Annotated in this window: 103 protein-coding genes and 5 pseudogenes (2 of these 108 cut by a window edge); 35 read left to right on the plus strand and 73 right to left on the minus strand. The window is 64.3% G+C overall.

Annotated elements, in window-relative coordinates; genetic code table 11:
- The 5 genes in view from trbL (F8A10_RS15475) to F8A10_RS15495 are tightly spaced (at most 2 nt apart) and all read left to right on the plus strand, a layout consistent with a single transcriptional unit that may run on beyond the window.
- Positions 1 to 1031, plus strand: the 3' portion of a protein-coding gene (gene trbL / locus F8A10_RS15475; RefSeq protein ID WP_152367819.1) for a P-type conjugative transfer protein TrbL. The gene continues 307 nt to the left of window position 1, outside the view; only the last 1031 of its 1338 coding nucleotides appear in the window; its start codon lies beyond the left edge, outside the window; it ends in the stop codon at positions 1029 to 1031.
- Positions 1028 to 1717, plus strand: coding sequence for a conjugal transfer protein TrbF (trbF, locus tag F8A10_RS15480; RefSeq protein WP_152367820.1), 690 nt, complete (start codon positions 1028 to 1030; stop codon positions 1715 to 1717). Before trbL (F8A10_RS15475) ends, trbF (F8A10_RS15480) begins: the two co-directional genes overlap by 4 nt.
- The gene (gene trbG / locus F8A10_RS15485; protein ID WP_152367821.1) at positions 1714 to 2772 is read left to right on the plus strand and encodes a P-type conjugative transfer protein TrbG; all 1059 of its coding nucleotides are present in this window, start codon (positions 1714 to 1716) and stop codon (positions 2770 to 2772) included. Before trbF (F8A10_RS15480) ends, trbG (F8A10_RS15485) begins: the two co-directional genes overlap by 4 nt.
- Positions 2769 to 3911 (plus strand): TrbI/VirB10 family protein, encoded by a 1143-nt coding sequence (locus F8A10_RS15490; RefSeq protein ID WP_227493452.1) that lies wholly within the window; start codon positions 2769 to 2771, stop codon positions 3909 to 3911. The genes trbG (F8A10_RS15485) and F8A10_RS15490 overlap by 4 nt, the downstream gene beginning before the upstream one ends.
- Before the next feature lie 2 nt (positions 3912 to 3913).
- On the plus strand, positions 3914 to 4183 hold the full coding sequence (locus tag F8A10_RS15495) for a DUF2274 domain-containing protein (RefSeq protein ID WP_152367822.1): 270 nt from the start codon (positions 3914 to 3916) through the stop codon (positions 4181 to 4183).
- Between the two features lie 139 nt (positions 4184 to 4322).
- Here F8A10_RS15495 and F8A10_RS15500 read toward each other — a convergent pair whose 3' ends face one another.
- Positions 4323 to 5744, minus strand: a complete 1422-nt coding sequence (locus tag F8A10_RS15500; protein WP_152367823.1) for an MFS transporter — start codon at positions 5742 to 5744, stop codon at positions 4323 to 4325.
- Positions 5745 to 5766: 22 nt separating this feature from the next.
- Complete coding sequence (locus tag F8A10_RS15505) at positions 5767 to 6129, minus strand: DoxX family protein (RefSeq protein ID WP_152367824.1); 363 nt, start codon at positions 6127 to 6129, stop codon at positions 5767 to 5769.
- 149 nt (positions 6130 to 6278) lie between these two features.
- Between F8A10_RS15505 and F8A10_RS15510 the strand changes: the two genes are divergently transcribed.
- Together F8A10_RS15510 and F8A10_RS15515 are read left to right on the plus strand one after the other, a co-directional pair.
- On the plus strand, positions 6279 to 6878 hold the full coding sequence (locus tag F8A10_RS15510; protein ID WP_152367825.1) for a TetR/AcrR family transcriptional regulator: 600 nt from the start codon (positions 6279 to 6281) through the stop codon (positions 6876 to 6878).
- On the plus strand, positions 6875 to 7498 hold the full coding sequence (locus F8A10_RS15515) for a LysE family translocator (protein WP_227493453.1): 624 nt from the start codon (positions 6875 to 6877) through the stop codon (positions 7496 to 7498). Before F8A10_RS15510 ends, F8A10_RS15515 begins: the two co-directional genes overlap by 4 nt.
- 64 nt (positions 7499 to 7562) lie before the next feature.
- On the opposite strand, the gene F8A10_RS15520 is transcribed toward F8A10_RS15515, so the two are convergent.
- The 6 genes from F8A10_RS15520 to F8A10_RS15545 all read right to left on the minus strand — a co-directional run bounded on the left by F8A10_RS15520 (position 7563) and on the right by F8A10_RS15545 (position 14616).
- Positions 7563 to 8567, minus strand: coding sequence for a LysR family transcriptional regulator (locus F8A10_RS15520; RefSeq protein WP_152367826.1), 1005 nt, complete (start codon positions 8565 to 8567; stop codon positions 7563 to 7565).
- A gap of 297 nt (positions 8568 to 8864) precedes the next feature.
- Positions 8865 to 9941 (minus strand): ABC transporter ATP-binding protein, encoded by a 1077-nt coding sequence (locus F8A10_RS15525; protein ID WP_152367827.1) that lies wholly within the window; start codon positions 9939 to 9941, stop codon positions 8865 to 8867.
- Positions 9942 to 9973: 32 nt separating this feature from the next.
- The gene (locus tag F8A10_RS15530; protein WP_152367828.1) at positions 9974 to 10819 is read right to left on the minus strand and encodes a carbohydrate ABC transporter permease; all 846 of its coding nucleotides are present in this window, start codon (positions 10817 to 10819) and stop codon (positions 9974 to 9976) included.
- The gene (locus F8A10_RS15535; protein WP_152367829.1) at positions 10816 to 11706 is read right to left on the minus strand and encodes a carbohydrate ABC transporter permease; all 891 of its coding nucleotides are present in this window, start codon (positions 11704 to 11706) and stop codon (positions 10816 to 10818) included. The genes F8A10_RS15530 and F8A10_RS15535 overlap by 4 nt, the downstream gene beginning before the upstream one ends.
- Positions 11707 to 11767: 61 nt before the next feature.
- A complete protein-coding gene (locus F8A10_RS15540; RefSeq protein WP_152367830.1) occupies positions 11768 to 13126 on the minus strand; it encodes an ABC transporter substrate-binding protein in 1359 nt (452 codons plus the stop codon).
- Positions 13127 to 13167: 41 nt separating this feature from the next.
- The gene (locus F8A10_RS15545) at positions 13168 to 14616 is read right to left on the minus strand and encodes a hypothetical protein (protein ID WP_227493454.1); all 1449 of its coding nucleotides are present in this window, start codon (positions 14614 to 14616) and stop codon (positions 13168 to 13170) included.
- 181 nt (positions 14617 to 14797) lie between these two features.
- Here F8A10_RS15545 and F8A10_RS15550 point away from each other — a divergent pair, with 181 nt between their 5' ends.
- Entirely contained in the window at positions 14798 to 16447 is a 1650-nt protein-coding gene (locus tag F8A10_RS15550) for an SMP-30/gluconolactonase/LRE family protein (RefSeq protein WP_152367832.1), read from the plus strand.
- Between the two features lie 172 nt (positions 16448 to 16619).
- Positions 16620 to 17974 (plus strand): annotated as a pseudogene (locus F8A10_RS15555) (transposase).
- Between the two features lie 23 nt (positions 17975 to 17997).
- On the opposite strand, the pseudogene F8A10_RS21175 reads toward F8A10_RS15555, so the two are convergent.
- The 7 genes and pseudogenes from F8A10_RS21175 to iolD form a co-directional block, all read right to left on the minus strand.
- A pseudogene (locus tag F8A10_RS21175) lies at positions 17998 to 18192 on the minus strand (transposase domain-containing protein); the annotation flags it as partial.
- A pseudogene (iolC, locus tag F8A10_RS15560) lies at positions 18187 to 19293 on the minus strand (5-dehydro-2-deoxygluconokinase); the annotation flags it as partial. The pseudogenes F8A10_RS21175 and iolC, both read right to left, overlap by 6 nt.
- Before the next feature lie 60 nt (positions 19294 to 19353).
- Complete coding sequence (locus tag F8A10_RS15565) at positions 19354 to 20487, minus strand: Gfo/Idh/MocA family protein (protein WP_152368175.1); 1134 nt, start codon at positions 20485 to 20487, stop codon at positions 19354 to 19356.
- A gap of 17 nt (positions 20488 to 20504) precedes the next feature.
- A complete protein-coding gene (locus tag F8A10_RS15570) occupies positions 20505 to 21563 on the minus strand; it encodes a sugar phosphate isomerase/epimerase family protein (protein ID WP_152367833.1) in 1059 nt (352 codons plus the stop codon).
- A gap of 2 nt (positions 21564 to 21565) precedes the next feature.
- Positions 21566 to 22378 (minus strand): SDR family oxidoreductase, encoded by an 813-nt coding sequence (locus F8A10_RS15575; RefSeq protein WP_152367834.1) that lies wholly within the window; start codon positions 22376 to 22378, stop codon positions 21566 to 21568.
- Entirely contained in the window at positions 22375 to 23268 is an 894-nt protein-coding gene (gene iolE, locus F8A10_RS15580; RefSeq protein WP_152367835.1) for a myo-inosose-2 dehydratase, read from the minus strand. The genes F8A10_RS15575 and iolE overlap by 4 nt, the downstream gene beginning before the upstream one ends.
- Entirely contained in the window at positions 23269 to 25140 is a 1872-nt protein-coding gene (gene iolD / locus F8A10_RS15585; protein ID WP_010400101.1) for a 3D-(3,5/4)-trihydroxycyclohexane-1,2-dione acylhydrolase (decyclizing), read from the minus strand.
- A 105-nt stretch (positions 25141 to 25245) separates the two neighbouring features.
- On the opposite strand from iolD, the gene iolG reads away from it, so the two are divergent.
- The 8 genes from iolG to F8A10_RS15625 all read left to right on the plus strand — a co-directional run bounded on the left by iolG (position 25246) and on the right by F8A10_RS15625 (position 35313).
- Complete coding sequence (gene iolG, locus F8A10_RS15590; RefSeq protein WP_085503112.1) at positions 25246 to 26253, plus strand: inositol 2-dehydrogenase; 1008 nt, start codon at positions 25246 to 25248, stop codon at positions 26251 to 26253.
- 3 nt (positions 26254 to 26256) lie between these two features.
- A complete protein-coding gene (locus F8A10_RS15595) occupies positions 26257 to 27687 on the plus strand; it encodes an NAD-dependent succinate-semialdehyde dehydrogenase (RefSeq protein WP_010400099.1) in 1431 nt (476 codons plus the stop codon).
- Between the two features lie 14 nt (positions 27688 to 27701).
- Complete coding sequence (locus tag F8A10_RS15600; protein WP_010400098.1) at positions 27702 to 28508, plus strand: HpcH/HpaI aldolase family protein; 807 nt, start codon at positions 27702 to 27704, stop codon at positions 28506 to 28508.
- Positions 28508 to 29476 (plus strand): hydroxyacid dehydrogenase, encoded by a 969-nt coding sequence (locus F8A10_RS15605; protein WP_010400097.1) that lies wholly within the window; start codon positions 28508 to 28510, stop codon positions 29474 to 29476. Before F8A10_RS15600 ends, F8A10_RS15605 begins: the two co-directional genes overlap by 1 nt.
- A complete protein-coding gene (locus F8A10_RS15610) occupies positions 29469 to 29681 on the plus strand; it encodes a hypothetical protein (protein ID WP_010400095.1) in 213 nt (70 codons plus the stop codon). The genes F8A10_RS15605 and F8A10_RS15610 overlap by 8 nt, the downstream gene beginning before the upstream one ends.
- Before the next feature lie 31 nt (positions 29682 to 29712).
- Complete coding sequence (locus F8A10_RS15615; protein ID WP_010400094.1) at positions 29713 to 30837, plus strand: Gfo/Idh/MocA family protein; 1125 nt, start codon at positions 29713 to 29715, stop codon at positions 30835 to 30837.
- Positions 30838 to 30945: 108 nt separating this feature from the next.
- Positions 30946 to 34380: a pyruvate carboxylase gene (locus tag F8A10_RS15620; RefSeq protein WP_152367836.1), complete on the plus strand. Its 3435-nt coding sequence runs from the start codon at positions 30946 to 30948 to the stop codon at positions 34378 to 34380.
- 60 nt (positions 34381 to 34440) lie between these two features.
- The gene (locus tag F8A10_RS15625; RefSeq protein WP_010401069.1) at positions 34441 to 35313 is read left to right on the plus strand and encodes a MurR/RpiR family transcriptional regulator; all 873 of its coding nucleotides are present in this window, start codon (positions 34441 to 34443) and stop codon (positions 35311 to 35313) included.
- Here the strand turns inward: F8A10_RS15625 and F8A10_RS15630 are convergent.
- The 16 genes and pseudogenes from F8A10_RS15630 to F8A10_RS15710 form a co-directional block, all read right to left on the minus strand.
- Positions 35310 to 36071, minus strand: coding sequence for a sulfite exporter TauE/SafE family protein (locus tag F8A10_RS15630; protein ID WP_050804221.1), 762 nt, complete (start codon positions 36069 to 36071; stop codon positions 35310 to 35312). The genes F8A10_RS15625 and F8A10_RS15630 overlap by 4 nt on opposite strands.
- Positions 36072 to 36131: 60 nt before the next feature.
- The gene (locus tag F8A10_RS15635; protein ID WP_010400113.1) at positions 36132 to 37145 is read right to left on the minus strand and encodes an ABC transporter permease; all 1014 of its coding nucleotides are present in this window, start codon (positions 37143 to 37145) and stop codon (positions 36132 to 36134) included.
- 31 nt (positions 37146 to 37176) lie between these two features.
- Positions 37177 to 38712 carry a sugar ABC transporter ATP-binding protein gene (locus tag F8A10_RS15640; protein WP_152367837.1) on the minus strand — a complete coding sequence of 512 codons (1536 nt, stop codon included), beginning with the start codon at positions 38710 to 38712 and terminating at the stop codon, positions 37177 to 37179.
- 82 nt (positions 38713 to 38794) lie between these two features.
- Positions 38795 to 39724, minus strand: a complete 930-nt coding sequence (locus tag F8A10_RS15645) for a sugar ABC transporter substrate-binding protein (protein ID WP_152367838.1) — start codon at positions 39722 to 39724, stop codon at positions 38795 to 38797.
- A 303-nt stretch (positions 39725 to 40027) separates the two neighbouring features.
- Positions 40028 to 40612, minus strand: a complete 585-nt coding sequence (locus F8A10_RS15650) for a Gfo/Idh/MocA family protein (RefSeq protein ID WP_152367839.1) — start codon at positions 40610 to 40612, stop codon at positions 40028 to 40030.
- Between the two features lie 145 nt (positions 40613 to 40757).
- Positions 40758 to 40901 (minus strand): annotated as a pseudogene (locus tag F8A10_RS22070) (IS256 family transposase); the annotation flags it as partial.
- Positions 40902 to 40915: 14 nt separating this feature from the next.
- Entirely contained in the window at positions 40916 to 41254 is a 339-nt protein-coding gene (gene tnpB / locus F8A10_RS15660; protein ID WP_152367840.1) for an IS66 family insertion sequence element accessory protein TnpB, read from the minus strand.
- Entirely contained in the window at positions 41251 to 41607 is a 357-nt protein-coding gene (gene tnpA / locus F8A10_RS15665) for an IS66-like element accessory protein TnpA (RefSeq protein WP_152367841.1), read from the minus strand. The genes tnpB and tnpA overlap by 4 nt, the downstream gene beginning before the upstream one ends.
- A 594-nt stretch (positions 41608 to 42201) precedes the next feature.
- Positions 42202 to 44700, minus strand: coding sequence for a S8 family peptidase (locus tag F8A10_RS15675; protein WP_152367842.1), 2499 nt, complete (start codon positions 44698 to 44700; stop codon positions 42202 to 42204).
- Positions 44693 to 45673 (minus strand): AAA family ATPase, encoded by a 981-nt coding sequence (locus tag F8A10_RS15680; RefSeq protein WP_152367843.1) that lies wholly within the window; start codon positions 45671 to 45673, stop codon positions 44693 to 44695. Before F8A10_RS15680 ends, F8A10_RS15675 begins: the two co-directional genes overlap by 8 nt.
- 125 nt (positions 45674 to 45798) lie before the next feature.
- A complete protein-coding gene (locus F8A10_RS15685; RefSeq protein WP_319805337.1) occupies positions 45799 to 46101 on the minus strand; it encodes a DUF2274 domain-containing protein in 303 nt (100 codons plus the stop codon).
- Positions 46098 to 46328 (minus strand): TrbI/VirB10 family protein, encoded by a 231-nt coding sequence (locus F8A10_RS15690; RefSeq protein ID WP_058095930.1) that lies wholly within the window; start codon positions 46326 to 46328, stop codon positions 46098 to 46100. The genes F8A10_RS15685 and F8A10_RS15690 overlap by 4 nt, the downstream gene beginning before the upstream one ends.
- A gap of 189 nt (positions 46329 to 46517) precedes the next feature.
- Entirely contained in the window at positions 46518 to 47909 is a 1392-nt protein-coding gene (locus F8A10_RS15695) for an SAVED domain-containing protein (protein ID WP_227493456.1), read from the minus strand.
- 23 nt (positions 47910 to 47932) lie between these two features.
- Positions 47933 to 48394 carry a Mov34/MPN/PAD-1 family protein gene (locus F8A10_RS15700; protein WP_152367845.1) on the minus strand — a complete coding sequence of 154 codons (462 nt, stop codon included), beginning with the start codon at positions 48392 to 48394 and terminating at the stop codon, positions 47933 to 47935.
- Positions 48372 to 50066, minus strand: a complete 1695-nt coding sequence (locus F8A10_RS15705; RefSeq protein WP_152367846.1) for a ThiF family adenylyltransferase — start codon at positions 50064 to 50066, stop codon at positions 48372 to 48374. The genes F8A10_RS15700 and F8A10_RS15705 overlap by 23 nt, the downstream gene beginning before the upstream one ends.
- Positions 50063 to 51172 carry an SMODS domain-containing nucleotidyltransferase gene (locus tag F8A10_RS15710; protein WP_227493457.1) on the minus strand — a complete coding sequence of 370 codons (1110 nt, stop codon included), beginning with the start codon at positions 51170 to 51172 and terminating at the stop codon, positions 50063 to 50065. Before F8A10_RS15710 ends, F8A10_RS15705 begins: the two co-directional genes overlap by 4 nt.
- A gap of 84 nt (positions 51173 to 51256) precedes the next feature.
- Between F8A10_RS15710 and F8A10_RS15715 the strand changes: the two genes are divergently transcribed.
- The 5 genes from F8A10_RS15715 (at position 51257) to F8A10_RS15735 (ending at position 64001) form a co-directional block, all read left to right on the plus strand.
- Complete coding sequence (locus F8A10_RS15715) at positions 51257 to 52120, plus strand: WYL domain-containing protein (RefSeq protein WP_152367847.1); 864 nt, start codon at positions 51257 to 51259, stop codon at positions 52118 to 52120.
- A 21-nt stretch (positions 52121 to 52141) separates the two neighbouring features.
- Positions 52142 to 55654: a protein NO VEIN domain-containing protein gene (locus F8A10_RS15720; RefSeq protein ID WP_152367848.1), complete on the plus strand. Its 3513-nt coding sequence runs from the start codon at positions 52142 to 52144 to the stop codon at positions 55652 to 55654.
- On the plus strand, positions 55651 to 58476 hold the full coding sequence (locus F8A10_RS15725; RefSeq protein WP_152367849.1) for a DUF1156 domain-containing protein: 2826 nt from the start codon (positions 55651 to 55653) through the stop codon (positions 58474 to 58476). Before F8A10_RS15720 ends, F8A10_RS15725 begins: the two co-directional genes overlap by 4 nt.
- Before the next feature lie 13 nt (positions 58477 to 58489).
- On the plus strand, positions 58490 to 61789 hold the full coding sequence (locus F8A10_RS15730) for a DUF499 domain-containing protein (RefSeq protein ID WP_152367850.1): 3300 nt from the start codon (positions 58490 to 58492) through the stop codon (positions 61787 to 61789).
- A 91-nt stretch (positions 61790 to 61880) separates the two neighbouring features.
- On the plus strand, positions 61881 to 64001 hold the full coding sequence (locus F8A10_RS15735) for a UPF0149 family protein (protein WP_152367851.1): 2121 nt from the start codon (positions 61881 to 61883) through the stop codon (positions 63999 to 64001).
- A gap of 167 nt (positions 64002 to 64168) precedes the next feature.
- On the opposite strand, the gene F8A10_RS15740 is transcribed toward F8A10_RS15735, so the two are convergent.
- Positions 64169 to 65155 carry a LysR family transcriptional regulator gene (locus F8A10_RS15740; RefSeq protein ID WP_152367852.1) on the minus strand — a complete coding sequence of 329 codons (987 nt, stop codon included), beginning with the start codon at positions 65153 to 65155 and terminating at the stop codon, positions 64169 to 64171.
- 250 nt (positions 65156 to 65405) lie between these two features.
- On the opposite strand from F8A10_RS15740, the gene F8A10_RS15745 reads away from it, so the two are divergent.
- Positions 65406 to 66038 (plus strand): TetR/AcrR family transcriptional regulator, encoded by a 633-nt coding sequence (locus F8A10_RS15745; protein WP_152367853.1) that lies wholly within the window; start codon positions 65406 to 65408, stop codon positions 66036 to 66038.
- Here F8A10_RS15745 and F8A10_RS15750 read toward each other — a convergent pair.
- The 28 genes from F8A10_RS15750 to F8A10_RS15885 form a co-directional block, all read right to left on the minus strand.
- Positions 66033 to 66254 carry a DUF2274 domain-containing protein gene (locus F8A10_RS15750; protein ID WP_152367854.1) on the minus strand — a complete coding sequence of 74 codons (222 nt, stop codon included), beginning with the start codon at positions 66252 to 66254 and terminating at the stop codon, positions 66033 to 66035. The genes F8A10_RS15745 and F8A10_RS15750 overlap by 6 nt on opposite strands.
- Positions 66251 to 67384, minus strand: coding sequence for a TrbI/VirB10 family protein (locus tag F8A10_RS15755; RefSeq protein ID WP_152367855.1), 1134 nt, complete (start codon positions 67382 to 67384; stop codon positions 66251 to 66253). Before F8A10_RS15755 ends, F8A10_RS15750 begins: the two co-directional genes overlap by 4 nt.
- Positions 67381 to 68400 (minus strand): P-type conjugative transfer protein TrbG, encoded by a 1020-nt coding sequence (gene trbG / locus F8A10_RS15760; RefSeq protein ID WP_152367856.1) that lies wholly within the window; start codon positions 68398 to 68400, stop codon positions 67381 to 67383. Before trbG (F8A10_RS15760) ends, F8A10_RS15755 begins: the two co-directional genes overlap by 4 nt.
- Positions 68401 to 68405: 5 nt before the next feature.
- A complete protein-coding gene (gene trbF / locus F8A10_RS15765; RefSeq protein ID WP_152367857.1) occupies positions 68406 to 69095 on the minus strand; it encodes a conjugal transfer protein TrbF in 690 nt (229 codons plus the stop codon).
- Entirely contained in the window at positions 69092 to 70450 is a 1359-nt protein-coding gene (trbL, locus tag F8A10_RS15770) for a P-type conjugative transfer protein TrbL (protein WP_152367858.1), read from the minus strand. The genes trbF (F8A10_RS15765) and trbL (F8A10_RS15770) overlap by 4 nt, the downstream gene beginning before the upstream one ends.
- 2 nt (positions 70451 to 70452) lie before the next feature.
- The gene (trbK-alt, locus tag F8A10_RS15775) at positions 70453 to 70740 is read right to left on the minus strand and encodes a putative entry exclusion protein TrbK-alt (protein WP_152367859.1); all 288 of its coding nucleotides are present in this window, start codon (positions 70738 to 70740) and stop codon (positions 70453 to 70455) included.
- 17 nt (positions 70741 to 70757) lie between these two features.
- Positions 70758 to 71540 carry a P-type conjugative transfer protein TrbJ gene (gene trbJ / locus F8A10_RS15780; RefSeq protein WP_152367860.1) on the minus strand — a complete coding sequence of 261 codons (783 nt, stop codon included), beginning with the start codon at positions 71538 to 71540 and terminating at the stop codon, positions 70758 to 70760.
- On the minus strand, positions 71537 to 74044 hold the full coding sequence (gene trbE, locus F8A10_RS15785) for a conjugal transfer protein TrbE (RefSeq protein WP_152367861.1): 2508 nt from the start codon (positions 74042 to 74044) through the stop codon (positions 71537 to 71539). The genes trbJ and trbE overlap by 4 nt, the downstream gene beginning before the upstream one ends.
- A 10-nt stretch (positions 74045 to 74054) precedes the next feature.
- Positions 74055 to 74336, minus strand: coding sequence for a VirB3 family type IV secretion system protein (locus F8A10_RS15790; RefSeq protein ID WP_035746452.1), 282 nt, complete (start codon positions 74334 to 74336; stop codon positions 74055 to 74057).
- Positions 74336 to 74665: a TrbC/VirB2 family protein gene (locus F8A10_RS15795; protein ID WP_152367862.1), complete on the minus strand. Its 330-nt coding sequence runs from the start codon at positions 74663 to 74665 to the stop codon at positions 74336 to 74338. The genes F8A10_RS15790 and F8A10_RS15795 overlap by 1 nt, the downstream gene beginning before the upstream one ends.
- Positions 74662 to 75612 carry a P-type conjugative transfer ATPase TrbB gene (trbB, locus tag F8A10_RS15800; RefSeq protein ID WP_454557392.1) on the minus strand — a complete coding sequence of 317 codons (951 nt, stop codon included), beginning with the start codon at positions 75610 to 75612 and terminating at the stop codon, positions 74662 to 74664. The genes F8A10_RS15795 and trbB overlap by 4 nt, the downstream gene beginning before the upstream one ends.
- Positions 75613 to 76031: 419 nt before the next feature.
- Complete coding sequence (locus F8A10_RS15805) at positions 76032 to 76496, minus strand: YqaA family protein (RefSeq protein WP_152367864.1); 465 nt, start codon at positions 76494 to 76496, stop codon at positions 76032 to 76034.
- Positions 76478 to 77791, minus strand: a complete 1314-nt coding sequence (locus F8A10_RS15810) for an MFS transporter (protein ID WP_058097065.1) — start codon at positions 77789 to 77791, stop codon at positions 76478 to 76480. Before F8A10_RS15810 ends, F8A10_RS15805 begins: the two co-directional genes overlap by 19 nt.
- The gene (locus tag F8A10_RS15815) at positions 77791 to 78072 is read right to left on the minus strand and encodes a metal-sensing transcriptional repressor (RefSeq protein ID WP_058097066.1); all 282 of its coding nucleotides are present in this window, start codon (positions 78070 to 78072) and stop codon (positions 77791 to 77793) included. The genes F8A10_RS15810 and F8A10_RS15815 overlap by 1 nt, the downstream gene beginning before the upstream one ends.
- Positions 78073 to 78141: 69 nt before the next feature.
- On the minus strand, positions 78142 to 78570 hold the full coding sequence (locus tag F8A10_RS15820) for a hypothetical protein (RefSeq protein WP_058097067.1): 429 nt from the start codon (positions 78568 to 78570) through the stop codon (positions 78142 to 78144).
- A gap of 4 nt (positions 78571 to 78574) precedes the next feature.
- On the minus strand, positions 78575 to 80560 hold the full coding sequence (locus F8A10_RS15825) for a conjugal transfer protein TraG (RefSeq protein ID WP_152367865.1): 1986 nt from the start codon (positions 80558 to 80560) through the stop codon (positions 78575 to 78577).
- A gap of 25 nt (positions 80561 to 80585) precedes the next feature.
- A complete protein-coding gene (locus F8A10_RS15830; RefSeq protein WP_058099078.1) occupies positions 80586 to 82340 on the minus strand; it encodes a relaxase/mobilization nuclease domain-containing protein in 1755 nt (584 codons plus the stop codon).
- A 243-nt stretch (positions 82341 to 82583) separates the two neighbouring features.
- Positions 82584 to 83348 carry a lytic transglycosylase domain-containing protein gene (locus tag F8A10_RS15835; protein WP_088233775.1) on the minus strand — a complete coding sequence of 255 codons (765 nt, stop codon included), beginning with the start codon at positions 83346 to 83348 and terminating at the stop codon, positions 82584 to 82586.
- Positions 83349 to 83350: 2 nt separating this feature from the next.
- Positions 83351 to 83686, minus strand: coding sequence for a DUF736 domain-containing protein (locus tag F8A10_RS15840; protein WP_058096765.1), 336 nt, complete (start codon positions 83684 to 83686; stop codon positions 83351 to 83353).
- Positions 83687 to 83753: 67 nt separating this feature from the next.
- Complete coding sequence (locus F8A10_RS15845; RefSeq protein ID WP_058096764.1) at positions 83754 to 84299, minus strand: S26 family signal peptidase; 546 nt, start codon at positions 84297 to 84299, stop codon at positions 83754 to 83756.
- Entirely contained in the window at positions 84296 to 84781 is a 486-nt protein-coding gene (locus tag F8A10_RS15850) for a DUF2840 domain-containing protein (RefSeq protein WP_152367866.1), read from the minus strand. The genes F8A10_RS15845 and F8A10_RS15850 overlap by 4 nt, the downstream gene beginning before the upstream one ends.
- Positions 84778 to 85032, minus strand: a complete 255-nt coding sequence (locus F8A10_RS15855; RefSeq protein ID WP_152367867.1) for a ribbon-helix-helix protein — start codon at positions 85030 to 85032, stop codon at positions 84778 to 84780. The genes F8A10_RS15850 and F8A10_RS15855 overlap by 4 nt, the downstream gene beginning before the upstream one ends.
- Positions 85029 to 85772, minus strand: a complete 744-nt coding sequence (locus tag F8A10_RS15860) for a DNA-methyltransferase (protein WP_058096761.1) — start codon at positions 85770 to 85772, stop codon at positions 85029 to 85031. The genes F8A10_RS15855 and F8A10_RS15860 overlap by 4 nt, the downstream gene beginning before the upstream one ends.
- Positions 85769 to 86422, minus strand: coding sequence for a ParA family partition ATPase (gene parA / locus F8A10_RS15865; protein ID WP_058096760.1), 654 nt, complete (start codon positions 86420 to 86422; stop codon positions 85769 to 85771). Before parA ends, F8A10_RS15860 begins: the two co-directional genes overlap by 4 nt.
- Positions 86419 to 87498 carry a replication initiator protein A gene (locus F8A10_RS15870; RefSeq protein WP_454557393.1) on the minus strand — a complete coding sequence of 360 codons (1080 nt, stop codon included), beginning with the start codon at positions 87496 to 87498 and terminating at the stop codon, positions 86419 to 86421. The genes parA and F8A10_RS15870 overlap by 4 nt, the downstream gene beginning before the upstream one ends.
- Positions 87499 to 87612: 114 nt before the next feature.
- Positions 87613 to 87894, minus strand: coding sequence for a helix-turn-helix transcriptional regulator (locus F8A10_RS15875; protein WP_012092626.1), 282 nt, complete (start codon positions 87892 to 87894; stop codon positions 87613 to 87615).
- Positions 87895 to 88432: 538 nt separating this feature from the next.
- On the minus strand, positions 88433 to 89710 hold the full coding sequence (locus F8A10_RS15880) for an ATP-grasp domain-containing protein (protein WP_152367869.1): 1278 nt from the start codon (positions 89708 to 89710) through the stop codon (positions 88433 to 88435).
- Between the two features lie 206 nt (positions 89711 to 89916).
- Positions 89917 to 90321 (minus strand): c-type cytochrome, encoded by a 405-nt coding sequence (locus tag F8A10_RS15885; protein WP_152367870.1) that lies wholly within the window; start codon positions 90319 to 90321, stop codon positions 89917 to 89919.
- Positions 90322 to 90472: 151 nt separating this feature from the next.
- On the opposite strand from F8A10_RS15885, the gene F8A10_RS15890 reads away from it, so the two are divergent.
- The 7 genes from F8A10_RS15890 (at position 90473) to copM (F8A10_RS15920) (ending at position 98832) form a co-directional block, all read left to right on the plus strand.
- Positions 90473 to 90853, plus strand: a complete 381-nt coding sequence (locus F8A10_RS15890) for a hypothetical protein (RefSeq protein ID WP_227493458.1) — start codon at positions 90473 to 90475, stop codon at positions 90851 to 90853.
- A gap of 74 nt (positions 90854 to 90927) precedes the next feature.
- Positions 90928 to 92436, plus strand: a complete 1509-nt coding sequence (locus F8A10_RS15895) for a multicopper oxidase family protein (RefSeq protein ID WP_152367872.1) — start codon at positions 90928 to 90930, stop codon at positions 92434 to 92436.
- Between the two features lie 57 nt (positions 92437 to 92493).
- Positions 92494 to 93465: a cation diffusion facilitator family transporter gene (locus F8A10_RS15900; RefSeq protein WP_152367873.1), complete on the plus strand. Its 972-nt coding sequence runs from the start codon at positions 92494 to 92496 to the stop codon at positions 93463 to 93465.
- A gap of 101 nt (positions 93466 to 93566) precedes the next feature.
- The gene (locus tag F8A10_RS15905) at positions 93567 to 95972 is read left to right on the plus strand and encodes a heavy metal translocating P-type ATPase (protein ID WP_152367874.1); all 2406 of its coding nucleotides are present in this window, start codon (positions 93567 to 93569) and stop codon (positions 95970 to 95972) included.
- A gap of 120 nt (positions 95973 to 96092) precedes the next feature.
- Entirely contained in the window at positions 96093 to 96578 is a 486-nt protein-coding gene (locus F8A10_RS15910) for a DUF411 domain-containing protein (protein WP_058099086.1), read from the plus strand.
- 164 nt (positions 96579 to 96742) lie between these two features.
- Complete coding sequence (locus F8A10_RS15915) at positions 96743 to 97153, plus strand: hypothetical protein (RefSeq protein WP_058099087.1); 411 nt, start codon at positions 96743 to 96745, stop codon at positions 97151 to 97153.
- A gap of 305 nt (positions 97154 to 97458) precedes the next feature.
- Positions 97459 to 98832, plus strand: coding sequence for a CopM family metallochaperone (gene copM / locus F8A10_RS15920; protein WP_227493459.1), 1374 nt, complete (start codon positions 97459 to 97461; stop codon positions 98830 to 98832).
- Between the two features lie 126 nt (positions 98833 to 98958).
- On the opposite strand, the gene copM (F8A10_RS15925) is transcribed toward copM (F8A10_RS15920), so the two are convergent.
- Both copM (F8A10_RS15925) and F8A10_RS15930 read right to left on the minus strand, forming a co-directional pair.
- The gene (gene copM / locus F8A10_RS15925; RefSeq protein WP_152367875.1) at positions 98959 to 99363 is read right to left on the minus strand and encodes a CopM family metallochaperone; all 405 of its coding nucleotides are present in this window, start codon (positions 99361 to 99363) and stop codon (positions 98959 to 98961) included.
- The gene (locus F8A10_RS15930; RefSeq protein ID WP_058099090.1) at positions 99363 to 99569 is read right to left on the minus strand and encodes a heavy-metal-associated domain-containing protein; all 207 of its coding nucleotides are present in this window, start codon (positions 99567 to 99569) and stop codon (positions 99363 to 99365) included. The genes copM (F8A10_RS15925) and F8A10_RS15930 overlap by 1 nt, the downstream gene beginning before the upstream one ends.
- Before the next feature lie 160 nt (positions 99570 to 99729).
- Between F8A10_RS15930 and F8A10_RS15935 the strand changes: the two genes are divergently transcribed.
- Both F8A10_RS15935 and cueR read left to right on the plus strand, forming a co-directional pair.
- Positions 99730 to 102291 (plus strand): heavy metal translocating P-type ATPase, encoded by a 2562-nt coding sequence (locus F8A10_RS15935; RefSeq protein WP_082658172.1) that lies wholly within the window; start codon positions 99730 to 99732, stop codon positions 102289 to 102291.
- Positions 102292 to 102446: 155 nt separating this feature from the next.
- Entirely contained in the window at positions 102447 to 102896 is a 450-nt protein-coding gene (gene cueR, locus F8A10_RS15940; RefSeq protein WP_058099091.1) for a Cu(I)-responsive transcriptional regulator, read from the plus strand.
- Positions 102897 to 102923: 27 nt separating this feature from the next.
- On the opposite strand, the gene F8A10_RS21515 is transcribed toward cueR, so the two are convergent.
- From F8A10_RS21515 to F8A10_RS15965, 5 genes are all read right to left on the minus strand, one after another.
- A complete protein-coding gene (locus F8A10_RS21515; RefSeq protein WP_223191438.1) occupies positions 102924 to 103034 on the minus strand; it encodes a DUF6127 family protein in 111 nt (36 codons plus the stop codon).
- 373 nt (positions 103035 to 103407) lie between these two features.
- Positions 103408 to 103917, minus strand: coding sequence for a DUF2285 domain-containing protein (locus F8A10_RS15950; protein WP_227493460.1), 510 nt, complete (start codon positions 103915 to 103917; stop codon positions 103408 to 103410).
- A complete protein-coding gene (locus F8A10_RS21520; protein WP_082658176.1) occupies positions 103871 to 104179 on the minus strand; it encodes a transcriptional regulator domain-containing protein in 309 nt (102 codons plus the stop codon). The genes F8A10_RS15950 and F8A10_RS21520 overlap by 47 nt, the downstream gene beginning before the upstream one ends.
- Before the next feature lie 112 nt (positions 104180 to 104291).
- Positions 104292 to 104570, minus strand: coding sequence for a DNA -binding domain-containing protein (locus tag F8A10_RS15960; RefSeq protein ID WP_082658173.1), 279 nt, complete (start codon positions 104568 to 104570; stop codon positions 104292 to 104294).
- Between the two features lie 93 nt (positions 104571 to 104663).
- The gene (locus tag F8A10_RS15965; protein ID WP_058099093.1) at positions 104664 to 104915 is read right to left on the minus strand and encodes a helix-turn-helix domain-containing protein; all 252 of its coding nucleotides are present in this window, start codon (positions 104913 to 104915) and stop codon (positions 104664 to 104666) included.
- A 161-nt stretch (positions 104916 to 105076) separates the two neighbouring features.
- On the opposite strand from F8A10_RS15965, the gene F8A10_RS15970 reads away from it, so the two are divergent.
- Positions 105077 to 105289 carry a helix-turn-helix domain-containing protein gene (locus F8A10_RS15970; protein ID WP_227493461.1) on the plus strand — a complete coding sequence of 71 codons (213 nt, stop codon included), beginning with the start codon at positions 105077 to 105079 and terminating at the stop codon, positions 105287 to 105289.
- Between the two features lie 203 nt (positions 105290 to 105492).
- On the opposite strand, the gene F8A10_RS15975 is transcribed toward F8A10_RS15970, so the two are convergent.
- Positions 105493 to 106533 (minus strand): IS110 family RNA-guided transposase, encoded by a 1041-nt coding sequence (locus F8A10_RS15975; protein WP_152367877.1) that lies wholly within the window; start codon positions 106531 to 106533, stop codon positions 105493 to 105495.
- A gap of 291 nt (positions 106534 to 106824) precedes the next feature.
- Here F8A10_RS15975 and F8A10_RS15980 point away from each other — a divergent pair, with 291 nt between their 5' ends.
- Positions 106825 to 108150 carry an SMODS domain-containing nucleotidyltransferase gene (locus tag F8A10_RS15980; RefSeq protein ID WP_152367878.1) on the plus strand — a complete coding sequence of 442 codons (1326 nt, stop codon included), beginning with the start codon at positions 106825 to 106827 and terminating at the stop codon, positions 108148 to 108150.
- Complete coding sequence (locus tag F8A10_RS15985) at positions 108140 to 108721, plus strand: SLATT domain-containing protein (protein WP_152367879.1); 582 nt, start codon at positions 108140 to 108142, stop codon at positions 108719 to 108721. The genes F8A10_RS15980 and F8A10_RS15985 overlap by 11 nt, the downstream gene beginning before the upstream one ends.
- Positions 108722 to 109051: 330 nt before the next feature.
- Here F8A10_RS15985 and F8A10_RS15990 read toward each other — a convergent pair whose 3' ends face one another.
- The 5 genes and pseudogenes from F8A10_RS15990 to F8A10_RS16010 form a co-directional block, all read right to left on the minus strand.
- A complete protein-coding gene (locus tag F8A10_RS15990) occupies positions 109052 to 109453 on the minus strand; it encodes a single-stranded DNA-binding protein (RefSeq protein ID WP_058099094.1) in 402 nt (133 codons plus the stop codon).
- 704 nt (positions 109454 to 110157) lie between these two features.
- The gene (locus F8A10_RS15995) at positions 110158 to 110574 is read right to left on the minus strand and encodes a hypothetical protein (protein WP_058099095.1); all 417 of its coding nucleotides are present in this window, start codon (positions 110572 to 110574) and stop codon (positions 110158 to 110160) included.
- A 160-nt stretch (positions 110575 to 110734) separates the two neighbouring features.
- Positions 110735 to 111670 carry a DUF2493 domain-containing protein gene (locus tag F8A10_RS16000; protein WP_152367880.1) on the minus strand — a complete coding sequence of 312 codons (936 nt, stop codon included), beginning with the start codon at positions 111668 to 111670 and terminating at the stop codon, positions 110735 to 110737.
- Positions 111671 to 112042: 372 nt separating this feature from the next.
- Positions 112043 to 113086, minus strand: coding sequence for a DUF7146 domain-containing protein (locus tag F8A10_RS16005; RefSeq protein WP_058099097.1), 1044 nt, complete (start codon positions 113084 to 113086; stop codon positions 112043 to 112045).
- Positions 113086 to 114827, minus strand: a pseudogene (locus F8A10_RS16010) (strawberry notch-like NTP hydrolase domain-containing protein); it runs 2607 nt beyond the window's last position. The gene F8A10_RS16005 and the pseudogene F8A10_RS16010 overlap by 1 nt, the downstream one beginning before the upstream one ends.

Here is a 114827-nt window from a genome sequence, read left to right on the forward strand (position 1 = left end):
CAGACCTCCTGCGCCCCGGTCGGGTCGCCCAGACCGGCCTCGATGCCGGGCGACCGTTGCTGGAGTCGATCTCCGATCTGATGGGTTTCGTCTCCTTCTTCGAGAACTTCATCCAGATCGCCTGCCTGCTCTTCGCCTGGGTTCTGGTGCTGCTCGCCTTCTTCATCCTCGCCGTGCAGCTCTTCGTCACCCTGATCGAGTTCAAGCTGACCACGCTGGCGGGCTTCGTGCTGATCCCCTTCGGCCTCTTCGGACAAACCGCCTTCATGGCCGAGCGGGTGCTCGGCAATGTCGTCTCCTCCGGCATCAAGGTCCTGGTCCTCGCCGTCATCATCGGCATCGGCTCGACCCTGTTCGGCCAGTTCACCGCAGGCTTCGGCGGCGTCGCCCCGACCGTCGATGACGCCATGGCCATCGTCCTCGCCGCCCTTTCGCTGCTCGGCCTCGGCATCTTCGGGCCGGGCATCGCCTCGGGCCTGGTCTCGGGCGGGCCGCAACTCGGCGCCGGTGCCGCCGTCGGCACCGGCCTCGCCGGAGGCGCTGCGCTGGTGGCCGCCGGTGGCGGGACCATGATGGCCGCGAAGGGTGGCGCGGCAGCGGTGCGAGGTGGAGCCGCGACGGCAGGCGCCGCCTCGGCTGCCTATACACTTAACTCGGCAGGTCAGTCCGGTGGGGCCGGGATCGCCGCGGGCGCTGCCGGGATCGGCAAGGCCGCAGGTGTCGCCGCTCTCTCTCCGCTGCGCCGTGCCGCCGCCAGCATCAAGGCCAGCCACAGTTCCGGCGTGAAGACCGCCTTCACCGGCACCGGCGGAACGACCACGCAAGGCGCAATCGGCGGTGCATCGGGCGGTTCCGGGAATGGCGCCGCCGGATCGCCGGGCGGTGCCTCTTCCACACCCGGCTGGGCGCAGCGCCTGCAGCATGGTTCGGGCATCACCCGCTCCGCCGGAATGGCCGCCCATACCATCCGCGCCGGCGACAGCCGGGGCGGCGGAGCTTCCGTTTCCCTATCCGAAAGCGATCGCAGATGAACATCTTCAGACGGGCCGCCCCCCATTACGGCAAGACACCGGAACCCGAGACCCCCTATCAGAAGGCCGCCCAGGTCTGGGACGAGCGCGTCGGCTCTGCCCGGGTGCAGGCGAAGAACTGGCGATACATGGCCTTTGGCTCGCTGATCCTCTCGGCAGGCTTCGCCACCGCACTGGTCTGGCAATCGGCGCGTGGCACCGTCGTGCCATGGGTGGTGCAGGTCGATAATCTCGGCCAGGCGCAGACCGTCGCGCCGGCCGTGGCGGACTACCGCCCCTCCGATCCGCAGATCGCTTTCCATCTCGGCCGCTTCATCGAGCAGGTCCGTGCGATACCGGCCGATCCGATCATCGTGCGTCAGAACTGGCTCAGGGCCTATGACTGGACCACGGATCGCGGAGCGGCGGCGCTGAACGATCATGCCCGCGAGAACGATCCCTTCGCAAAGGTCGGGCGCGCCCAGATCGCCGTCGAGGTCTCCTCCGTCATCCGCGCCTCGCCGGACAGCTTCCGGGTGGCCTGGACCGAGAAGCATTACGAGAGTGGCCAACTGGGCGCCACCGAGCGCTGGACTGCGATTCTGACTATCGTGATTCAGGCGCCCCGCGACGCCGAGCGGCTGCGGGCCAATCCGCTCGGCATCTATGTCAACGCCATCAGCTGGTCGCGGGAGATGAGTCAATGACCACCGCCTGCATCGTAACGCGCCGCAGCTTTTCACGGCGCACGACCTCTCTATCCCTCGCAGCCCTGCTGATCGGCACCGCGCTGATCTCCGGTTGCTCAGGGAAAGCCGTACCGGAGTTCGACTATGATGCCGATGTCCCGGCTTTGCCTGCCGCGCAGAGCGTAGCGGCGGAGACCTCGCCGAAGCCGCTGCACACCCCGCCGGGCTGGACGGTCGCGCGCGGCGGAGCTGCCGCAGACACCGCCCCGGCGCGGGTCGGCAATGCCAATGCCGCCGCAAGGGTCGAGCCGCGCCGCGAGGGCTATTACAATGCCATCCAGATCTATCCCTTCTCGGAAGGCGCCCTCTATCAGGTCTATGCCGCCCCCGGGCAGATCACCGATATCGCGCTGGAACCGGGCGAGAGCCTGACCGGCGCCGGTCCCATCGCCGCCGGCGACACCGCGCGCTGGATCATCGGCGATACCGAAAGCGGCAGTGGCGCTGCGGCCAGGGTCCATATTCTCGTGAAGCCGACCCGGTCTGACATCGCGACCAATCTCGTGGTTACCACCGACCGGCGTAGCTATCTGATCGAACTGAGGGCGCAGGAAGCGGCCTATATGCCCGCCGTGGCCTGGTCCTACCCGGTCCAGCCCGGCGCGAGGCGGCAGGCCGTTGCAGCCGCGCCCGTCATCCCCGCCGCAGCCGCGCGGAACTACCGCTACGGATTGCAGATCGAGGGCACGAGCCCGCCATGGCGGCCGGTCTCGGTCTTCGACGACGGCCGACGCGTCTATGTCGTCTTCCCCCGCGGTATCGTGCAGGGCGAGATGCCGCCGATCTTCGTGCTCGGCCCGGATGGCGAACCGCAGATCGTCAACAGCCGTGTGCATGGCAATATCCTGATCGTCGATCGGCTCTTCGGCGCGGCCGAACTGCGCCTCGGCAGCGGCGGGCGCCAGCAGGTGGTGCGGATCCTGCGCGTCGAGCCGAAGACCGTCGAGCCCAAGGCCCCAACAGTTGAAGGGGCAGTGCCGGAGACAGCGGCCAGCGGGAAGGTGCCGTCATGAGCGGGGGCAATCCGGCATCCAAGGCCGCCTCGCCGATGCGGCTGCGTGCCGAGCCGCCGCGCGTCAGCCGCCTGTCGCGCAAGGTTCTGGCCGGAGTGGGTGCAGTCGCGCTTTTCGGCATCGGTGGCGCCCTGATCTATGCACTCCAGACCCGCGATACCGGCACGGGCAGCGAGGAGCTCTATTCCATCGAGAACCGCGCCACCGCCGATGGTCTGGCCTCCCTCCCGCGCGACTATACCGGCCCGATCCTCGGACCGCCGCTGCCCGGCGATCTGGGAGGACCGGTCCTCGATGCGCAGAACCGGGGCCAGCCAGTGGTCCCGCCCATCATCGCGGCGCCAGCTGCGGTCGATCCCGACGAGGAACGGCGCCGCGCCGAGGAAGAAGCCGCACGGCTGAGCAACGTCTTCTTCCAGTCCGGGCCGCGAACAGGGTCAAAGGCGGGCGCGGCCATGGCCGGCCTTGCCGGTCTCGACCTCGGTGGCCAGGCCGGCGCGCAGGATCCGCGGACGGCGTTCCTGAACGGACCGGTGGATCGCCAGACCGTGGCAGTCGACCGCATCGCTGCACCGGCCTCTCCATTCATCCTGCAGGCCGGATCGGTGATTCCGGCGGCGCTGATCACCGGCATCCGCTCCGATCTGCCGGGCCAAATCACCGCCCAGGTCACCGAAAACGTCTATGACAGCCCGACCGGTTCCCTGCTCATGATCCCGCAGGGCACCCGTATCATCGGCGAATACGATGCCGGCGTCGGCACCGGCCTGCGCCGGGTGTTGCTGGTCTGGAACCGGCTGATCTTCCCCGACGGATCCTCGCTGGTGCTGGAGCGTCTGCCAGGGGCAGATGGCGCCGGTTATGCCGGGCTGGAGGATGGCGTCGACTATCACTGGGGCGAGGTCTTCAAGGCCGCCGGACTCGCGACCCTGCTGGCGATCGGCACGGAACTTGCCAGTGACGACGAGGACCGGCTGGTCCGCGCCATCCGCGACGGCGCGCAGGACACCATCGGCGAGGTCGGCCAGCAGATCGTCCAGCGTCAGATGCAGGTCACGCCGACGCTCACCATCCGGCCCGGCTATCCGGTCAGGATCATTGTTACCCGGGATCTCGTGTTCCGCAAACAGGGAGAGTGACCATGGTGAAGCTGAAACTCGCGCCGCCCGCGGACGACAAGCCGGTGAAGGTGACGGTGGAACTGCCCGCAGGGCTGCACCGGGATCTTGTCTCATACGGGCGGCTCTTGGCCGCGGTCGGATCACCGCCCATCGAACCGGCACGACTGATTGCACCGATGCTGGAGCGATTCGTCGCGACGGATCGGGGCTTCGCTAAGGCAAGGAAGGCTGGAACTGGCGGTGCTGACATCGCGCGCCCTGCCCCGCCAACGGCACCGGCTGATGGTTAAAAAACAGCGCCCCGGGGCTGAAACGGGGTCCGACGCTTTATACATCACCCGACGCTTCTCGGTCAGATCCGTCTTCAGGGAATGCCCTCTGCAACTCCGCTGGTTTTGTTCCGGCGCCATAACGGCACCGGATGCTTTCTTATCGGCGCGTGGCGATTCCCGCGGTCAGGACACCCAGCAGAGTCAGGAGCGCGATTCCAAGCGAGACATACCGCGCGGCATCGGCGATGGACTCGCCACCCGCCGCCATCAGCGTGCCCGCCATGGCCGAGGTGATCGAGAAGGCGATCAGCTGCGTGGTCGTGATCGCGGCAGCGGCCTTGCCGCCCTCGGCCGGATCACGGGAACTGCTCATGGCGGCAACGCCCAGCAGGGGCCAGGCCAGACCGATGCCCACGCCCGAGACAGTCAGCGCACCGGCCCAGATGGCGACCGTGGCCAGTCCTGCCCCTGATGCCTGAAACAGCCCATAGACGATCAGCCCCGCCGTCAGCAGCAGCGGCCCCAGCCTGATCGCACGCCTGCGCCCGGCATCCGAAGACACCGACACCACGAACAGTTGCGCGATGACCCAGGCCAGCGACAGCACCGCCCCCAGAAGCCCCGCCACAAGCGGGCTGAGACCCGCCAGCTGCTGGCCGAACAGCGGAATGAAGTTCTCGACCATGACGCCCGCACTCAGCGCCGCAACCGTCAGATAGACCCATTTGAGCGCATTGCCGCGCCGATAGGTCAGCTTCGGCAGAATGGTGTTGTCCGACCGCCGCTCGACCGTTACGAACAGCCAGAGCAGCACCAGCCCGGCCCCGACGGCCAGCATGGTCGGCCAGCCGATCGGCAATACCGCGCTCAAGCTGATGGCGATGGTTGCAAGCACCAGCAGAATGAGCGAGGCCACCGGCACCGGGTTCTGCCGCGCGGACCCCGCCATACCGGCAAAGGACCGCTGCCCGAGCAACGCAAATATCAGCGCGACCAGTGCAAGACCGCCATAGGACCAGCGCCACAGCCCGAGCTCCGCGAACACCCCGCCAAGCGCCGGACCGAACAACGTGCCCACGCCCCACATGGCCGAAACGACACCGGTCGCGCGTGCCCAGTGCCGCTCGGGCAGCGCGCTGCGGATCACCGCATAGCCGAGCCCGGCCAGCAGCCCCCCGCCCAGGCCCTGAATGATCCGGCCGGCGATCAGGATCTGCATCGTCGGGCTGATGGCATTGCCGGCAGCGCCAAGCGCGAAGGTGACGAAGGCAATCAGATAGGCGCTGGCCGGCCCCCTGCTGTCAAGCAACCGGCTGACAAACAGCGAGGCCACGATGGCCGCGATGACGAAGCCGGTGGTGACCCAGGCATAATAGGCCTGCCCGCCGATATCCGCGACGATCGAGGGCATCAGCGCCGCGGTGAAGTAAAGGTTCATCGCATAAAGCAGGATGCCGCTGGCCATGACGGTGACGATGGCCAGATGCCGGCCGGACAGCAGATCGGACCAGCCGTCACGCGGATCATCAGGCATGCTTGCAGAACCGGCCGAATCGGCCGGATGGGAATTGGGGCTCATGAAGGGGACTCCGGGGTAAGGTTCAGACCGTGGCGGGCCTGTGGGTCAGCGAAAGGGCAAGCACGACAAGCGCGACCGCCAGCACCACGGCGGGTGCTGCGGAATGGCCGTAATCGCCGTGAATCAGCGTCGTCAGCAGCGCGGCCGCCATCACCGCCGCTCCAAGCCCCGCGCCATAGGGGCGGGTCGCGGTGCGCGCGAGCAGGATGGCCGCAACCAGTTCGCACAGCGCGGTCACATAGTGAAACCAGCCCGGATAGCCCCAGGCGGCATAGGCGGCCTCGTTTTCGGGCGAGAGAAACAGATTGCCCCAGGCCCCGAACAGGAAGAACGCGGCCAGCAGCAGCGCCAGCCCCTGTGTGAGAAGATGGATCGGTTTGTCCATGATACCTCGCGGAAAGATGGCCCCTGCCCCCCTTGCTTTGTGCTGGACCGGGCGGTGGCGGCATAATAGATAGAGGCATCACTCTATCATCTTGGCCGGGCGGTCAAGAGATAAATAGAGCGTCCGCACTATCAAACCGGAGGCGCCTTATGGCACGCAAGATCGACCCCGAACAGCATGAGGAAAAACGGCAGGAGGTCCTCGCCGCCGCACATCGCTGTTTCCTGCGCAATGGGCTTCAGGGCGCCTCGATCTCGATGATCTGCAAGGAGGCGGGGATGAGCCCCGGTCACCTTTACCATTATTTCCCCAGCAAGGAGGCGATCATCGAGCAGATGGCCGACGATTACCTTGCCGCGCTGCACGGTCATTTCGGCGGCCATAGCCAGGAAACGCCGACCGCGACCGTGCTGCTGTCAGAGCTTTGGAGCATGTCGGGCTGGGACGACCTGTCCCATTGCCGCATCCTGTTCGAACTTCTGGCCGAGGCAGGGCGCAACCCGCGCATCCATACCATTCTGAAGGACAATACCGACGGTATCCGCGATCTGCTGACCGCCGCTCTGGCCGCCGGTCAGGCGCGTGGCGAGGTCGACCCAAGCCTCGATCCCCGCCATACCAGCGCGGTTCTGGTCGCGGTGCTGGACGCGGCTCCCATGCTGCCCTTGATGACTGATGGGCTTGACTTCGGGGAAAGCCGCAAGCTGATCACCACCATGGTCAGCCGTTTCCTGAGGCCGCAATCATGACACCGGACATGCCGACCATGGCCGCCGCCCCGACCCTGCTGGCCCTGGGTCTCTATACGATCGTGACCTCGGTCACGCCGGGGCCGAACAATATGATGGTGCTGGCCTCGGGGGTGAATTTCGGCATCCGCCGGACGTTGCCGCATATTGCCGGGATCAGCCTCGGCTTCGGGGCGATGGTCGCCATCATGGGTCTGGGGCTTGGGACGGTGTTCGAACGCTGGCCACAACTGAACACTGTCCTTCGCTGGATCGGCGGGGCTTATCTTCTGTATCTCGCCTGGAAAATCGCCCGCGCAGGCACCCCGGATGCACCCGAAGGGACAACTGCCCGGCCGCTTGGCTTTCTTGGCGCGGCGGCCTTTCAATGGGTCAATCCCAAAGCCTGGGTGATGGCACTTGGCGCGGTCGCAACCTATCTGCCGCCGCACCCTTCATGGGCCGCGGTGACCGGCGTGGCGGTGCTGATGGCCGCAATCAACGCGCCCTGCGTCGGCATCTGGGCAGGCTTCGGCACCGGCCTGCGCCGGTTCCTGACCGACCCCAGACGGCTGCGCGCCTTCAACCTCATCATGGCCACCCTGCTCGTGGCATCCCTATGGCCGGTCTTCATGACATAAGCGGGCAGGAGATGGCTTGACATAAGGAGCAATGCCCCATGAACGGCCCAAGATTTCCATGACCTCACCCTCCAGCCGCAACGGCTCTTCGCCATTGCCGCCGGAATGATTGCGCGAAACTTATGAACCTCCGCATGGCCGGATTGTCGTTCTGCGGCGACCAGACCACAGACATCGGCACGATATCCTCGGCTGCGGTCAGGGGGCGCATAACGAGGGCGGGACAGACCATATGGGTCCAGCCTTCCGACACCAGGGTGATGCCCTCGCCCATCGCCACAAGATGCATCAGCGTCTCCAGCAGCACCGGCCGGAAGCCGATATCCGGATAGGTGCTGTAATCGGCGATCCGGCGGATGATGTAATCGTGAACTTCCGGACCGGGCTCCTGCGAGGGCACAATGAACCGTTCGCCTTTCAGCTGCGGCCAGTCAAGCTCGGGCTCGCGGGCCAACGGATGGGCAGCAGGGATCGCCACATGTACCCGCTCCTGCCAGAGTTCCAGCAGGTCGCAGTCCTCGATGGCGCCGTTGCCGGTGAAAAAGGCGATATCGAGATCGCGCGCCCGGATGGCGCGCAGATGTTCGCGGCGACCACCATCGCGGATCTGCAGCTGTACGCCGTCGAATTCCTGCCGGTAGCCCGCAATCAGGTCGCGCAGAAAACCTCCGGCGAGCGTGGTCAGGATGCCGATGCGAACGACGCCCTCCTCGACCCGGCCGGCGGAGCCGGCATGATGAATGGCGTTCTCGATCTGGAAGATCGTCGGCAGAATATCGTCGAGAAAGCGCGACCCGGCATCGGTCAGGCGCACACCCATGGTCGTGCGCTCGAACAAGGAAACCCCGATGCTGTCCTCAAGATCCCGGATGCTGCGGCTGACGGTGGAGACCTTGATATCGAGGGCCAGAGCCACCTTGCTGAAGCTGAGCAGCTCCGCGGCGGCCAGGACATAACGGACCGCCCGGAGATCAAAGGGCAGACCGGTTTCCGGCCATTGAACCGGGCGCTCCCATGACGGGGGATTGTTGACACGAGATTTCAACCTGCCTTGATATTCCTGCTCCATCGGTTCCCCCCCCTTTGAAGAGGCCGTCTGCTATCTCCACAATCAGCCGTTGGACTGGCCAGCGCGCCGGGCCGATCTCCAACGACCTGCGCCGCTGATTTCACCCGCCAAAAACTCCAGTGCATCGGGAAGGAATGGTGATGACAGTATCGCCGCGCCTAGCACAAGGGCTTACGGCCGATCGGATAGGAAACGACGGCAATACGATTCGTATCCATGCCCGGTCTTGTAGCTCGACGCCTCCCGTCCGATGCGGCCCCCGCACGGAAAACCCGGGGGCGAACGACACCGGCCAGATCAGCGCGCGGTGTGACACCGGGTTCCAAGGGCATCGCCATCTCGCGTGAATATATGAACATGCCGCGGATCCACCACCAAACGTATTTGCTCTCCAATATGCAGGTGTTGCCGGTCACGGACGAGAACGCGCAAGGATATGCCGGCAGTGAGCACCATCAGCAACGTGTCGAGGCCAGTCTGCTCTATGGCCTCAACCCGAGCGGGTAGACCTTCGGAAGACAGGCTCAGATGCTCTGGCCGGATGCCGATACGAACCGGCATCTCGGGCGCCATTCCGGTCGCTCTCACGGGGACGGACAGGCCTGCGGCGGTGATGGCTGTCTGGCCATCCGAGGAAATGCGTGCGTCGAACAGATTTATGGCAGGCGATCCGATGAAGGTAGCGACGAAGACATTTGCCGGATGGTCGTAGATGTCGAGCGGCGCGCCCACCTGGACGATATCGCCGCCATGCATGACCGCGATCCGGTCCCCCATAGTCATCGCCTCGATCTGGTCATGGGTGACATAGATCGAGGTCACGCCGAGCTTCTGTTGCAGCGCGCGAATCTCCATCCGCATCTGAACCCGCAACTGGGCGTCCAGATTGGAGAGCGGCTCGTCGAACAGGAACGCTTTCGGTTCGCGCACCAGCGCCCGTCCCATCGCCACGCGCTGCCGCTGCCCGCCAGAAAGCTGCCCCGGGTAGCGGTCCAGATACTGTTCCAGCCCGAGCGCCACGCTGGCGTACTCCGCGCGCTTGCGCACCTCGTCTGGCGGCATACGGCGCATCTTCAGGCCGAAGGTGATGTTCTCCAGCACGGTCTTGTGCGGATAGAGCGCATAGCTCTGGAAGACCATGGCGATGTCGCGGTCCCGCGGGTCGATGTCGTTGACCCTCCGGTCATCGATCGACAGCGTGCCCGAGGTGATCGTCTCCAACCCCGCGATCATCCGCAGCAGGGTGGATTTCCCGCAACCGGACGGCCCGACGAGGACGAGCATCTCACCATCGGCGATCTGCAGGTCGATGCCCTTGATGACGCTCAGCGCACCATAGGATTTGGTCAGGTTTTCAAGTAAGATATGCGCCATTGTGGCTTCCTTCTGAATATCTGTGAGCCGGATCAGCCCTTGACCGCGCCCTTTGTCAGCCCGGAGATCAGCAGCCGGCCGAAGATCAGGAAGGCGATGATGATCGGCACGATCGCCAGCGTCGCCGAGGCCAGCAACGGCCCCCAGTCGCGGCCGAAATACCCCATGTTCTGATAGATGGAGACCTGGATCGGCCGCAGATCCGGGTTGTCGACCAACACCGAACCGGCGACGAATTCATTCCAGGCGCCAACGAAGCAAAACAGCGCGGCCGCGCCGATCGCAGGCTTGCACAGGGGAAGCAGTATCTCGAACAGGGTGCGCAGGCGGCCCGCGCCGTCGATCGCAGCGGCTTCGTCCAGTTCGCTCGACAGACCGCCGAGCGCGCCGCGCAGCACCCAGACCGCCGTGGGAAGATTGTAGGCGATATAGACGAGCGGCAGCACGAAGACGGTGTCGTTCAGCCCGAGCTTCACCATGTAAAGATAGGTTGGCACGATCAGCGCCGCCGCACCGCTTGCCAGAGGAATCCCGGCCAGCACGAGGAACATCACCACCGAGCGGCCCACGAAGCGGATCCGGTCCAGGGCATAGGCGGCAAGACTGCCGGCGATCAGCGCGGCAAACACGGTAACCACCGCATAGATCAGGCTCGCCTGAGCCGCGGGCAGGAAGCCGCCTTCGGTGATGGTGCGGTAATGCTCGATCCCGAGCGTGGACGGGATCGGCTCCGGCGGATAGCGCATGATTTCGTCGCGCGGGCGCAGTGATCCCAGAACTCCCCACAGGATCGGGCCCAGATTGAACAGAAGCACCAGCGCCCCGATGATGATAAGCGTCAGTTTCTTGCGGATGGTTGTAGACATGATGCGCCTCACTCCTCCTGCCCGCGGACGCTGCGCACATAGAGCGCCACGAGGACGATGTTCACGACGAAGGTGATGATGGCGAGCGTGATCGCGCGCTGAAGGTCATACTGGCTGAAGGCCTTCTGGTAGATCGACAGCGCGACCGTCGTGGTGCTGTCGAGCGGACCGCCCCCGGTGACGATCAGCGGCAGTTCGACCGTGTTGAGGTCGGCGATGCCGAGAACGACCGAGCTGATCAGCAGCGGCCCCGCCAGCAGCGGCACGGTGATTTCGCGGAATCGCTGCAGGGCGCTGGCACCGTCGATCCGGGCGGCCTCGTAGTAATCCTGGGGGATCGCCTTCAGCCCGGAGAGCAGCAGGATCACGGCGAAACCGAGCTTCTTCCAGACCGCGGACATGATCAGGGCCAGCATGGCGCCCGTGCCCGTCGACATCGGGTCCATCATCGGGATCCCGATCCAACGCAGCATTTCGCGGAACAGGCCAAGGTCGCTCATGTAGAACCAGCGGAACAGAAGCGCCCCAACGACCGAGGAAATCGCCCAGGGGATGATGACCCATATCTGCAGGATCCGCGCCGACACGTCATCAAGCCCGTTGATATAGAGCGCGATCGCGAAGCCGAGCGTGACGGTGCCGATCACGCTGCCCAGCACGAAGAAGGCGGTGCTGGCGACCACTTTGCCAAAGCCGGGCTCGGACACAACCGTGGCATAGACGTCCATGCCGATGAAGGCTCCGGCATTCGCGCCGCCAAGCCGGAACAGGCTCTGATAGAAACCGGAGATCGCCGGTCCGTAAAGCAGCAGCAGCAGGAGCACGACCGTCGGGGCGACATAGAGCAGGCCGTGGCCGTTACGGCGCCAGCCCTTGATCAGATTTGCGCGTGTCATCATGGGATCTTCCGGGAAACGGGGCAGGAAGGCCGGAACAGCGTCCCGGCCCGAGGCGCGCGGATCAGTATCCGTGGCGGGCGTTGTAGGCCTGTTCGGCCTGTTCCAGAGCTTGTTTCGGATCAGTTCCGTTCATCACGACCTGCTGGATCGCGCGGTTCATATCGTCGCGATAGCCGCTGATGTCGGCACCGAAGGGAGGCACCCAGCCACTGCTGCGGATGTAGTCCCCTGCGGCGCGCATGTAGCGATGGGTTGGTTTGTCCAGGAACTGCGCAAGCTTCCGGGCCGTCGAGGCCCGGGCCGGAAGGGTTCCGCCTTCGGTGACCCACAGGGCGTCGGCTTCGGGACTGACGAGATAGGCGACGAACTGCGCCGCGGCCTCCTTGTGCTTCGAACCCTCCCAGACCGAGGTGGTCCAGTTGCTGATCGCCTGCCGTGACGGGGCCGCGCCATCGTCCGAGGGATAGGGGATGAAGGCGATGTCATCGTCGCCCGTGGCCTTTTGCAGGCTGCCGATCCGGACGCTGGCGCCGGTGATCATCGCGCAGCGTCCGGCCGAGAACTGGTCATACATCTCGTCGTTGGTCCAGTTCAGGCCCTCGCGCGGGCTGACGCCCTCCTCGATCAGCGATGTCACATGACGGATGCCCGCCAGCCCACGATCGTTCGACCAGTCCGCGCGGCCGGTCTGCCCGAAGGCCGGTCGGTCACCGTCATTGGTCAGCAGATGCGCCAGAAGAAGGCCCGGATCGATCTTGGTCATCCCCAGATCCTGGCACAGACCCCAGCGTTCGACCGAATTTCCTGAACGCTTCGTCAGCTTCTTCGCGGCCGCATCAAGGTCTGCCCAGGTGCGGATCGCTGCCGCGTCTACGCCCGCTTCGTCCAGAAATTTCTGGCGCGCGATAAGGCCGAAGATCATGTAGGACTGACCCACACCGTAGACCTTGCCCTCCACCATCGCGGACTGCACCAGCGGGTTGTCGAGATCGGCAAGGTCTTCCGCCGTGAAGGCGGAGCCGATATCCGCCAGAGCACCGCTGTTGATGACGACGCCCAGAAGATCCGAATTCACCCAGATCACGTCCGGCGCGCTGCCCGCGCCGCTCGCCGCCATGAATTTCGGCGTCATCTGATCCCATACCTGCTGCTCGGTCCGCACCCGGATGTCCGGGTGGCTTGCCTCGAAATTCGAGATCAGCTTGCCCAGAACCTTTTCCCGGACGGTCGATCCCTCGGGGTTGAGGAATGTCCACATCCGGATCGTCGTCTGTTCAGCGTGTAGCGCCATCGGCATCAGCGCAAGCGCCGCAGCGCCCAGAATACCACGCAGCCCAATTGTACGGTTCATCTCGGTCTCTCCTCCCAAAAACTCCGCGAAGTGAGCTTGATGCCCCCGGTGGGGTGGCATGCTCGCCATGCCCCGGCCTCCCTCCGGGACATGGCATTGTTTGCGCGCGGTTACGTGTAGTGAAAATAGCCCGTCGCGATGCAATCCTTGTCCGCCACGAGGCGAATCCAGTGCGCACTGAAGCCCTCGGGGAAGGAATGGGACGCATAGCCACCTGCCGCCACCTCGATCACGTCATAGGTCTTCCACGAGCCATTGCCGAGGAAGTCGATCTCGACCTTGATCGACACAGCGTGATCGCTGCTGTTGGACAGGTGCATCGACTTGTGCTCGAACCCGGTCATCAGGAACGGGTCGGAGGCTTCGCCGGCCTTGACCTTGTCCTCCCACCAGACGCCGCCCCAGCCCTTCGGCTTGCCGAACTTGGTCCAGAGGTCGTCCATCGCGCCAAACCACAGCCCGGTCTGCGGCTCGCCTGCGATCGGGTTGTTGTCCATCCGCGCGTTCAGGTCAAGCGTGCCGCCGGTGTCCTTGCCTTCGTTCTCGGTCCGGTCGGAACGCCACCAGTCCAGCTCCATGTTCGGCGAAACCTGGTTGCCGCCCATCACCAGCATGCCGCGATAGATGGTGAAGTCGGGCACCACGCGCAGGTGCGTGCTGACCGGTCGCAGGCCCCAGACGCGGCCCTCATAGGACACCGGGCTGACTTCGTAGAACATGCCGCTTGCGTCGATGATGTAGCGCTCGTGCTCCATCTCCCGGATGCGGGTCCATTCGAGCGACCAGTAATATTCATAGCCCGAGGAGGCTTTCGGCAGGCGGTAGCGGGTCCATTGCCCGTCGATCAGCGTGCGCATGATCGCGGAGCGCCTGTCCCAGCCGATCGCGAAAATCGTGCCGCTGAGATTGCGCCGGCCGAATACCTCCATGAAGCCGGTCTTTTCCAGGATCGACCACTTTCCGTCGTAGTATTCGGCCAAGACACCACCGGTCCATTCGCCTTTATGGTCGCGTTCATCATAGGTGTTGTTCCCGACAATGATGCGCCCGTTGCAGGTGAACCCGGCCTTGAAATGCGGCTGATTGCCTGGGGGCAGCTTCAGTTCCTTCAGCATATTGAACGCTGTCCGGACCTCGAGCGTGCGCAGGTCGAGTTCGAGGATCAGTCCTTCCATCGTCACATAGCTGATCTTGTTCACCACATCCTCGTGGTGGTCCATCGTCGCGGTCAGGCGATGCGGGATCAGGTCGGGCACCGTGCGGACATTGCCGTCCTTGTCCACCAGATGCGGGCCGATGACCAGCTGATCCGTAGCGGAGTGGATCCAGCGGTTGGCATAGGTGCCCACGACGCTTGCCGGATGTTTCTCCATATTCAGGTTTTCATCGACCGTGTAAAGGCCGGTGCCTGCGCCGCTGCGCCCGGTGTGGCCGACGAAGGTCACAAACCAGAGCTTGCCTGCCCAGGGCATCATCGCGCCGATACCGCATTCGCCGCGCAGCGGTGCAATTTCGGCAGTCACGCCAAGTTTGGGGTTGATCCCGCTAATGAAAGTCAACTTCGTCCTCCATCTTCCGAAGCTTGTCATCCCGACCCGTCACCGGGCGGAGCCGTTCAGGTAAGGGCGCCTCATTCCCGGGTTTTCACTCCGCCCCGACCAATTGTCCATATTATGGACTTGCAGTCCACAATATGAATACCGTAGAGTAACTTGAAGACTGTTGTCAACGGAGCTGTGCATGGAATCCGCAAAATCCGGCGTGCAAGGCGCTGGTGCCCTTTTGAAGGCATTGGATATCATTGAATTCATTTCAAAATCCCCGAATCCGGTGGGCGTTGGACCGATCGCGGCTGAATTGGGAATGCCGCGCCCGACGGTGCACCGGATCGTTTCCGCGCTGGAGGAGCGCGGATTTCTGCAGCTCGATTCCGCGAGCCGAGGGTTCCGTCTCGGGTTTCATCTGTTCGAACTGGCCCATAAAGCCTGGGCGGATGTAGATTTGCGTGCGCTGGCGCGCGATCACCTCGATCGCCTGCGCGAGATCAGCCGCGAGGCCTCGGTGCTCGGCTTGCGGTCCGGGAACCACTTCATTGTCGTCGATCGGCGCGAAAGCCTGTTCGGTATCCGCTCGGTCGTGCCGATCGGACAGATGGAGCCCTTGTTCCCGGGGGCCTTCGGCATGGCCATCCTGAGCGAACTGGACCCCGCGATGATTGCCGAAATCGACCCGGATCTGCCGCGCAGATCCGTCGGGCTGTCGGACGGCCGCGCGATTCCCTTCGGCGAGGCGATGCGCCGTGCGGCGGCGCGCGGATACACCGTCTATACCGCATCCGGCAATGACGCCGTGGCCAGCGTGGCCGCCCCCATTCTGGATTATCTGGGCCGACCGATCGCCGCGATCGGGGTGACGGGCCCGGCAAGCCGACTGTCACCAGACCATCTTCACGCGCTCGCCCCCGACATCATCGACAGCGCGCGCAAGATCACGTCAAATGCGGGAAATTCTGTGCAGTCAATTGAACCGCGTCTGCGGCCTAAGCCCCAGCCAAGCCAGCCCGAGACCCGCTGTATTCCCGCAACCACTCTACTTGGCAAGACACCTCGATGGAGCGAGCGGGACAACCTGCTTTACCTAGCGGATGTTATGGGGCCAGCGGTACTCGCTTGTGACATGGAAGCGGGGAACACATGGACAGTCACCAAGCCGGACATGGGCGTGCTGTGCGGTCTAAAATCGGATGGCGGACTACTTTTTGCCGACGGCACCGGACTTCATCTCGTGAGTCGGGAAAATTCGCAGGAGCTTGTCCAGATCCTGCCGAGAGGTCTTGTCGACAGCCGTTTTAATAACTGTGGCATAGATCCATCCGGCGGATACTGGCTGACCAGCATGAGTGTGCGCGCCCGCCCGGGGGAGGGGGCGATCCTACGTGTTTCGGACGCTGGGGTGAGCGTCGCCAAGGAGGGGCTTTCGGTCCCCAGTGGCCTTGCCTGGAACCCGGATGGCAAGACGATCTACGTCGTAGAATCGGCCCGCCGCCTGATCCTGCGCGCAGATTTCGATCCTGAAGCGCGACGGATCGGGGCGCTGGAACCCTTCGCGGAATTTGACACAAGCGAAGGGAGCCCCGACGGGATTGTCGCGGATCAGGAAGGGCGATTGTGGGTCGCACTTTGGGATGGCTGGTCTATCGCCAGACTGGATAAAGCTGGTCGCGTGGAGCGCAAGGTTACACTTCCAGTCCCGCGCCCTACAGATCTGTGTTTTGGCGGACCGACAGGGCAGACCCTGTTCATCACCACCGCCCGAATCCGCCTGTCGGCACGCATTCTCTCCGAAGCGCCTCTCTCCGGCTCAATTTTGACAATTGATCTGACAGAATAAATTGGCAGGATTTTGTGTATGCGGCGGCTGCGCCCCATTGATTTCAGGCTTGCGCCGCAGGATGCCGGACAGAGTTGGCCCGTTCGCAGCTCAGAAAAGAGTCCTTTATGGGGCTGTTGAAAAAGCCCCATGTCTCTGATTCATTTTGCTTATCGGTGGATGAGAGGCTGCGATGTTGGGTCGGAAGGAACGCGGACAACTGGAGCTTTTCATCACCGGGTTCCTGCGGGGGCTGATCCATAATGACCATGTACTGGTTAGGGTCGATCAGGTTCTTGATCTTGGTTGGCTTCACGCTGAAGTGGCCGACCTGCCGACAATGGCCGCCCCGGCATCGAGCCCGAGGTTGCCGTGCGGCTGATGCTTGCGGGTTTCCTGCTGGGGATCGTTCAAGACCGGCGGTTGATGAGGGAAGCGCAGGTCAATCTCGCGATCCGCTGGTTCACAGGCTACGCCTTGCACGAGGCACTGCCGGATCCCTCCTCACTGACGCGCATCCGTCAGCGTTGGGGTGAAGATGTCTTCCGTCAGGTCTTCACGCGTGTCGTGCAGCAGTGCCAGAAGGCCGGGATGGTTTCGGCGGAGACCGTTCACATCGATGCCAGCCTGATCCAGGCGAATGTCAGCATGGACGTATTGGTCTCGCGCCATCTGGACGCGGTGGAGACGGCTCACGACGAGGCCAATGACGTCGGGCGGGCCGCGCGCACGAGCGGCAGGTTCAAGAAGCTCTGCCGCACGGACCCGGATGCGACCATGGCGACATCCTCCAAGGCTCCGCTGCGCCCGGCCTACAAGCAGCACACGGCCGTCGACGATCTCGCAGGCGTCGTCGTCGATGTGGAGATCGTGACCGGCGAAGAACATGACACGGGCCGGTTCGACGAGCGCCTGGAAACAATCGAAGCGACCCTCGGGGTTTCCCCGGGCCGGATCACGGCGGACAGGCTCTATGGCATTGGCCGGATTTACGCCGCCCTTGAAGACCGCAGGATCGAAGCCGTTATCCCGCCGCTTCGCTCCCCTCGGAGCAAGGCGGCGCAGGGCTTTCCAACCGAGCGGTTCAAGTTCGATCCCTATCATGATGTGGTCCGGTGTCCGGCGAGGAGGCGGCTGACCCCGAGAAACGTCACAAAATCCGGGCAATGGTATCGCGCCAACCGGCATGACTGCGCGCACTGTCCTCTCAAGGCACAATGCCTGCCCCAGGGCGCACCATCTCGGAGGGTGCATATCGTGACAAACCACGCGGCCATCTTGCGCGCTCGACGCAAACGCCTGGCATGGGGAAAGGACGACCATGTGATATACACACGGCATCGCTGGCGCGTCGAACGCACCCACGGCACCGCCAAGACGCTCCACGGGCTTGCCAGAGCCATCCGCAGGGGGCTCGAGAACATGAGGATACAAGCGCTCCTGACGGCCATCGCCATCAACCTCAAGAAACTGGCAGCCGCAATGATGCTGTTGCTCTGTTCGAGCATCGAAATACGCGCAGGCCGACCAAACCCGGCGGCAGCCTGAAACAACTTTTTCAACAGCCCCCTTTATGAGCTCATCCCGGCTGGTTTCGCCGTTTGGGCATATGCCCAGTGCATCAGGGCGCCGATGTCTTTTTCCAGGTGGCCGTTGGCCAGGCGCGTGAAGAGATCGCGCAGGTAGGCATAGGGCTCGACGCCGTTCATCCTGCATGTGCCGATGAGGCTGGCAAAGCGAGCCCCGTTGCCTCCGCCCTCATCATGGGCAAAGACCCGCGTCGTGGACCAGTCGCCGGCGCCGGGGTTGTGGCGGTTGGTGGCCCAATGGATCTGTTCAAGTTCAGCATCATTGCGCAGATCGGGCCGCAACACGCCGCGTTTGAGGAAAAACTCAAGTTCGGCCAGCGAAGGATAGGCCGGGGTGCAGCCATGGCGGCTGACCGCGAAGGCACCGCAGGCATTGGCATATTCCAGTGCCCTGGGCCAGCTTTCATCATCAAGCCATCCCTTGAGCAGCCCCGAGAAGAATCCGTCGCCCGCGCCCAGCACGTTGAAGACCTCGATGGGAAAGCCAGGGCCGGTTTCGCCATCGTCCAGTTGGTCCGGAATCGCACCGGTAAAGGCAACTGCGCCCTTTGCGCCGCGTTTGCAGACCAGCGTGGCGGCGCTGACGTTTCGAACTGCAGGAAGCGCGGCAATCATATCAGTTGAGCCGCCCGCGATATGGAATTCTTCCTCGGTGCCCACGATCAGGTCAAAGAAATGCAGGGTCGATTGCGGCTTGGCCGTGACGACGGCGCTTTCGACAAAACGGCTTTCACCGTCGCCATGCCCTGCCAGCCCCCAAAGGTTCGGCCGGTAGTCGATGTCCAGCGCCGTTCTGGCGCCATGTTTGCGCGCCAGTTCCAGCGCCCTGAGCATCGCCGCCTCGGTGCGGGGATGGCTGAGATGCGTGCCGGTGGCCAGAACCGAGCGCGCCTCGGCGATGAACCGCTCGTCGATATCGTCCTCGCTCAGCGCCACGTCGGCACAATTCTCGCGATAGAAGATCAGCGGGAACTGCTCTTAGTCGCGGATGCCAAGCAACACCAGCGCGGTCAGCCGTTCCGGGTCGGTCGCGACGCCGCGGGTATCCACGCCCTCGCGCGCCAATTGTTCGCGGATGAAACGGCCCACATGTTCGTCGCCGACTCGGGTGATGACCGCCGAGCGCAGGCCCAGCCGTGCCGTGCCGCATGCGATGTTCGTCGGAGAGCCGCCGGCATATTTCGCGAACGAACCCATGTCCTCCAGCCGTCCGCCGATCTGCTGGCCATAAAGATCGACCGAGGACCGACCGATGGTAATAACGTCTAACGTCCTCATGCTCTCCCCTCCCCGGACGCATTGGCGGGATGTGCGGCCCCGCGAGGGGGCCGGGACCGGTCAGACCGCGACCGGCGTCAGCCAGGGCTGCCCCTCGGCCTCGTGGCTGTCCACGACAGCCTCGACAAAGGCCACACCTTTCAGCCCGTCATGGGCCAACGGCAGGTTCTGCCCCAGCAGGCTGGGCGCACGCCCCTCCTTGCGGGCGCGGATCGCCTCGGCGAAACCGGCATAAAGGTTGGCGAAGGCCTCCAGATAGCCCTCGGGATGGCCGGGGGGCGTGCGGATGCGCAGCTTGGCGTCCTCGGACAGATCGTCGGCGCCGCGCTTGATGATCTGCACACGGCCGTCCAGCGGCGTGAAGACCAGCTCGTTCGGCTGCTCCTGGAACCATTGCAGCGAGCCTTTTTCGCCGAACACCCGCAGCCGCACGCCGTTGGAATTGCCGATGGCGACCTGCGAAGACCAAAGCAAGCCCCGCGCCCCGCCCTGATAGCGCATCATCACATGGGCGTTGTCGTCCAATGCCCTGCCGCCCACGAAGGTCGCCAGATCGGCTGTCAGGCTTTCCAGCGTCAAGCCGGTGACGAAGCCCGCCAGGTGATAGGCATGGGTGCCGATGTCGCCGATGGAGCCGCCGCGGCCGTTCTTCTTGGGATCGGTGCGCCAGGCGGCCTGGGCATTGCCCGACTGCTCGATGGCGGTCGCCATCCATTCCAGCGGATATTCGACCTGCACCGTGCGGATCGCGCCCAACTCGCCACGGGCGACGCGGACGCGGGCCTCGTGCACCATCGGATAGCCGGAATAGGTATAGGTCACGCCGACGAAGCGGCCACTTTCCCGCGCCAGTTTTTCCAGCGCCACGGCATCCTCCAGCGTCGCGGTCAGGGGCTTTTCGCAGATCACCTCGAAGCCTGCCTCGATCAGCGCCTTGGCGATCGGGTAATGGGTGAAGTTCGGCGTGCAGATCGCCACCGCGTCCACCCGGTCCTCCCGCGCCGTCTCGCCCGCGATCAGTTCCTCATAGGTGCCATAGCTGCGGGCGGGATCGAGCCCCTGCGAGATCGCGAAGGCGCGGCCACGCTCGGGATCGACGTCGAAGGCCCCGGCCACCAACTGCCATTGCCCGTCCAGCCGCGAGGCGAGGCGATGGATATTACCGATATAGGCGCCCTGCCCGCCGCCCACCATTCCAAGACGCAACATGGTCATTCCTCCAGTCCGAGCATGGCCCGGTTGGCGCTGCGATTGGCGCCGGATTTCACGAAATCGTCGAAGGCGCGGTCCGACACCCGGATGATGTGATCCGCGATGAACTGCGCGCCTTCACGGGCGCCGTCCTCGGGGTTCTTGACGAAGCACTCCCATTCCAGCACCGCCCAGCCGTCGAAGCCATGGGTCGTCAGCTTGGTGAAGATCGCCCCGAAATCGACCTGCCCGTCGCCGGGCGAGCGGAAGCGGCCCGCGCGCCTGCTCCACGGCTGATAGCCGCCATAGGCGCCGGACTTGCCGTCTGGGCGGAACTCGGCATCCTTGACGTGAAAGGCGCGGATACGGTCGTGATAGTGGTCGATGAAGGCCAGGTAATCCAGCGCCTGCAGCACGAAATGGCTGGGATCATACATGATATTGGCGCGGGGGTGGTTCTTCACCTTCTCGAGGAAGAACTCCCAGCTATGGCCGTCATGGATATCCTCGCAGGGGTGGATCTCATAGCAGACATCCACACCATGGGCGTCGAAATCGTCGAGGATCGGCTCCCAACGCCTTGCCAATTCGTCGAAACCTTCCTCGACCAACCCCTCCGGCCATTGCGGATAGGGGTAAAGGTAGGGCCAGAGCAGCGCGCCCGAGAAGGTCACATGCCGGTCGATCCCCATCCGCTGCGAGGCCCGGGCGGCGAAACGCAACTGTTCCTCGGCCCATGCCCGGCGTCCGGCCGGGTTGCCGCGCACATGTTCAGGCGCAAAGCTGTCCATGATGACGTCATGCGCGGGATGCACCGCCACCAGCTGGCCGGTGATATGCGAGGCGAACTCGGTGATCTGGAGCCCGTTGTCGGCCAGCATCCCCTTGATCTCGTCGCAATAGGCATCACTTTCGGCGGCCTGTTTCATGTCGATCAGGCGCGTGTCCCAGGTCGGGATCTGGACGCCCTTGAAGCCCTTGTCGGCCGCCCATTTCGCCAGGCTGGGCAGCGAGTTGTAGGGCGCATCATCGGCCGCGAACTGGGCCAGGAAGACGCCCGGCCCCTTGATGGTTTGCATCGTCATGCCTCCAGTTTTGCCGCCGGGACCGGCGCGTCGTCATAGCCGCCATGGACGGACTGGTCGAAGGGGATCACCGCCCCGGTCATCATGCCGCTGTCGTCGGAGGCCATCCACAACACGGCGCGCGCGACTTCCTTCGGGTCGAGGATGCGACCAAAGGGTTTCTGCGCCGCCGCCCGATCGATAAAATCGGGATCGCCGGTTTCCGACAGCACCAGCGCGCGTTCGTGGTCCGAGTTCATCCAGCCGATATCGAGCTGGTTTACATGGATCCGGTGCCGCATCAGCGCAAAGCCGGCATGGCGGGTCAGCGTCGCCAAGGCCCCCTTGGACCCCGCATAGGGCGCGAGAAAGGGCTGGCCCACCAGCGCGGACATCGAACCGATATTGACGATGCGCCCCTCGATCCCCTCGCGGGTCATCACCTTGGCCGCGTCCTGCATCAGGAAGAACGGCGCGCGGGTGTTGACCGCGAACATGCGGTCGAACAGTTCGGGCGGAGTGTTCAGGATATTGCCGCGGTCGGTCAGGCCGGCGGCGTTGACCAGAATGTCCACGCGGCCGAAACGCTTGTCGGCGGCGGGGATGATGGCCTGCACGTCCTCGATCTTGCCCAGGTCGGCGGCGACCATCTCGACCGGAATGTCGGTCGCAGCCGTGATTTCGGTCGCGACCGCCTGCCCTTTCTCGACGCCTCGGCCGACGATCACGATGCCCGCCGCACCGGCTTCGGCAAAAAGCCGCGCGATGGCCGCGCCAAGCCCCTGCGTGCCGCCGGTGACGACGGCGATCTTTCCATCGATGCGGTTCATTTCACCACCTCATAGCCAGCCGCCGCCATCACGCGCAGCAGCTCCTTATGCCCCTTTTTCGCCATCTCCAGCGGCGGGTTCGCCACCGGGTCCTGCTCGGCCTCGACCACGAACCAGCCCTCATAGCCCTTGGCCGCCAATGCCTTGACGATGGCCTCGAAATCCAGCGAGCCATCGCCCGGCACGGTGAACGCGCCCTTGATCACCGCATCGAGGAAGCTTTCGCGCGAACGGTCCAGCCCGTCCACGACTGCACGGCGGATGTCCTTGGCATGGACATGGCTGATGCGGGCATGGTGGTTCTCGATCACCCGCATCACGTCGCCGCCGGCAAAGGCCATGTGACCCGCGTCGTAGAGCAGCGGCACCGAAGAATGCTTCATGAACAGGTCAAGTTCTTCCTCTGTCTCGACCGCTGCCGCCATGTGGTGGTGATACGAGATCGGCATCCCCTGCCCCGCGCACCAATCGGCAAAATCGCTGATCTTGCGGCCATAGGCGGCCATCTCGACCTCGGTCAGCTTCGGCTTGGTGGCCAGCGGCGCGGAACGCACGCCCTGGATGGAGCGCGCGGTCTCGCCGTAGACAATGCAGGGCGCGCCCGCAGCGATGAAGAATTCCATCTGTTGCGCGATGCGATCCTTTTCCGCCTCGATATCGCCGTCCAGCAGCAGGCCCGAGAACCAGCCGCCGCAGACCGAGACGCCGAAACGGTCGAGGATCGGCCCCAGTTCGGCCATGTCCATCGGAAAGCGACGGCCGGTCTCCATGCCGGTGAACCCGGCCTCGGAGGCCTGCCGCAGACATTCCTCCAGGCTGACGTCATCGGACAGTTCCGCCAGGTCGTCGTTCCACCACGCGATGGGCGCGATGCCAAGCTTTGCTTTCATTTACACACCCAGACGCTGCGCTTCGCGGATCTTTTCCTGCGCCGCGCGAGCGGCGCGGACGGTTTCGAAATTCGAGATCTCGGGCACGCCGACATCCCAATCCGCATCCCCCGGCACCCATTTCCAGGCATCCGAGACGATCGAGATCACCGTCACCCCGTCATGGGCCAGCGCATCCGTCATCGCGCCCTCCAGATCGGCCAGGCTTTCGGCCTTGACGGCGCGGGCGCCCATCGCCTCGGCATGTTTCACGAAATCGACATGCAGCGGGTTGTCGCGGTTCTGGATCCGGCAATCGGCGAGCAGGTTGTTGAAACCGGGCACACCCTTGGCCTGCTGAAGCCGGTTGATGACCGCGAAGCCGCCGTTGTCGCAGACCACCACGACCATCTTGTGGCCGGTCAGCGCCGCCGAATAGATGTCCGAGTTCATCATCATGTAGGTGCCGTCGCCCAGCATGACGATGGGCGTGCCGCCGGTCGCGCCCGGCCCCTCCTGCGCCATGGCGCAGCCCCAGCCCGCGGCGATCTCGTAACCCATGCAGGAAAAGCCGAACTCGCAGTCGAAGGTGTTGGGGTTCTTGACCCGCCAGCCCTTGGTCACCTCGCCCGGCGTGCCGCCCGCCGCAGCGATCAGCGTGTCGTTCGGCCCGGCGACCTTGTTCAGCACGCCGACAACCTGCGCATAGGACGGCACCAGCTCGTTGGTCGGCGCCTGATGCTCGTCCAGCAGCTTGTTCCATTCGGCGAACAATTCCTTGGCCTGCTTCATCAGCCCAGCGTCGGCCGCCCAGTCGCCAAGCGCCGCGTCCAGCTCGCCGATGGTTTCCAGCGCATCGCCGACCACGGCCAGCGAACGGTGCTTGATGGCATCGAAGCGTGCCGCGTTGACCGAGATGAACCGCGCATCCTCGGCAAAGGCCGTCCAGGAGCCGGTGGTGAAATCCTGCAGCCGGGTGCCGATGGCCAGGATCACGTCGGCCTCTTTCGCCAGCGCATTGGCCGAGGTCGAGCCGACGATGCCGATGGGTCCGGCATGGACCGGATGGTCATGGGTCAGCGCGCCCTTGCCGGCGATGGTCTCGACCACCGGGATGCCGCGCTTGGCGGCGAAATCCGCCAGGGCGTCCTCGGCCAGCGAATAGCGCACGCCGCCGCCCGAGATGATCAGCGGCTTCCTGGCCGTTTTCAGCAGTTCGGCCGCCGCCGCGACCGCATCGCGGTCGGGACGCGGGCGCGGGATCGACCAGACGCGCGGTTCGAAGAAAACCTCGGGGTAATCATAGGCCAATTCCTGCGTGTCCTGCGCCAGGCCGATGAATGCCGGGCCGCAATCGGCGGGGTCCAGCATGGTCGCTACCGCCTGCGGCAGCGACTGGATCAGCTGCTCGGGCAACGTGATGCGGTCCCAATAGCGCACGACCGATTTGAAGGCATCGTTCGCGGTGATGGTCGGGTCGCCGAAATGCTCGACCTGCTGCAGCACCGGATCGGGCAGGCGATTCGCGAAGGTGTCGCCCGCGATCAGCAGCACCGGCAGGCGGTTCGCCATGGCGACGCCCGCCGCCGTCACCATGTTCAGCGCCCCCGGCCCGATCGAGGTCGCGGCGACCATCAGCTGGCGGCGACGCTTGGCCTTGGCGAAGCCGATCGCGGCCAGTGCCATGCTCTGCTCGTTCTGGCCGCGCCAGGTCGGCAGTTGGTCCTGCACCTGCTCCAAGGCTTCGGACAGGCAGGTCACGTTGCCATGGCCGAAGATGCCGAAGACGCCCGCGAACAGCGGGACACGCGCGCCCTCGATCTCGGTGAACTGGTTGCAAAGGTAACGAACAAGGGCCTGGGCCATGGTCAGGCGCACGGTCTTGCGTGGCATCTCGCCTCCTCCTGCGGATGGTGTTTTTTCAGACGATACGGAATGATGATTGACAATGCAATAGTTCTGCAATGATTATTGCGAAACAAATTTCGGGAGGAACCCATGACAGGAATCGCCGTCCTCGGCACCGGCCGCATCGGTCGCATGCACGCCGAAAACATCGCTGCCCATCCGCGCGCCCGGCTGGCAGGCGTCTATGACATCCATGCCCCCGCAGCAGCCGAAGTCGCAGCCCAACTGGGCGTGCCGCGTTTCGATTCGGTCGAGGCGGCGCTGGCCTCGGCCGAGGTGGATGCGGTGCTGATCGCCAGCTCGACCGCCACCCATGCCGATCTGATCGAGCAGTCCGTCGCGGCGGGCAAGGCGATCCTGTGCGAAAAGCCCATCGACCTGTCGCTGGACCGGGTAAACGCTTGTGCAACGAAAATTGCCGGCACCAGCCTGCCGATCATGCTGGGCTTCGTGCGCCGCTTCGACAGTGGCCATGCCGGGGTCCGGAAGGCCATCGAATCGGGCCAGATCGGCGAGTTGCATCAGGTCACCATCACCTCGCGCGATCCCGGCATGGCGCCCGACGCCTATATCGAGGCCTCGGGCGGCATCTTCCGCGACATGACCATCCATGATTTCGACATGGCCCGCTTCATCCTGGGCGAGGAGGTGACCGAGGTCACCGCCACCGGCTCGCGCCTGGTCGACCCGTCTCTGATGCAGCGTTGCGACGACTACGACACGGTGACGGTGGTGCTGAAGACCGAATCGGGCAAGCAGGCGATCATCACCAACTCGCGCCGCGCGGTCTATGGCTATGACCAGCGCGTCGAGGCTTTCGGCAGCGCAGGCATGGCGATCTCGGAAAACCGGGCGCTGGATCATGTGCGGCTCTATGGTGCGGAATTCACCGACCGCGCCACGCCGCTGAAGAATTTCTTCATCGACCGTTATGCCGATGCCTTCGCGGCCGAGATCAGCGCCTTCGTCGATGCCATCGAGCAAGGCAAGCCGGTGCCGGTCGGGTTCGAGGACGGCCGGCAGGCACTGCTGCTGGCCGAGGCCGCGATCCTTTCCGCCGCCAAGGGCCGCACGGTCGCAACCAGGGAAATCGGATAAGCCATGTATTCGCAATTCGGACTGTTCATCGACGGAAGCTGGACCCAGGGCACCGCCAGCGGCGAGGTCATCTCTCCGGTCACCGAAAAATCGTTGGGCCAGTTGGCCCTTGCCACGGTCGAGGACACGAAGGCGGCACTGGACGCCGCAGCCCGCGCCCTGCCGAAACTGCGTGAGATGGGCGGTTTCGGCCGCGCCGACGCGCTGCACAGGGCCGCGGACGAGATGATCCGCCGCGCCGACGAGGCAGCGCGGATGATCTCGGCCGAGACCGGCAAGCCTATCGCGCAGGCGGGCCGCGAATGGGGCCTTGCCTGCGACCAGTTCCGCTGGTTCGCCGAGGAGGCGCGCCGCATCTATGGCCGCATCGTCGACAGCCGCGTCCCCGGCGGCCGTTTCGAGGTGACGCGCGAGCCGGTGGGCATCGTCGGCGCCTTCACCGCCTGGAACTTCCCCGCCGCCTTGCCCGCCCGCAAACTGGCTCCGGCGCTGGCCGCCGGCTGTCCGGTGGTGCTGCGCCCGTCCTCGCAGACGCCGGGCGTGGCGATGGTGATGGTCGACTGCCTGCGTGCGGCGGGACTGCCCGACGGCGCGGTGAACCTTGTCGTCGGCTCGACCGGCGCAACCTATGCGCCGATCATGGCGGACAGCCGGGTGCGCAAGGTCAGCCTGACCGGCTCGACCCGCGTCGGCCAGCAGATGATCCGCGATGCCGCCGATACGGTGAAGAAAGTCTCGATGGAGCTTGGCGGCAACGCGCCGCTGATCATCCATGACGATGCGGACCTGGAAGCCGCGCTGGACCTGACCGTGCCGACCAAGTTCGCCAATTGCGGGCAGGTCTGCGTGACCCCGGACCGGATCTTCGTCCATGACAGCCTGCACGACGCCTTCGTGGACGGATTCGTTTCGCGGGCGGCGCAGATCAAGCTGGGCGACGGGATGGACCCCGACACCGGCATGGGCCCGCTGATCAATGGTGGACGACTGGCGGAAATCGAGGAAATCGTCGCCGATGCCGTCCGCGCCGGGGCCAAGCTCGCGCATGGCGGCAAGCGTCCGGCGCATCTGAACAGCGGCTTCTTCTTCGAGCCGACGGTGCTGACCAATGTTACCGACGACATGAGGGTCTTTGCCGGGGAGAACTTCGGTCCGATCGCCGCCATCACCCGCTTCTCGACCGAGGACGAGGCGCTGGCGCGCGCCAATGCGTCCGACATGGGGCTTTCTGCCTATGCCTTCACCCGCTCGCCCGACCGGGCGCGGCGCATGTCGGCGGGGCTGAAGGCCGGCATGGTCGGCATCAACAGCTTCGCGCTGGCCGCATCCGAGGCGCCCTTCGGCGGCACCAACCATTCCGGCATGGGCCGCGAGGGCGGCATCGAGGGGATCGAGGATTATCTCGACACCAAGCTCGCGCAGATCGTGTTCTGAGGGGAGGAAACGCGATGTTCACCAACAAGCTCAAACAGCAATGGGCCGAGGGGCGCGCCGCAATCAACGGCTGGCTGTCCATCGGCAATCCGCTGACCGCCGAGATCATGGCAGCGCAAGGCTATGACAGCATCACCATCGACGCCCAGCACGGCGCGCTGGACTACAGCGCCGTGCTGCCCATGCTGCAGGCGATGCGGGCGTCCGGCGTGACGCCGATGGTCCGCGTGCCCTGGCGCGAACCGGGCGCGATCATGAAGGCGCTGGACGCCGGCGCGCAAGGCATCATCTGCCCGATGGTGAACTCGGCCGAGGAGGCGGCGGAATTCGTCAGCTACATGCGCTATCCGCCGCATGGCCAGCGCAGCTTCGGCCCGACCCGCGCCACCTTCGCCTATGGCGGCTATGGCGTGGCGGCGAACGATCAGGTGCTGGCGCTGGCGATGGTCGAGACCCAGCAGGGCATGGACAACCTGGACGCCATCGCGGCGACGCCCGGCCTCGACGGCATCTATGTCGGCCCGGCAGATCTGACGCTGGGCACGCAGGAAGGCCGCCTGCCCCCCGCCTTCGACCGCGAAGAGCCCGAGATGATCGCGCTGCTTCAACGGATCAAGGACGCCTGCAAGGCGAACGGCATCCGTGCCTGCCTGCATTGCGGCACGCCGGAATATGCCGCCAGGGCCATCGGCTGGGGGTTCGACCTGACCACGGTCGGCGGCGACACCCGCCTGCTGGCCGGTGCGGCCGCCGCCTCGGTCGCGACCTGGCGCGACCTGACCGGCTCCGCCCCCGCCTCTGCCACGAAAGGAGCCTATTGATGCCGCATCTCCTTGTTGCCGGAAAGCTGCATCCCGCGGGAGAGGCGCTGCTGCGCGAACTGCCCGCACGCGGCATCACCGTGGATTACGTGACCGAAGTTTCGGAACCTTCCTACGCGCCGTTGATCCACAAGGCCGACGCGCTGGTGATCCGCACCCAGCCGCTTTCGGCCGCGACCGTGGCCCTGGCCAAGCGGCTCAGGGTCGTCTCGCGTCACGGGGTCGGCTATGACGCGGTGGATCTTGCCGCACTCAACGACCGCGGCATCGCGCTGACCATCGTCGGGGACGTGAACTCGGTCTCGGTGGCCGAACATGCGATGATGCAGCTTCTGGCGGCCGCCAAGCGCGTGCTGCTGGCCGACCGCGCGGTGCGTGACCCCGGCCAATGGGGCTGGCGCAACCGGCTGGAACAGCGGGAAATCTCGGGCAAGAACCTGCTGATCATCGGCTATGGCCGCACCGGGCAGCGCCTTGCCCGCATGGCCGCCGGCTTCGAGATGACGGTCCGCGCCCATGACCCCTATCTTGCCCGCAAGGGCTGGCCCGAAGGTCCAGTCGCGGAGGCTGCCGATCTGGATGAGGGGCTGGCTTGGGCCGATTGCATCTCGATCCACGTGCCCAGGGCCGACAAGCCGGTGCTGGGGGCAAGGGAGATCGCCCTGATGAAGCCCGGCGTCGTCCTTGCGAATACGGCGCGCGGTGGCGTGGTGGACGAGGCGGCGCTGGCCGAAGCGCTGGCCTCGGGCCAGGTCGGTTCTGCCGGGATCGATGTCTTCGACGAAGAGCCGCCCGGCAGCTCGCCCTTGTTCGAACAGCCGACCGCGGTGCTGTCGCCCCATATCGCCGGGCTGACCGCCGAATGCGGCGAACGCATGGCCATCGCATCCATCCGGAACGCGCTCGACTATCTGGACGGCACGGTTGATCCCGGTCTCATCGTCAATCCGACTTTCGCCCATGCTTGAGAACCTGCGCCGCCGGCTCGCGGAACTCGGCGACAGCGTCGGACAGGCGACGGATCTGCGTTACGGCAGTGCCGCATTCATATCGGACCTGCCGCAGCGCCTGGAGCAGGATCCTCCAGCACCGTCGCGCAATGGCCCACCACCGCACAGCCGTGCCGAAACCCTGTCAATCGGTCGTCTCGTCCGCCATCTGGATGGCGGCTGAGTGCAACGTCACTTCAAACCGGATACTGCCCATGTCTGACAAACCCGTCCTGCGTATCGGCCTGATCGGCACCGGCTTCATGGGCAAGGCCCATGTCTTCGGTTTCGCCAGCGCGCAGAAGGTCTTCGACCTGCCTTACCAGCTGGAACTGCATACGGTCGCCGACGTCACCGAGGACGCCGCCGCCCGTGCCGCCGCCGATTTCGGCTTTGCCCATGCCACCGCCGACTGGCGCAGCATGGTCGCGGACCCCCAGATCGACGTGATCGACATCACCGCCCCGAATGCGCTGCACAAGGAGATGGCCCTGGCCGCCATTTCCGCCGGCAAGCATGTCTATTGCGAAAAACCGCTGGCACCGCTGGCCTCGGACGCGCGCCAGATGGCGGATGCGGCGGCGGCCAAGGGCGTCAAGACCCAGGTCGGCTTCAACTATCTCTGCAACCCGATGCTGCGGCTTGCGCGCGAGATGATCGCAGCGGGCGAGCTGGGCGAGATCCGCGGCTATCGCGGCCTGCATGCCGAGGATTATATGGCCGATGCCGACGGCCCCTGGACCTTCCGCCACGATCCGGCGGGTGGCGGCGCGCTGGCCGATATCGGCAGCCATGCGCTGGCCACGGCGGAATTCCTGCTCGGCCCGATCGCCGAGGTGATGGGCGATTGCATCACGATGATTGGCCAGCGCCCCGACGGCCAGGGCAACATGCGTGCCGTGACAGTGGACGATGTCGGCCGCGCCTTCCTGCGCTTCGCGAATGGCGCGCAAGGCTCCATCGAGGGCAACTGGATCGCCACCGGCCGCAAGATGCAGCATGATTTCGAGGTCTACGGCACCAAGGGCGCGCTGGCCTTCAGCCAGGAGCGCTTCAACGAGCTGCATTTCTATTCGACCGCCGACGCGCCCGGCCGGCGCGGCTTCCGCCGCATCGAGGCCAGCCCCGACCACCCGCCCTATGGCCGCTTCTGCGTCGCCCCCGGCCATCAGATCGGCTTCAACGACCTGAAGGCCATCGAGATCGAGGGCTATCTGCGCGCCATTGCCGGCGAGATCCCCGAGCCTTTCGGCTTCGCGGCCGGTCTGCGTATCCAGCGGCTGGTCGAGACGATCCAGCGCTCCTCCGCCGCGCGGCAGTGGATGGCCGTCACGGCCTGAGAATCCGCTGCCGCCTCCCTCCCGCGGCATCGGCTGGGGCGCTCCTCGCCCCTTCCCCCCGGGGTGCCCAGCTGCGCGCCGGGCACCCACCTTTCGAAAGGGCTCTGCATGTTCCGGAAGATTCTTGTAGCGAACCGAGGTGAGATTGCGATCCGCGTGATGCGGGCGGCAAACGAGCTTGGGAAGAAGACGGTCGCAGTCTATGCCGAGGAGGACAAGCTGAGCCTGCACCGCTTCAAGGCGGACGAGGCTTACCGCATCGGCGGCGGCCTGGGGCCGGTGGCGGCCTATCTGTCGATCCCCGAGATCATCCGCGTCGCGAAGGAATCCGGCGCCGATGCCATCCATCCGGGCTATGGGCTTCTGTCCGAGAACCCCGATTTCGTCGATGCCTGCAAGGCGGCGGGGATCACCTTCATCGGGCCGAGCGCCGACACCATGCGGGCGCTCGGCGACAAGGCCTCGGCGCGGCGCGTCGCCATCGGCGCCGGCGTGCCGGTCATTCCGGCCACCGAGGTCTTGGGCGAGGACATGGAGGCGATCAAGACTGAGGCCGCGACCATCGGCTATCCCTTGATGCTGAAAGCCAGTTGGGGCGGCGGCGGGCGCGGCATGCGGCCGATCATGGGCCCCGAGGAGCTGCCCGAGAAGGTGCGCGAGGGCCGGCGCGAGGCCGAGGCCGCCTTCGGCAATGGCGAGGGCTACCTGGAAAAGATGATCCTGCGCGCCCGGCATGTCGAGGTGCAACTGCTGGGCGACGGCCATGGCGGGCTCTATCACCTCTACGAACGCGACTGTACCGTGCAGCGCCGCAACCAGAAGGTCGTCGAGCGCGCGCCCGCCCCCTATCTGACCCCCGGGCAACGCGCCGAGGTCTGCGAGCTGGCGCTGAAAATCGGCCGCGCTGTCGGCTATCAGAACGCCGGCACCGTAGAATTCCTGATGGATATGGATACGGGCCACTTCTACTTCATCGAAGTGAACCCGCGCGTGCAGGTCGAGCATACCGTGACCGAAGAGGTCACCGGCATCGACATCGTGCAGTCCCAGATCCTGATTGCCGAGGGGGCGACCCTGGCCGAGGCAACCGGTGTGACCCGGCAGGAGGACGTGCATCTGAACGGTCACGCCCTGCAATGCCGGGTGACGACCGAGGACCCGCTGAACAACTTCATCCCCGACTATGGCCGCATCACTGCCTATCGCAGCGCCACCGGCAACGGCATCCGGCTGGACGGCGGCACCGCCTATTCCGGGGGGGTCATCACCCGCTATTACGACTCGCTGCTGGTCAAGGTGACGGCCCATGCCCAGACCCCTGAAAAAGCGATCTCGCGGATGGACCGGGCGCTGCGCGAATTCCGCGTCCGCGGCGTGGCGACGAATATCGAATTCGTCATCAACCTGCTGAAACATCCGGTCTTTCTGGACAACAGCTACACGACCAAATTCATCGACACGACGCCGGATCTGTTCGCTTTCCGCAAACGCCGCGACCGTGCGACAAAGCTCCTGGTCTATATCGCCGACATCTCGGTCAACGGTCACCCCGAGACCGCGGGCCGTCCTCTGCCCCCGGCCGAGGTGCGCGTCCCGGTCGTCCCGGCCCTCAAGGCCGACCCCGCCCCCGGCACGCGCCAGTTGCTTGAGGAAAAGGGCGCCAAGGCCGTCGCCGACTGGATGCTTGAACAAAAGCGGCTGCTGATCACCGACACTTCGATGCGCGACGGGCATCAGTCGCTGCTGGCCACGCGGATGCGCTCGATCGACATGATCCGGGTGGCCCCGGCCTATGCCGCGAACCTGCCCGGCCTGTTCAGCGTCGAATGCTGGGGCGGCGCGACCTTTGACGTGGCCTATCGTTTCTTGCAGGAATGCCCCTGGCAGCGGCTGCGCGATATTCGCGCCCGCATGCCCAACCTGATGACGCAGATGCTGCTGCGGGCCAGCAATGGGGTCGGCTACACCAATTACCCCGACAATGTGGTGCAAAGCTTTGTGCGGCAGGCGGCCAGGACCGGCGTCGATGTATTCCGGGTCTTTGACAGCCTGAACTGGGTCGAAAACATGCGTGTCGCCATGGATGCGGTGATCGAATCGGGCAAGATCTGCGAAGGCACGATCTGCTATACCGGCGATCTGCTGGACCCGGCGCGGTCGAAATACGATCTGAAATACTATCTCAGCATGGCGCGCGAACTGCGCGATGCCGGGGCGCATGTCCTGGGCCTTAAGGATATGGCGGGGCTTTTGAAGCCAGCTTCGGCCAGCATCCTTGTCCGCGCCCTGAAGGAAGAGATCGGCTTGCCGGTGCATTTCCACACCCATGACACCGGTGGCATTGCCGGTGCCTCGATCCTTGCTGCGGCTGAGGCAGGCGTGGATGCGGTCGATTGCGCCATGGACGCACTGTCGGGCAATACTTCGCAGCCCTGCCTTGGCTCAATCGTCGAGGCCCTGCGCCATACCGGGCGCGACACCGGGCTGGACATCGACGCGATCCGCCGCATCTCGAACTACTGGGAGGCAGTGCGCGAACATTACACCGCCTTTGAAAGCGGGCTGCAGGCCCCGGCCTCTGAGGTCTGGCTGCATGAGATGCCCGGAGGCCAGTTCACCAACCTCAAGGCGCAGGCACGCTCGCTTGGCCTTGAGGATCGCTGGCACGAGGTCGCACAGGCCTATGCCGAGGTGAACCGGATGTTCGGCGATATCGTCAAGGTCACGCCCTCGTCCAAGGTGGTGGGCGACATGGCGCTGATGATGGTGGCGCAGGGGCTGACCCGCGAACAGGTCGAGGACCCGAACGTCGAGGTGGCCTTCCCCGATTCGGTCGTCGACATGATGCGCGGCAACCTTGGCCAACCCCCGGGCGGCTGGCCTGCGGCGCTGCAGAAAAAGGTTCTGAAGGGCGAGGCCCCGCTGACCGCCCGCCCGGGCGCGGCGATGCCGCCCGTGGATCTGGAGGCGACGCGCGCCGATCTGAGCCGTCAGCTAGAGGGCAAGCATGTCGATGATGAGGACCTGAACGGTTACCTGATGTATCCCAAGGTCTTTCTCGACTACATGGGCCGTCACCGGCAATACGGCCCGGTGCGGGCCCTGCCGACGCGGACCTTCTTCTATGGGATGGAACCCGGCGAAGAGATCGAGGCCGAGATCGATCCCGGCAAGACGCTGGAAATCCGCCTGCAAGCCATTGGCGAGACTGACGAACAGGGCGAAGTCAAAGTCTTTTTCGAACTGAACGGCCAGCCCCGGGTAATCCGGGTGCCGAACCGTCTGGTCAAATCGCAGACCACCTCGCGACCCAAGGCCGACCCCGCGAACGAGGGCCATCTCGGCGCCCCGATGCCCGGCGTCGTCGCCTCGGTCGCGGTCGCCCAGGGGCAAAAGGTCAATCCCGGAGACCTGCTGCTGACCATCGAGGCCATGAAGATGGAAACCGCCATCCACGCCGACCGCGCCGGAGTGGTGAAAGCCCTTCACGTCCGGCCAGGCGAACAGATCGACGCAAAAGATCTCATGATCGAGATCGAATAGGAAGAAAGAGGGCTTGGCACCCTGCAATAATTATTGCAGGCTTGGCGGCAGAGGAACGCCATGTCAACAAGCCACCCGCCGCAGGATTACGAAGAGCTGATCCGCATCATCCATGATCGCCACGATCAGATGAGCAAGACCTATCAGCGCATCGCCGTCTATCTGACCCAGAACCCCAACGAGGTCGCCGTCCATTCGGTGAATGCCATCGCCGAGCGCTGCGGCATTCACGCCTCGAGCTTCGTGCGCTTCGCGCAATCCCTGGGCTACAAGGGCTTCAAGGAATTGCAGGCGCTGTTCCAGAAGCGCCTGGCCACCGCCGCTCCGGGTTTCGAGGCCCGCGTCAAGGCGCTGGAAACCGAGCTGAAGGGCGCGGGCGATCCGACCGAGATCGGCTTCCTGCGCGACCTGGTGGTGCGCGACATCGCTTCGCTTCAGCAATTGCTGGACGAGGTGAATCCCGAGGACCTGGCGCTGGCCGCCGACCTGCTGGACCGTGCAGACATCATCTACCTGATCGGCCAGTTGCGCTCGTCGCCGGTGGTGGAACTCCTGCGCTATGTGCTGACCATGCTGGGCAAGCGCTGCGTGCTCTTGGACCCCGGCGGCGGGCTGGCCACGCATATCGGCCGCACCATTCGCAAGACCGACGTGCTGCTGGCGGTCTCGTTTCGCTTCTATGCCAACGAGGTGGTGAACGTGGTCGAGGAAGCGGGGCAGAAAGGCATCGACATCATCGCCATCTCGGACAGCACGCTGTCGCCCCTGGCGCGGTGGGCGCGGGTGCTGTTCCCGGTGCCCGAGCACGATTACACCTTCTCGCGCTCGCTGGCCGCGCCGATGTGCCTGGCGCAGGCGCTGGTGGTGGCCGTCGCTGCCCGCGTGCAGCACAATGACGAGGATCCGCGCATCCCGACCGTGACCGGAACCTAGAGCCCGGCCAACCCGTCCCAGACCAGCTTGACCCCGACCAGCGCCACCGAGGCATAGGTGAAGGGATAGAAGATGCTGGCGCGCATGTGGCGAACCACCCAGCCCCCGAGCCAGGTCGCCCCTACCGCCAGCGGCAGCATGGCTGCGGCGCGGGCCAGGTTATCGGCCCCGAACTCTCCCAGCGCGGCATAGGGGATCAGCTTCAGCGCATTGGTCACGGCAAAGAACATCACCGTGGTGCCGGTGAAGAGCTTCGGATCCAGCCGCAGCGGCATCATGTAGATCTGAAGGGGTGGCGCTCCGGCATGGGCGACGAAGCTGGTATAGCCGGCCAGCCCGCCCCAGAAGCGGGCGGCCGCCGGACGCGCGCCGGCAAGCGCGGTGCCCTGCCCCGTTCCGACAAGCGCGCGCGCCACGAAGGCCAGCGAAACCAGTCCCACGACCAGGCGCACCGCCGAGTCCGAGACCAGTTCGGCGCTGGCCCAGCCGATCCCGATGCCTGCGATCGCTCCGGGCATGATCCGACGCATGATCTGCCAATCGACCCAAGCCCGCCAGCTTGCCACGCTGACCACATCCATCACCACCAGCACCGGCAGCAGGATCGCCGCCGCAGTAACCGGGGGCATGACCAGGGCCATGAGCGGCACACCGAGCAGGCTCATGCCGCCGAGGCCGCCCTTGGAAAGACCGACCAGGACGACGGCCAGCGCGGTCACGGCCAGTTCGGTGGGCGATGCGAAGATGGTCCAATGCATTGCGGCATCCATGAAAAAGGCCCGGAGCGAGGCGCTCCGGGCCCAAAGCCTGGGGGAAGGTCAGGCTTTCTTGCTGCGGGCGTTCTGGCGGAAGGTATCGGCCACCACGGCGGCGACAATGATCACGCCCTTGACGATCTCCTGATAGAAGGCATCGACCCGCAGGAAGGTGAAGCCCGACATCATCAGCCCCAGGATCAGCGTGCCGATCACCGTACCGAAGATCCGCCCGCGCCCGCCGCTGAGCGAGGTGCCGCCGATCACGGCCGCGGCGATGGCGTCAAGCTCATACATCATGCCCATGCCGGCCTGCGCCGTTTCCGCACGGGCGGCGGTGACGATGCCGGCCAGCCCCGCCAGCAGCCCGGCGATGGCATAGACCTTGATCAGATGGCGCTGCACGTTGATGCCCGAGACGCGCGCCGCCTGCGGGTTGGCGCCGATGGCATAGGTGAACTTGCCATAGCGGGTATAGCGCAGGGCGATATGGAAGATCAGCGCCACCGCCAGGAAGATGAAGACTGGCCAGGCGCCCGATCCGATCGCGGCGAAGCTGTCCGTGGGAAAGCTGATCGGCTGGCCCTTGGTATACCATTTGGCGATGCCGCGCGCCGTCACCATCATGCCGAGCGTAGCGATGAAAGGCGGAATTCCGGTCAGCGCGATCAGCGCGCCGTTGATCATGCCGGCGATCAGCCCAAGCCCAAGCCCGACGGCCAGCGGCACCATGACCGGCAGGTCCGTCAGCGCCGGATACATGGCCCGCGCATAATCGCCCGACTGCGCCACGCTCATGGTGATCATCGCCGTCATGGCGACGACCGAGCCCGACGACAGGTCGATGCCGCCGGTGATGATGACCTGCGTGACGCCGATGGCGATGATGCCCACGACCGAGACTTGCAGGATCATGATCGTCAGGCGACGGGTGTTCATCAGAAAGCTCTGGCCCTGGAAGATCCAGCCCAGGATCTCGAAGACCAGCGCGACGGCGACCAGCACCAGCAGGATGTTCAACTCCTGCGGCAGCCCTCGCCGCTGTCGCTTGACGGGTTCGATCTGCACATTGTCCATGATAATATCCTCCTCGGGCGCCGCGCGGGCCTCAGCGGGCCGCCAGTTCCATGATTTTCACCTGGGTCGCCTCGGCCCGGTCCAGGATCCCGGTCATATGGCCCTCGTGCATGACCATGATCCGGTCGGACATGCCCAGAACCTCGGGCAGTTCGGACGAGATCATGATGACGGCGACCCCCTGCTGCGCCAGGCGCGAGATCAGCCGGTGGATCTCGGCCTTGGCGCCGACGTCGATGCCGCGGGTCGGCTCGTCCAGGATCAGGATCTTCGGCTTGGTCAGCAGCCAGCGTGCGATCAGAACCTTCTGCTGGTTGCCCCCCGACAGGTTCTCGATCCGCTCGTCGAGGTTGGGGGTCTTGATCCGCAGCTTGTCCTTCATCTCGAGACAGAGATTGGTCATCCCCCGCTCATCGACGCAGCCCAGCTTGACATGGCCTTCATGCAAGGCTGCGATCTGCATGTTCTCGAGGATCGTGAGCGGCAGGAAGCAGCCGGTCGCCTTGCGGTCCTCGGTCAGCAGCGCCATTCCCTCGCGCATGGCATCGGCGGGTGAGGCGATGGTGACATCGCGGCCGGCGATGCGGATCTTGCCCTCGGTGGCCGGCGTCACGCCGAACAGCGCCTCTGCCACGTTCGAGCGGCCCGAGCCCACCAGGCCGGCCAGCCCGAGGATCTCGCCGCGGCGCAGATCGAAGGTGATACCGTGGAAGGTGCCCGGCAGCGAGAGGTTCTCGACCGACATGATCACGTCGCCGATTTCGGCCTCCTCCTTGGGGAACATCTCGGTGATCTCGCGCCCGACCATCATGCGGATGATGTCGTCGCGGGTCACGTCGGTGCTGGTATGGGTGCCGACATATTTGCCGTCTCGGAAGACCGAGAACTCGTCGGCGATCTCGAACAGCTCGTTCATCTTGTGGGTGATGTAGACGATGGCCACGCCGCGCGCCTTCAGGTCGCGGATGATCTCGAACAGGTGGTCGACCTCGGTTTCGGTGATCGCCGAAGTCGGTTCGTCCATGATCAGCACCTGGGAACGATGGCTGACCGCCTTGGCGATCTCGACCATCTGCCGCTGCGCGACGGTCAGGGTGCTGATCTGCGCGGTCGGATCGATCTTGAGCCGAAGCTGCGCGAACAATTCCCGAGTCATCTGGGTCATCTTGCGGTGGTCGATCAGGCCGAGCGCATTTTTCGGCTCGCGCCGGATCCAGATGTTTTCGGCGACCGTCATCCAGTCCATCAGCGCCAGTTCCTGATGGATCATCGCGATGCCCTGTTCCAGCGCATCGAGCGGGCTGGCCAGAACGACCTCCTCGCCGCGCAAGCGGATGGTGCCGCGGTCGGGCGTATAGATGCCGGCGATGATCTTCATCAGCGTGGACTTGCCTGCGCCGTTCTCGCCCATCAGCGCGTGAACCGAGCCCGGCCGCAGCCGGAACTGCACGTCGTCCAGCGCCACCACGCCGGGAAACTCCTTCCGAATACCCTCGATCTCAAGGATATAGGGCAGGCTCTTTTCCTTGTAGCGTTCGATCGCCTCCAATGTGGTCTTCGAAACCATCTTCCCCCCGAAAGACTGTCAGGGGACGCGGCCCCCGGATTGAGGTCCGGGCATCCGGTGCGCGACCGAATGCCCGCCCGGATCAGTTCTGGGTCTTGTATTCCGCGACGTTCTCGGGCGTGACCAGCTCGAAGGGAACGGCCACGCGCGGCTCGAACGCCTCGCCGCGGGCGATCTTCAGGACGGTGTCCAGCGCACCCTCGCCCTGGCCCTTGGCGGATTGATAGACGGTGACGTCCAGATCCCCCGCCTCCAGCGCCGCCAGCGCGTCCTGCGTGGCATCGACGCCGCCGACGATCACATCGTCCATCGATATCCCCGATGCCTTGAGCGCCTGAACCGCACCAAGCGCCATCTCGTCATTGTTCGAGAACACGGCGTCGGGCTGCATCCCCGAGGTCAGCCAGTTGGTCATCAGGTCCAGCGCCGGGGTTCGCATCCAGTTCGCGGATTGCGAGTCGAGCACGTTGATGCCCTTGCATTCATCCGACTGCAGCACGCGTTCGACCGCCGCGGTGCGCCCGCGCTGCCCGGTGGTGCCAAGCTGGCCCATCAGGATGACGGCATCACCCTCGCCGCCCATCAGCCTGCACATCTCGGTCGCCTGCAACTCGCCCGCCTGCTCTTCGTCCGAGCCGACCCAGGCCTGCTTTTCCGGGAACTCGTCCATGTTGGCCGGCAGCATGTTGACGAAGACCAGCGGCACGCCCGCCCGGTCGGCGATGCGCGACATGGCCTGGCCGGAATCGGCGTCGACCAGCATCACGATGATGCCGTCCACGCCCGAGGCGACGAAATTCTCGATCTGGGACTGCTGGCGGGCGATGTCGCCCTGGGCATCCTCCATCTGCACGGTGACGCCCAGATCGCCGGCGTGGCGCTGGATGTTCTGACGCAGCACGGTCAGGTAGTTGTCGTCGAAGAGCGACATCGCAACGCCGATGGTCTCGGCCTGAACCGTGCCTGCCATCAGCGCACAGAATGCGGTGGCCGTCGCGAGTTTCTTGATCATGTGGGTCTTTCCTCCTCCTGTTACCTCCGTCCGATCTTCTCGCGTCGGACGAAGCCAAAACCTCGATGCGACAAGGCAATATCAAGCCGTTGGCGGAACCGCTGTTCCGCCGCATCCCTTCCGACCTGATGACGACCGCCCGCCATGCCCGAGAACCGTGAGCGATGCGCGTCCCGCATCTTGCCCCTGGCCTCCGCGAGGCAGGGATTCCCTGCCTCGACATCGACCATAGCCCCTCTGCAACGCGATTGCAATAAAAATTGCAGATACGGAATACGGCAACAAACGCTCTCTTGCGCGTGTTTACATGCGAGGCGCCAGCGGCCCCCCGCCTGCTGGCAGATGCTCGACCAACTGCTGGCAATAGCCGGTCGCCAGAAGACCGTCGCGGGCCGTCGCCATGTCCTTGCAGGGCCGGCCGGAACGGCATGCCCGCACCCAGGCTTGATCCTGCAAGCGATAGCTGTCGGCAAAGCGCCCGATCCAGTCGGGCGAATATCCGGCCTGCATCGCACCGCCGCGCCGCAATCGCACCTGCGCCGGTTCGGCCATGGCCACCGTCCCCTCGCGGCCGACGATCTCGGCATGGACGTGGTAGCCATAGGCGGCGTTCATGAACATCTCGACCGAGACGACCGCCCCGCGATCCGTGTGCAATTCGGCCAGCAGCATGTCGCCGGCATCGCCAACCTGCGTCAGGCTTGCCGAGGTGTATTCGGTGTCCAGCAACCAGCGGCAGATGTCGATCTCATGCACCATGGCGTTGGTAACGATCATCGAGCCGTCGAACCAACGCGGCGCCTCGCGATTGCGATGCAGGCAATGTATCAGCAAGGGCGCGCCGATCCGGCCCGCGTCCAAGGCGGCTTTCATTTCGCGATAGGTCATGTTGACAAAAGGGATTCCTCTGGCAGTCGTCCTATGATTCAAGCTCATCTCTACGTGGGAGATGAACTTGGCACGCAACCTGATATCCGACGATGAGTGGACCTTTTTTGTAAGCGTCCGGCCTGACCGCTCTGCCGCGAGCACATAGATGCGCGGTCAGTTCCGCACCGAGCATCCGTTCCATCAGCCGGATCTTCAGCTCCTTCATCAGCCCTGCATCGCCAAGCAGATCCTCAGGCCGCTTGCAGCCCTTCAGCAGCTCGTCCAGCAGTTCGTCGGAAATCGTCATCGTCCTTGCTCCTCTCAGGAAGCATGGACCCAATCACCCATACACAGAAGACCTGACACTCTCCAGAGCATCGCCATCTGCGCCGGGGTCAGCGCAATTTTGCCCTCGGTAGCCTTCGGCCAAGGGAAATAGCCGCGCTCGAGCACTTTGTAATAGAGGCAAAAGCCCTGCCCATCCCAGTGCAGGATCTTCAGCCGGTCGCCCATGCGCACCCGGAACACCAAGAGTGCGCCGCCTGCCGGTTCCTCGCCCAAGACATTCTTCGCCCGCGCGCAGAGCCCGGCGATCCCGCAGCGCATGTCTGTCGTGCCCGCCGCAAGAAACACGCGCACGCTATTCCCGGGCCCGATCATGCGCCCTCCAGAACCCTGATCAACTGCGCGAGGCCCGACGCCGACAGCCCCTCGATCCCGCGCAGGCGCCGGCCGTTCATCAGCTCAATCTCGACCGGCGAGGGTGGAACGGCGGGCATGACCGTCTTCTCTGTCATCTCGACGGGCAGGAACCCGGTCTCCTCCGTCAGGCTTTCGCCCCGCCGCCGGAACTCCGCCCGCCATTGATAGATATGCTGCCGGGTCAGGTCGTGACGGCGCGCGACATCCAAAACCCGCGCCCCGTCCACGCCAACCTCCGCCAGGATCGACCGCTTCTCCGCATCCGACCAGCGCCGCCGCCGCTCAACCCCCGTCAAAATCTCTTGCCGCATGATCCCATCCACCACAGACGACGTCAATAACGACGTCAATAACGACAGGTGGCTAAACCAAAAAACAAACCCTCAGAAGGCGGCCACAATCGGGTGCTTACTCTGGAAAAAATCAACCGCTTCTCCTCGTCCGACCAAAGCGGCTTCGTCCGACGCGCCATGCAAGCACCATAGTGTCCACCATCGATAGTGGACACTATCCCGCACTTTCACCCCAAGGCAGAACGGCCGGTTTCATGGTCGTCCATGCCGTCACCGGGCAGACTCACATATTTGTGACCTTGCCGATTTTACGCTACGGTTTCGGCGCAACTGCTTCCGATATGCTTCCGGGGTGGTTAGGGCATAAATGCAAACGGCCTCCCGGAGGAGGCTTAAGCGCTTGTAATCTAATGGTATCGTTGGTTGCGGGGGCACGCAACCAACGATACTTGCGATTGGTCGAGCAGGAAATTCCCAAGCTCGCCGCTTAGTCTAACCCACTCTACTCTATCAGGAAACAGGAGTTTCAAGTCCCTGAAGCTGCGCGGCTCCACCTGGCCAGACAACGATCCACCCTCAGACAGCTTCCAATGGCACCGCCGAGCGTGCTTTCTATGTTCCGATGGATATGCCCGCAGCTATCAGGTTTTCGACCTCAGCGGCTATAGGCGTGATCAGGTCAACATCAACATCCGGCGTCTCAATGCCAACAACCAGTGCGTAGCGCGTCTTGCTCTCGGCTCGTCCGAGGGCTTTGCGCTCGCGCCACCAGCCTGAAATCGGATACACATAGAGGAGGTTCCGCGCCGCAAGCTCGACAGCGCTGCCCTCCCAGATGTCCAAATGGATTGAGCCGGCAGACACCGATTTCGGCCCAAAGAACCAGCCGTCATTGTCTTCATTCACTGGCCTTGGATCCCCCTCAGCACGGTCATCCTTGTTGACCCGGCGCAGGAAATTCCTTTCCGTCTCCCTCGCTCGCTTCAAGTCGAAGCGAAGACCGAAAGACTGGTATCGTGCGGGATCGATCGCGCTTGCGAAGCTGGGATTCGGCTCAACGAAATACGACAATGTCACCTTCAGCCTGACACATTCGTCACCGAGACCTTCAAGGACTTCCCGCGGCCAAGGCAGACGATAGACATGGGCATCGCCAAACCGCACGTTGCCCCCGTCCATCCGGAAGGGCTGGATGTGCCGCTGGGCGACCAGGGCAAGGTCATCGCGTGCCGACGCTATCGCGCGACGCAGATCTGGCGCTCCATACCCGTACTTCCTCGCAAGGGCCTTTCTCTCGGTCTTGCCAGCAGCACCTGCAAATTCCGCGAGCATGTGCGGCGTCCATCGCGCGCTATGCACCATCAGTGCCCTAACCGTTTCTGGCCAAAAGTCAGGACGCTCAGCCATTACTCTCGCGGCCATCCTTCCCGCCTGGGCGGTCGCCGCGCTGGTAGCCCAGAAAGGTGCAACTGGCTCACGGCCTGCGGCTTTGGACGTCGTCAGCAGGGAAAGAGACGGCAGGCCGGACAGGGCCTCGGCCCCGGACCTGCTGAGCGCGCGGTTTCCAGCTTCGAACACGACCTCCGGCTTTATAGGGGATTGGCTCGGCCGCCAGAGCGTAGTTGTCCGACTGTAAGGACTGCGGTCCCCCGGAGACGACCAGGCAGACCAGTCCTGGTAGCTGCGTTCGGCAATGACGGATTTCAGTGTGGTGCCACCAACAGTAAGCACGTTCCAAGCCTGCGCCGGATCCTCGCCCGGGAAGGCATCGGCATCGGAGATTTCATCCGCTCTGGAATTGTCTCCGATATTTCCGAGCGCCTGCACAAACAGTCGGCGGATGTGGTCGGGCCCTTCCTCTATGGCATCAGCGCCGGAAGAAATCTGGTCGAGAGCCGCACTCCAGCCCGTCGGCTCCGCTCCCGAACGATTCTCGTTCGTAAGCGCCGCACAGAAGACCCGTGGACGTTCAGGTTCCGAGATTTCCGGCAATGAAGTCGCCGAGGTCGTGATCGCACCGTAGGAAAATGGATCATTCGGCTCGAAACCGTCCGGCGGGAGAATTTTCACGGATTCCAGCCGGTGTGACAGGACAGGCCGTGACGCATCCCCCAGGGGCGCTGTAAGATCGCCGTGCAAAGCAAGACCAGCCATTCCGGAGCCATGGCCGATGTCGCTGTGATCGTCGACGCCCCAGGCGGCAACCACAGCGAAGAGATCGCCGCGATCGAGAGCCGGCTCAATCAGGGCGTGTCCTCGATTGACTCCGGTATCGAGCAGGCAAATGGCCGGCACGTCCCTGCCCGGCCAGGTGATGCGCTCGGCGAGATCTTCGACGAAATCATTCGCCATTCCAGAAAGTTCATCGGTGAACACCGCGGGCGTGTCGGTCGCCCGCCGGATCTCGGCAATGCCTCCGGTAGAAAACAGCAGCAGTTCGATCGCGGCGCGGCGACCATGGACAGGGAGAACGATCACCTCCGGAAAGCGGAGCCGCGTGTCGTCGCCTCCGACGGTCAGCCCCAGGCGTTGAGCCAGTTCGTCAACCCGCTCAACCCGATCTGTGAAGCACCAGAGCGCCCACCACATTTCTGCCTGCGGATCGTCTGGCAGTGCTGCTGGGTCGTCACGCCAGAAGGTCTGGAGGCGGGCGGTACGGATATGCTCGACCGGCTCGACGCGGGATTTCTTGGGGATCTTGTCCCCTTGCACCTCGGCGAACGCATAGTCACGAAAGACCGCGTCGAAGACATCGCGTGTATCGTCGGGCACGAAGAGCGCGATACGGCGGATACCGTTCGCGGTGACGGTTACAGCCCCCAGCCGTGTTCCTTCGCGCTTGCGTTCGAGAGTCGTCGGCCCCACCCCCAGCGCAAGCTCAACCTCAAGATAGATTCCATCGGGGGGCGACGTTCCGTCAGGCAGATCGAGCGCTTCTCTCCCCCGATCCGCAGACTGAAAAGCGGCATCAAGTTCTCCGACCACCCGGCGGCCGTGCTCTTCACGGATGCGCTGAAGTGATCTCTGGCGCGCATTGCTGCCAGGAGACTTATAGTCGCGGACAACTCCCAGGCCGCTGAGATCAATATGACGGTGTTCGTATTCAGCCAAGGCGTTCTTTTTCCTCGGCGAACACCGTTTTCATGCTTTGCCTCTTGTTGAGCTGGCGCGTCAAATCGGCCGTAGAAACCTGCCCTCTTTCGGCCAAGATGGCTTCCTTCACCGCTTCTTCGGCAGCATGAACGATTTCCGCCTGGCTCAACCCGTCCGATGCGGCCTCGATGGCCTTCCAGGAGAGTTTGGGGTACTTCATCGGCGCCAGGTGCGCCTTGATGATTGCGCGCACCTCCTCGGCAGTGGGCATTTCGAACCGCAACACCTCATCGAAGCGGCGGAGCAGAGCACGATCCAGAAGGGAAGGGTGATTGGTAGCGGCAACGAGAACGCTGTCGGTCGCAGATGGCTCCTCCATGAATTGAAGGAAGCTGTTCAGGACACGGCGCATCTCGGCTACATCGTTCGCCGCCAGACGGTTGCTGCCGACGGCATCGAACTCATCGAACAGATAGACACCCCTGCGCCGATGAGCCTCATCGAAGACAAGCCGCAGCTTGGCAGCCGTTTCCCCCATGAAGCGCGTGATCAGGCTTTCAAGGCGAATGACAAAGAGCGGCAACCGCAACTCGCCGGCCAATGCCTCCGCCGTCACGGTCTTGCCCGAACCCGGAGGCCCAGCGAAGAGCAGCCGGCGACTGGGTGTCTTGCCGTGTTCGCGGAGCCAGTCCCGGCGCCGCTGCTGAAGCACTACGGTGTCAAGATGCCCTTTGATATCGCTGCTGAGTATGACATCCGCGAGACGGATGCTTGGTTCCCGCAGGTCAAGCAGGCTGTCGAGATCGCCGCGCGGGCGCGAGAAGGAAATCGGAACCGAAGATCGGGTACCACGCTGTGCACGCGCAGCATCCACCGCCGAGCGGATCTCTTCGGCGGTCGCCCGATGGCCCTGACGTGCTTCTCCGGCGGCAACCTGAAGCGCGATGGAGAAAAACTGCTCCTCATCGCCCTCCGCCTGGCTTCTCAGCATCGCCAGTATCTGCTTCGCATTTGACACCGCGTTGCCCTAACCGATCATCGTTTTCGTGGAATCGTAATCTAGTCACATCGATTTGGGAAGTTTTCAATCGCTGCTAGCAAGCAGAGACGTTCCGCTCAGTTGACGCAGGATCCTCCCCTGCCCTCTCCTTGGACACCGCACATCCAATCCCTCACAGCCGGCCTGCCCGCTTTCGCGCTGACAAAGCCGCGATCCGACGCCAGACACCGCGCCAGCTTCGGCACGACGAGCTTCTGCGGAGGGACCGCAACTCCTTGTCCGCCCGTGCCGGCGCGGCCCAGTAACTCTCCATAGAGGGCCAGCCCCCTGTGCAGGCCGACGGGCGGTCCGACGGACCGCTTCTCCGGCGTATCGTCCGCGATCGGCCCCAGCTTCAGCTTCGTCATCATCTTTCTCATGCAGTCTCGAAGATCAAGTCGCGCCCCACGAGAATCCTGATCGGGAATCTCCACCGGATGGTCAGCGTGGGGGCGATCTGCAGCTGGCGCTGGACGATCTGCTGGCCGGCCTGGTTGCTGGTGTCCTGCGCCCCGTCGCGAATGGCGCGGATCAACCGGTTCTCCTCGTCGCCAGCGGCGAGTCCGGTGCCGGCCGCCATCAGCGTCGACAGCCCGGCGGCCTTCATCAGATCCCAGCCTGCCTCCGGCACGCCGACACAAAAGAAAATACCGCTCAGCGAACCGTTGATTACAAATCTGCCGCGTACAGTAGCAGCAATCAGCCGAGGTTCGGAGATGGAATGTTCGAGCGGTTCACGGAGCGAGGGGCGTCGGCCCGGAGAACCATAATATATGAGAAGTATCCCATCCCTCGATCAAATCAAAGCAGTGGGGACATACCTACGCTCGGAAATGACGAACTCATGCAACTGCGTCGGTGCCATCGCATTCCAGCGATGACCAAGCGCTACAGCGAGCGCTGCCGGCCCGGCGAAATAGAGCTGAATCCCTCGCGGGCGAAGGCGTGCAGCGGTGGAATCCACAATGCGCTTGATTGTCGAGACCGCAGCCTGCGCGCACTTGGCCGACGGAATGGGCTCTTCGAGGTAGAGCGCCAATGCCAACTGGCTAGGAATGCCAGCAGTCCGCTCAAGGTCAGCAGAAGGATCACGCAGGATACCTACCGAAACGATGAGTTGATCACCATGCAAAGCCGTCGGCTCAGAAATCCGCCAAGGCTGCCGCATCTCAGGCGAAGGCCGGTCATCGGTCGCCCAGGCACCGTCCCGCGTCGGGATATCCAACTCGAAGCCGATCGCTGCGCGGAACGAGCATCCCAGAGCCATGGCCGCCGTCAACCGGTAGGAACCGCTGAGGGCGATGCGGGATACGGTCTGGCTGCGCAGCCATTGAGCCGTGCGATCCAGCGGCGCGAGAAAATCTTCAGCCCACTCCATTTGCGGCGGGAAGGTCCCGTCCCGCCCGGAAAATGCACTGGCGTCTATCTCGAGGCTCCGCTCGTTCGCTTCATTGCGATCTGACCGGATGTGCAGCGGGAAGCTCTGCGGCAGCGGAAGTGGATGTCCTAAAGCGTCCTCGATCGTCTGGCGCAGGATGGCGCGTCCAAGCGGTGCGCCGATGGAACGCCGGGCCAGCGCGCTCAACGCCTCGAACGCTTCCCCGACCCGTCTAGATGATGCATCAAGGGAGGGATAGGCACGATCGAGTTCTATTCCGAACAGCGTGACGGCTGCGTCGCGATCCGGCAGATTGCGCTCGCAGACTTCGACCGACCCGGCAACGAAGGCCCCAAGAGGATCGCCATAGGTTTCCGTGAGCTGTTTTCGTAGTTCGGCATCGCTTGCTGCCATCACATCAGCAAAGGGGGCGTAGAAAGGTCGGGCCTTTCGCACCCGATCAGGATCTCGGGCAAGCCAACGGACTTTCGGCGGCAACCGCGGCGTGACAAGGGTATGAACGCGCGCGGCATTCGGAAAGGCTGTCTCGAACTCGGAAAATGTCTGCAACACAGCGCGCACATCGGCAGGTGCCAGCACGCCGGCTTTCGCCTGAAATCGTTCGAGCAGCCTCTCTCTCTGTGCATGGGGCGCAAAGAACCGCGCTTCCAGGTCTTCCAACCCTTCAAAGATCATCTGTTCGAAAGCGGGATTGGCAAGCCATGCCGGCATCCGCGCAAGACCATCCCATAGCTGGTAGTCAAAGCCGTCCTGAGCGATCACCCCTCCCATGCCGCGGGCGTCCGTCAAGGCCGGCGCATTCTCACTACTGCTCAAGATTCTACCTCCAATGTCACCGGATGCTCGGCACCCTGCGGATCGAATACCCAAGCGCCGGCGGTCAGCATTGCAGCATCCAACCGCACGATCATCAAAACAGCAAAGGAACCCACGAACCGCGAATCGCGAACGATGCCCCGCATGGCTGCGACATCAGGGCCGCTGGGTTGCACAGCGAAGCTCGGATGACTGTGCCATTCCCCAATATAATTGTAGCGCGTATAATGGCGCTCCGTCCGCTCGAAGAAACGAGCGGCATCCTTGGCGGCTTGCAGCAAATCGACGACGAAGCGGGCGAAGGTTCCGGGACGAGACTGCACGGTCAGCTCCGTCACCCGAAAGATCGACGGCGCCAGTTGTTCACCGAACAATTGGCCTCCGGTTTCCTTGATGCCCGCTCGGCCGAGGGCCGCGACGAGCTTCTCGGTCTGATCAGCCGCCACCGCTATCTTCATCCGCCCCCTCCTTCAACAATTCGAGCGCGAACGCGATCGCCTCCGGTACATCTGCGGCCTGAGCCCTCTCCCCTCGCTCACCGACGTTCAGGCGGATCGTGTGCCCATGCCCGTCAAACAACCAGTTCTTCTGATAGCCCAATAGCAGCCAGGCAGCTTCAGCGGGAGGCGGATGACCATCGACAATATCCAGAATCGTGCGGGCAGCGTGGCCGGCGGTCATCGTGACGGCCGCATCATCAGCAATGACAGGCGACCCGTCTGTGGTCAGCATCTCGTAGCGGCGCGGCCCTGCCTCCGGTGGCTTGATGCCTTGCGTATCACACCAGGCGAGGAAGGTCGCACGACCTTCAACGAAGGGAGGATCACGCGGCGACACACAGGTTGCTATCAGCGCTCCGATACCGCCTTCGAACACTTCTACCGAAACGAAAACCCGACCATTCGCCTCGGCAACGGCAGCGAGGAACAGGGCTGTCGCCGGATCGCCGGTCGCATCGACGATAACATGCGCCGCCGCCAAAGCCTCCACCTGCCAGGCATGTGTCCTGGACGACCGCTGCCAGTTCAGATTGGCATCAACAACTTGGATGTCCGCACCAGGAACGATGTGGAGAAGATGCCGCTTCAACCCGTGAACCTTGCGAAACCCGACGTCGCGCCAGTCGAGCGCATGGCGCTCCAGATTGCCAGGCAACATCACATCGCCGTCAACGAGGGTGAGATGGTGAACACCCGAGCGCAAAAGCGTTTCCGCAATCTTGGAACCCACCGAACCGGCTCCTACGATCGTCACGCGTTTCGCCATCGCCTCCTCGGCGCGTGCAGAGCGCGCACCAATTTCGTCCGGGAGGACGAACACGCGCCGCCGAAAAGTTCCCCCCTCAGTAGTAAGATGAAATATCTCGACCTGCCCCTCAGAAGGAAACATGACGACAGCTGCGACCGACACTTCGACGATTGCGGCCGTCAACGGATCAAATCCAGCGGCCTGGACGAGTCCGGCCCGGTCCAGCGCACCCGGCGGTGGCGGTGGATTGCCGGAAACATAGACCGGCAAAGCTGAACGCCAGTTCTCGATACTGGCGTCCGGGGGGCGTTGCATCGCCCGTCGATCCTCTTCATCGTGAATCATGATCGGCCATACATCGTCATGGGCCAACCAGCGCAAGGCGTTGAGACCGGCGGCGATTCCACTCTTAATCCGCGCCAGACAGCCCGCTCTGATCAGAACTGGAAACGCGCCCCAGTCGTAGGCCTGGAGTTCTCCAATATCATGGGCTGAGGGCGCCCGGTCCTCACCCCCGCCAAGAGGATTTTCGATGACAAGCAGATTGTAGGCGCTGCGAAGGACATCCGCTCCGGTTGCTCTGCCATCCCAGTTGTCAGGCCGAAGCTCCAGGCAGAGCGTCCCGGTGCCATATTGATGTGAACTCCACCGAACCTCACCCTGTGGTTCGACCCAGGCGGGGACTTCGGGATACTGATCAGGATAGATCAACCGGATCGGGTACCGATGCCCGTGCGCAATCAGAAGCCCCTCCGCGCAGAACATATTTTTATGGAAGCGCCAGCACGCCAGCTCAAACCAGTTCTCGTTGTCGGCAACGGCCTCGACCGCGGATTTTTCCGCTGCCAGTCTGGCAGATTCGACGGCCCACCAGAACTTCAAGCGAAACCACGAGGCTTATTCGCCGGAGCGGCCATGGCGTTAGGGAAGGTATAGCCCGCAGCGACAGGCGCCGCTGCCGCGAAGCCTCCGTAGGTCGCTGCCTTCGCCACGTTCGCGGTGAGTTTGAACCGATCACCGAACACCCGGCGCCACTGGCGGGTCGCCTCATCCATATCCACGGCGTCTTGGGCTCGACGGGCTATGTCGGCATAGACGCGAACCTTCTCGATGAAATCCTTCCATTGTGCGACCGACACTTTGCCAAGGATATCGTTCGACGGGTCCGCAGGGTCAGCGAGGAACGGCTTCTGATTATTCGCTGCGAGCCAGGCGTATTCATTGTAGATATTCGCGAGAAGCTGCGCGAACCCTTCGCCGTAATGCGTTTCTGTCGCTGGCGCGTGCCGCGAAACAAGAACTTCCAGGACAAAACCCTTCGGGCGACGCCCGCTCGGGTTCATCCTGCGCCACCACTTGAACAGTTTGACGAGCGGTTTGAACCGGCCGCCGAACCTTTGATTCTGCTCTGCGCTCCAACTGGTATGAACCGGCGGATTCGTGAACTTCCACGTGCCCGTATCACGATCAGGGATCATGTATCCGTTCCAAGCCGGCACGACCGGGACGATATCCATCTCGGCCTGCCACGTCTCCACACGTACCGAGCGCTTGTTGATCCGCTCGACCACGTAACCATTGCCACCATCTTCAAGCGCGCGGCACACTTCTTTCAGCACATCGTCAGGATGATCACTGGTCGAGAAGTTCGTGACGACGATGATGTCAACATCCGGGCGCTCCAACTCGCCAGCTGAAGTGCGCGGCCGGATGGACGTACTGCGAGCATAACTCCCTGACAGAAAGCTGCTTACGTATCTATCCTTGAAGCTCTGCTGGGTCCGCAGGTGTTTACGGATGCCGTTGTGGCCACCGGAAGCCTTGGTCTTCGTCGTTTGGCTGGGCTCGATATCTTCGAGCAATTCGGTAAATCGAGCCTGTGGAACCGGCATGGCACCCTCATATGTTCTTCGTTCGTTTAAAATCAGCGCCATCGACGCCACCCCATCCAGTAGCGCACCTGTCGGCAACCGATCTTCCTTTGCCATTGACTCGCTGGCAAGATAGATATACGAACTATACGCACGCCACGTCAATATCAGATTAGTTTCTAACCCCATGAAGGATCACGAGTGCGCTGGGGCATCGAGCAAAGGCTAGAGTTCATCGAGTTCCGTCTGTTCTGGGAGGGATCGATCAATCGCGCCAACATCACAGAGTTCTTCGGCGTGTCGGTGCCGCAGGCGTCCAAGGATTTGACGCTCTATCAGGAGCGCGCGCCAGGAAACATGGAGTATGACCCCCGCGCCAAGCGCTATGTCGCCGCCGAAAAGTTCGTTCTGCGCTTCCTCGAACCGGACCCTTACATCTATCTCTCGCAGCTTCGTTCGGTCGCCGAAGGCGCCGTGCCCGCGAGCGATTCCTGGATCGCGGCGCTTCCCAGCGCCGATGTCGCGCTGACCCCCAGGCGGGACATCGACATCGCGGTGCTGCGCAAGATTCTCGACGCCAGCCGCGAGGGCGCCTCGATCGACGTCTTCTACCAGTCGATGAACAAGGTGCGGCCGGACCCCATTTGGCGGCGGATCACGCCGCACGCCTTCGGCTATGACGGGTTCCGCTGGCACGCGCGGGCCTATTGCCACCTTGAGCATAAGTTCAAGGACTTCCTCCTGCCGCGCATCCTCGAAGTCGGTGGGAAGGGCGAACCTGGGGAAGCCGGCGAGGGGGACTGGCTCTGGCACAACTATTTCGATGTCGTCATCGGCCCGCATCCGGGGCTTGCGGCGAGCCAGAAGAAGGTCGTCGCCAAGGATTATGGGCTGGATCAGGGAAATGGTGTGCTCTCGGTCCGTTACGCGATGCTCTTCTATGTTTTGAAGCGTCTGGGTTTGCTTGGTGACGCCGCGAAACAGAGCGCCCATACGCAACATATCGTAACGATAAACCGCAAAGAAACTGAGGCTGCGCTTGAGAAGGCGGAGTTTCAGCTATGAGAGAATCGGGGGCGCCGGCTAATGGCGGCAAGGCTTGAGGAAATAAAGAACGGCGCATCCGTGCGGGGCATTGTTTCGGCGCAGGCCGTGCATGTGATCTCGGTGGACTGGATCGGCGATCAGGCGATCAGCGTCGTTTTCCGTGACCACAATGGCACGGTGGCCGAGGCCGTTCTTTATCGGGACGACGAGCACCGGCTTGAGGTAGAGCAGAGCGGACGGCCATGGTCGTTCGACGCCGACGGTGCGTTGCTGCGTCTGGTGACGGAAGCCAACCGCATCAAGCTGGCGCACTATTTCGACCCGTATCTGGCGATCCACACGAGTCTGGTCGATCCGCTGCCGCACCAGATTTCGGCGGTCTATGGCGAGATGCTGCCACGGCAGCCGCTTCGCTTCCTCCTCGCCGACGATCCCGGCGCCGGCAAGACGATCATGGCCGGGTTGCTGATAAAGGAGCTGATTGCCCGCAGCGATCTCGAACGCTGTCTCGTCGTCGCGCCGGGCAGCCTGGTCGAGCAATGGCAGGACGAACTCGGCCAGAAGTTCAATCTCGAGTTCGACATCCTCTCCCGCGACATGATCGAGAACTCGCGGTCGGGCAATCCGTTCAGCGACCGGGATCGGCTGATCGTCCGCCTCGACGTGCTGGCGCGCAACGAGGAGCTTCAGGAGAAGCTCATGAGCGCGCGCGAATGGGATCTGATTATCTGCGACGAAGCGCATCGCATGTCGGCCACGTATTTCGGCGGCGAGGTCAAATACACGCGGCGCTATCAGGTCGGCCAGAAGCTCGGTCAGGTCTGCCGGCACCTGCTGTTGATGTCGGCGACGCCGCACAACGGCAAGGAAGAGGATTTCCAGCTCTTCATGGCTTTGCTCGACGGCGATCGGTTCGAGGGCCGGTTCCGCGATGGCGTCCATTATGCCGACACCGAAGACATGATGCGGCGGCTGACCAAGGAGGAACTGCTCAAGTTCGATGGTCGGCCACTCTTCCCAGAGCGGCGGGCACGCACCGTCAAATACCAGCTCTCGGAAGGCGAGGCCGCGCTCTACACCGCCGTCACCGAATATGTGCGCACCGAGATGAACCGCGTGCAGCGCTTCGCTGAGGGGGATGGGAAGAAGCGCAATAATGTTGGCTTCGCCTTGCAGATTCTTCAGCGGCGCCTCGCCTCGTCGCCGGCCGCCATCTACCAGTCCCTCAAGCGCCGCCGCGAGCGGTTGGAGAACGAGTTGGGCGAAGCGCGCCTTGCCACCAAGGGCCGACGGGCCGGTTTCGACGAGCCGACCATCAACACCGATATGTTGGGCAACATCGAAGAATACGGCCAGGAGGAAATAGACGAGCTTGAGGATCTGATCTCGACCGGCGCGACAACAGCCGAGACGGTCGAGCAACTCGCCCTGGAGGTTGAGACGCTGAAGGGCCTGGAGTCGATGGCACTTGGCGTCCTGCGTTCCGGCGTGGACACGAAGTGGAGCCAGCTCAATCGTATTCTCGACGACGATCTCATGATCGACTCCGCCGGCAATCGCCGCAAGCTGATCATCTTCACCGAACCCAAAGACACCTTGCACTACCTGCTCGACAAGGTGCGGGCGCGGCTCGGTAACACGCAAGCCGTGGAAGTGATCCACGGCGGCGTCTCGCGCGAGGAACGGCGCAAGGTTGTCGAGCGGTTCATGCAGGATAAGGACATGCTGGTCCTGATCGCCAACGACGCGGCCGGCGAGGGCGTGAACCTCCAGCGCGGCCACCTGATGGTGAACTACGACCTGCCGTGGAATCCCAACAAGATCGAGCAGCGGTTCGGCCGCATCCATCGCATCGGCCAGACCGAGGTTTGCCACCTCTGGAATCTCGTCGCGGCCGACACGCGCGAGGGTGAGGTTTATGCGCGGCTGCTTGAAAAGCTGGAAGCCGCGCGCGAAGCCCTCGGCGGTCGTGTCTATGATGTCCTCGGCGAACTGTTCGAGGGAACGGCGCTCAAGGATCTACTGTTCGAAGCGATCCAGTATGGCGAGCAGGAGGAAGTCAAAGCGCGCCTCTTCCAGCAGGTCGATGGAGCGGTTGACCAGGCAAACTTGCTCGAACTTCTGCGCCGCCGGGCGCTGACCAACGACACCATGCCGGAAGCGAAGGTTGCGGAACTGCGACTCGAAATGGAGCGCGCAGAAGCGTTGCGCCTGCAGCCGCACCACATCCAGAGCTTCTTCGTCGAAGCGTTCCAGCATCTGGGCGGTCGTCTCAAGCGCCGCGAGGAAGGCCGCTGGGAGATCACCCATGTGCCCGCGCGCATCCGCGAGCGTGATCGCCAGATCGGCACCGGAGCGCCGATCCAGAAACAATATGAGCGCATCTGCTTCGAGAAGGACAAGATCAACCAGCAGCCCGTTGCTGCCTTCGTCTGCCCCGGCCATCCGCTGCTCGACGCGGTGATCAGCCTGATCCGCGAGCAGTATGACCAGATCATGCGGCAGGGCGCGGTCCTTGTGGACGACACGGATTCGGGCGACGCATTGTCAGCGATCTTCCTGCTGGAGCACACGGTCCAGGACGGCCGCGTGACCAGCGCCGGCAAGCCGCATGTGATTTCGCAGCGGCTTCAGTTCGCCGCCATCGACAAGACCGGCCAGACTATAAACGCGGGGATTGCGCCGCACCTCAACCTTCGACCAGCCACGGCCGAAGAGGTTGCCAGCGTCAGCGACCTCCTGCACGAGGACTGGCTGACCACCGATCTGGAGAAGACAGCCGTCCGCTTTGCAACAGTCGACCTGGCCCAGCGCCACGTCGCCGAGGTCAAGGCGCGACGCCTGCCGGAGATCGAAAAGGTCGAGCAGGAAGTCCGCGCGCGGCTGAAGAAGGAAATCAACTACTGGGACTCGCGCGCCTTCTCGCTGAAAGAGGAGGAGCGGGCCGGCAAGAAGACGCGCGTGAACTGGCAGAACGCCCAGCGCCGGGCCGAGGAACTGGCGGAACGTCAGAAGCGCCGCATGGACCAGCTTGAGCGCGAGCGGTTCATCTCGTCACAGCCGCCGCGGGTGCGGGGCGGCATGGTTGTCATTCCGCGCGGACTTCTGGACGCGCGCCGGGCCACCACCCCACCGGGTGTGCCGAGCCACTTCGCCGAAGACCCCGCCGCGCGCCGTGCGATCGAACTTGCCGCGATGGAGGCCGTCATGGCGGCCGAGCGCGCCTTGGGCAACGAGCCCACCGACGTCTCGACCCAGAAGATCGGCTACGACATCGCCTCATACGATCCCCGCGCCGGGCATCTGCGCTTCATCGAGGTCAAGGGCCGGATCGACGGCGCCGACACGGTGATGCTGACCCGGCAGGAAATCATCACCTCGCTGCATGAACCGGGCAAATACATCCTCGCTATCGTCCAGATCAGTGATGGCTATGCCAATCAGCCGCGCTATGTTCGCGGCGCGCTGTCGGACCACGAACCCGCGTTCGAACACACCGCGATCCAGTTCAACCTGAAGCGCCTGCTGGAGCGGGCAGAGGTGCCCGCATGACCCAACCCTATAAGAAGAAACTGATCGAAGTCGCCATCCCGCTTGAGGCCATCAACGCCGCCTCGGCGCGGGAGAAGTCGATCCGGCATGGGCATCCCTCCACCCTGCATCTGTGGTGGGCGCGACGGCCGCTGGCGGCGTGCCGGGCGGTATTGTTTGCGCAACTGGTGGATGATCCGTCTAGCCTGCCCGACCAGTTCCCCACGCCCGAGGCGCAGGAGGCCGAACGCAAGCGGCTGTTCGCCATCATCGAAGACCTGGTGAAATGGGAGAATTCGACCAACGAAGAGGTGCTGGAGCGCGCGCGGGCGGAAATCCGACGCTCTTGCGGGGACGAGCTGCCGCCGGTCTATGACCCGTTCTCGGGCGGCGGGTCGATCCCGCTGGAGGCGCAGCGGCTGGGCCTGCCCGCCTATGGGTCCGACCTGAACCCGGTGGCGGTGATGATCGGCAAGGCGATGATCGAGATTCCGCCGAAGTTCAAGGACATGCCCCCCATCCACCCCGGCATCAAGGAGCGGTCGTTCTACCGCAACGCCGAAGGGCTGGCCGAGGATCTGAAATACTACGGCGAATGGATGCGCGAGAAGGCGTGGGAGCGCATCGGGCATCTCTACCCGCAGGTGGACCTACCGAAAGAGTATGGCGGCGGCAAGGCGACGGTGATCGCCTGGATCTGGGCGCGGACGGTGCCGAGCCCGGATCCGGCCTTTGCCGATGTGCAGGTGCCGATTGCGTCGAGCTTTCTGCTGAGTTCCAAGGCCGGGCGCGAGGCTTGGGTCGAGCCCGTCGTGGACCGTCACGCCAAGACCATCAGCTATCGTATCCGGCAGGGCGGGACGAAGACCGAGCTTGCGGCAGCGAAAAGCGGAACTAAAGGCTCACGAGCAAACTTCACTTGCCTCATGTCGGGATCGGCCATCACCGGCGACTATGTGAAGGAAATGGGCAAGGCTGGCCGGATGGGGCAAACCCTCATGGCCATCGTCGCCGAGGGTAAAGGCGGAAGGCGCTATGTCGCGCCGAACGACGAACATATCGCTACCGCGTTCACCCACGAGGCAGCGGCCATCGCGAAGGAAGCACGGGAAACCTTCCTGTCAGGTGAGACGCCCGCCCGTCTGACTGGGGGAACCTGCCATGCTTACGGGTTGGATCAGTGGGGAAAACTGTTCACCGACCGACAGCTTGTTGCGCTGAACACGTTCAGCGATCTGGTGCATGAGGCGCGGGCGCAGCTCGAGGCGGACGCCCTCGCCGCCGGGATGGACCCCGACGAAACCCCGCTCCGCGACACCGGCAAAGGCGCTAAAGCCTATGCCGAGGCGGTAAGCGTGTATTTGGCGTTTGCCCTCAATCGGTCTGCTGATCGTGGATCAAGCATTTGCACATGGGATTCCTCACCCAAGATGGAGGCGCTGCGGAATACCTTCGGTCGGCAAGCAATTCCAATGACGTGGGATTTTGCCGAGGGAAACCCATTCTCGAAGGCAAGCGGCAATTTCCTCAACAATGTTGATTGGGTCCATAAATCTGTCCAGCTTCTCGTGCCAGCGGCTGCGGGATTTGAGGTGCAGCACGACGCACAGACCGTCCAGTATCCCGCAAACACGGTGATTTCCTCTGACCCGCCATATTACGACAATATCGGCTACGCTGATCTGTCGGACTTCTTTTTCTGCTGGATGAAACCAGCCATCAGACCTGTATTCGGTGACATCTTTGGTGTTCTGGCTACGCCAAAATCGGAAGAACTCGTCGCCACACCCTATCGCCACGGCGGGAAAGAGGCCGCCGAGACCTTCTTTCTTGATGGTATGGGCAAAGCGATTGCCAACATGGCCCAACAGTCTTCCGATCAGTTCCCGGCGTCCATCTATTACGCTTTCAAGCAAAGCGAGGTTGCGCAGGAAGGTATCAGTTCCACCGGCTGGGCCACCTTCCTGCAAGCCGTGGTCGAAGCCGGTTATGCCGTCGTCGGCACCTGGCCGATGCGCACCGAAATGGCGAACCGCATGATCGCCTCAGGTACCAACGCCCTCGCCAACTCGGTTGTCCTCGTCTGCCGCAAGAAGGACGCCTCGGCCGAGGTCATCACCCGCGCCGAGTTCATCCGCGCACTGAAACGCGAACTGCCCCCCACCATCGCCGAGCTTCAGGCCGCCAACATCGCCCCTGCCGACATGCCCCAATCGGCCATCGGCCCCGGCATGGGCGTGTTCTCGCGCTACAAGGCGGTGCTGGAATCCGACGATAGCCCGATGAGCGTCAAGACCGCGCTGCAACTGATCAACCGGGAACTCGACGAATATCTCGGCGGCATCGAGGGCGAGTTCGATTCCGAGACCCGCTTTGCCATCACCTGGTTCCAGCAGAACGGGAATGGCAAGGGCGATTACGGCGTGGCCGACAACCTCGCCCGTGCGCGCGGCATCTCGGTCGAAAGCGTGAAACATGCCGGGATCGTGGAAAGTGCCGCCGGCAAGGTCCGCATCCTGACCCGCGACGAGCTTGCCGAGGATTGGGAGCCGGAAAGCGATGGCCACCTGACGGTGTGGGAATGCCTCCAGCACCTCGTCAAGGCGCATGAGAGGGACGGCATCTCGCACGACACCGCCGTGTTGCTGAAAAAGATCGGCAGCCAGGCCGAGGCAGTGAAAGACCTAGCCTATTGCCTTTACGACATCAGCGCAAACAAGCGGAAGGATGCGAAGGAAGCGACGGCCTACAACGCCCTGATCGCCGACTGGGCCGAGTTGACCAAGGCGGCTGCGGGCATTCACGACACAAGCGGGGATCGCCAGATCCGCATGGGATTCTGAGGGGAGCCGGAACATGGCCAAAAGCACGCGGCAATACGTCTTCGAAGGGATGGAGCTGATCCCGACGGCGCTGATCCCCTTTGTCGAGAAGCGGCTGGAAACCGCGATCAAGGGGCATTGGCAGCTTGAGGTGGTCCAGCGCGTTCAGGGGTTGCGTCCGAACTCGACCGGGAATGTGGGTTGGGATCAGCAGGGGCTGCTCAAGACCATGATGGCCTTCTGGAAGGAGGCCTTCGCCACGGTCCTCGGGTTCCCCGAGCGGTCCTATGTGTCGGAACTGCTGGATGTACGCAACAAGCTCTCGCATAACGAGACCTTCACCTATGACGACGCCGAGCGCGCGCTGGATACGATGCGGCGGCTGATGGAGTCGATCAGCGCCGGAGAGATCGCCGCCGAGATCGGCAAGATGCGCGACACCATCCTGCGCACCAAGTTCACCGAACTGGCGCGTAACGAGGAGCGGCGCAAAAGCCAGCGGCTGGAAATCTCGGTCGAGACGGTGGCGGGCCTGCTGCCGTGGCGCGAGGTGGTCGAGCCGCATGATGATGTGGCCACCGGAGACTTCCAGCAGGCCGAGTTCGCGGCCGACCTCGCCAAGGTGCATTCAGGCAGCGCGCCTGCTGAGTATCGCGATCCGAAGCAGTTTTTCAGCCGGACCTATCTGACCGAGGGGTTGAGCACGCTGCTGATCGGCGCGGCCAAGCGTCTGTCGGCTGCCGGCGGCGATCCCGTCGTCGAACTGCAAACCAATTTCGGCGGCGGCAAGACGCACTCGATGCTGGCGCTCTATCACATGGCAGGCCCGACGCCGGTGCAGGATTTGTCGGGGTTGGACCAGTTGCTGGACAAGCAGGGGCTGAGCGTCCCGAAGGACATCAAACGTGCGGTGCTGGTCGGCACGTCACGCGGCCCGCAGGACGTGCTGAACGCCGAGGGCGGTCGGAAGATCCGCACGACCTGGGGCGAGCTGGCATGGCAGCTTGGCGGGCCGGAAGGCTTCGACATGGTGGCAGAGAACGATGCCAGCGGTATCGCGCCGGGCTCGAACCTGCTTGAGACGCTCTTCAAGACATACGCGCCCTGCCTGATCCTGATCGACGAATGGGTCGCCTATCTGCGGCAGATCTACAAGGTCGAGGGACTGCCGTCCGGTTCGTTTGATGCGAACCTGTCTTTCGTCCAGTCACTGACCGAGGCGGTCAAGGCCAGTCCCGGCACGCTGCTGGTGGCCTCGCTCCCGGCATCCCAGATCGAGGTCGGCGGCGAAGGCGGTCAGGAGGCGCTGGCGCGCCTGAAGCAGACCTTCAGTCGCGTGGAATCCTCATGGCGACCGGCAAGCCAGGAAGAAAGCTATGAGATCGTCCGGCGGCGGCTGTTCAAGGAAATCCCGGGCGACAAGTTCCATCACCGCGACAACACACTGAAGCAGTTCGCCAAGCTGTACCGGGAAAACGCCAACGACTTCCCGCAGGGCTGCGCGGATGAGGACTACCGGCGCAAGCTGGAAAAAGCCTATCCGATCCATCCCGAACTGTTCGATCAGCTTTATACGAGTTGGGGCTCGCTGGAGAAGTTCCAACGCACACGCGGCGTGTTGCGCCTGATGGCGCAGGCCATTCACGAACTTTGGATGAGCGGTGACCCCTCGGTGATGATCATGCCCGGCAGCGTGTCGGTCAGTTCGCCGCGCGTTGAGCCGGAGTTGCTGCATTATCTCGACGTGACCTGGCAGTCGATCATCGCCGGCGATGTCGATGGCACGGCATCCACGCCATACAAGATCGACCAGTCGGCACCGAACCTGAACCGCTATTCGGCGACCCGGCGCGTTGCGCGCACGATCTTCATGGGCACAGCTCCGACGCACCAGCAGCAGAATACCGGCCTCGACGACAAGCAGATCAATCTCGGGGTCGTTCAACCGGGCGAGCGTCCGGCGATCTTCGGCGATGCAATGCGACGGCTGACCAATCAGGCCAAGTTCATGCACGCCGATCTTGGCCGCTACTGGTACTCGATGTCGGCCAGCCTCAATCGCATCGCAGCGGACAAGGCGGCACAGATCGAAGCGGCACTGGTCGATGTGACAATCGACGCGGAACTCGGGAAATATGTGAATGGCCTCGCCGATCGCGGGCATTTCGACGCCGTGCAGGTCGCGCCGGCCTCATCCGCCGAAGTCCCCGATGAAGCGGGCGGTGTGCGTGCCGTCGTATTGGGTGTCAAACATCCCCACAATGGCCGTGACGGCTCGGACGCGCTGGTCGAGGCCAAAGACATCCTGATGCAGCGCGGCAGCACACCGCGCGTCTATCGCAACATGCTGGTGTTCATCGCGGCGGAAAGCCGGCAACTCGACAACCTGAAGGATGCCGTGCGCACATCGCTCGCCTGGGGCGAGATCGTCCGGGACACCGAGCGGCTCAACCTCACCCAGAGCGATAGTGCGCTGGCCAAGGCCAAGCTGTCCGAGGCCAATGAAACGATGAAGACGCGCCTGAAAGAGGCATGGTGCTATTTGCACTATCCCGCCCAGGAGAGCGCCCAGGTTGACTGGGAATGGGTGTCGGGAAAATTCCCGGCGCAGGACGGGCTGCTGGCGCGCGCCAGCAAGAAGCTGGTTGCCGAAGAAGGCCTGCTCGTGGAGCTGGGGCCGTCTCGCCTCGACCGTGATCTCCAGAAATACATCTGGAACGGCAAGCCTCATCTGTCCCTGAAGGAGCTGCGAGAGTTTCTCAATCGCTACATCTATCTGCCGCGCATCAAGGGCCAAGACGTGCTGATCAAGGCCGTGCAGGCCGCCGTTAGTGGCATGCTGCCCGGCCCCTTCGCCTATGCGGAGCGGTGGGACGAGAAGACGGACACCTATCTGGGTCTCGCGATTTCGCACACCGGAAACGCCATGGTGGTCATCGACAGCGACAGCATCATCGTGAAACCGGACGTCGCGGAGGCGCATCGTCCGTCTCCTGCGCTGCCTGATCCGACTCGTAATCCCAGTGAGGCGGCCGAGACCACAGGGGAAGCTGGCGGTGCCCAGACCACCGACGGTGCATCAGAACCCACTACCACGGAGAAGAAGCCAACCCGATTTGCCGGAACGGTGATGGTATCTGCCGACAGGCCAGCGCGAGACATGCACCAGATCGTGGAGGCCATCGTCGAACAACTCACCATCATCCCTGGCAGCGATGTGAAGCTGCGGCTCGAAATCGAGGCGGAAATCCCCTCGGGCCTTGATCGCGCAAAGGTCCGGACGCTGGTCGAGAACGCCAACACCCTCGGATTCATCGAAAAGTCTGTCGAGTAATAGGAGCTGGTTGCTTATCTTCTCAAGGACAAGACTGGCAGCGCAATTTTTGGTGACCGAAGTAGCAGCTTGATACAGAAAGCGGGGCGGCGTGGCTGACGGGCAGATCGAAACGGCGATAGCGGAACTGACGCGGCTGCGGGACGATGACAACGCACATCGCGAGGTTCTCGACCGCGCAAGCTATACGATGCTGCATCGGCCTGCATTGGGTGGACGCCTGATCGCCATTCTTTGCGCCACGGAGGAGAACGCCCCGGAGCTGGAGCCACTCACCGAATTGCTGGCATCGGCACTGGATGCCGCGCGTATCGCCAGGGAGAACCGAAAGAAGCGAGGTGATACCTTTCTTGAGGCAGTGACGGATGCGGTCGAACTGGCTTCTGGCCAGGGGCGCCTGAGCCCCTTCCACCGCCTGCTTCTTGCAAGCGCATGGACGAGGAACGGACTGCCCGCACCCGCATCTCTGGAGGTTTCTTCCGCCGATACGATGCTCGCAGCGCCCGACCCTGCCCAGCAGGATCGTGTCGCGGCGGAGGCGGCGCTGGAAGATCTGTTCCGCAGTCTGATCGAGCAGACCGAAGGCGATGCGCTCGCGCTGCATGCCGCGCTGACGGAGACGTTCCCGGCAATGCCGTCGGCAATGCGCGAGCACGTCATCGCATGGTCGGTTGGACGATCGGAGCCGATCCATGCGAAGCTGGCATGTTTCTGGCTGCTCGATCCCGCTGCACCGGCCCGCGCTGCGGCTGCGCGGGCGCTGAGCGAACGCGCCGCGGCAGGCACGCTCTCGCAGGAGATAGCGAGCAAGATGGTGATCCTGCGCAGCTGGATGCCTCAGGGCGAGGCCCGCGCCTCGGTGGACAAGGCATTGAAACTCGCCATGCGGTCGGGTCTGGCGACCGGCGCGTCAGCCAGGCGGTGGACCATCAATTCGGTCATGGCCACACTGCCCGATGGCGGCGGCGCGCAAAGCGTCATGATCGCACTACAATCGGGCGGAAGCCGCAAGACCGCGATGCTGCTCTTCAAGCAGGGCCACGGGGTCAAGGACGCCTATACCGTGCCCTGCACGTCGGCGAGCGAACAGAAGGCGCTGATCAGCCGCATCTGCCAGGAAACCGGCGCGGTCAAGGTGCCCCTCTCATGGCTCGAAGGCAGCCTCGCCATGGCGCTGGCCGATGGCCTTGCAGCAGGGCAACCCCCGGCCGCGGGGCTCATCGAGGTGGCGGAACTCTGTGGCCTCGACAAGCTGCGGCCGGAAGCGGTCACGACCGAGGCCCTGATCGCGGCGCTGCCCGTCACGGATCGCATACGCGGTCTCTCGGCGCAGGCGCGAGGCAAGCTGATCAATGCCAGCGAGGGCTGGTGGGATCGCCATGAGATCGTCCAGAGCTGGTTCGAGGAAAGCGATCATGCGCATGAGGTGCTCGAGGGCCGCCACAGCCCGCGCGCGCTGGACTCGGCGCTGTGGCGATGGCTCGAGACCCGACGCGACTTCTGGGCGCGACTTGTCGCGCGGGCGGCCGATGTGTTGACGGCGGCCGACCACCCGGACGCCAACAGCTTCACGGCCACGGCGGTGGCGCTCCTCGAAGGACGCGATCTGAAGAGGATCCCGGTCATGGCCGATGTCCACGACCAGACAATCGAGGCGTGGGTGTTCGACGATCCGGACGTGGATCAGGATGCCACGCTTGAGGAATGGGTGGAAGAGGCGGAGGCAGATTCGCCAAAGCCGGAGCGGAAGGGCGAACTGGCACGCCTCGTGAAGGGCTCGGCGATCACGGCGGATTGGATCGACGGGTTCCTGATGTCGGTCACCATCGCGCCGAAGGTGATCGCGCCCAACAGGTGGTTGCCCGAAATCCTCGGCAGCGCCATTGGAAACCTGACGCCGGACAGTATCCAGCGCTTCGCCGATCTGATCCTGATGCGCGCGAACGCCTGCGTAGACCAAGCGAACAAGCCTGCGGAATTCACGGCCGCAATGTCCGGGCGCAGCCAGATGGCCATGCGGAACTGGGCGGCCGGGTTCAGCCATGCCTGCGAGCACTTTCGATCGTCCTGGCCTGCGAAGTCCACGGCCCCGGACGATCGGGCGATGATGCAGCGCGCTGCCGATGCGATGGCCACGGGCTTCAGCGCGGCCGAATTGAAGAGTCTCGGCCAGTGGATCGCTGCACGTCATGATCGAAACAGGGGTTCCTGATAGTTGTTTCCACTGCGAATGTCGTCCGAAGGGGCGAGCGCCTGGGCTATCGCGGCGCGCATCCGGCGGAGGTGAGACTATCCGTCGGATCTGAAGGTGGTTGCTGTTCGAGAGCACGCGAGCCAGAGGAAAGCCCCACGACATTCTTGCTTCGAGGGTTGCCATCCTCAGAGAGGTGGTTGTGACAGCACAGAAGCTTTCCCCATCGCGCGAGCCATGCTCAACAAGCGTCGGCAGGCCGGGTTATCGTTTTGATCAGACCAGACCACGCTGAACGGCAACACTTCGTCCGCCAGTTGCCGGAATGCGATCCCCGGAAATTGCCCGACGGTGGTGGCTTCGCTCGTCAAGGTGAGGCCACGACCGACCGCGACCAGCGACAGGATGTTGTCGCGGCCCACATGCTGGGAGTGAATGTCAGGGTGATGACCGAGACCGGCAAGGTGAGCGACCAGATAGTCGTGGATCTCCTGGCCCGGTGCGACATCGCTCACGATGAAGCGTTCACCTGTCAGATCAGGCCATCCGAGTTGGGCTTTGGCAGCCAGCGGGTGGTCGGTCGGCAGCACGACAAAGACCCGTTCGCACCAGAGATGCTCCGTTTCGCAGCCATCCCAGCGAGCGGTTCCGGTAATGAAGGCGATGTCCAGGTCCAGCTTCCGGACAGCCGCGACATGCTCGGCAGGATTTCCGTCCATGAGGTCGATCTGAACCGTCGGATGGTGCCTCCCGAACTTCCGCAGGAGGTCAAACAGAAACCCCGACGCCAGCGACGAGAAAATTCCGACCTTGAGCAGTCCCTGGTCAGCCCGGCCAACCGCAGCGACTTTTGTCACGCCGATGTCGATCTGCCGAAGGGCATGCCGGGCGCTGCGCAGAAACTCCTGCCCGGCGACTGTCAGCCGCACCCCGCCCGAATGTCGTATGAAAAGAGAAGCACCCAATTCATCCTCAAGGTCGCGGATCTGGCGGCTGACCGATGATTCATTGATGACGAGCGCGATTGCTGCCTTGCGGAAACTCCCGTGGTCCGCCGCTGCAAGGAAATGCCGCAGCTGGCGCAACCGGATTGTGTTCTTACCGGCGCTGCCCTCGACAATACGCGCGAGGACGGAGCTACCAGATGGGGCGTCCCTGTTCCGGCGCGCAGGCATGACGCATCATCCCGAACCGCAGTTGGCTTCTGGCCGGCGCTCGTTTGCAGCCTGCCGACGAGGGCACCGGCGCATGCCACAAGAGAGGCGCGCGCCATGATGCCCAGATTCGTACGCGACCATCTCCCCTCCTCTCCGCCTCAAACTTAATATCATTCAGTTCTTGGGATGGTGCTGCTTGACATCGGCTCCGTCAACGAAAAAAATAAATCGCATTCAGTTTTCACGCACAGTTGCAGCAGGGATCCCGATGGCTCGGCCCAGGAAGGAGCAGGAACTTGATATTCCTCGCCGCGCGGTCGAGGAAACGATCCGCCTGCTGGCACAGCAGGGTGACTTCGGTGTTCCACTGACGGCAGTGGCACAAGCCGTGGGATGCACGGCGCCGGCCCTTTACGGCCATTTCCGTAACAAGAATGCTTTGCTGCGCGCGGCGCGCGATGAAGGCTTTGGACGGCTCTACAATGAGAAGTTCGCGGTTTTCGAACAGATGCGAGGCGATCCGCTCGGCTATTTGCGCGATGGCAGCTATGCCTATGCGCGCTTCGCCCTGGAGAACCCCACTCTGTACCGGCTGATGTTCTCACCGCCCCCGAAGCTTGGGGTGAGCGATGATCCGTGGTCAAGCGAAGCGAGTCGTCAGGTCCTGAGTCTGCTGCTGACCGGCCTTCGCTCATCTCAGGAGCATGGTTACTTGCCGGGCGCTGACCTGCGACGCTACGGCTTCATGTTCTGGTCAACGATCCATGGCGCGGTCAGTCTGAACATTCAGAACCGCCTGCTGGACCACGCGGCGAAGTGGGACTCGACGCAGAGCGTGATAGACGCGCTCATGGAGATGATCGCGGCAACCGGCCCGGCCAAACACCCGATCACGTCATGAGCGGATCTTTCGCGCCTTTGCAAAGCCACGATCCGTGGCGATGAACCGCTCCAACATCGGCACGATCAGCCTGAGGGGATCCGCGGCGGGCTGGCTGCTCTCGCGGGCCAGTACCTCGGCATAGGCGATCAGATCGCGGTGAAGCGACGCGGGCAGCTCCACTGTCACCTTCACGGGCTTGTCGTCCGGCAGCGGGCCGAGTTTCAGCTTTGTCATGGCCAACCTCCTGCCGGCTCGAATACTAGATCGCGGGTGACGATGATCCTGACCGGGAAGCCCGGTCGGATCGTCAGTGTCGGTGCGACCTGCAACTGGCGCTGGACGATCTGCTGACCCGCCTGGTTGATGGTATCCTGTGCGCCATCGCGGATGGCGCGGATCAGTCGGTCCTCGTCGCTGCTGGCCAATTCCGCACCGACCGCAAGCAAGGTCGAGAGGCCAGCGGCCCGCATCAGATCCCACCAGTGGTAATCCACGCCATCCTCAAGCCCGGCGTAACCGGAAGCGTCCGCACCCGGCAGGCGCTCCAACACGATGGACCGTCCGCCCGGAAGGATCAGGCGATTCCAGACCAGCAGGACGCGTCGCTGGCCGAAGGTCACGCCGTCATCGTATTGGCCGATGATGCGTGTGCCCTGCGGGATCAGCAACAAGCTGCCGGTCGGACTGTCATAGACGTTCTCCGTCACCTGCGCGGTGATCTGGCCGGGAAGATCGGAGCGGATGCCGGTGATAAGCGCCGCCGGGATCACCGCCCCGGCCTGCAGGATATAGGGCGACGCCGGTGGTGCGACGCGATCCGGGGCGACGGTTTGCCGGTCCACAGGCCCGTTGAGAAAAGCGGTATGACGATCCTGCGCTGGAGCCTGACCACCGAGATCGAGACCGGCGAGGCCGGGCATGGTCGTTCCCGGCGTTGCTCCAGCCCGCGGACCAGACTGGAAGAACACGCCGCTCAGACGAGCGGCTTCTTCCTCGGCGAGACGCCGCTGCACATCTGGATCAACAGCGGGCGTTGTGATGGTCGGTGGCGCGACCGGCTGTCCCCAATTCTGCGCCTCAAGTATCGGGCGGCCGAGATCGCCCGGCAACGCCGGTCCCAGGACCGGGCCGGTATAGTCGCGCGGCAGGCCGGCAAGCCCATCTGCCGTGGGCCGGTTTTCGGTCGAATAGAGTTCGCCTCCGCCCGGCCCGGCATCGCGGGTCTGGAGGGCGTAGATCAGCGCCCCGCCAATGCCGAGAAGGGCAACGGCTCCGGCGCCTGCCAGCACCTTGCGAGACAGGCGGGTGACGCGGGGTGGCTCGGCGCGCAACCGCATGGGGGCTGCAGTGTGGGTGCCACTCATGAGGGTGATCCTCCCGTGGTCGCAGCGGCCGGCTGGGCTGCGGCCTGCGTCTGCTCGACGCGGACGATCCTGACCACCTGTTGGCGGTCGCCAGAGCCAAGGCGCAGCTCGGCCGCGCCGAACAGGCGGTCCACGATCAGGACGTTCTGGTGGATGCGGGAATTGACGATCTGCGGTTCGCCGTCCGATCCAAGGACGAACAGAGGCGGCATCTCACCCTGCACGATGCCGCGTGGGAATACGACATAGACCCGCCGGCCGTCGTCGAAGACGGAGACCGGTCGCCAAGGCGGGCTGCTGCCCGGCACTTGCAATCCGTAGCGATAGTTTCGTGCGGTCTCGGCAGGGATGATCGGCGCTGCGGGCACGGCCTGTCGCTGGCCGGGCGGCGGCGCGGGGTAGGCCCAGGCGACGGCAGGCATGTAGAGCGATTCCCGCGCGCGCAGCTCGATCATGTAGATGCGCCGGTCGGTGGTGATGACGAGATTGGTCGCGATGTCCGCCCGGGTCGGCTTCACCAGAACATGCACACGGCGGTTTGCGCCCGATCCGCTCTCGGTGTCGCCGATGATCCATCTTGCGGTGTCACCGGCCGCGATCGGCCCCGCGCCGGTCAGGCTCTCGCCTGGTTCCAGCGCAATGGTGGTGATCTGCCCGACCGATGCGTAAACCTGATAGAGTGCGCCTTCGCTCCACGGATAGATCTGGATGGCATTGTAATAGCCTTCCCGGCGCGGCTCGACGCGGGCGGCGGCATTGGCGTTTTCGACACGGGCGATCGCGGTGCCCGCCGCCTCGCCGCCGCGCGCCACGGTCCATGCGGGCGGGACATGCAGGGGCCGGGGCCGGTCATCCACTGTGGCCGTCTGCACAGGGGGCAGCGGCGGCACGTTCCCATCGTAGCTGAATTGCGGCGTCCTGTTCGTGGCGCAGCCTGCCAGCATCGTCGCGGAGAGTAGCAAAGCCAGAAATACGGGTTTGCGGGAAGCCGTAAACGCGGGTTTGCTCAAAGACATGCGGATCACTGGCTCATCTCCCGCGACCAGTTGATCGCGTTGACATAGATTCCAAGGGGATTGGCGCGCAGCCGCTCGGCGTCGCGCGGGGTCTGGATCACGACTGTCAGGATCGCGGTCCATCGCTCGGCGGTGGAGAGCTGGCCGTTCTCGTAGTGCCGCTCGGTCCAGGCCACGCGGAAGCTGTCCGGCGATGCCCGGATGATGCTCGACACTTCGACGGCAACCTGCTGGCGACCGACGCGCGTGAAGGGATCATTGGAGCGGGCGTAGTCGTTCAGCGCAGCCGCGCCCCGGTCGGTGGTGAACTCGTAGGCCCTGAGCCAATTTTGGCGGACGACGATGGCGTCGGCTGGGAGCGCGCGCACCTGTTCGATGAAGCGGCCAAGGTGAAAGGCGATCTGCGGATCGGTCGGCCGATAATCGGCCGCTGCCGGCGCGACGGCTTGCGCCTGGCCGAGATTGTCCACCTGCACCACCCAGGGCACGACGGTTCCGCGCGCGGATTGCCAGACAAGCGCGCCAGCGAAACCTGCCGCGAGGATCAGCGAACCGAACGCCATATAGCGCCAGTTTCTCGCCTGGACGCGGGCCGAACCTATGCGGTCGTCCCACACCTGCGCGGCGCGCTGATAGGGCGTTTCGGGTTCCGGCACCTTGCCGTAGTGGGTCGTCGGTCGTTTGAAGATGTTCATGTGCGGTCACTTTCGGAAAGGCTGACGGAGGAGCCGCCACCGTGGCTGTCGCCGGACCGGACGGCATGGGCGGCAGCGGTGACGCCGTGGCTCATCGCCCGGCTGCGGCGCATGTTCTGCGCCCAGGCCGGCGGGCTATCTGCGGCTGAGGGGGTTGACGGTTCGGGCAACGGCGCGCCCGCGATGGTTCCCATGGAGGAGCTGCCGCCGGACGCAGCGAACCCGGCTTTTGTGCCATCGGAGTAGCTGGATTTCACGCTGTCGGTGGCACGGGAGGCTGCTCGCTTCAGGGGGGAGATCGCGGCCGAGCCTGCGGCGCGCGCCACACCGCCAAGCCCGGAGGCGACCCCGGCCGCGCCGGAGTCGCCTATGGAACCGAGGGAATAGGCGGACGAGGCCGCACCGGCGGCCGAGGCGCCACCGCGCGTAAGCGCAGCACCACCCGAGAGTGCGGCACCGCCGCCCCGCGCGGCGAGCATGGTCGCGCCACCGGCAGCGACAGCAGCTCCACCGACCCCGAGGCCGGTTCCAACCGCCGCCCCTGCGCTGAGTTGCGGGCCGCCCGAGACGAGGCCGGTGGCAATACCGGGACCAAAGATACCGAGGCCGAGAAGGGAAAGGGCGGCCAGCACGATGGCCATGGCGTCGTCGATGGTCGGGGTCGCGCCGCCGAAGCCTGCGGTGAACTGGCCGAAGAGTGTCGAGCCGATGCCGATGATGACGGTCAAAACCAGCACCTTGATGCCGGATGAGACGACATTGCCCAGAACCCGTTCGGCCATGAAGGCAGTCTTGCCGAAGAGACCGAAGGGGATCAGCACAAAGCCGGCCAGGGTGGTCAGCTTGAACTCGATCAGGGTGACAAAGAGCTGGATCGCCAGAATGAAGAAGGCGAGGATCACCAGCGCCCAGGCGAAGAACAGACAGAGGATCTGCACCAGGTTTTCGAAGACCGCGATCCAGCCCATGAGATCGGAGATGGATTCGAGTAGCGGCCGCCCGGCATCGAGGCCGATCTGGGCGACGCGGCCGGGGCGCAGGAGATCGGCGGCGGAAAACCCCGTGCCCGAGGCCATGAGGCCGAGGCCGGCGAAGCTCTCAAAGACGATGCGGGCAAGATTGTTCCAGTTGGAGATGATATAGGCGAAGACCCCGACGAAGATCGTCTTCTTCACCAGGCGCGCAATGATGTCGTCGTCGACGCCCCAGGCCCAGAACAGAGCGGCGAGTGTCACGTCGATGACGATGAGCGTTGTGGCGATAAAGGCCACCTCACCGCCGAGCAGGCCGAAGCCCGAGTCGATATAGCTGGTGAAGATGCCGAGAAAATTGTCGATGACCCCCGTCCCGCCCATGATTATCGCCCCCCATCCGGGCCAGGCGTCGCTTGCGCGGGTGTCCGGCCAAGAAATCGGTCGCGGGTCTCGGCCCAGATGCCCAGGCAGGCGGCATCATTGGCTGCCGCTTCGCCCATCTCCTGACAGCGGCGCTGCCCTTCGCGCAGGGGATCGACCTGACGCGAAAGCGCAGGAGCGGAAGGTGCTGGCGCGGGGGCTTCCTCGCGGGTCATCTCGATGATCGCCGCGGTGATCGCGATGGCGACGAACACGATGGCCGCGATGCGGGCCAGCACCTTCCCTCCCATGATCTGCCCTCCCAGCCTCAGTTGAACATCTGCGCGTTTCCGGGCTGGTAGCCCGCCCCCGGCGTCAGGAAGCGCTCGCGTTGGATGCGGCCCTGCTCGGCAGCGGTCGCCCGCTCGGCTTCCGTGAGGGCCTCCGCCCGGCCATTAGCCGAGATGACCGCAACCAGGTCGGAAAGCTGCTGCGACTGGAGGGCGAGAAGCTGGTTGCCGGCCTGCGTAGCTTGCAGCGCCCCGGTCGCGCCCTGGCTTTCGCCGACGAGCGCGGACATCTCGGCCCGGTTGCTGTCGATGTTCCCGACAACGCCGGCCTGCACCCGCATGGCGTCCTGAAGGCCCCCGACGGTATTCTCCCAGCGAGACCGGGCATCGGCGATGAGCTGCTGATCCGTGGTCGTAAGGGACAGATTGCCATAATCCTGCTGAAACATCTGGTCGATGTTCTGCACGTCGAAGGCGATGTTCTGGGCCTGACCGAGAAGCTGCTGGGTCCGCTGGACATTTTGCTGAAGGGCCTGCAGCGAGCTGTGGGGCAAGCTCGCGAGATTGCGGGCCTGGTTGATCAGCATCTGTGCCTCGTTCTGGAGCGAGGTAATCTGATTGTTGATCTGCTCCAGCGTGCGGGCGGCGGTCAGCAGGTTCTCGGCATGGTTGGTGGGGTCGTAGACGATCCTGCCAAACCCGCCGAAGAAGGCATGGGCCGGCGTCGTGAACACCGGCGCAAGAGCCAGCGGCGCAGCGAGCGCAAGAGTGAGCGTCGAAACGCTGGCCATGCGGGTGAACCAGGGAATTGCGCGCGTCATGGGGTAATCTCCTCTTCTTCCAGGATGATGCCGAACTCGTCCTCATCGACGACGGGCGGCAGGTGTTCGCTTTCGGTCGCGAGATTGGTGAGGTCCGGGATGAGATCGGCCGCCCAATCGACGCCGCGGGCGCACAGCCAGGCGGCGAGAAACCCGTTGCGGCCATGCTCGGCGAGGATGTCGCTGATCAGGGCCTGATCGGACTTGGCCGATGCGGCGCAAAGCGCCAGCCCGACTTCCGACAAGCCAAGGTCGAACAGGCGGTTGCCGCGCCGCGACTGGCAGTAGTAGTCCCTTTTCGGCGTGGCCCGTGCGAGGATCTCGATCTGCCGGTCGTTCAGCCCGAAGCGACGATAAATCGCCGTGATCTGCGGCTCGATGGCGCGCTCGTTCGGCAAGAGGAGCCGCGTCGGGCAGCTTTCGATGATCGCCGGGGCGATGGCGGAATTGTCGATGTCCGATAGCGACTGCGTGGCGAAGATGACGCTGGCGTTCTTCTTGCGCAGGGTCTTGAGCCATTCCCTGAGCTGGTCCGCGAACCCGTCGTCATCGAGCGCCAGCCAGCCCTCGTCGATAATCAGCAGCGTCGGTCGGCCATCAAGTCGATCGCCGATACGGTGGAACAGGTAGGACAAAACCGCCGGTGCGGCTCCAGTGCCGACCAGGCCCTCGATCTCGAACGCCTGCACGTCGGCAGAGCCAAGATGTTCGGCCTCCGCATCGAGCAACCGGCCATAGGGTCCACCGACGCAATAGGAACGCAGCGCCTGTTTCAGGTCATTGGATTGCAGCAACACGGCGAGGCCGGTGATGGTGCGTTCCCCGACCGGGGCAGAGGCAAGCGAGGTCAGCGCCGTCCAGAGATGTTCCTTCACTTCGGGCGTAATCTGGATGTTCTCACGCATCAGGATCGCCACGATCCAGTCGGCGGCCCAGGCCCGTTCGGATGTTTCGTGGATGCGGGCCAGCGGTTGCAGAGAAACGGATGTCTCGGAAGCGTCGGTCAGTTCGCCGCCGAGATCGTGCCAGTCACCCTGCATAGCGAGTGCGGAGGCACGGATGGAGCCGCCGAAATCGAAGGCAAAGACCTGTGAGCGCGCGTAGCGGCGGAACTGCAAGGCCATCAGCGCCAGCAGCACCGACTTGCCGGCGCCGGTCGGCCCGACGACGAGGGTATGGCCCACGTCACCGACATGAAGGGAGAGCCGGAACGGGGTCGATCCTTCGGTCCTGCCGTATAGCAGCGGGGGTGCGCCGAAGTGATCGTCCCGTTCCGGCCCCGCCCACACGGCGCTTGAGGGGACCATGTGGGCAAGGTTGAGCGTCGAGATTGGCGGTTGCCTGACATTGGCGTAGGCATGTCCGGGCAGGCTGCCGAGCCAGGCGTCGACGGCATTGACCGTTTCGACCATGACGCTGAAATCGCGGGACTGGATGATCTTTTCGACCAGGCGCAGCTTTTCGTCGGCGCGGCGGGCATCCTCGTCCCAGACGGTGACGGTCGCCGTGACATAGGCCATCCCGGCCATGTCGGCGCCGAGTTCCTGCAAGGCCATGTCCGCGTCCGCCGCCTTGTTCGCGGCATCGGTGTCCACGAGCGCGGATTGCTCGTTGGTCATCACCTCCTTGATGATCGCCGCGATGCTCTTGCGCTTGGCGAACCATTGCCGCCTGATCTTCGTCAGCAGCCGGGTCGCGTCGGTCTTGTCCATGAGGACGGCGCGGGTGGACCATCGGTAGGGGAAGGCGAGCCGGTTCATCTCGTCGAGGAGGCCGGGGGTGGTGGTGCCGGGAAAGCCGGTGATCGTCAGCACCCGGAGATGCTGATTGCCCAGCCGCGGCTCCAATCCTCCGGTCATTGGCTGGTCAGCCAGCAGAGCGTCGAGATACATCGGCACTTCCGGCACGCGGACGCGATGCCGGTTGGTCGAGATCGTGGAATGGAGATAGGTCAGCGTGCCGGCGTCATCGAGCCAGCGGCATTCCGGCATGAAGCCGTCGAGCAGCGCCAGAACGCGGTCGGTGCGGTCGATGAAGCCGCGCACCAGCTCCCAGGGGTTCACGCCCGAAGTCTCGCGGCCCTCGTAGAGCCAGGACACCGAGCGGGCGGCACCTTCTGCGGGCGGAAGCCAGAGGAAGGTGAGAAAGTAGCCCGAGACGAAATGGCTGCCTTCCTGTTCGAAATCGGCCTTGCGCTCGGCATCGACCAGCGCCGAGGCGGGATCGGGGAACCGGCTGGCGGGATAGATGGCGGCTTCCGAGCGCTGCGCCTCGACGAAAATGGCCCAGCCAGAGCCGAGACGGCGGAAGGCGTTGTTCAGCCGCCCGGCGACCGCGACCAGTTCGGCCGCGACGGCGGAATCCAGATCCGGCCCGCGAAACTTCGCCGTCCTCTGGAAGGAACCATCCTTGTTGAGGACAACGCCCTCCCCGACCAGGGCGACCCAAGGAAGATAATCGGCCAGACGGGATGCGGTGCGGCGGTATTCTGCGAGATTCATCATGGATCAAACCTCACACCGAGAGATGGCCGGGGATGCGCAGATGGCGGCGCGCAACCTCGACGAAGAGCGGATCGCGCTTGGCGGCCCAGACGGCGGCGATGTGACCGACCGCCCAGATCAGGATGCCTGCCAGCCAGAGCTGGAGGCCGAGGCCGACCGCCCCGGCCAGCGTGCCGTTGAGGATTGCGACAGAGCGTGGAGCACCGCCGAGCAGGATCGGCTCGGTCAGGGCGCGGTGAACCGGCACCGCGAAGCCCGGCACCGCGTCGAGGGCCTCGAAGCTCACCGCCATCAGACCAGCGCCCCGCCGCCGAAGCTGAAGAACGACAGGAAGAAGGAACTGGCGGCGAAGGCGATGGAGATGCCGAAGACGATCTGGATCAGTCGCCGGAAGCCCCCACCCGTATCACCGAAGGCCAACGTCAGGCCGGTGACGATGATGATGATCACCGCCACGATCTTGGCCACCGGCCCTTCAACGGATTCGAGGATGGATTGCAGCGGCGCTTCCCAGGGCATCGAGGAGCCCGAAGCCCAGGCGGGGGAAGTCATGAGGCTCACCCAGGCGACGGCCGAGGCGGTTGCGATATGGCGACGGATGCGGAAGGCACGACGGATCATGCAGGGTCTCCAGTGTTGCGAGTGGTGTCGGGTTCTGAAAAGGCGGGGAAAATCCGGTAGTCGCCGTCGGGACCGAGACCATCGACGCAGGCGAGTTCCACAAGCCGCCGTGCGGAACCGCGACCGGCAAGGACAGCCACGAGGTCGATGGTTTCGGCGATCATGGAGCGCGGGACGGTAACGACAGCTTCCTGGATCAGTTGTTCGAGGCGGCGCAGCGCGCCAATTCCGGAACCGGCGTGAATGGTGCCGATGCCGCCCGGATGGCCGGTTCCCCAGGCTTTGAGGAGATCGAGCGCCTCGGCGCCGCGCACCTCACCGATCGGAATGCGGTCGGGACGCAGGCGCAGCGAGGAACGGACCAGATCGGACAGAGTGGCAACGCCATCCTTGGTCCGCATGGCGACGAGGTTGGGCGCGGCGCATTGCAGCTCGCGGGTGTCCTCGATGATGACGACGCGATCCTGCGTCTTCGCCACCTCGGCCAGCAGTGCATTGGTCAGCGTGGTCTTTCCGGTCGAGGTGCCGCCGGCCACCAGGATGTTGGCACGCGACAGAACGGCAGCGCGGAGTGTTTCCGCCTGGCCGGCGAACATGATGCCGGCCGCCACATAGTCATCAAGCGTGAACACCGCGACGGCGGGCTTGCGGATGGCGAAGGCGGGCGCGGCCACGACCGGCGGCAACAAGCCCTCAAAGCGCTCGCCGGTCTCGGGCAGTTCTGCCGACACGCGTGGGCTACGGGTGTGGACTTCGACGCCGACATGATGAGCAACCAGGCGCACGATGCGCTCGCCATCGGCGGCGGATAGCGTCTCGCCGGTGTCGGCCAATCCTTTGGACAGCCGGTCCACCCAGATCCGGCCGTCGGGGTTCAGCATGACCTCGACGACGGACGGGTCTTGCAGCAGGGTTGAGATGGCAGGCCCGAGCGCCGTCCGGAGCATGCGCGCGCCGCGGTCCACCGTTGCCTGTTTGTGGTTGATGCCTGCCATCTCGTCCCCGTTCCACCGGGGAGGCGAGAGATGATCCCCGGATGGGGATAACTAAAGGAGACCCAAACCGCGCCTTTTCAACAAGTTTCGACCATCGTAGTAGCGTGGCGTGCAAATACAGGAGAACGGCGGTGGCCCTGCGCTGCGCCAAGCGAGGCTTTGATTCCGCTGCGATTCACCCACGCAATTCGTTCTTAAAGTCCATTGCTGCGAGCACTGGAAGAAAAACGCCGCTCCGTACCCGATGCCCATCGGCAGATAAACGGCCAGTTTCGGTCAGTCGCCGGACGTGGCGAACGATCCAATGAGGTCAGCGAAAGTGAGGTAGGTTTCTCACTGGACCGCTACGAGCTGCTGATAGGGCTGCCACATTAGAGCAGCCCTAGCGTGATGACCGTGAGCACCATGTAGCGGCCCGCTTTCGCGATCGTCACGAGCAGCAGGAAACTCCAGAACGGTTCCCGCAGGACGCCAGCCGCCACAGTGAGCGCATCGCCGCCGATCGGTGCCCAGCTCAAGAGCAGGCTCCAGCGGCCCCAGCGTCGATACCAGCCGGTTGCGCGGTCGAGGGCCTGTTCGCTAACCGGAAACCAGCGACGGTGACGGTAGTGCTCTACCCAGCGGCCGAGCAGCCAGTTGGTGACGGAGCCGAGCACATTGCCGATGGTCGCGACGATCACCAGCAGGACAGGCGGTTGCTTGCCGAGAACCAGTAGCCCGACCAGCGCGGCCTCCGATTGGGCCGGCAGGATCGTGGCGGCGACGAAGGCTATGGCGAACACCCCGGCCAGTGAGAGCAGGTCTTCCACGTTCCCGGTCAGCGCTCGCGTGGCCATGCGAGGTGCATATCGTCAATCACATATGCATGGGCATGACGATGCCCTTGCCCGGTTTCCGCAAGATGAGGATGGTCGGCTGGAAGGTCGTCATGGCGATGCGCGACAATTTCGGGGTCATCTGACGGCCAGACGGCCAAGCCGGTGATGATGGCGACGGCGGCCACAGCCGCCAGGATGACGGCCGTGATCGGCAGGCCGAGCGCCGCGCCGGCCCATCCGGCGAGCGGATAGGCGATCAGCCAGCAAGCATGGGAAAGCGCGAACTGCGCAGCGAATAGCGCCGGGCGGTCCTCCGGGTTGGCCGAGCGCCGCAGCAGGCGGCCGGAAGGCGTTTGCGCCGTCGAATAGCCGAGGCCGAGCACGAACCAGAGCGGCAGCAGCCAGCCGTAACCGGGCAGCGCGGCCGCCGCCAGCACTCCCACCACCAGCAGCGACGCGCCCGCCAGCATCGCGGTGCGGTCGGGAACCGATTCCAACAGCTTCGGCAGGGCGAGCGCCGCGACCATCGAGCCTCCGCCGAAAGCGGCGAGCGCCAGCGCCATGGCCTGTTGGTCGAGACCGAAAACGACCTGCACATAGACGACCGTATTGACGATTACCAATGCTCCGGCCGAAGCGACAGCGAGATTGATCGCGAGCAACCCGCGCAGGCGCGGCGTCGCCAGATAGATGCGGATGCCGCGCGTTGTCCGATCATAGATGCCGCGCGGCTGCGACGGCTTCGGGCTCGGCAGCACGACCGACACCACCAGCGCCGCCGAGATCAGGAAACCGATCATCGTGCCGGCGAACAGGTTATGGAAAGAGATGAAGGCAAGCAGCGCCGCCGCCAGCATTGGGCTGACGACGCTTTCCAGATCATAGGCGAGCCGGGAGAGTGACAAGGCGCGTGTGTATTCCTTCTCATCAGGTAAAATGTCGGGGATTGTCGCCTGAAGGGTCGGCGTGAAGGCGGCCGAGGCTGATTGCAGCACGAAGATCAGGACGTAGACCTGCCAGATTTCGGTAACAAACAGCAGAAACACCGCCACGGCGGCGCGCACGAGATCGAGCGCAACCAGCATAGCGCGGCGCGGTACGCGCTCCGCGAAAGCCGACGCGATGGGTGCGACCGTCACATAGGCAATCATTTTGATGGTAAGCGCGGTTCCGAGGACTGCGCCGGCATCGGCTCCGGCCAGCTCGAAAGCGAGCAGGCCGAGGGCGACCGTTGCAAGGCCGGTCCCGACCAGTGCGATGACCTGGGCGAGAAAAAGATGGCGATAGGTTCGGTTTTGGAGAATGGCCAGCATCACAGATATTTCGCTATCTCTTTGAATTGGTCGATCGACTGCCGCCGTTCGCGGTCGAGCGGCCCAACCACTTCCTCAAGGCAGTGGTCCAGGTGATCCTGAATCAGCGTCTTCTTGGCTTGGGCGATTGCCTTCTCTACAGCATGGAGCTGCTGGGCGATGTCGAGGCACGGCCTGCCGGCCTCGATCATCTCGATAACCCCGTTCAGATGGCCGCCCGCGCGTTTCAATCGCTTGACGATCTGGGGGTGGGTTTCGTGGGGGTGCGGTGCCTGGCTCATGGGTATATGCTATCCTCCTGTAGGGGATATGCCAAGACTCTCAGAGAGCCAGTGTGCGATGTGATCTGTTCACTGATCTGACCCTGCCACATCCTCGGAAATCTCTTGGCGGAGCTTCGGCCCCTGCGCGAGGCGCCGACCGAGCGCCGTGATGAACGCCTCATATCGTTCCGCCGACTTGGCCTTCGCGGCCTTTGCCGCTGGCTCAGGCAGCGCCGGCGTTGTCGTGACCCAGAAGCGGATGAACACGGCGAGGCTCTCGACGGCAATGCCGACATCACGCTCCAGCCGCGTCATACGGCGGTCGAGTTGGTCGAGGCGTTTGGCGACAACCGCTTCCCGTCGCTCGGCATCGTCCGGCGACAGGAACGACGCGATGGCGGCTTCGGCGATCATGGATTGCGAGCGATCCCGGCGTGCCGCAAAGTCCGCCAGCGCCGAGGTGACATCGGGGTCAAGATAGATCGTGATCTTCGATTTCTTCCTGTGGCGTGTCATGGCCCTACAAATCCATGCCGTCGTTCGGGTCCATAGCGATCTGCCGGGCAATCCTCTGCTCCTGGCGGATCAGGCGTCGGTTCCGGGCAACATCTTCTTCCACGTCATCGGAAAGATGGGGCTCGAACTCGTTCTCGATGGGCATTTTCTTCTCCACCGGCTTCACGCGGCTGAGTTCGGGCTGCAACCGGCGCTCGGATTCGGTCGGATCTTCATCATCTGCCATGTGGTCCTCGTCATCCTCGGCAGGCCCGGGTCGCGCGGGGATCGGTAGCGTGGTCCAGTCGTCGGGGCGCGTTCCCTCGGGGCGCTTCAATTCGGGCGGGGAAAGAACCCGCTCCCGGAATCGGGCATCCTCAAAGTAGCGCGCCTTCGTCGCCCGGATCGGTGGGATGCCCGCCACCATGACGATCTCTTCATCGGGTGGAAGCTGCATGATCTCGCCTGGCGTCAGCAATTGCCGCGCGGTTTCCGAGCGTGAGACCATGAGATGCCCCAGCCAGGGCGACAGCCGGTGCCCGGCGTAGTTCTTCATCGCCTTCATCTCGGTGGCGGTCCCCAGCGCGTCGGAAACACGCTTGGCGGTGCGCTCGTCGTTCGTGGCGAAACTCACGCGGACATGGCAGTTGTCGAGGATCGAGTTGTTCGGCCCATAGGCTTTCTCGATCTGGTTCAGCGACTGCGCGATCAGAAAACTCTTGAGGCCGTAGCCGGCCATGAACGCCAGCGCCGTCTCGAAGAAGTCCAGTCGCCCGAGCGCTGGAAACTCGTCGAGCATCAAGAGCAGCCGATGCCGCCCGGCATTCGCCTGCAGATCCTCGGTCAGGCGACGGCCGACCTGGTTCAGCAGCAAACGCATCAGGGGCTTGGTTCGGTTGATGTCGGATGGTGGCACCACGAGGTAGAGCGTGGTTGGCTGATCGCCGGCCACAATATCGCTGATCCGCCAGTCGGAGCGGCGCGTGACCTCGGCCACGACGGGATCGCGATAGAGGCCCAGAAACGACATCGCCGTCGACAGGACGCCGCTCCTCTCGTTCTCGGATTTATTGCGCAGCTCGCGCGCCGCACTGGCCACGACCGGATGCGGCCCCGCCTCACCCAGATGCGCGGTTGTCATCATGGCGCGCAGGGTGGAGTCCACTGGACGCTTGGGATCGGACAGGAACCTGGCCACACCAGCCAGCGTCTTGTCGGGCTCGGCATAGAGAACATGCAGGATCGCGCCGACGAGGAGCGAATGGGAGGTCTTTTCCCAATGGTTGCGCTTGTCGAGGCTGCCTTCAGGATCGACGAGGATATCGGCGATATTCTGCACGTCCCTCACCTCCCACTCGCCGCGACGCACTTCGAGCAGTGGATTATAGGCGGATGATTTCGGGTTGGTCGGATCGAAGAGCAGCACGCGACCATGACGTGCCCGGAAACCGGAGGTGAGCTGCCAGTTCTCGCCCTTGATGTCGTGGACAACAGCCGAACCCGGCCAGGTCAGCAGCGTCGGCACCACCAGGCCGACGCCCTTGCCCGATCGGGTTGGCGCGAAACACAGCACATGCTCGGGACCGTCGTGCCGCAGATACTCGCGCTCATATCGGCCGAGGATGACGCCATCGGGATCGAGCAGGCCCGCAGCCTTCACCTCGGGCTTTGAGGCCCATCGCGCCGAGCCATAGGTGGCGACGCCCTTCGCCTCGCGCGCCCGCCAGACCGACATGCCGATGGCGACCGCGATAGCGATGAAGCCGCCCGAGGCTGCGATGATCCCACCCTTGGCAAAGATCGGTGGCGCATAGGCTTCATAGAAATACCACCACCAGAAGATCGCCGGCGGGTAGTAGATCGGCGTCCCGAACAGCTCAAACCAGGGCGGGCCGAGTTGCGCCTGATAGCCGAGACTCCAGGCGACATATTGCGTCGCGCCCCAGGTGGTGGCGAGGATGATGAGGAAGACGATGCTGATCTGTCCCCAGAGAATTTTGGTGGCGGACATGGGCGGAGATCCTTTCCGGTTGAGGTCAGAGGCCGAGGCTGCGCTTTCGCCCGAAGTCCCAATCGATGCCGCCATCGTCGCGGGCGACGCCGGAGACGTGACGGCCGATCTGCTTTTCCAAAGAGGGCGACCAGGGCACGAGCTGGAAGCCGAGGCCCCCGTCGGGTCCGGGACCCTCGATCATGGCGAAACGGCCGGAGGCGAGCGCGAAGCGCTGGCGATAGGAACCGGCGACATATTCGCCGCTGGCGGCGCGCTCGAAGGACATGCCGGTCTCAGCTGCGAGCTTCTCGGCAAGGCTGTCGAGTTCGCGCCTGCGCAGCGTGCTGAGCAGCCGGCGCGCAAAGACCACGCGTCCGCCCTGTCGTTCGGCATAGCCCTCGCCGATCAGATGTTCCGCGCGGTCATCCAGAGCCTGACGGACCTCGGCGCCGAAGCCGCTGTCGGAAAGCGCAATCGGATCTCGGGCGATGGCCTGCCGGTCGAGCCAGGTCGCACCCGACGCGCCGACCTGAGCGCCGAGATCGAGATCGGAGCGGACGGCAAGCGCGACACGGCGCGCACCTTGCGCATCCTCATAAGCGCGCAGCTCGACAATCGAGCCGGGTGGGCTGTCGCCGGCGGCATCCAGATGCGGCAGCTTGATATGATGGCTGCGGCCGTCGACGCCGTCGACCACGGCATAGGCGGTGCCCTTCAACTCATCATCGAGGCCGCGCTCGACCAGGCGGCCGATGACGGGAACATCGAGGCTTTCGCCGGCCAGCACATAGCTGGCCGAACCGCGCTCGATGCCGCGTTCGGTCAGGGCACGGTGCATGCGCTTGATAATGTCGCCGCGCTCGCCGAGTTCGCGCAGCACCGTCTCGGCCTCGGGCTTGATGAACCATTGCGAATGGCCGATCTGGTCGGCCACCCCGAGGATTTCGAGGGTGCGCAGCCGACCGACCTTCAGCGTGTGGAACTCGTCCTGCGGGTGATCAGCGAGCGGGGCGAGATCGACGATACCGGATTTGCCGGCGTCACGGACAAGCTGCCGGTCGAGCTGTGTCCAGCGTTCCGCCTCGATCTGGGCCTCAAGGCTGCGGCGGATATCGAGATCGGTGCGCGGCCCCAGCTCCAGGGTGATGAGATCGCGCGCCCGGTCCCGCATCCCCTCCTTGATGTAGTCGCGGGAAATCACGAGATCCTGCCCGTCATCGCGGGTGCCGCGCACGAGCAGATGGACATGCGGATGCGCCGTGTTCCAGTGATCGACCGCCACCCAGTCGAGGCGCGTTCCGAGATCCTTTTCCATCTGACCGACAAGATCGTCGGTGAAGGATCGGAGGTCGGACATATCCAGCGCGTCGTCAGGCGAGACGATGAACCGGAAATGATGTCGGTCATCACCGCAGCGCTCCGCGAAAGCGCGACCATCGGCGTCCTCGGTTCCCGGCCCGAACAGCCTTGCCTTCTCTCCGTCTCGGGTCACGCCGTCACGGCGCAGATAATCAAGATGCGCCCCAAGCGGCGCCGACGACGCCATGTGGCGAACGACGCGCGCCTTGACGACGGCGCCCCGTGTGCGGGAGGTGATGAGGCGGTTGGCCTGAACGCTGGCGCGCTGGCCGCGCCCGAAACGGGAGCGATTACTGGAGGTGACGAGACCGGATCGCGAGACGCCGCCTCCGGCCTTCTTCGCGGCGGCAAGTGCCTGCGCGATGAAGGGCCGGGTTTGCTGCGCACGGGTCGAGCGGATGCGCCCCGGACGGATGCGAAACTCGTGCTCATCGGACATGGCACATCCCCGCACGGTGCAAAACAGAAAAGAAAATCAGGAAGATGGGCGCGAAGCACACGGCGCGCGAAAAAGCAGCACGGTGCGAAACGCGCCGAAAACATGAACAAAAACAACCGCCCGCCTGAGCCGCACCGTGCGCGCTTTTATCCTGCCATCTTTCGGTCGTGGTGCCTGCCGCCACCCTCTGCGCCCTCCATGACACGCCAGCGCCCGATGGGATGCGAATTGCGGTGCCGCTGCTCATGGCCGGTCCCCACCGGCATCGCGGGCGACGAACAGCCCCTCCGACTGCAAGGCGGTGAGTGCGTCCGGTGCCGCCGGGACGAGCGAAGGGGCATCGTCCGGCGTGCGGTCGGGGGACGCGGGATCGGCAGCGGAAGCGCCTATTTCACGCGCGACGAAGAGCGCCGCCTCGCGCCAGTCGGGCGGCGGAGCGACCGTCGAGCCGCTGCCGGAAGGCCGCTCGCCGAGCAGGATCGGCGTCAAAGCAGCGACATAGGCGCGCGTCTCGGCAGGCAGCGGACGAGCCGTCGCGCGGTATTCATCGTAGCGACCGGGACCGGCATTGTAGGCCGCGAGCATCGCGGCGACATTGCCGTAGCGATCCCACATCTCGCGTAGGTAGGCGGTGCCCGCGAGGATGTTGTCGCGCGGCTCGAAGGGGTCGCGGCCGAGAGCATGGCGGATGCGCAGCTCCGCCCAAGTCGAGGGCATGACCTGCATCAGCCCCATCGCCCCGGCGGTGGATATGGCGCGCATATCGCCCGCGCTTTCGACCTGCATCACGGCGATGATCCATGACGGCGGGATGCCGAAACGCTGCGAAGCCTCCTCGATATGCGCGCCGTGCGGATGCGCAGCGACCGTGCGATCCGGCACGGTGGTTTGCGCCAGACCGGACAGCGGGGCGATGGTGGAGACGAACAGGCCGGAAAAAAGAAGGAGGATGATGCGGCGGCGGACACCGCATCTCCCCGAAGCGGGACGAGTGCAGGACGTGACCATGATCACCCCTGTTCGTCGCGCTTCTTCGGACGGGTCCAGTGCAGACCCCACTCGCGGCCATCTTCGTCCGACTGGAACAGCCGGGCGCGGATCGGCTGCTGAAAGACGGGATCGTCGAGAAGGACGGAGACGAACGGTCCTGCGCGCTCGCCAGAATGTTTCCAGCCTGCGCCGACTTCCGGCCCGTCTTCATCCCCAAGCCGAATTCGATAGGCGGGCGCGTTCTCTGACTCGACATCATCGATCGGAACAAAGGTCAGCTCAAGGTCGAGCGAGAGGGTGCGAAGCTGCCCGAAATAGCCGGACGGGGTGCGGGTAAACTGGCCGATCTGTGCCATGGAAGGCTCCTTTCCTATGCGGTAGAGAAGACGCGGGGCGCTCGCACGCCCCGCACTGGACGCGCCGTCACCGCATCGGCGCGCGCCAGACAAAGCGGCCATCGCCGTCTTCGTCGGTGAAAAGCGGGATCGCGTGGCCGATCACCGCGGAGGCGGGGAGCGGGCCGAAATAGCGGCCGTCGAGGCTGTCGCCGACGTCCGGGTTCATCAGGAAAACCTCGCCCTCGGCGATGACGCGGCAGCCCAGCCAGACCGGCAGGTCTCGGCCGAGGCTGTCGTGGTCGCGCGCCTCGCCGAGCGGAACGCCGTTGACGGAGATGGCGCGGCCAGCGCGACATACGCGCTGTCCGGGCAAGCCGAGGACATGCTTCAGAAGCGGCACGTCGCGGGCGACATAGCCGCGCTTGACCATGAACGAAGCGATGGGTTCGGGTGGGATGACGGCGACCAGATCGGGCACCTCGATCCGCTGAGTGGGCGTGACGGTGTAGAAGCCGATGGGCACGCTGGCCGATGCGTTCCAGACCAGCCTTGGCGCGGTCGGAACGAATCCGGTAATGGCGATCCCGAGCGTGGCAGCCGTTGTCGCCATGACATAGCGAAAGCGCGTCATGGGGCGATCTCCCGGCGCCGGAGCCATGCCTGATGGCGCTCGGCGGTGTAGGGTCGCGGCGCTTCGCCCGCGTTCATCCAATGGGCAACGTGCCGCCAGTGATCGGGATCGACCTGGGCGGGATCGACGCCAATGGCCTCGATCCCGTCGACATGGCGGAGGACGGCCTCGACCTTCGGCCAGCCTTCGATCTTCAGCAGGATTTCGCCGCCCGGACGGGCGAAGGGCAGCGTCTGATAGGACTCGCCCGGCGCAACCGCGCGCAGGATGTCGAGGCGCGAAATGATCGTGCCGTGGTCGTTCGCCGCCCAGCGGACGAACGCGAACACCGCGCCAGGACCGAAAGAGACGATACGGCGGTTGCGGTCGAGGAGCTGCGTTCCCGCCTCATGGCCGAACCTGATCCAGTATTCGGTCCTGCCTTCCACCCAGGTCAGTTCCACGCGGGTCAGATTGTCGTCATGGGCGTCGATGCCGTTCATGGGCGGTCTCCCGATATGTCGGGAAACTCGCGCGCCAGCAGGTCGCGCAGCATGTCGGCGACGGTGATGCCGCGTCTGATCGCGGCGATCTTGATCCGCCCGCGAAGCTCGGGCGTGATGTCAATCGTCAGCCGGGCGGAATGGGCGGTTACGGCGCCATCTCGCGCTGGTCGCGCATCGCCGGCCCTGATCCAGCCTTCGGGATCGGCCGGGCGGGCGGCGAAGCCGCGCTTGTCGGCGCGGGCCGTCATGACGGGCCTCCGTCATGAAACGGCAGCACGGTGGCGATGCGCGCCCGCGCGCGCTCGGCCATGTCGGGGTCGATCTCGCAGCCGATATAGCGCCGGCCGGAAAGCCGGCAGGCTTCCCCGGCCGCGCCGGAACCGGCGAACCAGTCGCCGACCAGGCCACCTTCCGGGCAGCTCGTGCGGATCAGAATTTCCAGGAGCGCCGCAGGTTTCTCGGTCGGATGGATGGCGCGGCCATGACAGTTGCGCAGGTAGATGACCGAGCGCATGAGGCGCGGCCCGCCGTCATGGCTGACGTAATGGCCGGCGTCGATCTTGCCGGTATGGGGTGGGCGCCGCTTGCGCCGGACGGTGCGGGCTGTTGCGTCGGGCGTGGTCTGGACGTCGTTGTAGATGTCGCGCCATGTCGTCTCGGCGGGATAGAACTGCACCGCCAGTTCATGCACGCGCTTGAAGCGGTCGGCATGAAAGCCGGTGCCGTTCTGCTTCTCCCAAACCACCTCCTGCGCGATCCGCAGGCCCGCATCAGTGAAGCGGTCCGCTGTCGCCATGAAGCTGCGCAGCGAACCGAAGACCCAGAGCGAGCCGGTCGGCGTAAGCGCGGCGCGCGCCAGCCCGACCCAGCCCTCGACACGCCGATCCCAGGCGAGCGAGGTGCCGCCATAGGGCGGATCAGCGAGGATCATGTCGTAGGGTGCGTGCCAGGGCATCTGTTCGCGGCAATCGCCGGTGAGAATCGTCATGCCGACGCCCTCCCGATGCCCAGCCGTTCGACCTCGGTAGCCAGTGCTGCGATCTCGCGCGCCGCAGGTGATCGGGCGTCGATCTCACTGGCGAGCCGCCCGGTCTGCGCGGCGTCGGCGAAGACGACGCGCTGGCCGATGGCGCTGGCGAGTAGCGGGGGGTCGTGGTCGGCCAGCGTCTCGGCCGTTTCGCGGGCAATGACGGTGCGCGAGCCGCAGCGGTTGAGCACGAAGCGCGCGACGAGCTGCGGGCGATAGATGCTCGCTTCCGTCAGGAGGGCGAGCATCTCGGCCGAGGCCCAGCCGTCGAACGGCGATGGCTGCACCGGGATCAGCACGAGATCGGCGGCGAGCAGCGCCGAGCGCATGAGGCCGGCGACGCGCGGCGGCCCGTCTATGACGATATGATCGACATCGCGGGCAAGCTCTGGCGCCTCACGGTGCAGCGTATCGCGCGCCAGGCCGAGTGTGCCGAAGGCACGGGGCAGGCCCTCACGCGCGCGTTGTTGCGACCAGTCGAGGGCGGAACCTTGCGGATCGGCGTCGATCAGGGTGACGCGCTTGCCACCCTGCGCCAATTCTCCGGCAAGATGCAGCGCCAGCGTCGTCTTCCCGACGCCGCCCTTCTGGTTGAGGAGCGCGATGATCATTCGCACCCCCCCGGCAGATCGAGAGGCAGGCGGGGTGTGTCGGCAGATTCAGGAGCTTCTGCCGCGCCTCGATCACATGCCGGTCGAGGCGGTGTCAGGGCACATGAGGCCCTCTCCTTCGCGGCTCTACCGAGGTTTCTGGCGGTGTCGCGGATGAGGTTTTCCACATCGCGCGCGCGCTCTTCAAAGTTAGACTCTTTGTTAGACTCTAAGTTAAGGGCGCGATTTCCTGAATGGGTTCCGGGTGTTAAGCCCGGTTTCGGTTCCTGATAGCACGAGCCTCCGGTTCCCGATAGCACGATAGTCCGGGTTCCTGATAGCACGAGGCCATCCACAGGTTTTCCACAGGGCGCGACCGGCTCGAAGGCCAGCAGCATCCGCCCGCCAACCTCAGCTTCGAGAAACAGCGAATAGCCCGGCAGAGGCTGGCGCCGGATGATGTCGCGCAGCTCGAAGGCGAAGCGCTTGAACGGCGACAGGCTGCCGGATTTCTGGTGAAGGTGACGGAAATCGAACCGCCAGCCATCGCGCTGGCGGCCGCCGTGCTTGCGCACCAGGCGATAGAGCCAGCGGTCAAGGCCGCCGGTTAGGTCGAAATAGGTCCGGTCGATGGTCAGCACGAGCGCATCGTCGAGGACGGCCTGGTAGAACCAGTCCGGCACGATCATCTCGATGCCATCGGGTCTGCCGCTATGGTCGGTGCGTTCCTGCCATTCGTTGATCCAGGAGAAGCGATGCCGGCGCCCTTCGACCGGCTGGCGGATCGAGGTGGAAATCGTGGTCGATTGCAGCCGGTCGAGCGCCGCCTTCAGGCGCTGATAGTCGCGCAAGCCGGTGCCGCGCCCGACATAGGTGAGAATCTCGTAGGGCGTGGCGGCCATCAGCCGGGAGGTGCGAAGGCCGCTGTCGCGGGCTTCGACGATCTGGCTCGCCGCCCAGATCAGAATATCGGCGTCCCAGATCGTGGCCATGCCGTGATCGGGAACAGCCTCGACCCGGATGGAGACATTGCCGGCGGCGAAGTCGATGGGCGCGATGCGCTTCGACTTGGCGAGGGAGAAGAAGGGATAGGCCATGAGATCCTGCGCGTCTCGTGGCGCGAAATCGCCGGGGAGCGCCCTGAACAGGTCGAGTTGCCCGCGCTCGGAAAGGGATCGACGTCGCACCGTCATGAAGAAAACCGCGAGCGGTCAGCGGGCGTAACGACCAGCCTGCGGGCCGGACGGAAACGCATGACGCTTGGCGGGCAGCACGGAGCCGCGCGGATCGGAGGTGGAGGTCACCGCGCCGCGCTCGGTCCAGGCCTCAAGATCGTCGATGGCATAGACCACACGGCCGCCAAGCTTGCGATAGGCTGGCCCGGTTCCGTAGGTGCGGTGTTTTTCGAGCGTCCGGGCCGAGAGGCTGAGAAAGGTCGCGGCCTCTTTGGTCCGTAGAAAACGCGGCGGCAGGACGACGGGTTCATGTGGCATGATCGGGCCTCCGTGGTGTTGCAAACGGCCACTGCGGATCAGCGGCGGGCAATGACCACGGTGGCGAAGGAAGACCGGCGAGGTGCAGGGCGAAGTTGGGGGGTATCGAAATCGCCCACCATCAGGGGCGAAAGATACCCCCTCCGTATCCGCGACGAGAGCAGCACGGAACTATTCTGAGGGCGATAGCTCGATTTATTCTCCCCCTCACGAACGCCACCGGCATCGAAGTATTCGGGCCGGCGATCCCGAAAAGCCGAAAAGCACACAATTTCAGCTTGCTGTAAGAAATTCACCAACCGGCACAGTCATCAGGTCAGGAGAGTATCGGTCCGGAGAAACCGCTTCCGGACCTCATGGCAGCGGGGTCAGTGTTCAGCCGCCCGAATAGCCCTCGAAAACAACGAAAAAATCCGGCCGCAACCGGATCGGGAGAACGCTTTCGCGAGGGCAAGTGCCGGAGGGGATGCGCCTGATGTTGAATGCTCCCCAAATTAATGCATTGATATATTAAAGCCAAACCCCGCCAGCTCACGCTTCAGATCACGAACACGGGCGCGAAGCCGCCCCCTGGCGTCCTGAAGTTCGTGGTCTGACCTTGATAGAGGCGCGCGGCCACCAGAAGCACCTGGCCATCATATGTATACAGACGCACGTCCATTTTGCGCGTCTGGGGTATCTCGTCGATCCTGATCATGCGCTCGCTGGGGCGGACCAGCGTCTGAGCAACGTATCCGCCCTCCGCGATCTCCGCCCAGACCCCTTTCGTCAGCTTGTCGCCACGATATACCGCCTTGCCGCCATGTCCGCCGGTCGGCTTGAAGAACAGGTCCCTGCGGGATTTCCAAAGTGCGTCAGCGTTGTCAGGACTGACCAGCACGGTGCGTGGAACGGCATCAAGCAGGGCGCGAAGTCTCGGTTCCACGCCCCAGGCCTCCAGCGTCGCGGAATTCGAAAGAAGCGAAAGGTTGCGCTTGTCTGCAAGGAGCGCGTGATTGTGCGGATTCGGCGTCACGACCACCGCGCCATCCCGGTAGGCTTCCTGCAATGCCTTGTGCTCGGGCTGATCGAAGGCGAAATCGGTGACCCGGTTGTAAACGAGGTCGATTGTCTTTCCATCGGCGCTGAGCCGACCATCGTCGTAGCGAAGGTGACTGGCGTCGGCGATGATCGCGTCTACCCCTCGTGCCGCGAAAACTTGCCCCGCGAGCACGAACTCGGGGTAGAGATACTGTTCCGGCGGACTGTCATCGACGATGGCGATGCGTTGTGGCGCGCCCGTTCCCCGCTGCCGAATCCATTCGTTCTGGAACATGCGAAACGCCGCGTCCTCGAACGATGGCAGCGTCGGGGGGATATCCATTTCGGTGCAACACGCGCGCTGCGCCCTCGCAAGAAAGGCATTGAGAAACGCCCCGCCGGCGTTGGTATTGATTTCGATCAAGCGGGGGCCGTCTTCGCCAAGATGGAAGTCGTAGCCCATCAATGCCCCGAGCGGGCCATGATCCGCCCGCGCGATTTCCGGCACCCAAGAGAGGACTGCGGCCTTGTATGCCGCGAGTTGGGCGGTGGTCTCCACAGCCACTGCGATCGCGCGCATCTCATTGACGGCGGTGGCCGAAAGGAACACCGGCACGTGCGAGAACAGATGGGCCTTGGGGCGGATGAACGTCTCGAAGAACGCCGGATCACCGGCCTCGCGCTCCATCGCTTCGCGCAGCGATGGAAGGTCCATTGTAACGCAGAAGCAGCTCTTGTTGAGCCGCTCCGTGCGGTCATGAACCCGCTTCGATGAACTGGAGCCGGGATTGTTCATCGAGGGAAAACCCGAGGCGGCGCCAAGATCGAGCGCGCTTCAAATGCCAAGTAAGCCATGAATAATCCCACGAACATCCCTCCCAAAGGTTTCGCCATCAGGTCGATCCAAATATGCCGCTTCTGTTCGGCGGCCTCAACTGTGACCGGTGGGCCTCGGGAAATTGCACTGCCGGTCGCACGGGCAGCTCCATCCCGAAGGTGCCATCAGTGTGGTTGCGACACATTCTCCTGGTAGGTCCGCTCGCGCTCTGGCCAGGTGCTCTTGATATAGGCGAGGACAGCCCGGATCTCGGCGTCGCTGAGAAGATCGGCAAACCCCGGCATGTCGCTCTCATAGCCGCCCCCGACGATGGCGGCCGTGCCTTCCCTGACGATGCGGAACAGGATGTCATCGGGATGGTGCCACGTGTGGCCGCCGGCATCGTGCGGTGGCGCCGGGAGACGTCCGGATGGAAGGGGCGTCTTCCAGTCCGGCTGCCCCTCGAGCTGCGCACCGTGGCAGGACGCACATTGGTCCGCATAGACCTGCCGGCCCTGTTCGATGACTTCTGCAGATGACGCGGCGTTGGATGCGGTCTGGGCATAGTGCCTGCCAGCGAAGACCGCCATGACCAGGCCTCCGACGAGCAACCCGGGCCACAAGATATTACGGAGTTCTTTTCGCATGAGTTGCATGATTGGTGGCGAGGAATTTCTATTGGCTACATGCCGAGGATGAATTTCTGCCAGAGGCGCGACGCCGGAGGCAATGGACATTCCCGTGACCAGCGCCTATCTTTCCGGCATGTTCTCGCGCCTCGTCACTATGCTTGCCGTACTCGCGATCGCCGTCATGACGACGGTGACCTCCGCGCATGCGGCGCGCTTGAGCGCAGAGCCGGATCACTCGGTGCATGTCGGCGAGATGATGCAGGTTGCGGCCGGCAGCGAACATTCCTGTGATGGCGAACAGCACTGCGGATCGATCGACACCGGAAGCTGTGAGCTGCTTTGCGCCGGTCTTTCGGTCTTCCTGACCTTGCCCGGCGAGGGCTCTGGCAGCGATTACGGGCCTGTCAGCCATGCCCTGCCCGCTGATGCCATCCTTGCCAGCCGCGCACCCGGACTGAACGAACGACCTCCCAAACTCCGTCTCCTCTGATCACGTGCCCGGGCTGCGGCCTGCGGCGCCCATCGGCTTTGAAGAACGGGACTAACTGTCCCGAGGAGACGACCATGAATACCATTTCACGACGCGGCTTTCTTGCCGCTGGCGCAGCCATGCTGGCCTCTGCGCATTTGCCCCGAATCGCGTCGGCGCAGGGCATCGCCCCGCTGCCCTTGCACGCCGCCAGCCGGGTGCTGGACATCGACGGTCGCGCCGCCACCGTTTGGGGCCTTGCCGGGCCAGCCGGACAGGGGCTGACACTCGATCCCGGCGCGCGGTTCCGGGTGGATCTGCGCAACGATCTCGATACTGACACGCTGATCCACTGGCACGGCCAGATCCCGCCCAACGCACAGGATGGCGTGCCCGACATGCCTTTGCCGATGCTCGCCCCCGGCGAGACTCGCGCCTATGACTTCGCGCCGCTGCCCGGCACCTACTGGATGCACGCGCATGTGCCGCTGCACGAGATGCGCCTTCTGGCCGCGCCGCTGATCGTGCGCAGCGCCGAGGATATCAGCGCCGACCGGCAGGAAGTAGTGCTGTTCCTGCATGACTTCTCGTTCAAGGCACCCGAGGAAGTGATGGCCGAGATCCTCGACGGCCATGGGACGGCAGACGGCCATGGAGGCGGCCAAGGCGCGGGCATGGGCGGCATGGCGGGTATGGATCATGGCGCCATGGGGAACATGCCGATGGAAGGCATGGATCACGGCGCCATGGGCGGCATGATGGGGATGGGTGCCATGGACGGCATGGCGATGGACCTCAATGACTACGACTGGGACGCCTATCTTGCCAATGACCGCACGCTGTCGGACCCCGAGGTGGTGCAGGTCGAGCGCGGTGGGCGCGTCCGCCTGCGGGTGATCAATGCCGCCGCGGCGACGGTGTTCTGGATCGAGACTGGCGAGGCGCAGGCGCGACTTGTCGCGGTGGACGGACATGCGGTTCAGCCGGTTCCTGGCACGCGCTTCGGCCTGGCCATGGGCCAGCGGCTCGATCTGGAGATCGACCTGCCGAACGAGGGCGGCGCTTGGCCGATCCTGGCGCTGCGGGAAGGCGCGCGTGAGCGCACCGGCCTGATCCTTGCCACGCAGGGCGCCGAAATCCGGCGCATCGATGCCGTGGCTGAAGCGGAAGCCCCCGCCTTCGACACCGATCTGGCGCAGGAGTCGCGTTTGCTCGCGGCGGAGGCGCTGCCGGATCGGCCGGTGGACCGCAGCCATATGGTGATGCTGGGCGGCTCGATGCAGCCCTATGTCTGGACGATCGACGGAGCCGTCTGGGGCCAGCATCGCCCGATAGCCGCGCGCAGCGGTGAGCGGGTAGTGCTGTCCTTTCACAACATGTCGATGATGGGTCACCCGATGCATCTGCACGGGCATGTCTTCCAGGTCGTCGGGCTGAACGGACGTGCGGTCGCGGGCGCGCGGCGCGACACGGTCTATGTGCCGCCGATGTCGATGGTCGATGTGGCGCTCGACGCCGGCGAGGCGGCGCGCTGGATGCTGCATTGCCACCACATGCCGCATCTCGAAACTGGCATGATGACCGAATTCGCGGTCAGCGCATAGGCCAGGCAGAGAACGCCGGAATCCGGCGTTCTCCTTCAGCAGCAAGGAGGTGGACTCATGTCGATGTCTCATGGCGGCCATGCCGGTCACGTGCCCGCGGGCGGCGACCGCAAGATACTTGTCATCTCGGGTTGGCTCACCGGGCTTTATTTTATAGTCGAACTCGGCATCGGCATTTGGACAGGCTCAGTCGCCGTCATTTCCGATGCCTTCCACACCTTCTCGGCCGTGGGCGGCGTGCTTATCGCGCTGGTCGCGCTGCGCCTGACTGAGCGGAAATCCAGCCCGGCGCGCACCTTCGGCTATGTCCGGGCCGAAATTCTTGGTGCCCTTTTCAACGGCCTGTTTCTCATCGTGATGGCTCTTGTAGTGCTGTGGATGGGTGCGATGCGCCTCATGGAGCCAATCGAACTGGCCACGACGCCAATGCTGTTCGCCGCTGCGGGCGGGATCGCCACCGAGCTTGTTGCGCTCTGGTTACTCTACGAACGCCAGAAGGGCAACCTGAACATGCGCGGCGCCTACTGGCACATCCTGCAGACCTTCGTCGGCAGCTTCCTGATCATCATCTCGGCGCTGGTGATCCGGTTTACGGGCTTCCTTGCCATCGACCCGCTGCTTGGCATGGCCTTCGGGCTAGTGCTGCTATGGGCTTCCTGGGGCATTCTGCGCGAGGCATTGCATATCCTGTTGCAAGGCACGCCGGAAGACCTCGATCTGGAGGCCGCAATCACGGCCATCCGGCAATTGGAGGGGGTGACGGATGTGCATCACGTCCACGCCTGGAGCCTGACATCCGGGCGCAATGTCTTCTCGAGCCACATCTGCGTTCGAAACTGGCAGGACGGCGAGCGGGTGCTGCGGCAGGCGAACAATCTCCTGCGCGAGCGATTCAACATCTACTTCTCGACGTTGCAGGTCGAGGAATACTGTCTCGATGGTGAGGAGACCGCGGCCGACATCGACATCACGCGGTCACATGCCGGGTCAGGACGGGCCAGCGTCGGAAAGGTCCACGGTAGTCACTGACGGCAGGAACTCCGGAATCCAATCACCTCTTGACCTTCCAGCGATTGGAAGGCGCAGAACAGACGAAACGCAAGCTCAGGAAACGCCGAGGAGGCGTGAACATGACCAGCAAGACGGAACACGATCACCAGAACCAGACTCACGCCCATTCGGCCCACGGACATGTGCATGATCACGCGCATGACCACGCAGCCGCCGCGCAGGACGACACGCACAAGGTCAAGGACCCGGTCTGCGGAATGATGGTCGATCCCCACACGACCCAGCACAAGGCCGAGCATGCCGGTCGGCCATATTACTTCTGCTCGGCCGGGTGCCGGGCGAAGTTCCTGGCCGAGCCGGAACGCTATCTCGATCCGGCCGCCGCGGCGGCCAAGGCAGAGCCGGTTCCCGAAGGGACGATCTACACCTGCCCGATGCACCCGGAGATCCGGCAGGTCGGGCCCGGATCATGCCCGATCTGCGGCATGGGGCTGGAGCCGGTTCTGGTCAGCCTAGAGGCAGAGCCGAATGTAGAACTGATCGACATGACGCGCCGGTTCTGGATCGGCCTTGCTCTGACGATCCCGGTGTTCGTCCTCGAGATGGGCGGGCATCTTTTCGGGCTGACCCACGCCATCGGTCAGCAGGCCTCGAACTGGCTGCAACTGCTCCTCGCCACGCCAGTCGTTCTCTGGGCGGGCTGGCCATTCTTCCAGCGCGGCTGGCAGTCGCTGGTCAACCGCAGCCTCAACATGTTCACCCTGATCGCCATGGGCACCGGCACGGCCTGGATCTACAGCGTCGTGGCGACGCTGGCGCCGGGCATTTTTCCTGACCAGTTCCGCCAGCCCGACGGCTCGGTCGCGGTCTATTTCGAGGCGGCGGCGGTCATTACCGTGCTCGTGCTGCTCGGGCAGGTGCTGGAGTTGCGCGCGAGAGAGAGCACCAGCGGCGCGATCCGCGCGCTGCTCGACCTTGCCCCCAAGACCGCCCGGATCATCCGCGACGACGGCACCGAGGAGGAGGTTCAGCTCGACACCGTTCATGTCGGCGACCGCCTGCGGGTGCGGCCCGGCGAGAAGGTTCCGGTCGATGGCGAGGTGCTCGAGGGTCGCAGCGCCGTCGATGAATCGATGGTGACCGGCGAGTCGATGCCGGTGACCAAGGAGGTCGGCGCCACCGCCATCGGCGGCACCATGAACCAGTCCGGCGCGCTGGTGATCGAGGCGAAGAAGGTCGGCCGCGACACCATGCTGTCGCAGATCGTCCAGCTTGTCGCCGAGGCGCAGCGGAGCCGCGCGCCGATCCAGCGGCTGGCCGATCAGGTCTCCGGCTGGTTCGTCCCGGCGGTGATCGTGGTCGCGGTGCTCGCCTTCATCGCCTGGTCGATCTGGGGTCCCGAGCCGCGCTTCTCGTTCGGTCTCATCGCGGCGGTCTCGGTTCTGATCATCGCCTGCCCCTGTGCGCTGGGGCTGGCGACGCCGATGTCGATCATGGTCGGCGTCGGGCGCGGCGCGCAGGCGGGCGTGCTGATCAAGAACGCCGAGGCGCTGGAGCATATGGAGAAGGTCGACACCATCATCGTCGACAAGACCGGCACCCTGACCGAGGGCCGGCCCGCCGTCACCGCCATCGTTCCGGCTGCTGGCTTTACCGAGGAAGAAGCCTTGCGCCTTGCCACCAGTGTCGAACGCGCCAGCGAGCATCCGTTGGCGCTGGCCATCGTGCGGGCGGCCGAGGAGCGCGGCCTTGAACTCGCACCGGTCGCGGATTTCGACTCACCCACCGGCAAGGGCGCGCTCGGAGTGGTCGAGGGCAAGCGCATTCCCCTTGGCAATGCCAAGTTCCTCGCCGAGCAGGGCGTCGATGTCGCGCCGCTGGCCGATGAGGCCGACCGGCTGCGCGAGGACGGCGCAACCGCGATCTTCATGGGGGTGGACGGGCAGGTTGCGGCCATCTTTGCCATCGCCGATCCGGTCAAGCCATCGACGCCCGAGGCGCTCGCCGCGCTCAAGGAGCAGGGCATCCGCGTGGTGATGCTCACCGGCGACAACTGGACCACGGCGAAGGCCGTCGCGCGCCAGCTCGGCATCGACGAGGTCGAGGCGGAGGTGCTGCCCGACCAGAAGAGCGCGGTCGTGCAGCGGCACAAGGCGGCGGGCGAGGTGGTGGCGATGGCCGGCGACGGCGTCAACGACGCCCCGGCGCTGGCCGCTGCGGACGTTGGCATCGCCATGGGCACCGGCACCGATGTGGCGATGGAAAGCGCGGGCGTCACATTGCTCAAGGGCGATCTGACCGGCATCGTCCGCGCCCGCAAGCTGTCGGAAGCGGTCATGGGCAATATCCGCCAGAACCTGTTCTTCGCCTTCATCTACAACGCTCTGGGCGTGCCGGTCGCGGCCGGGGTGCTGTATCCGTTCTTCGGCATCCTGCTGTCGCCGATCATCGCGGCGGCCGCCATGGCGCTGTCCTCGGTCAGCGTGATCACCAATGCCGCTCGGCTGCGGAGGGTGAAGCTGTGATGCCCGCTGGCGCGCCTCTGCCGGCACCATGCCGCAGCATGCAAGCACCTGCTCACCCCTTCGTGCGTCGCGCCCGGACCGTGACGGCGAGATAATGAATCCATGAAACGAGGTTTGACGATGAGAAACGATCACCCCATCAGCCGGCGCACCGTTCTGGCCGCTGCCGGCGCGCTGCCCCTGCTGATGTCCATGCCAAGGCGGGGACATGCCGAAGCGCTGCCGCTGGTGAGCGTCAGCAAGGATCCATCCTGCGGCTGCTGCGATGGCTGGGTCGCGCATATCGAGGCCGCAGGCTTCCCGGTGAAGGTGGTAGAATCCTCCGATATGGACAGCCTCAAGCAGCGGCTCGGCGTCCCGGCCGAACTGGCCTCCTGCCACACCGCCGAGGTGGGCGGCTACGTGGTCGAGGGCCATGTGCCTGCCGCAGCCATCCGCCGCCTTCTGGCCGAGCGGCCTGACGCGACGGGGCTGGCCGTTCCCGGCATGCCGGCCGGCTCGCCCGGCATGGATTTTCCGGGCGTCGATCCCGAGCCCTATGAAGCGTTCCTGTTCGGCCCGACCGTCCGGAGCTTCGGGCGCTTTCTCGGTCCACGGGAAATCTGACACGGGGCTGCCGACATGATCGCCCGACTTGCGAATGATCCGAAACAGCACCTGGCCGAGGCGGCTTGCCTCCGTCAGCGGGGCGGTCTCGCGGCGTCGGGTGGCGGGAGACGTGAACGCGACATCGCACTGGCCCGGCGTGCCGCCGGGAAGGAAAGTGGCGCATGACCGGGCGGGTGCGAGCTGCCTTCCGGGTGAGATGCGGTCGATTGCGCCAGTTTGCGGTTTGCATCCTGCTGCTTGCCATCGGCGCCCTGGTTCTGCAGGTCCCGGTACATGCCGGCCCCGCCGGACACGCCATCCACCAGCAGCAGGTCGCCGCCACGGCAAGCCACTGCGCCCAGCCTCACCTGCCGGACGAGCATGGCGCAGATCAATCGGCAGGCTGCCTGAACGAGGACAGTGGCCAGGGTCCGGCGGACTGCTGCCAGATCTGTCTGGCCGCCGCGGTTCTCGTCGCGCCGCCGACGTTCGGCCCGTCCGTGAACGGTGAGGTTTTCACGGTTGTGCGCACTGATCCGCACGACCGATCACCCGAAGGCATCCTGAAGCCGCCACGTCTCATCGCTGCGTGATGCGCAGGGATCGCCGCGAGGACGAGAGACGTCTCCGGCCGCTCCGCGCAAACCCGAAAGACAAACGAACAGGATGGAGAGCCGCGCCCGCAAATCCGGGCCGGTGCTCCGGAACCAGAGGATGAAATCCAATGAACCGAACAGCAATCGTAATCGCCCTTACTGTCAGCCTGCTGGCAGGCCTGCCAGGCGCTGCTCTCGCGCAGGCCGGACATGACACCCATCACCCGGGAACCCCGCCCGCACAGGCGGAGCAGGCGCCCGCGCCAACGCCGCCTTCAGGCCAGATGCCCGGCATGCAAGGGATGATGCCCGAGCAGTGCCAGGCCATGACCCCGGAATGCATGGGCGCGATGCGCCAGATGATGCAGGGTGGGATGATGCAGGGGATGATGGGCGCGCCGAACGCCGGGGCGGCCCCGGTTAACGAAAGCCTTCCGGATTTCACCCGGGCCTACGTCGAATCGATGAATGAAATGCACGGACCGATGATGGACGGCGTCATGGCCGACGATCCGGATGTCGCCTTCGTCCGGGGCATGATCCCGCATCATCAGGGCGCGATCGATATGGCCCGGATCGTCCTGCAGTATGGCGACGACCCGAAGACAAGGGAGTGGGCGGAGCAGATCATCGCGGTGCAGGAAGGCGAGATCGCCGAAATGCAGGCATGGCTGGAGGCGAAGGCCGGCGAGGCACCTGCGCCCTTTGGTCAGACCGGCGGGACTGTCTGGTCCGCCAATGAAGGCGGCAATTCCATCAGCGCCATCAATCTCGCCACCGGAGCGGTCGACACGGTTTTGATCCCGATCGCGCCCCACAACGTCGACCTGACGCCTGACGGCAAGCTGCTGTTGGCCGTTGGCGATCCTGCCGTCGAAGGGGATCACGGGTCGGACGGGCATGGGCACGGCGGGGACGGTGCGGCCGAGGGTCTGTTGGTCATTCTCGATCCGCAGAACCTCTCGGCGCCCAAGGCGACCGTCGCGGTAGGCTCGCACCCGGCCCATGTGGTCGCTGACCGGCAGGGGCGCGCCTATGTCTCCTTGGCCGGCGGAGACGAGATCGCGGTCGTCGATCTCGCACGGGCCGAAGTCATCGGGCGTATCGCGACGGGGGACTATCCGCACGGCCTACGGCTCAGCCCGGATGAGACCCAGCTTTACGTGGCCAATGTCGAGGACGGGTCCGTGTCCGTCATCGACACCCAGGCGCTGTCCGAGGTCGCGCGCATTCCGATCGGGACCGCGCCGGTTCAGGTCGGGTTCACGCCCTCGGGCGATCAGGTCTATGTCTCGCTGCGCGACGAGAACCGCGTCGCCGTGATCGACACTTCAACCCGCGAGGTGACGAACAGGATCGACGTCGGGCCGAACCCGATCCAGCTCATCGCGACGCAGGATGGGAAATTCGTCTATGTCGCCAATCAGGGCACCGAGGCCGAGCCGAACGACACCGTATCCGTGATCGACACCGCAATCGGTCAGGTGGTGAAGACCATCACCACCGGCCGCGGCGCCCATGGAGTATCGGCATCGGCGGACGGGGTCTATGTGTTCGTGACCAACATCGCCGACGATACCGTGTCGATCATCGACGTGGGGAGCCAGGAAGTGGTCAAGACAGTGCCGGTTGGCGATCGCCCGAACGGCATCGTCTACGGCGGCCCGGCGCGCTGAGCGATCGGCGCCGGAGTTCGCTCCGGCGCCAGCTACCGGCCAGGCACCGAGCCGCGGTCGGTCAGAACAATAGGGCCCGCCGTCTCATTGGCGGGCCCTCGCTATCCCTTGGGGGGCGCGAGCCTGTTACTGACCGCGGGCGGCCAGCCACTCGCGCATCATGGCGATCTCGCCCTCCTGCGCCGCGATCACGTCTTCGGCGAGGGCACGGATCTGCGGGTCCTCGCCGTGTCCCAACACGACGCGCGCCATGTCGATGGCGCCCTGATGGTGCGGGATCATGCTGCGCATGAAATCCACGTCGGCGTCGCCACTGAACTCGACGGCCATCCCGGCAAGCATGCGGTCGTTTGCGGCCATGTAGGCCTGAACTGCCGGGCTGTCGGAGGCAGCCGCACCATGCGCGCCATGACCCATGTCCGAACGATCCGTGATCGTAACGCCTTCATCCACGATCTGCGATTGCGCAACGGCCAGTCCGCCCGCGGCGGCAAGCGCGGTCGCCATGAACAGAACGGACAGCTTGTTCATCAGGCGACCGTCCCCACCGGCGCGACGGGAAAGCCCGCCTCGGCCAGCGCGGCCTCGAAGGCGGCGCGGGGCTGCCCGGAGGTGACGACGACCTTGCGCTTCGGGGGATCGGCCTCGACGTTCGCTGCGGGATCAACCGTGTGAATCGCCCTGGTCACGCCGCACGCGCAGCCGCCGCAGGTCATATTTTCAATGTGGAACTGCATGAGTGCCTCCTGTGGTTCGTCTCATGCAAGGTGAGATAGGGTTTCCCATCGTTGGAAGGTCAAGAGGAAAGAATCGATCCTGACAGGTCTTGACCTTCCAGCGATGGGAACCCTTATTTCCCTTGGCGGATGATGGAATAGCTTCAAGGAGACCCCCTTCATGACCGCCCCAGCGCGAGATCGCGAGCCCGGAGCCGGCAGCATCAATCTGCCCCCGATCAGCCTGTCCATCGAGGGCATGACCTGTGCCTCATGCGTGGGCCGGGTCGAGAAGGCGCTGCGGGCCGTGCCCGGCGTCGCCTCGGCAAATGTCAACCTGGCCACCGAGCGCGCCGACATCCGTCTCAGCGCGCCGGTCGAGCGTGCCGCGCTGGTGGGTGCGGTGGAAAGCGCGGGCTATGACGTGCCCAAGCCCCAGGGTGCGGTCGAGATCGCCATCGAGGGGATGACCTGCGCCTCTTGCGTGGGCCGGGTCGAAAGGGCGCTGCAGGCGGTGCCCGGCGTTGCTTCGGCGACCGTCAACCTCGCCACCGAGCGCGCGACCGTCACGGGCCCGGCCGATGCCGGCGCGTTGCTGCGGGCCATCACCGAAACCGGCTACGAGGCGCGGCTGATCGACGGCGGCGGGGCCGATGAGGCGCAGGCCAACGCCCGCAAGGAGGCCGAGCGCGAGACGCTGCGGCGCGACCTGATCCTGGCGGCGGCGCTGACCCTGCCGGTCTTCGTCCTCGAGATGGGCAGCCACCTCATTCCCGCCGTCCATGACCTCGTCGCGGGCACCATCGGCATGCAGGCCAGTTGGTATATCCAGTTCGCGCTGACGCTGCTGGTCCTCGCCATCCCCGGCATCCGCTTCTACCAGAAGGGCCTTCCCGCCCTGTTCCGTGGCGCGCCTGACATGAACAGCCTTGTCGCGGTCGGCACGCTGGCGGCTTTCGGTTATTCACTTGTCGCCACCTTCGCCCCCGGCCTGCTGCCGGCGGGCACCGTCAACGTCTATTACGAGGCGGCAGCCGTTATCGTGACGCTGATCCTGCTCGGCCGCTATCTTGAGGCGCGCGCCAAGGGCCGCACCTCCGAGGCGATCACCCGCCTTGTTGGCCTGCAGCCCAAGACCGCGCGCGTGCGCCGGGGCGGCCGCGTCGAGGACATCGCGGTGGCCAACGTGGCTCCCGGCGATCTCGTCGAGGTCCGTCCGGGCGAGCGCGTCCCCGTGGACGGCGAGGTGGTCGAGGGCGAGAGCTGGGTGGATGAATCGATGATCACCGGCGAGCCCATCCCCGTCCAGAAGCAGGCGGGCGCTGCCGTGACCGGCGGCACCGTGAACCAGAAAGGCGCCTTCGCCTTTCGCGCCACTGCGGTCGGCGGGGACACGGTGCTGGCGCAGATCATCCGCCTGGTCGAGGAGGCGCAGGGCTCGAAACTGCCAATCCAGGCGCTGGTGGACCGCGTCACCATGTGGTTCGTCCCGGCCGTCATGGCGGTGGCGGCGCTGACCTTCGGCATCTGGTTCTTCTTCGGTCCCGACCCGGCGCTGACCTTCGCGCTGGTGAACGCCGTCGCGGTCCTGATCATCGCCTGCCCCTGTGCGATGGGCCTCGCCACGCCGACCTCGATCATGGTGGGCACCGGGCGCGGCGCCGAGATGGGCGTGCTGTTCCGCAAGGGCGAAGCGCTCCAGCTGCTGAAGGATGCCAGGGTCGTGGCGGTGGACAAGACCGGCACGCTGACGGAAGGCGCCCCCGCGCTGACCGATCTGGAACTGGCCGCCGGGTTCGAGCGGGCCGAGGTCCTGAGCCTCGTCGCCGCGGTCGAGGAGAAGTCGGAGCACCCGATCGCCCGTGCGATCGTGGACGCGGCCGCCGGGGAAGGCCTTACGCTGCCCGCCGTCTCGAACTTCGAGTCGGTGACAGGGTTCGGCGTCAGGGCCGTGGCCGGCGGCAAGCCCGTCGAGATCGGCGCAGACCGCTACATGGCCGAGCTAGGCCATGACGTGGCCGGTTTCGCCAAGATCGCCGAGCGTCTCGGCAACGAGGGCAAGTCGCCCCTCTACGCCGCGATCGACGGCAAGCTGGCGGCGATCATCGCCGTGGCCGACCCGATCAAGGAGACGACGCCGGCCGCGATCGCGGCGTTGCACGACCTCGGCCTGAAGGTTGCGATGATCACCGGCGACAACCGCCGCACGGCCGAAGCCATCGCCCGGCGGCTAGGCATCGACGAGGTCGTGGCCGAGGTGCTGCCCGAAGGCAAGGTCGAGGCCGTGCGCCGTCTCAAGACCAGTCATGGGACGCTGGCCTATGTCGGTGACGGCATCAACGACGCCCCGGCGCTGGCCGAGGCGGATGTGGGCCTTGCCATCGGCACCGGAACGGATGTGGCGATCGAGGCCGCCGACGTGGTGCTGATGTCGGGCAGCCTCAAGGGCGTGCCCAACGCCATCGCGTTGTCGCGCGCGACGATCGGCAATATCCGGCAGAACCTGTTCTGGGCCTTCGCCTACAACACCGCGCTGATCCCGGTCGCGGCGGGCGTGCTCTACCCGGCCTACGGGGTTCTGCTGTCGCCGGTCTTCGCCGCCGGGGCGATGGCGCTGTCCTCGGTCTTCGTGCTCGGCAACGCGCTCCGCCTGCGCCGCTTCACGCCGCCGATGGGGACCGATCCGACGGCCCCAGCGACCGCCAGCCCCGCCATGTCCGGCCGGCTTGCACCTGCCGAGTGATCGCCACCCGCGCCGACCGGGGCGCCAGAGTGCGTCCCGGTCATTCCCCTAGCCTGGAAGACCGTCATGACCAATATCACGCACGTCACGCACGACGTCATCTTTCCGCCAGCGGCCGTTCCGCTCATCTTCACCACCAACCAAAGGAGCCACCCATGAACATCGGACAAGCAGCCCACGCCTCGGGAGTCTCCGCCAAGATGATCCGCTACTACGAACAGACCGGCCTCATCCCTCCCGCCAACCGGACCCAATCGGGCTATCGCGACTATTCGGACACCGACGTCCACATGCTGCGCTTCATCCGTCGCGCGCGCGATCTGGGCTTCTCGGTGCCCGAGATCCAGAAGCTCCTTAACCTCTGGCGTGACGGCAGCCGGCAGAGCGGCGATGTCAAGCGCGTCGCTCTTCAGCACATCGAGGAGCTGCGGCATCGGATCGCCGAGATGGAGGACATGGTCACCACGCTCACGACGCTGGCGGACGCCTGCGCGGGCGACCACCGGCCCGACTGCCCGATCCTCTGCGACTTCGAGCAAGCGGCCCCGGAGCATCGGCCGGCACCCGCGAGGGCACCCCTGCCAGGCAGCCGCCCCTCCGTCTGACTGCGGGGCATTGTCGGCCATCGCCGCTTAATCCGGCGGCGCGGCCTCTTCGCCGTCGAGGCCGATATCCGCCAGTGCGCGTTTTGCGCCTTCTTCCGCCGTGCGCGTCAGGATCGCCTCGAACTCGGCGTCCGGCATGCGGACAAAGCCCTGATCGGAACGGGTGGTGTCATCACTTCTCCCTTCCGCCGCTCAACCGACCTTGCAGCCCCAGAACGACGTGTGATCGGCCGCGAAATACCCATCCGCCGCGCGAAAGGTGCCCTGCAACTCGACGGTGTCGCCCTGCGCGAGCGGCGCCATGGTCTGCAGCCAGAGCGCCGTCGCCTCGGAGGCGTGCGCCCCTGAAATCTCGCCCTTTGATCTCGGATTTCGGTCGATCCGTTCAGCACCAGCCGCCCGCGCATACGCGCATTGGTGCTGGAGTTGATCTTGTATAGCAGCGTGGCACCGAAGAGCCACGCGCCCGCGACGGGCGCAACGAAGTGGCTGTTGCCGGCGCAAACCCGCGCTATCGTGGGCGGCGATGACGAAGGAGTTTCCGATAACCGCCGGCGACCATTGCACGGGCATCGCGCAGGAGTGCCTTGATGGCATGACGGGCCGAGGATGCTTGCCATTCGTCCCGGTCAAGCCGGCCGGTGTTCAGAAGAACCCGCGCGATCTCCTGCTGCGTGGCACCAGCCCGATGGCCATCGAAGGCCCGCAGCATCCGTCGGAGGCGCGCGCGTTGCTGGCGTGTCATGCGTGTATCCGGCGGGATCGCGCGACCATGCAGGGCGGAAAGGAAGCGTTGAATGGCCTCGATCCGGTCGAAACCGGCGAGGCTGAGAGGGACGACGGCGACCGCGATCGCGTCCCCCTTAATGGCGCCGTCGAAGATCTGGAGCTTCTGCCCATTGCCAAGCGGGACGTGGAACTCTGCGCCAGCGTTCTCGACCGAGAAGTCGAGGCGCCAGTTCAGCGGAGCGCCGTCAGTGCTGTCGCCAAGTTCCAAAGGGACTTCGGTCAGCACCACCACACTTGTGTCCTCCGCTGGGAGCCAGAAGACCGGCGCATCGGGCGGCGGGACCAGCGGATCGACCGGGAAATCGCAACCCCCAGCGCTGCCGGATCCGTTCGGTCAGCGGTTGGGGGTCTCCTTGGTCGGCAATCGAGGCTTCAAAATCTGCGTCATAATCGTCATTGCGGCGCAGCCATTCCCAGGCCAGATCGGATGCCGTCAGTTCATCCAGATGGTCGTATTGCGCCGAAGAACGCCAGGTCGATGCGTCAGGGGTCATCGCGGCCTCCCGAATCCACTCAAACGAATAGGGAAGGCTCAAGATTCCCGCATGAGTTGCGTTTCGGAAGTCAGGCACTGGTCAACAGGTGATGCGCGGCACGCATCACGGGTCAGGTCTTGCGCTGACTTTCGCGGACCAGTTCGCGGTAGCCGTGTTCGGTCATCCAATGCGCGCGAGCGAGATGAGTATCATGGATGGAGCGGCAGCGGTCGGGATCGCACTCTGGATCGAGGCCAAAGAGAACCTGCACAGCTTCGCGCCAATCGGCGCCATCACGCTCGGCATCGAGAAGGCGCATGTAGAGCTTCATATGCTCGCGATCATAAGACGTCAGCGTCTGGCTGGACGGTGGTGTGTCGAGATATGTCTGTGTCGCGCGGCCCATCATTCGCTCACGTTCGGGTAACGTATTTGTTAACCATCTTCGGCGGAAGATAGCCATTCCTTTTGACGAGAACCTGACATCACGCCGGCCGCTATTTCACCGTTTGTCGGTGTTGGCCCCATTGTGTTGCAGCAACACGCCCTCGCCCTTGTCCGTCGACAGGAATACGATCCCGGCCGCTTCGAGAGCGCGGCGCACCTGGTCACGGGTGGACTCGAACACCTCGAGCCCGCTTTGGGATTCGAGGCGTTTGAGTGCGGTCAATGCGACCTGGGCCTTGTCGGCGAGCGTCTCCTGTGTCCATCCCAGTAACGCGCGCGCAGCCCGTGATTGGCGAGCGGTGATCATACATGATCACCTCCCACCGGGATATGCACGCACTCCAGAACTACGACTTCTCTATTCGGTCCGTGCCGAGCGCACGAGCCTCATCAGTCCTCCAATCGTCAATTACATACTATAGTTGATAAACTTAAAGTGTGTAAATTGCCATCGCTTTGCGCATGGACATGCGCAAACTGGTCGGCCGGAACTTCGCCCGCCTGCGTCGGGAGAAGGGCCTGACGCAGGAAGAGGTCGAAGCTCGTTCCGGTTTCAGCCAACAGTACCTCAGCAGTCTTGAACGCGGTCGGAGGAATCCGACCGTGATCACGCTCTACGAACTCGCCCAAGCCCTCGAGGTCAGTCATGTCGAACTGGTTGCACCCGACGACGAGACTTGATGAGCACTCCCGCGAGGATCATGCTTCTCTTCGTGGTCGGCACTCGACCGCCACAGGATGGGATCAGAGGAAGCCGGCGGGACAATCTATTATGCGACATCGCCTTGGCAGACCTTGGCGGTCAAGTCGTATTTGCGCACTCGCCGTTCCCCGTCCCCTCGCGGGGAGATGCTTCGGTCAGGTGATCCCCGGCCGAACTCGTGTCATAGGGAGGCAGGCTGTCGCCGTTCTCCCCATTCGAACTCTGTTCCGTCGATCCACATGCGATGCAGGATCACGGCGATTTTCCGCGCTAAGGCGATGATCGCCTTCTTGTGACCGCGCCGTCGCGCCACCTGCATTGCCCAAGCCTTCAACGCCGACCATCTCTTCACACGAGTCAGCAGCACTTGTGCGCCCTCGTAGAGCAGGCTGCGCATCATGGCGTCGCCCCACCGGGAGATTCTGCCGCTTCGATCGACCTCACCAGATTGCTGCTTGCGCGGCGTCAGGCCAAAATGGGCACCGACGGTCCGAGATCGCATAAAGCGCGTGGGAACATCCACCGTGGCCCGGAAGGTCAGCGCGACGAGAGGCCCCACACCTGGCACAGTCATGAACCGTCGGGTCAATTCATCCTGTCGCGCCAATTTGACCAGCAGATCATCCAATCTGCCAAACTGCTCCCGCAATCCACGCCTCGCCGCCAGAAGCGTATCCGTGACGACGTGCAGATCCGTGTCAGCGGTCAACTCGCGCACGCGCGGCTCGAAATCGCGAGCCGTGACCTTACCCAGATGATAGCCGAAGTCGCGGATCAGCCCGCGAATTTCATTCTCGACATCCTGGAGTTTGTTACGCAGCAACTGCCGGGCAGTGAGGATTGCGCGCAGACGCCGACTGGTCGGCGTTTTGACATGAACTTCCTTGAACAGCCCGACCCGCATCATCTGCGCGATACCTCGCGCATCGTGACGGTCGGTTTTGTTCATCTGCGCCGCCAAGGCGGCTTTCATATGCCGGGTTTCAACGCAGATAACAGGAAGGCCTGCTTCGGCGAGCGTGCCGAAGATGTGCTGCGATAGCATTCCAGCCTCCAGGCCAACGCGATAAACGATAAAGGGCAGTGCCAGAATGTGCTGTGCAATTTCCTCCGGCTCGGAAGTAAGCTTTGCTTCGTGAACAACCTGGCCGCTATGATCTACCACGCACAGATTCACGGTGCGCGCCGAGACATCCAGGCCAATGTAGTGATTTTCGGTCATACCGAATCCCTCCAGAATCAAGGACCGGTACTTCTCTTAGCCCAAAATTCGTGGACTTTGTAAACTACGACTATTTCAGTCGTTCTTTGCGAGAGAGCATCGCAACGCGGGGTCTTCGCACGAAAACTACCATTGTGAACTTGATCGCTACGAAGCCTTCAGTATTTTTTCTGTTGGCGGATCATGTTGCGTGGTTTGACGGATACGGTAGCAAGAGCACAAAATAGGAACATCAGCTCGTCGATTCGGAAACTACGGCGTGTATCATCCCTAGAGCCGAGAGGGGGCAAAGTGGGCATCGCGGACGACTTCAGGACTTTCCTCGACAACATCAAAGTAGATAACTCAGCAACCATCTCGCTTCGCTATGGCGAGATCACCTCCGCGCTGAACAAGCAATTTCGAGATACCGAGTCGAAAACTGCCAACAGCCTTCAGGTCGGCTCCTATGGTCGCTGGACGGCGATCAAGGGCATTTCCGATCTGGACATGATCTACATTGTCCCGGCCTCTGAGTGGGATACCTACAAGGATGGCGGACAGTACGAGCTCCTTCGCGACACCAAGGATGCGATCAAGGCGCGCTATCCATCGACAACGGTGAAGGTCGATCGGCTAGTTGTGCGGGTCCTCTATAAGGATTTCCATATTGAGGTTATGCCCGCTTTTCGGGAGGCGGATGGAAGCTACAAATATCCCGACACCGCGAACGGAGGATCATGGAAGATCACAAAGCCCCAAGCCGAACTCGATGAGATGCGGGCGGCTAATGAGCGGAAGAATCGGAATCTCCGGCGCTTGTGTAAGATGGCTCGCGCTTGGAAGAACAAGCACGGCGTGGCTATGGGCGGCCTTCTGATTGATACACTCGCCTACAATTTTCTTGAATCGACCGATGAGTACGACGAGAAAAGTTACCTCTACTACGATTATATGTGTCGAGATTTCTTCAAGTTCCTGGCTGACCAACCCAAACAGTCGGAATACGCCGCCCTCGGCAGCCGACAACGCGTACGGGTAAAGAAGAGGTTCGAGCGGAAGGCACAGAAGGCCCACGAACTCTGCCTGAAGGCTATCGAGGCGAGCGGCCAGGCGAATGAGCGCCAGAAGTGGCGTGACGTGTTCGGCAATGGCTATCCCGCTCCCGCATCCAAGTCGGAAACAGAAGCCACGCTCGCCAAAGCAGCGTTTCGTAACACCGAGGAATTTGTTGAGGATCGGTTTCCGTTGGATGTCCGGTACGAGATGCGGATCGACTGCGAGGTTACACAGAACGGCTTCCGGGCCACACGCTTGCTCGACCTTCTCGAGCGGCACGGCATCCTTCTGCGCAAGAAAAAACTTCGATTCTTCGTCGCGGACGGCGCCGATCTTCCCGATGACGTCGACATCTATTGGAAAGTGTTGAATCGAGGAGACGAAGCTGAGCGGCGCGACATGATCCGCGGCCAAATTATCCGTGACGATGGCAATTGGGAACAGCGTGAAAGCACCGACTTCCGGGGAAACCACCTTGTGGAATGCTATGCGGTCCTGAATGGTGTTGTCGTCGCGCGAGATGACATCCTCGTTCCCATTAGCGCACAGAGCGCTGAAGTAGGCGACCATGCAGCTTGACTATGACATCACCCTTGAGGATCAAATCCGCGAGTGCTTCGGTCGGGTGGTCTATACACACAAGACGCACGAGAGGATGGCCGAAAACTGCACTAAAAAACTCAATCGGTTTAAGGTTGGACAGATCGTCCTCACCGCAGCGACGAGCACGGGCGCTGTTGGTGTAGTTGTAACGAATGAGACGTGGCTCGAGGTCGCAACGGTTCTGGTGTCATTCCTGACGCTCTTCGTGACAACCTACCTCAAGAACTTCGATTTGGGCGCAACCGCGCAGAAACACCGCGATGCCGCGGCGAAACTGTGGAACGTCCGCGAGTGTTACCTTTCGCTCCTCACGGATCTGCCGGCCCTTGACCGGCAGGCGGCCGTTGAGCGTCGTGACGAGTTGCAGACTATGCTCGCCGCACTCTATCAATCTGCGCCACAAACGGATGGCAAAGCCTACGTTGAGGCTCAGAAGCGTCTTCAGAAAATGGAAGACATGACGTTCAGCGCTGACGAGATAGATTGTTTTCTACCGTTATCACTAAAACGTTCAGGCGGACGACCGAAGACCGGTGAAGGAACATGAGCGCGTGCCCCTTTCACGCTCACCGGATATCTGACATTGGGGTTTTATGGCGACTAGATGATTAGCTCCGCATGGTGCCGGTGAAACTCTTAAATGTTTCAACCAGGCTCGAAGTTGCTGTGAAGGAGCGCTCGAATACCCCATCTATAATAGTCGTTCTTGCTTCGGATGCCAGCCGAAATTCAGGTGCAATTATCAAGGATAGCTAGGCGACTCTCCCGTCCATGCCCGTCTGATTCGGTCGCTGGACCTTGCCAGAATCGGCGGGCGCGATCCGGTGAAGCAGGGGAGAAACCCGGCGGCTTGCGCCGCCGGGCCTCGGGTTCCCGATCAGAACGGAATGTCATCGTCGTCGATGAACTTGCCGTCGTCGTTCTCGGTCTGCTTCGCGCGGCTCAGGAAATCGACCGTCTCGGCGATGATCTCGCAGCCGTAACGATCGACCCCGGCGGCGTCGGTCCATTTCGTGTAGTGGATGCGGCCGCGAACCAGAACCTTCATGCCCTTGTCGCAATGCTGCTGGACCGTCTTGCCGAGGCCGTTGAAGCAGGTGATGCGGTGCCATTCGGTGTCCTGGACCCGATAGCCGTTCTCGTCGCGCAGGACGCGGCCTTCCGAATAGCGGGGGCGCGAGGTGGCCAGGGTGAAGTGGGTGATGCCGGTGCCGCCCTGGGTGGTGCGGGTTTCGGGGGCCTGGCCGATGTTGCCGGCGAGGATGACGATGTTCTGCATTGTAGGTCTCCGTTGCTCCTCGGAGGGACCGTCCCTCCGACGAGACCCGGCCAAGGCCGTCGGAAGACTCCTGCAACTGCCGCCCTTGCTGCAGCTTGCCCCCAAGGCCCCAGGTGGGGCGGGCAGCCGCGCTTGCGCGGCAACACGGCTGGGAGCCGCGGGGGTTGCTGGTGGAAGCCGAACGGACTTAGGGGATCAGTCAGGCGGAGGGATGGTGCTTTCGAAAGCAGATCGGGGACGCACAGCAGAACCATCGTCCTTGCTGGCGACAGCGGCCAGGCAGGCCCCCTGCGAACCGAGACCACCGGCATGGCACTCGTTCAACCGTCTTTGCCGGTCAACGTCGTGTCCGCCGCCGGAAGGCCCTGTCATCCGCGATGTGATCGAACAGGCTATCGGGTTCTCATGCCCGCTATGACACCGTCCTGCTTCATCGGCCAAAGGCTCGGTCCCACAGCATCGTGAAGGGGCAAGGAAGGTGTTCGCGGAGGCCCCACGAAACGACGTGGACCGATGCAGCGGGGCATCGACCGCACGGGACTGCGGGTACGCACCGATGTCCCATTTCCAGAGCCGGGCGAAGCAGACCGGGTGCGATGGTGACATGCTGCGTCGGACCGACTTTCCGTCTTTGATGGAACGACCGTCGCCCGATGGCGCAAGCTGCCAGTCTTCCTCAGAAGTGGCTGATCGCGTCCGCCGTTTCAGCGCGAGAACACCGACTCGCCGAGGGCGTTCAGATTGACGATGGCCGAGATGCCGATGACAAGGCCGCCCATGCCGCCGAGCAGGTTGAGAACCAGCCCCGAGTCGATGGCGTTCTTGGTGATGCCATAGACAAGGGCATAGCCGGCGATGACGGCGGGCACGGCGAAGAGAGCGAGCGCAATGAGCCGCAGGGCCGGGTTCCTCGCGAAGCCAAGAACCAGGATCACAAGGGCGATCGAGAGCAAAGCGGCACCGATGGCCATGAGGCCAGACATCACGACACCGGCCCCCGCGCCCCAGGCATATTGCGCGGTCGTGATCGCCGCCATGACGGGCAAGGCATAGATCGCCAGATTGTAGGCGATCACACAGGCCGCGATGCTGAGCGAGATGGCGAGCAGGATCAGCGTCATGGAAACCTCCAGAGAACGGTTGGGGATCACGACAGGCTGCCGGGAGATACGCTCCGCCTGCGACTATGCTGCTTCGCCGGTTCTGCAAGGATGTTCCATCAAAGGCGCGGCGGCGTTTTCTGTCAAGGTTCGGCGGCTTAAAGCCGCCAGGCGGCGGGACTTACGCCCCGCCGTCGAACTTCATGACCGGGATGCCGAGCTTGCGGGCCTTGTCGGCGAGATTCTCCTGAATCCCGGTACCGGGGAAGACGAGGACGCCGACCGGCAGCACGTCCAGCATGGCATCGTTTCGCTTGAACGGCGCCGCCTTGGCGTGCTTGGTCCAGTCGGGCCGGAAGGCGACCTGGGGCACCTTGCGGTGATCTGCCCAACGGGAAGCGATCAGTTCGGCTCCCTTCGGCGACCCGCCGTGCAGCAGCACCATCTCGGGGTGCTTGGCATGGACCTGATCGAGCTTCGCCCAGATCAGGCGGTGATCGTTGAAGTCCGCGCCGCCAGTCACGGCAACCTTCGGGCCGGCGGGCAGCATCACCTCGGTCTCGGCCCGGCGCTTCGCGGCAAGGAAGTCGCGGCTGTCGATCATCGCGGCGGTCAGGTTGCGATGGTTGACCATCGAGCCGCTGCGCGGCCGCCAGGCACTGCCGGTGTGGTGCTCGAAAGCCTCGGCCGCGAGGTCGCGGAAGAGTTCCATGCTGGCGCGCCGTTCGATCAGGGTCTGCCCCTCGGCCGTAAGGCGTTCGAGTTCGACCGACTTCACCTCGCTGCCGTCCTGTTCCCGCTGCATCCGGCGCTGCGCCTGCTCGTTGGCGTCTAGATCGCGTTCGACCCGGCTGGTGGCGCGGTGGAAGAGATTGGCGGCCCCCCAGAGCAGCTCTTCGAGATCGGGTTCGAGACGGGTGTCACTGAGCGTCGCCACAAGGGCGTCGAAGATGTCTGTGACGGCTACAGCGACGGTATTGCCCTCGGGGAGCGGCCGGGGATCAGGTTCGTCCTGGAACGGGCGCCAGCCGTAGAGCTGGAGTTCGGTGAGGGCGTGATCGGTCTGGGAGGAGGTGTGGACCGGCTCGGCCCCTGCATATTCGGGATCAAACGTCATCGGTTGCGTCCTTCGTCTGGAGACCGCGCCCATCGCGGCCTTCGCAGGCGTCGAAGCGCACGGGCGGGACGGGTTGACAGCCCTCGCCCGCTCGGCGAGGGCCTTGATGGCCGGGTGCGGCTAATTTGCCTTTCGCGATGCAAAGGCGGGGCCAGAGACGGGGTCCCCACGCGACCTGTCGCGTGGGGTGGCTCCCCGCCGGCGGAAATTAGTCGCTCCCGGCCATTGCCTGGCCGTCCCGTTTGTGCGCCGATCGCCCTCTCCGAAGGCCGTGGGTGCGGGACTCTCCGGCGGTGGATGCACCTGCCGATGGCAAGCGAACGAAACCGGCAGAGGCCGAGCCGGACCGAGCCTCCGGGGCCGATCACACCCTCACCCTTCCATGAAACGGCGGACGTCTTCGGGATGAAGCTGATCCTTCAAGGCCGCCCCGAGGGCATCGGCGCCATGGCGTCGCAGATCATCGTTGAAATCGCCCTCGCGCGGCATGAGCGAGACCGCCTCGATCCCGAGATCGGCTGCTCTGGCGGCCAGTCGGTCTCTTGCACCGTCCCCGGCCGGGTCGCGATCGCGCAGGACATAGAGCCTGCGCAGCGACGGCGGGAACAGGATGGCGGCGAGGTGAGCGGCCGAAAGCGCCGCCAGCATCGGCATGCGGGGCAGGACCTGGCGCGGCGACAGCACGGTCTCGATGCCCTCGCCGGCGGCGAGCACCTCATCGGCGATGCCGAAGCGGACCGCGTGGCCGAGAAGGTCGCCCATCGCCCGCCGCGGTGTCTCGACAGGCGCCTTGCCGGAACCGTCCGGGGCGAGCCATGTGCGATGCGCGCCGGTCTGGTGGCCGGTGAGATCGGTGACGGCGGCGACCACCGCCGGCCTGATCTCGGTGGGCGCATGCTCGTTGGGCCTGTAATAGCACCGGGGATGGTAGCGCAGCGCGGTGGTGCCTTCGAGCGTGGTGATCGCTCGCCGGTTGAGGTAGATCGCAGCAAGGGTGCCGTGGATCGGCTGCGCCATGGCGAAGAGCCGCCGCGACGCTTCAGGCGAACCGGGTGCCGCGCCGGATGTGCTGTCGGTCGGCGCTCTCGTCTTTGCCGGTTCGGGATGCGGGAGGGCGAGGAAGCGGCGCGCTTCCTCAGCCACGTCCTTGAAATCGGCGAGGCCGAGCGCCTCGCGGATGACGTCGAGAAGGTCGCCATGCTCTCCCGTCGCCATGTCACTCCACTTGCCCGCCGCACCCTTGCCGGATTCCGGGCCGGTCAGTCGCACGAACATGGAGCGTCCTGGGGTGTTCTGCACGTCACCGACCAGCCAGTATCGCCCGGCGCGGTGGCCGGACGACAGGTAGTGGCGGCAGACCGCCTCGGCCTCTCGGCCAAGGCGGATCGCCAGTTCGGATGCGTCGTGCCTGGGCATCAGGCTGCCTCCCGCTCGCCGATGCGCTCGACCGGCCAGCGGTCGAAGAGCTTCCCGAGGATCGCCGGACCGCTGGCATCGACCGGCACGAACATGCGCAGCTTCCAGGAGATGATCTCGTGGAACAGCCCATAGGCCGTGAGGCGCTGGCGCATGGTGTCGGTGAAACCCGACAGCTCGATCCGGTTTGCCCCCATGACCCGGACCCGGCGAAGCTGGAGGCCCTCAGCGAGATCGAGGATGGTCCGACTTTCCAGCAGCGCCGCGAAGGCATCGTCCGGCGAGACCGAGGTGATGCCGGTCTCGGTCGCATTGGCCGCCCAAGCCGGGGAGACCTTGCGGCCGATGATGCGCTCGCCGGCGTCAGACTGAAGCCGATAGACGCGAGTGGAGTCGTTCGGCAGCCGCTTCCAGATCGGTAGCAGCAGGCCCGTCACCATGTGCAAGGTGGACTCGGCGAACTCCGGCACCTCCGCGACTTCGGCTTCCCAGGCCGATGCGAAGGCATCCCTGTCGGCTTCGACCCAATGGGTCTCGCGCATCATCCTGACCTGGACGTTCTGCGCTTCCATCGGCCGGATCAGCCGGACGCGGCGCTCGATCTCGCCATCGTCCAACATCACGCTGGTGGTGGGGATCTGCACCGCTGCCCGGCCTGAGCGCTCGTTGATCAGCAGCCTGGCGCGGGGATCGTCGAGTTCCGCCAGCGCGGCGTCGAGCGTCACCGGGCGGTTGCGCCTGCGTTCGGTGATGGTCAGCAGGCTGGTCTCGGCCCCGGTGCGCGGGTGCGTGTAGATCACCTGCCGATCCGTCACTACGAAGCTCTCGGCGCGCAGGGTCTCCAGCCCGGCGTCATAGGTGCCGGAGGCGATGGCGCCCTCGATGCGGGCGGTCAGAAGTTGTTCGAAGGCGGTGAAGAGGATGCCCTGAAGCTCGATGGTCAGCGCCAGCAGCCGGTTGAGGAAGGTGGTGATGGCCGGCAAATTGTCCTTGATGCCGTTCGCATCCATCAGCTTCAACCCGGTGGCAGCCTCGAACCGCTCCAGTGAGCAGCCGTCGACCTTGCCGCGCACCAGCAGGAGATAAAGCTGGCGCAGCGCGTCACGGGCGTAATGCGATTCCAGGTTATCTTCCGGGCGGAACAGGCCCTGACCACCGGTCTGGCGCTGGCCGCGCGTAATCGCGCCCAGCGTGTCAAGACGGCGGGCGATGGTCGAGAGGAAGCGCTTCTCGGCCTTCACATTGGTCGAGATCGGTCGGAACAGTGGCGGCTGTGCCTGGTTGGTGCGATGCGTGCGGCCGAGGCCCTGGATGGCGGCGTCCGCCTTCCACCCGGCTTCGAGGAGATAGTGGACACGCAGCCGGGTATTCTTCGCCGACAGTTCGGCGTGATACGACCGGCCCGTGCCGCCCGCATCGGAAAAGACCAGCACGCGCTTCTGATCGTCCATGAAGGCTTGCGTCTCGGCCAGGTTGGCCGAACCGGCGCGGCTTTCCACGACGAGCCAGTCGATGGTGACGCTGCGTTTGCGGACGATACGGCGCGAACGACCCGTGCCTCGGCCACCGTGTCGGTCCCGAAATACTGGATGATCTGGTCGAGCGCGCCGGGAACCGGCGGCAGGCTGGCGAGGCTTGCGATCATCTCGTCGCGCCGGGCCGCGGCCTCGCGGCTCTCGACCGGCTGGCCATCACGATAGACCGGGCGCGAGGACAGATTGCCCTCGCTGTCGGTGAACGG

The sequence above is a fragment of the Paracoccus kondratievae genome, from assembly GCF_009301415.1.
GTDB classification, from domain to species: domain Bacteria; phylum Pseudomonadota; class Alphaproteobacteria; order Rhodobacterales; family Rhodobacteraceae; genus Paracoccus; species Paracoccus kondratievae.

Excerpts from the sequence above, each read along its gene's own strand:
- trbF (WP_152367820.1), top strand. The coding sequence starts at position 1,028 with ATGAACATCTTCAGACGGGCCGCCCCCCATTACGGCAAGACACCGGAA.
- trbG (WP_152367821.1), top strand. The coding sequence starts at position 1,714 with ATGACCACCGCCTGCATCGTAACGCGCCGCAGCTTTTCACGGCGCACG.
- F8A10_RS15490 (WP_227493452.1), top strand. The coding sequence starts at position 2,769 with ATGAGCGGGGGCAATCCGGCATCCAAGGCCGCCTCGCCGATGCGGCTG.
- F8A10_RS15495 (WP_152367822.1), top strand. The coding sequence starts at position 3,914 with ATGGTGAAGCTGAAACTCGCGCCGCCCGCGGACGACAAGCCGGTGAAG.
- F8A10_RS15500 (WP_152367823.1), bottom strand. The coding sequence starts at position 5,744 with ATGAGCCCCAATTCCCATCCGGCCGATTCGGCCGGTTCTGCAAGCATG.
- F8A10_RS15505 (WP_152367824.1), bottom strand. The coding sequence starts at position 6,129 with ATGGACAAACCGATCCATCTTCTCACACAGGGGCTGGCGCTGCTGCTG.
- F8A10_RS15510 (WP_152367825.1), top strand. The coding sequence starts at position 6,279 with ATGGCACGCAAGATCGACCCCGAACAGCATGAGGAAAAACGGCAGGAG.
- F8A10_RS15515 (WP_227493453.1), top strand. The coding sequence starts at position 6,875 with ATGACACCGGACATGCCGACCATGGCCGCCGCCCCGACCCTGCTGGCC.
- F8A10_RS15520 (WP_152367826.1), bottom strand. The coding sequence starts at position 8,567 with ATGGAGCAGGAATATCAAGGCAGGTTGAAATCTCGTGTCAACAATCCC.
- F8A10_RS15525 (WP_152367827.1), bottom strand. The coding sequence starts at position 9,941 with ATGGCGCATATCTTACTTGAAAACCTGACCAAATCCTATGGTGCGCTG.
- F8A10_RS15535 (WP_152367829.1), bottom strand. The coding sequence starts at position 11,706 with ATGATGACACGCGCAAATCTGATCAAGGGCTGGCGCCGTAACGGCCAC.
- F8A10_RS15540 (WP_152367830.1), bottom strand. The coding sequence starts at position 13,126 with ATGGCGAGCATGCCACCCCACCGGGGGCATCAAGCTCACTTCGCGGAG.
- F8A10_RS15550 (WP_152367832.1), top strand. The coding sequence starts at position 14,798 with ATGGAATCCGCAAAATCCGGCGTGCAAGGCGCTGGTGCCCTTTTGAAG.
- F8A10_RS15565 (WP_152368175.1), bottom strand. The coding sequence starts at position 20,487 with ATGGTGGGCGGCGGGCAGGGCGCCTATATCGGTAATATCCATCGCCTC.
- F8A10_RS15570 (WP_152367833.1), bottom strand. The coding sequence starts at position 21,563 with ATGCAAACCATCAAGGGGCCGGGCGTCTTCCTGGCCCAGTTCGCGGCC.
- F8A10_RS15575 (WP_152367834.1), bottom strand. The coding sequence starts at position 22,378 with ATGAACCGCATCGATGGAAAGATCGCCGTCGTCACCGGCGGCACGCAG.
- iolE (WP_152367835.1), bottom strand. The coding sequence starts at position 23,268 with ATGAAAGCAAAGCTTGGCATCGCGCCCATCGCGTGGTGGAACGACGAC.
- iolD (WP_010400101.1), bottom strand. The coding sequence starts at position 25,140 with ATGCCACGCAAGACCGTGCGCCTGACCATGGCCCAGGCCCTTGTTCGT.
- iolG (WP_085503112.1), top strand. The coding sequence starts at position 25,246 with ATGACAGGAATCGCCGTCCTCGGCACCGGCCGCATCGGTCGCATGCAC.
- F8A10_RS15595 (WP_010400099.1), top strand. The coding sequence starts at position 26,257 with ATGTATTCGCAATTCGGACTGTTCATCGACGGAAGCTGGACCCAGGGC.
- F8A10_RS15600 (WP_010400098.1), top strand. The coding sequence starts at position 27,702 with ATGTTCACCAACAAGCTCAAACAGCAATGGGCCGAGGGGCGCGCCGCA.
- F8A10_RS15605 (WP_010400097.1), top strand. The coding sequence starts at position 28,508 with ATGCCGCATCTCCTTGTTGCCGGAAAGCTGCATCCCGCGGGAGAGGCG.
- F8A10_RS15610 (WP_010400095.1), top strand. The coding sequence starts at position 29,469 with ATGCTTGAGAACCTGCGCCGCCGGCTCGCGGAACTCGGCGACAGCGTC.
- F8A10_RS15615 (WP_010400094.1), top strand. The coding sequence starts at position 29,713 with ATGTCTGACAAACCCGTCCTGCGTATCGGCCTGATCGGCACCGGCTTC.
- F8A10_RS15620 (WP_152367836.1), top strand. The coding sequence starts at position 30,946 with ATGTTCCGGAAGATTCTTGTAGCGAACCGAGGTGAGATTGCGATCCGC.
- F8A10_RS15625 (WP_010401069.1), top strand. The coding sequence starts at position 34,441 with ATGTCAACAAGCCACCCGCCGCAGGATTACGAAGAGCTGATCCGCATC.
- F8A10_RS15630 (WP_050804221.1), bottom strand. The coding sequence starts at position 36,071 with ATGCATTGGACCATCTTCGCATCGCCCACCGAACTGGCCGTGACCGCG.
- F8A10_RS15635 (WP_010400113.1), bottom strand. The coding sequence starts at position 37,145 with ATGGACAATGTGCAGATCGAACCCGTCAAGCGACAGCGGCGAGGGCTG.
- F8A10_RS15640 (WP_152367837.1), bottom strand. The coding sequence starts at position 38,712 with ATGGTTTCGAAGACCACATTGGAGGCGATCGAACGCTACAAGGAAAAG.
- F8A10_RS15645 (WP_152367838.1), bottom strand. The coding sequence starts at position 39,724 with ATGATCAAGAAACTCGCGACGGCCACCGCATTCTGTGCGCTGATGGCA.
- F8A10_RS15650 (WP_152367839.1), bottom strand. The coding sequence starts at position 40,612 with ATGACCTATCGCGAAATGAAAGCCGCCTTGGACGCGGGCCGGATCGGC.
- tnpB (WP_152367840.1), bottom strand. The coding sequence starts at position 41,254 with ATGATCGGGCCCGGGAATAGCGTGCGCGTGTTTCTTGCGGCGGGCACG.
- tnpA (WP_152367841.1), bottom strand. The coding sequence starts at position 41,607 with ATGCGGCAAGAGATTTTGACGGGGGTTGAGCGGCGGCGGCGCTGGTCG.
- F8A10_RS15680 (WP_152367843.1), bottom strand. The coding sequence starts at position 45,673 with ATGCTGAGAAGCCAGGCGGAGGGCGATGAGGAGCAGTTTTTCTCCATC.
- F8A10_RS15685 (WP_319805337.1), bottom strand. The coding sequence starts at position 46,101 with ATGAGAAAGATGATGACGAAGCTGAAGCTGGGGCCGATCGCGGACGAT.
- F8A10_RS15690 (WP_058095930.1), bottom strand. The coding sequence starts at position 46,328 with ATGAAGGCCGCCGGGCTGTCGACGCTGATGGCGGCCGGCACCGGACTC.
- F8A10_RS15700 (WP_152367845.1), bottom strand. The coding sequence starts at position 48,394 with ATGAAGATAGCGGTGGCGGCTGATCAGACCGAGAAGCTCGTCGCGGCC.
- F8A10_RS15710 (WP_227493457.1), bottom strand. The coding sequence starts at position 51,172 with ATGGCAAAGGAAGATCGGTTGCCGACAGGTGCGCTACTGGATGGGGTG.
- F8A10_RS15720 (WP_152367848.1), top strand. The coding sequence starts at position 52,142 with ATGGCGGCAAGGCTTGAGGAAATAAAGAACGGCGCATCCGTGCGGGGC.
- F8A10_RS15725 (WP_152367849.1), top strand. The coding sequence starts at position 55,651 with ATGACCCAACCCTATAAGAAGAAACTGATCGAAGTCGCCATCCCGCTT.
- F8A10_RS15730 (WP_152367850.1), top strand. The coding sequence starts at position 58,490 with ATGGCCAAAAGCACGCGGCAATACGTCTTCGAAGGGATGGAGCTGATC.
- F8A10_RS15740 (WP_152367852.1), bottom strand. The coding sequence starts at position 65,155 with ATGCCTGCGCGCCGGAACAGGGACGCCCCATCTGGTAGCTCCGTCCTC.
- F8A10_RS15745 (WP_152367853.1), top strand. The coding sequence starts at position 65,406 with ATGGCTCGGCCCAGGAAGGAGCAGGAACTTGATATTCCTCGCCGCGCG.
- F8A10_RS15750 (WP_152367854.1), bottom strand. The coding sequence starts at position 66,254 with ATGACAAAGCTGAAACTCGGCCCGCTGCCGGACGACAAGCCCGTGAAG.
- F8A10_RS15755 (WP_152367855.1), bottom strand. The coding sequence starts at position 67,384 with ATGAGTGGCACCCACACTGCAGCCCCCATGCGGTTGCGCGCCGAGCCA.
- trbG (WP_152367856.1), bottom strand. The coding sequence starts at position 68,400 with ATGTCTTTGAGCAAACCCGCGTTTACGGCTTCCCGCAAACCCGTATTT.
- trbF (WP_152367857.1), bottom strand. The coding sequence starts at position 69,095 with ATGAACATCTTCAAACGACCGACGACCCACTACGGCAAGGTGCCGGAA.
- trbL (WP_152367858.1), bottom strand. The coding sequence starts at position 70,450 with ATGGGCGGGACGGGGGTCATCGACAATTTTCTCGGCATCTTCACCAGC.
- trbK-alt (WP_152367859.1), bottom strand. The coding sequence starts at position 70,740 with ATGGGAGGGAAGGTGCTGGCCCGCATCGCGGCCATCGTGTTCGTCGCC.
- trbJ (WP_152367860.1), bottom strand. The coding sequence starts at position 71,540 with ATGACGCGCGCAATTCCCTGGTTCACCCGCATGGCCAGCGTTTCGACG.
- trbE (WP_152367861.1), bottom strand. The coding sequence starts at position 74,044 with ATGATGAATCTCGCAGAATACCGCCGCACCGCATCCCGTCTGGCCGAT.
- F8A10_RS15790 (WP_035746452.1), bottom strand. The coding sequence starts at position 74,336 with ATGGCGGTGAGCTTCGAGGCCCTCGACGCGGTGCCGGGCTTCGCGGTG.
- F8A10_RS15795 (WP_152367862.1), bottom strand. The coding sequence starts at position 74,665 with ATGATCCGTCGTGCCTTCCGCATCCGTCGCCATATCGCAACCGCCTCG.
- trbB (WP_454557392.1), bottom strand. The coding sequence starts at position 75,612 with ATGCTCCGGACGGCGCTCGGGCCTGCCATCTCAACCCTGCTGCAAGAC.
- F8A10_RS15805 (WP_152367864.1), bottom strand. The coding sequence starts at position 76,496 with ATGGCCACGCGAGCGCTGACCGGGAACGTGGAAGACCTGCTCTCACTG.
- F8A10_RS15810 (WP_058097065.1), bottom strand. The coding sequence starts at position 77,791 with ATGCTGGCCATTCTCCAAAACCGAACCTATCGCCATCTTTTTCTCGCC.
- F8A10_RS15815 (WP_058097066.1), bottom strand. The coding sequence starts at position 78,072 with ATGAGCCAGGCACCGCACCCCCACGAAACCCACCCCCAGATCGTCAAG.
- F8A10_RS15820 (WP_058097067.1), bottom strand. The coding sequence starts at position 78,570 with ATGACACGCCACAGGAAGAAATCGAAGATCACGATCTATCTTGACCCC.
- F8A10_RS15825 (WP_152367865.1), bottom strand. The coding sequence starts at position 80,560 with ATGTCCGCCACCAAAATTCTCTGGGGACAGATCAGCATCGTCTTCCTC.
- F8A10_RS15830 (WP_058099078.1), bottom strand. The coding sequence starts at position 82,340 with ATGTCCGATGAGCACGAGTTTCGCATCCGTCCGGGGCGCATCCGCTCG.
- F8A10_RS15835 (WP_088233775.1), bottom strand. The coding sequence starts at position 83,348 with ATGGTCACGTCCTGCACTCGTCCCGCTTCGGGGAGATGCGGTGTCCGC.
- F8A10_RS15840 (WP_058096765.1), bottom strand. The coding sequence starts at position 83,686 with ATGGCACAGATCGGCCAGTTTACCCGCACCCCGTCCGGCTATTTCGGG.
- F8A10_RS15845 (WP_058096764.1), bottom strand. The coding sequence starts at position 84,299 with ATGACGCGCTTTCGCTATGTCATGGCGACAACGGCTGCCACGCTCGGG.
- F8A10_RS15850 (WP_152367866.1), bottom strand. The coding sequence starts at position 84,781 with ATGAACGGCATCGACGCCCATGACGACAATCTGACCCGCGTGGAACTG.
- F8A10_RS15855 (WP_152367867.1), bottom strand. The coding sequence starts at position 85,032 with ATGACGGCCCGCGCCGACAAGCGCGGCTTCGCCGCCCGCCCGGCCGAT.
- F8A10_RS15860 (WP_058096761.1), bottom strand. The coding sequence starts at position 85,772 with ATGACGATTCTCACCGGCGATTGCCGCGAACAGATGCCCTGGCACGCA.
- parA (WP_058096760.1), bottom strand. The coding sequence starts at position 86,422 with ATGATCATCGCGCTCCTCAACCAGAAGGGCGGCGTCGGGAAGACGACG.
- F8A10_RS15870 (WP_454557393.1), bottom strand. The coding sequence starts at position 87,498 with ATGGCCTATCCCTTCTTCTCCCTCGCCAAGTCGAAGCGCATCGCGCCC.
- F8A10_RS15875 (WP_012092626.1), bottom strand. The coding sequence starts at position 87,894 with ATGCCACATGAACCCGTCGTCCTGCCGCCGCGTTTTCTACGGACCAAA.
- F8A10_RS15880 (WP_152367869.1), bottom strand. The coding sequence starts at position 89,710 with ATGAACAATCCCGGCTCCAGTTCATCGAAGCGGGTTCATGACCGCACG.
- F8A10_RS15885 (WP_152367870.1), bottom strand. The coding sequence starts at position 90,321 with ATGGCGGTCTTCGCTGGCAGGCACTATGCCCAGACCGCATCCAACGCC.
- F8A10_RS15895 (WP_152367872.1), top strand. The coding sequence starts at position 90,928 with ATGAATACCATTTCACGACGCGGCTTTCTTGCCGCTGGCGCAGCCATG.
- F8A10_RS15900 (WP_152367873.1), top strand. The coding sequence starts at position 92,494 with ATGTCGATGTCTCATGGCGGCCATGCCGGTCACGTGCCCGCGGGCGGC.
- F8A10_RS15905 (WP_152367874.1), top strand. The coding sequence starts at position 93,567 with ATGACCAGCAAGACGGAACACGATCACCAGAACCAGACTCACGCCCAT.
- F8A10_RS15910 (WP_058099086.1), top strand. The coding sequence starts at position 96,093 with ATGAGAAACGATCACCCCATCAGCCGGCGCACCGTTCTGGCCGCTGCC.
- F8A10_RS15915 (WP_058099087.1), top strand. The coding sequence starts at position 96,743 with ATGACCGGGCGGGTGCGAGCTGCCTTCCGGGTGAGATGCGGTCGATTG.
- copM (WP_227493459.1), top strand. The coding sequence starts at position 97,459 with ATGATGCCCGAGCAGTGCCAGGCCATGACCCCGGAATGCATGGGCGCG.
- copM (WP_152367875.1), bottom strand. The coding sequence starts at position 99,363 with ATGAACAAGCTGTCCGTTCTGTTCATGGCGACCGCGCTTGCCGCCGCG.
- F8A10_RS15930 (WP_058099090.1), bottom strand. The coding sequence starts at position 99,569 with ATGCAGTTCCACATTGAAAATATGACCTGCGGCGGCTGCGCGTGCGGC.
- F8A10_RS15935 (WP_082658172.1), top strand. The coding sequence starts at position 99,730 with ATGACCGCCCCAGCGCGAGATCGCGAGCCCGGAGCCGGCAGCATCAAT.
- cueR (WP_058099091.1), top strand. The coding sequence starts at position 102,447 with ATGAACATCGGACAAGCAGCCCACGCCTCGGGAGTCTCCGCCAAGATG.
- F8A10_RS21515 (WP_223191438.1), bottom strand. The coding sequence starts at position 103,034 with ATGCCGGACGCCGAGTTCGAGGCGATCCTGACGCGCACGGCGGAAGAA.
- F8A10_RS21520 (WP_082658176.1), bottom strand. The coding sequence starts at position 104,179 with ATGACCCCTGACGCATCGACCTGGCGTTCTTCGGCGCAATACGACCAT.
- F8A10_RS15960 (WP_082658173.1), bottom strand. The coding sequence starts at position 104,570 with ATGATGGGCCGCGCGACACAGACATATCTCGACACACCACCGTCCAGC.
- F8A10_RS15965 (WP_058099093.1), bottom strand. The coding sequence starts at position 104,915 with ATGATCACCGCTCGCCAATCACGGGCTGCGCGCGCGTTACTGGGATGG.
- F8A10_RS15970 (WP_227493461.1), top strand. The coding sequence starts at position 105,077 with ATGCGCAAACTGGTCGGCCGGAACTTCGCCCGCCTGCGTCGGGAGAAG.
- F8A10_RS15975 (WP_152367877.1), bottom strand. The coding sequence starts at position 106,533 with ATGACCGAAAATCACTACATTGGCCTGGATGTCTCGGCGCGCACCGTG.
- F8A10_RS15985 (WP_152367879.1), top strand. The coding sequence starts at position 108,140 with ATGCAGCTTGACTATGACATCACCCTTGAGGATCAAATCCGCGAGTGC.
- F8A10_RS15990 (WP_058099094.1), bottom strand. The coding sequence starts at position 109,453 with ATGCAGAACATCGTCATCCTCGCCGGCAACATCGGCCAGGCCCCCGAA.
- F8A10_RS15995 (WP_058099095.1), bottom strand. The coding sequence starts at position 110,574 with ATGACGCTGATCCTGCTCGCCATCTCGCTCAGCATCGCGGCCTGTGTG.
- F8A10_RS16000 (WP_152367880.1), bottom strand. The coding sequence starts at position 111,670 with ATGACGTTTGATCCCGAATATGCAGGGGCCGAGCCGGTCCACACCTCC.
- F8A10_RS16005 (WP_058099097.1), bottom strand. The coding sequence starts at position 113,086 with ATGCCCAGGCACGACGCATCCGAACTGGCGATCCGCCTTGGCCGAGAG.